This window comes from Serratia sp. Ae19-1, assembly GCF_059801225.1.
Map to the genome: position 1 here is coordinate 958,695 of NZ_JBCHWD010000001.1, position 109,622 is coordinate 1,068,316.

Sequence of the window (109,622 nt, forward strand, 5' to 3'; positions counted from 1 at the left end):
TCGTTGTAAACAAGTTCACTGATCAAGCCATTCTCTTTGCCGACATCCGTGTTCTTCGCAACGTTGCGCGCTGTAAAAGCGCCTTGGCCGAAATGAGGTTGGTAGAGTGATTGAGTACGCATTGAGTTCCCGCCCGTCGTGTTACTGTATGTTTATACAGTATCCCTGATTTAGGATAAGATCAACCCAAATTTTCGTAGCGGCTCGCATAATTACGAACATTTTTTATACCGGGGTTTGTTTGGGATTGGCAGGCGGACGGATAGTGCGTATTTTTCTAATTAGTTGTTCACGTTACTTTTTTCATTGATGAGAGAAATATTACGACCAGAACCTAAAACGGAGAAACGCTATGAAAAGGATGTCGACGAGTAGAATCGCGCAGGCTAAAAATTGCTTTGCGGCGCTGGGGGCCATCACCACGCGATCGCAGTTTGGCGGCTACGGCCTGCTGGCTGAAGGGGTCATGTTCGCCGTGATCGCAGAAGGCGAGCTGTATTTGCGAGCAACGGCGAGCATGGAGCCGGTGTTTCGCGCACGGGGAATGGTCAACATGGTCTATTCCAAGCGGGGCGTGCCGATCACACTGCGTTATTACTGGGTCGACGAGTCGCTGTGGCGCGAGTGCAACGAGCTGGTCGGGCTGGCTTGGCAGGCGGTCAGAGAGGCGCGCCGGGAGCAAAGGCTCAAGGCCGGCGATCACGGCAGGTTGAAGGCGCTGCCGAATATTGACGTCAATATGGAGCGTCTGCTGTGGCGAGCGGGTATTCGCAACGCCTATGATCTCCGATTGCAAGGTGCCAAGCGCAGCTATCTGCGTTTACTGCAACAGCAGACCAATCTGGGGCTGCGAGTCTTGCTGTCGCTGGGGGGCGCGATAGCCGGCTATCACCAGGCGGCGTTGCCGGCCGAATTGCGTAACGAGCTGGTGCGCTGGTTCGAACATACGATGGCGATGCGCCGTCACGGACATGAACCGGTGATTCAGGGCCCGTCGATCAGGCCCTGAACATTAGGTTGCCTTATTAATTTGGGCGTGCAGCGCGGTGAGCTCCGGCAGAAGTTCGAGCATCAGCCCCACCTGCTGCAGGACCAACTGTTCTTTGCTTTCCGGCTCAGGAACGGCTTTGCGAATGCGCTCAGCCAGCTGCTCCAACGCCTGCGCAACCCGCTGGCTGTTCTGCTCTTCCTGATGCAAGGCACCATCCACGTAACACACAGCGTCATTGAGCAGATCGAGCGTGGCGGGGGTACCCAGCCGCTCGCGATGCGCCCCCAATGCCGAGATATAGCTCAGAAGAGTGTGGTTCAGGCAGAGCAGGCGGAAGGCCGCCTCCTGCAGGGCCTTGTCGGCTTTGGGATCGGCGGACATGTTAGAGATGACCGAAGCCAATTCGGCGTCGCTGTTGTGGGCGTCCCGCCGCGCAATGCGGTAGGCGAGGCCGTTATCCTTACCCTGATGATATTGCACCAGAATGGCGTCCAGATAGCGGCAGTTGGCATTCAGCGTTTTATCCACCACCACCGGCAACTGGCGGAATTTCCAGTCCGGCCAGATAAAGCTGACCGCCGCCCAGGCGATGGCGCAGCCCAGCAACGTGTCGTAAACGCGCGGGGCAGCCACTTCGAACCCTTCGCCCAACAGGTTAAAGCACAATAATACCAGCAGCGTGATAAACATGGTGGCGTGGGCATATTGCACGGTGCGGAAAGCGAAGAACAGAATCCCGGTGATAACGATCAACACCAGCTGCCCTTCCACTGAAGGTACGAAATAGAGGATTGGCAAACCGATCAGTATGCCGGCCAGGGTGCCGATGATGCGCAGCGCCAGGCGCCGGCGGGTGGCGTTATAGTTCGGCTGGCAGACGAACAGGCTGGTCAACAGGATCCAGTAGCCGTGCTGCATGCCGGTGAATTGAATGAAGGCGTAGCCTACGCACAGCACTGCCGACATGCGGATGGCGTGACGGAACAGGGCCGATTGGGGCGTTAAATGGCGGCTGATGCGCAGGCGGATGTCGCTCCAGCCGGTTAAGCGGTCGTCGGCCAGGCTGTTCTCTTCCGCCTGCCCGCTGGCCAATGTCTGCTCTGATTCGATATTGGCCAACTGCGCATCGATCGCATGCAGGTTTTTCAGCAGATGCGCCAACGCCTTGGCTTGCTCGGCATTACCCTGGGTTTCGGCGATGCGCGTCAAGGCTTCCTGAATGCGGTTGAACGCCGGCTCAAAACGCGGGTTGTGCTGGTACTTTTGCCGTAACAGGATGGATTGCGCCAGCTGGCGACAGGCGCGCGCCTGCATGCTCAGCAACCGCTGGAAGCGGAACAGAATGTCGCTGTGTCGGAATTGTCGGCTGAGCGCATGATACTGAACGTGGGAAGAGCTGGCGCGTTCGTGGATATCTTGGGCGACAAAATAGTAGTGCAAGGTGCGGCGAGTGCCGCGCTGGCCGCGATCGCCTTTCAGGCGCGTCAACAGCGAGGCTTTGGTTTGATTGAGCAATGCAACCAAGGCGCTGTTGGCCATCGCGACATCCATCCACGGCAGGTCGGCGTCGCGCTCGGCATCGGGATCGAACAGGTTGGCTTTGGCGTCCAGATAGTTGGCCAATTGATCGTAGCAGCGCGCCAGGTTCTCTTGCAGCGGCCGGATAGGAAACAACAGGTGGCCTGCCAGCGTCAGCAGGTTATACCACAGTGCGCCGATCACCAGCAGCAGCGGCTGTTGATACCAGGCATCGTACATGGCGGTGCCGAGCATGGTGTAAACCGCGATCAGCAGCGCGCCGAAGGCGATGGTGGCGTAACGTTGCCCCAGGGCGCCAAGAAGAATAAAACCGCAGGTCGACGTGGTTAAGCCCAGGGCGAATAACCAGGGATAGGGGAACAGCAGCTCGATCGAGGCGGAGGCGATAAAGAAACATACCAGGGTGATCAGCAGATTGCGCAGCCGGCCGGCCAGGCGATCGTCCAAATCAGTCAGGGCCGCCGCCACCACGCCCAGCGTGAGCGGGATGGTCAGCTTGGGAATGCCCAGCCACCAGGGAACGGCGGTGGTGCCGGTCAGCGCAATAAGGATGCGCAGGTGGTACAGCAGGTTGCTGTTGTAGGTATATCGACGAACTGCGGGTGCAAAAGAGAGCACGAAAAACTCCTCAAACGGAGAAAAAATTAACGCTGTTGATATTGGCGGCGAGCATTCTCAATACGGGCTTGCTGAGCCATTTCTACCGAGACGACGCGGCGTCCCACCGGCCACAGTGCGATGGCGGCAATTTTGAAGTTGGCGATGCCGACCGGAATGCCAATGATCGAAATGCACTGCACGATACCGGCGGCGATGTGCGACAGGCACAGCCACCAGCCGAACAGCACCAGCCAGATAATGTTGAGCAGCGAACCGCCGGCGGAGAGCAGAGTATTGCTTTTCTCCGGGTACAGTTCATCGACGTGTATCGCCTCGTTGCCGAACGGCACCAGTGACAGCTTGGTGATTTCCCAGCAGGAGCGGGTAAGCGGCAATGTGATGACCAGCAGCACGCTGAACACCGTGGCGATGAGCCAGCCGAACGTGGTGACGAAACCGCCCAACACAAAATTAAGAATATTCAGTACAGTACGCATAGACGTCATTCTGCTCTAATGATGGCCAAACCGCGATGCGGGCGTATTCACGATAAAAACGCAAAATCTATTCTACCCTTTTTTTAGCGCTAGAGTGCCACTGCTTATCGCAGGTAAACTGGCAGATATCCGTTATTTAATCTCAACATAGTCATGGCGCGACGATATGGAACTTAAAGCGACATCGCTGGGGAAACACCTGGCTCAGCACCCTTATAACCGCGTGCGGTTGCTGCACGCCGGTGTTGAGGTGAGCGGGGAAAAACATGAATACCTGATCCCCTTCAATCAATTGATTCAGGTCAGGTGCAAGCGCGGCATCGTCTGGGGCGAGCTGGAATTTGAGCTGCCGGACGAAAAAGTGGTGCGGCTGCACGGCACCGAATGGCAGGAAACTCAGCGTTTTTATCACTATCTGCAGCAGGCGTGGCAGCAGTGGAGCGCCGAAATGAGCGAGATCAGCGCCGGCGTGCTGCAACAGCAGGTGGCGCAGATCCAGCGCATCGAGCAACAAGATAAGTGGTTCAAAAAGTCTGAGTTGGGCAAGCTGCAGCAGCAAATTCGCGAGGCTTTCTCCGCGCTGCCGATGCCGGTGGCGCGCCTGGAGGCGTTCGATAACTGCCGCGCAGACTATCAGCTGTGTCTGCAATGGCTGCAGCAAGGGCAGCGCAGCGTCGACCAACGCAACCGGCAATGGACCGAGCGCATGCTGGAGCAGCATCATGACTTCTTCCAGACCGTCGAGAGTTCGCCGCTCAATGAGTCTCAGAGCCGTGCGGTGGTCAATGGCGAGGATTCCGTGCTGGTGCTGGCCGGTGCCGGCAGCGGCAAAACGTCAGTGCTGGTGGCGCGCGCCGGCTGGCTGTTGCGTCGTCAGGAGGCGGAGCCGGGTCAAATTTTGCTGTTGGCGTTCGGCCGTCAGGCCGCCGGTGAAATGAACGACCGCATTAAAGAACGCCTGGGTGATGTCGGCATTCAGGCCAAAACCTTTCATGCATTGGCGCTGCAAATCATTCAGCAGGGCAGTCGTAAAGCACCTGCCATCAGCCGGTTGGAAACCGACGCCAAAGTGCGCAAAGAGCTGCTGATTGCCCACTGGCGCCAACAGTGCGCGGAGAAGAAAGCCCAGGCCAAGGGGTGGCGTCAATGGTTGACTGAAGAGCTGGAATGGGACGTGCCGGAAGGCGACTTCTGGCAGGATAAACGCCTGGCGGATAGGCTGGCGGGCCGGCTGGAGCGCTGGCTGGGGCTGATGCGCATGCACGGCGGCAGCCAGGCGGAAATGATTGAGCAGGCGAATGAAGAGATTCGCGATCTGTTCTCGAAACGTATCCGGCTGATGGCACCGCTGCTTAAGGCCTGGAAAAGCGCCTTGAAAGAGGAGGGGGCGGTGGATTTCTCCGGCCTTATCCATCAGGCGGTCAACATTCTCGACAAGGGGCGCTTTGTCAGCCCGTGGAAACACATTCTGGTCGATGAATTTCAGGATATCTCGCCGCAGCGCGCGCTGTTGCTGGCGGCGCTGCGCCGGCAGAACAAACAGACCTGCCTGTTTGCGGTGGGCGATGACTGGCAGGCGATTTATCGCTTCAGCGGCGCAGAATTGACGTTAACCACAGCGTTCGCCACGAACTTCGGCGAAGGGGCGCAGTGCGCGCTGGATACCACTTATCGTTTCAATGAGCGGATCGGCGAGGTGGCTAACCGGTTCGTGCAGCAGAATCCGCATCAGCTGAAAAAACCGCTCAACAGCCTGAGCAAGGGCAATAAAAAGTCGGTGGCGATCTTGCCGCACGAGCAGTTGGAGCCCTTGTTGGACAAGCTGAGCGGTTATGCCAAGCCGGATGAGCGTATCCTGGTGTTGGCGCGTTATCACCATCTGAAACCGGAAGCGCTGGCGAAAGCAGCCACCCGCTGGCCCAAGCTGGATTTGGAGTTTATGACCATCCACGCCAGCAAGGGGCAACAGGCGGAATACGTCATCATCGCCGGTTTGCATGACGGGCGTGACGGCTTCCCTGCCGTGGCGCGTGAGTCGGTGTTGGAAGAGGTGCTGCTGCCGCAGCCGGAGGACTTCCCGGATGCTGAAGAGCGCCGCCTGCTGTATGTCGCATTGACTCGAGCCAAACATCAGGTTTGGCTGTTGCAGGATCCTGAACGTCCTTCGGTGTTCGTTGAACACCTGCGGGAGCTTGGCGTCCCGGCGCAGAAAAAGCCTTAAGCATCCGGCCTGGCGGCCGCCAGGCCGCGAGGACTATTTCAGGCGATCTTGCAGATAGCGCTGATAGTCGGGGATGGCGATCTCCACTTCGCTTTTGAACAGCGGAGAGTCAATGAGAAAATCCGCGGTTGAGCGGTTGGTGGCCACCGGGATATTCCATACGGTCGCCAGCCGCAACAACGCCTTCACGTCCGGGTCGTGCGGCACCGCATTCAGCGGATCCCAGAAGAAGATCAGCATGTCTATCTTGCCTTCCGCAATCAGTGCGCCGACTTGTTGATCGCCGCCCATCGGGCCACTTAGCATGCTGGTGACAGGAATGCCGCTGGCGCGCTGGATCAGGTTGCCGGTGGTGCCGGTAGCATACAGCTGGTGCTGCGCCAGAATGGTTTTGTGGCTTTCTACCCACTCCAGCAGGGCCTGTTTACGGTGATCGTGCGCCACCAGCGCAATGTGTTTGCGCGCGGCGATAGTGCGGGTGGTCAATTCCATCTCGATGTCCTTCGCTAATCGGGGATGTGCGACAGATTACTGAAACTGTTTTTCACTGCCTAGCGTTTGCACCAGAAAATGCGAAGAAACGGCGCCTTTGCGGGTAAAGGCGCCGAGGCGGGTTCAGCGCACCGGCTGCTTATTGGCCCAGCGCAGGAAACGCTTTTGCGTTTCCTTATCCGCTTGCTGGAACCAGTATTGCAGCATCTGCTCCGATACGTTTTCGCCTTTCAGCGTCACCGTCGGGGCATTCAACGGTGAGTTGGCCTGCGGGGATACCGGGGCATTACCGGCGTTCGTCTGCACGAAGGTCGGGACGGAGGCCGGGCGGTTTTGGCGGTTGTAATCCGTCATCACCTTTTCCAAATCGGCATTGAAAGTCACGCTGTCGGGATGCAGCACATCCTGTTTGAACGGCAGGGCGTTGCCCCCTTTGTCCACCACCAGGTAATTCAGCGTTTTGTCAAAGCGTTGCGCGTCACGATCGTTCTCAATACGCGGAATTTCGATCGCGACCTGGCTGATCTTTTGCGTATTGAAGGTGGCGATCAGCGGCAGGGATACATAGGTTTGCGCATGCTGGCCAGAATGTAGGGTTTTGGTCACTTTAAACAGCAATTGATGCTGCCCGCCATCCAGCTCAAGGCTGTCGGCGCCTTTTAACAACGAACCTGTCATTTTCTTGCCGTCGACCACCAGCAGGTCGATGTCCGGGGAGAGTTTCAGGGTCGTAGCCGCGGCAGGCATGCTGATGCTGATCAACGCCGCAACCACCAGACCAAATTTCATCATTATCTCCTTATAAAGTGACGTAGCTCTAAGTGTTGAACACGGCACAGGTTGTGTCAAAATTTTTCAATCGGGTATTTTGTTTACATTTTCACATATTTTATCGCGATTAGACACGACCATGCACAGCTGAACCGCGACAGCCTCAGACCATAAGATCGCGCTGAAGTTTCGCACGCGTTGCGTTTAGCCGAGAGAAGGCCGATCGGTTACACTCGAAACGGAGAGTGACGCAGTGATAAACGGGAGTTGAAGATGCAAGATCAAGAGATTGTTGAGCTGTTGCGGCAGGTGCAAACCATCGCGCTGGTGGGCGCCAGCGATAATCCGTCGCGGCCCAGCTATGGGGTGATGGCTTATCTGTTGGCGCAAGGGTATCAGGTGATCCCGGTCAGCCCAAAGCTGGCGGGGCAGACGCTGTTGGGCCAGCAGGTTTACGCGACGCTGGCAGACATTCCGCAGCCGGTGGATATGGTCGATGTTTTCCGCAATTCGCAGGCCGCGTACGGCGTGGCGCAAGAGGCGATAGCGATCGGCGCCAAGGCGCTGTGGCTGCAGATCGGAGTAGTTAACGACCAGGCGGCAGAGCTGGCACAACAGGCCGGGCTCCGGGTGGTGATGGATCGCTGTCCGAAAATCGACATCCCGCGTTTGGGGCTGGAGCGCTGAATAAAAAGGGCCTGGCGCGATGCCAGGCCCTCTCGGGTTTCTCAGGTCTTGGCGCGGTCAATTGCGCAAGCGTGGCGCCTGTAGCTGGTGGCGGATGGATTCCGCCAGCTCATCCAGCGATGGTTGCTCGGGGTGGGCTTCCTGGGGCTCGCCATCCAGCTGTGCTTCCGCCAGATAGGTGTGCACCGGTTGGCCTTCCTCGTCCTCCATCACCACGTGGTACCAAGGGGCGGAACGCAGTTCATCGTTCGCCGCTATCTCGTCAGCTTTGGGTTGTTCCAAAGAGTATTCGGGGTCGATATCGATCACGACGCCCAAATACCCCAGCAGTTTATGTCTAACCTGTTGTCCGATACCGAATTTGCTGGCAATCATGATGACCTCCTGAGAAACAATGCCTTGCTCATATATGGGGGCAAGGCAGCGCATTTCAAGTTACATCACCCGACAAGCGAAGCCTTTCAGATACAGCCCCTCAGGGTACGTGGCGATCACCGGGTGATCGGCGGCCTGCCGGAACTGCTCTATAAATTGTACATCACGTCCGGCATCTACAGCGGCGTCGGCCAAAATTTTCTGGAACAGGTCGGTCGGCATCAGCCCGGAGCAAGAGAAGCTGAGCAGAATACCGCCTGGGTTCAGCAGCTGCAGCGCCAGCATGTTGATGTCCTTGTAGCCGCGGCAGGCGCTGGCCAGCTGGTTCTTGTTCTCAACGAATTTCGGCGGATCCATGATGATCAGGTCGAACTTCTCGCCCTGGGTGCGGTAGTTGCGCAGCAGCTGGAACACGTCGTCGCGGACGAACTCCGCCTTGTTCAAATCCAGTTTGTTGAGCTCGACGTTCTGTTTGGCGATATCCAGCGCCGCCTGCGAGGTATCCACGCTGATCACCTGCGCGCAGTCGCCCATCAGAGCGGAAACGGCGAAGGCGCCGGTGTAGGAGAAGCAGTTCAGCACCCGACGGCCGGCGGAGTAGTTGCGCGCTGCCAGGCGGCTGTCGCGCTGATCGAGATAGAAGCCGGTCTTGTGCCCTTGCTGAATGTCCACCAGCAGCTTCATGCCGTGTTCGGTGATCGGCAATAGCTCAGGCGGCAGGTCGCCCAATACCGGGCCTTGCGCCAGCGGCAGTCCTTCTTTCTTGCGCACCGCGACGTCGGAGCGATCGTAAATCGAACATTCCGGGTAGCAATGCTGCAGGGCGGAAAGCAGGGCCGGGCGCTGGTATTCCGCGCCGGCGGACAGCAGCTGCAGCACCAGGAAATTCTGGAAGCGATCGATAGTGATGCCCGGCAGGCCGTCGGACTCGCCGGCGATCAGGCGATATCCGTCCAAACCGTCACGCTGCGCGACCCAATCACGCCAGCTTTGCGCTTGCTGCAGGCGTCGAATAAAGAAATCGATGTTAATCTCTTCATCCTGCTGGAAGGTCCAGACGCGTGCGCGGATCTGCGACTCGGGCGAATAGGCACCGCGAGCCAGCCATTTGCCCTGGCTGTCGAGAATATCGATGGTTTCACCGGAGAGAGCTTTACCCTCAACGCGTTGAACGGCGCCGGAGAACACCCAAGGGTGGCGACGGAGTAAGGACTTTTCACGTCCTTTGGCGAGAAACAGGCGTACGGTCATAATTAATAATGCTGCCAGCTAGGATAGAAAGAGTGACACGGCGGTGCAAAGGCACGGCAATGCCATAATGAAAACTGAATTAAGGGGGCGATTATGACACAAGTTTGCATTGCTGCGTATGTGTATGGCGTAGTGCAGGGGGTTGGGTTTCGCTATTCCACCCAGCGGCAGGCCGAGGCGCTGGGCGTGACCGGCTATGCGCGCAACCTTGATGACGGCAGCGTTCAGGTAGTGGCCTGTGGCGCTCAGGCCCAGGTGGATCTGCTGGTGGCATGGTTGAAACAGGGCGGCCCGCGCAGCGCGCGTGTCGAACGCGTGCTGGTGGAGCCGCAGGGCGTGGCCGATTACGCCGGGTTCGGCATTCGCTATTAAACGCTCGCCTGCAGCTGCGCTGCGGGCGGCGCAATCAGATGCATTTCACCGGCTTCGGCAACCCGGCTATCTTGGTGGCTTGTTTGGCCGGCCCTTTCGGGAACAGGCGATACAGGTAACGGCTGTTGCCTTTTTCCTCACCGTATTTCTGCGCCATGGCCTTGACCAGCATACGAATAGCCGGCGAAGTATTGAATTCCTGATAGAAGTCGCGCACGAAGCGCACCACTTCCCAGTGTGCTTCGGTGAGCACGATTTCTTCCTGCGCGGCCAGCAGCGGCGCCAGGCCCTCATGCCAGTCGGCGCTGTTTTTCAGATAGCCCTGCGCGTCAGTGTCGATAACCTGACCTTCAAACTCCAACATACTGCCTCGATAACGGATAATTCGGAACGGCCGCCAGTTTAGCAAATTTTTTCTGCCGCAAAAAACAAAGCCCCGCCGGAGCGGGGCCTGGAAGGCATGCGTAGCGTGCTATCAGTTGCTGCGGGCGAAGCCCAGAATGCTCAGCAGGCTGATGAACATGTTGTAGAGCGACACGTACAGGCTAACGGTGGCGCGAATGTAGTTGGTCTCGCCGCCGTGAATGATGTTGCTGGTTTCCCACAGGATAGCGCCGGCGGAGAACAGAATGAACAGCGCGCTGATCGCCAGATGCAGGGCAGGGATCTGCAGGAACAGGTTGGCGATCACCGCCACCAGCAGCACCACAAAACCGGCCATCATCATGCCTGACAGGAACGACATGTCCTTGCGCGTGGTCAGCACATAGGCCGAGCAGCAGAAGAACACCGCGGCGGTGCCGCCCAGCGCCAGCATGATCAGATCGCCCGCGCCGGCGTTCAGGAACGAGCTGAGGATCGGGCCGAGGGCATATCCCATGAACCCGGTCAGCGCGAACGCCGCCAGAATGCCCGCCGGGCTGTTGGCCAGCTTATGCGTCAGGAACATCAGGCCGTAGAAGCCGACCAGCATCAGCAATAAGCCCGGCGCCGGCAGGCCCAGCATCGTACTGGCGGTAGCGGTCAACGCCGAGAAAGCCAGCGTCAGGGATAACAGGAAATAGGTGTTGCGCAGGACTTTATGCGTGCTGAGCAGCGAGTCGCGCGAGGAAGACGAGACGACAATGCGGTCCATAATGCTCTCTCTTATCAAGCCATCACAAAATAATCCCGATGATAGGCAGCGCAAGCGTTTGATTAAAGTCTGTTTACCAATCTTTACCCTTAGTTATCATTATTGCAACCGCGCGGGAGCGGCTGCGCGTTTGTTCGCCGCTTGCATGAGCGTCGCCGATTTTTCGCGCGGTTGAACGCCGCCGGGCTTTACAAGCGAATAAGCTCTGTTTATAGTGCGCGTCGTTGCGGAGGGGTGGCCGAGTGGCTGAAGGCAACGGTCTTGAAAACCGTCGACGGGAAACCGTTCCAGAGTTCGAATCTCTGCTCCTCCGCCATACATTCTGACCCCGCGCTCTCTGAGCGCGGGGTTTTTTGCTTTTGCGTGCGGAGAAACCGGCGCGCTTTGGCAGGAAACGCGTTCGGCTATTGATAAGGGCCACGCATCGGTGAGATTATGCGGTCACCAAGGTCGGCCGTTCGGCTGCCTGCTGCTGTCAGGCGTGACCGGCGTAATAATCAACGCCGCCTTATCAATTTTGCGTAATGCTCTTATGGAGACAGAGATGAACTGGTATCAAGTCGCCCTATGGACCATGATCTTCCTGAAGTCCGGCGCTTTCCTGGTATTCGTATGGTGGTGGATGTTCAAACGCGCGACTAAACCTTATGTGCGCCCGCAGGACGTCGTGGTGGACGATAAGCCGTATGACGAGAATCTCACCATGGAAGAGGTGATGAAAAAACATGGCATTACCCGCGCGGAGAATTCGGTTCAATAAGCGCGTAGCTGCCGCCGGGGGCGTTTGTCACGATAGCGCCCCTGTTGATTTTCCTTTCCTGTCCCTGTTGGTTTGCGCGATGAGCGTCCGTTAGCGGCACATCGCGACGGGGAACAACACGCCGTGCATGATATAGGCGTCCTGCCGTACTTTTCGCATCGAAAAGAACCCGTTCTTAATGCCGAGAGAAATCATGGGGATCTCCTTGGTGAGCTCATCCGGTGCGTTGTCGTCGGGGCTTTTGATCACTTCACGTTGCGTCGTCATATAAAAGCCATCGCCTATTTTTTTGAGTTTAAAGATGAGTTTCTGGTCCAGATTGTAGGTTTTACCCCTGAGGGTGATATCGCCGCGTTGCACGATCACCGCCCTGTCTTCATCGTAAATGAACAAGCTGCCCGACACTTTCAGATCGAGAGCGTCGCCTGAAGCCAACAGCTTCCGAGTCACCGTCTCCGCCTTGCAGTTGATGTAGGAGGGGGGACGCAGGGTGAAGACGCGGACTATGACAATAAGAATAATCGCGGCTGACAAGCCGATAATCACTGCTTTGGGGGTGCGCAAGGCCGTCATTTATTTACCGTTGAGTATTTTATAGGTCACACACTGAGTGTATTGATGTTCATTTCCCAGGTAACAAACGCCGAGAAATGTGTCATAACTCAGCGTATGTCTGCGCATCGAAAAATAGACGTCGGCGCTGATTTTCTTACAATCTACGTTGCTGAGCTGCAATATCTTCCCCGCCATGCGTTTTTCCGCTTCATTATCGATGTGTTTTTCGGCATCCAGTGAATACAGAGTGCAGTTGTTTTGTTTTCCCAGCGCAATTAATTCTTGCTGCAGTTGCTTGGGAAATTCAATCGGATAGAACATCGCCATCATCAATAGTGTGGAGAGCAGGCCGATAATAATGACGGTTGGGGAGAGTCTCAGCCTTTTTAGCGCGTTATTGCGGCGTGGGGAAGGAAATGTCTCGGTCGGCAATGGCGTCTGGGACGGTATTTCCTCTACCAGAGGCAGGGAGTGTATTTCAACCAACGCGGTAAAGCAAAAACCGACCTTGGCAATGGTTTTTATGGGAGGCGTCTCCCTTCCCAGCAGCTTGAAGGCTTTTCTTATTTCACTCACGGCGACATTCAGGCTGATTGACGAGCCGGTAAAGCCGTATTCTTCCCATACCTTCTGTATCAATACCTCGCGTTTTAATGGAACGTTTGGATGCGTCAGCATTTCAATTAGCAGTCGTGATGCCGGGTTGGATATTCGTATTGATGACTCATGGTTATCAATAAGCTGGAGGTAACAGGTGCTTGCGTCATAGATCACGCAGAGATCGATAATGTATTTCATATTTGCAGGTTTTTATAAGGATATAGGCTTCCAATGCGCGGCTAGTATTTAGGTAAAAGGCAAGGAGGTCAAGGATTATGGCGGAATTCACAAGTGAAGCGGGTTGGTTTTTTATTTTTACGCTGGGCGCAATGTCTGACCTCGAGTGTGATGAATGATGTTTTAAGTGGTTTGTGCTAATAATTTTAATATTTTTAGATTATTGTGATTAAAATTTCTGTTATAAAAAATAATCTTTCTAGTGATGGCGGTTTGGTGCAGAATTATCCTGGCTGTACGGAACAGGGCTTCCCTGTGCATGTGGCTTATTTTCTATGTTTATCTGGTAATAAGAATTTTCCGTAAAAGTGTTTTTTTCAGTGATGATGACGTGTTCTGGTTAAGCCACGGATGGAGGGGATATGCTCCGTGTCGGTATTGTATCTGAAAATCTGTTCTTCAGAGAGGCGGTCAAGAGAATATTGACGCCAAGGATTTATCATCAAGAACACGTTATTACCTGTTACGGCGATTTGCCATTGGTAATGGGAAGTCGTTGTCATGATATTCTGGTTATTGACGACGCGGTAAAAAGCATGTTGCGTTTCAGCGTGGCGGTAACCTTATTACCGTCCATCCACGGGCTTAAATTTTTTATTGCAACGGAAGAGATGCGCCGCCTGCTATGTCGATCCTTCTGGCACGATGTCGTGGTGTTCGACAAACGGGACAGTGTATCTAATATGAGCCAGTCTCTGGCGTTATTACTGGCCGATATTCTCCGTTGCTCAGCATCGCCCCAAAAGATAGATGGCAGACCGGTTCGCGCGGCGAAATATTGCCTGACGGAAAGCGAGGCGGAAACTCTCCATTTGCTTTCTTTTGGCTATACGGTGACTCAGGTTTCCAAAATGTTGGATAAAAGCGTAAAAACCGTCAGCACGCAGAAATGCAGTGCGTTACGCAAAATGGGGCTGGAAAACCGGGTGCATAATTTGTTGGGGATTTCTTCCGGTTTTATAGGAGAGAGGTAGGGGGCTATTTCTCGCTTATATTCCTGGTGGATGCATCACGTTATTTATTGGTTTTTATAAAAACAGGAATGTGATCGCTATTTTTTTTGCCTCTGTATTACGGGGAGGGACTGTTTCATCCCGCCGGCAGCGGCCGCTTTATTTATTCTCTCAAACCAAACTGTTATGGAGTTTTATCATCATGATGAAGAAGATGTTTTCTGTTGCAATCATGGCGGCTGCGGTCGCTGCGCCTATGGCTTTCGCTGAAGATAATTCCGCCGGTGGCGTCATTAACTTTACCGGTGCCATTACCGACACCACCTGTACCATCAACGGCGGCAAAAGTGCGGATTTCACCGTAGCGCTGAGCCCGATCTCGGTGACCGATGCCGGTAACGCCGTTGGGCCAATCACCAAGAACAAAAAGTCCTTCTCGCTGACCTTCTCCGGCTGTTCGCCGGCGGCCGGCACGGCAGGCACCCCGCTGAAAATTTACTTCTCCTCCGCGGATAACATTTCCACTGACGGCAAATATTTGCTGAACAACTCGGTCAACGAGAACGACGCTTCCGTCGCGAAGAACGTGGGCTTCTCTCTGGCGGAAACCGGTTCTTCTACGCCGATCCAACTGAACGTGCCGTATGTCACCGACATCATGGGCGACAAAACGGCGCCGGATTCGGAAACTCTGACGCTGGATGCGTACTACTACAAAACCAACGCCGAAGCGGCAAAAGTGGGCGCTCTGAGCTCCAACGTGACTTACACCATTTCTTACCTGTAATCACGCTGACCGCCAGGCCCCTGACCGGGCCTGGCCACTCGGGGGAACGATGAAAAAATACTTGATGATGGCGGCGTTGCTGCTCACTGCCGTTGGCGCTCAGGCCAACGTGGTGGTTAACGGGACGCGGGTTATTTATCCGGCAAACAACAAGGACGTGATTGTCCAACTGCTGAACAATGGCGCCGACCCCTCATTGGTTCAGGCCTGGATCGACGACGGCGATATCAATTCCACCCCGGAAACCGCCAATGTGCCGTTTTTGCTGTCGCCGCCGGTGGTGAAGGTCAACGGCAATAGCGGCCAGCAGCTGCGAATTCAGAAAGTCGGCGCCGCGTTGGCGGCGGATCGCGAATCGGTGTTCTATCTCAACGTGCTGGATATCCCGCCGACGCCGGAAAACCTGCAGGGCACCAACACGCTGCAGCTGGCGATCAAGTCGCGCATCAAACTGTTCTACCGTCCGCCGGCGTTAACCCGCGGCGTAGAAAGCGCGTTGGAAAAACTGACGCTGCAAGCCAACGGCAAAGGGTTCGACGTCACCAACAGCAGCCCGTATTTCATCACGATAGCGAATATCGGCCAGGGCGCGGACAAACACTTGCTGGTTGACTCGCTCATGGTTGCGCCGTTTTCCACCCAGTTTGCCGCCAGCAAACGATCGGTCACTAAAAACGCCCGCTATGACCTGATGTATATCGACGATCTGGGGGCTTACAAGTCTAAAGCCGTCACCGCACACTAACCTGAAAGAACAACAATGAAGCTGAATAAAAAAGTCCTCTCGTTGCTGACCGCCTCTTCATTCTTGTTGCCGGACACGGCCTGGGCGGTGACGTTCGATACTTCGCTGCTGGCCGGCGAATCGCGCGATTCCGATCTTTCGCGTTTTTATCTCAACAATGACATGCCTGCCGGCCGGCAGGAGATCGATGTGTATGTCAACCATGACTGGAAAGGGCGCTACGCGCTGCTGTTTGGCGCCCAGCGCGACGATATTCAAATCGACTACCGGGATGCGCAGCGGCTGGGCATCGATCTGAGCCGGTTGCCGGCGCCTCAGGCGCCCCAGGAGACGCTGCCAATCGCCACGCTGGTACAGGGCGGGCGGTTTGATATGGACGTCGGCGCGCTTAGCCTGCGGTTGACGGTGCCGCAGGCGCGGGTCAACCGGTCGGAGGCGGGGTATGTCGATCCCGCCTTTTGGAATCGCGGCATCTCAGCGCTGACGCTGGCCTACAACGCGACCTACTATCACGCAGAGACGCACGGCGACGGCAATCGCAGCAGCAATGACGATCTCTATACCGGGCTGGAGTCAGGGATCAACCTGGCCGGTTGGCAATTTCGCGACAGCAGCAGCTTTCGCCACGGCAGCGGGCGTGGTAGTCACTGGCAAAACAACACGCGCTATCTGCAGCGCGGCTTCGCCGACATCAAATCCAACCTGACCGTCGGCGATTTTTATTCGCCGGGGGATCTGTTCGACTCGGTGCGCATTCGTGGGGTGGCGCTGGCGTCGGACATCAGCATGCGCCCCAACTCGCAGCAAGGTTTTTCACCGATCGTTCGGGGCGTGGCGCAAACCAACGCGTTGGTGAAAGTGGTGCAGAACGGCAACGTCATCTATCAGGAAAACGTGCCGCCGGGCGCCTTTACGCTCGACAGCATTCAACCTACCGGCTCGGCGGGCGATCTGTGGGTGACGGTCAAAGAAGCGGATGGGCGCGAGCAGTCGTTCAGCGTGCCGTTTTCCGCCGTGCCCAACATGTTGAAGCAGGGTGTCGGCCAATACAGCGTGCTGGCGGGCAAGGTTAACGAAAGCAATACCGATTACGATCCCGGCTTTGTGCAAGGCACCTTGCAGTATGGTTTCAATAACCTGGTGACCGGCTATGCCGGCAGCATTTTGAGCGACGATTATCAGGCCTGGCTGCTCGGCAGCGGCTGGAACCTGCCGATTGGGGCGGTGTCCATCGATCTGACGCATGCCGATACCCGTCTGAAAAATCGCCGCGAAAGCGGGCAGAGCTTTCGCATCGCCTACAGTAAATTTCTCGATGTCACCGCCACCAACTTCACGTTGGCGGCCTACCGTTACTCCACCCGCGGTTACTACAGCTTTACCGACGCCATTTACTCCAATGACGGCTATCGCCAACTGGAGCGGCAATTTGATCGCTGGCGCGACGAAGAGGGTGTATCGGAACTGGATATGAACACCTGGGATGCGCTGCGTTCCGCGCGGCCGAAAAATACCTTTACGCTTAACCTGAACCAGCGCCTGAACGAAGGCTGGGGCACGTTGTTCTTCTCCGGCTCTCAGCGCGATTACTGGACGGCCAACGCCAAGAGCCGCGAATACCAGCTGGGCTACTCCAACAATCTGGGGCGCGTCAGCTACGCGGTTTCCGCCAGCCGGGTGCGCAACAGCCAGCGTGAAGAAGAGACGCGCTATTACCTGTCATTCAGCCTGCCGCTGTCGGTATTCGACAACAACGCCTATCTCAGCACCGGTCTGTCGGCGACGGACTCTCACTATCAGCAAAGCACGGTCAGCCTGAGCGGCAACGCGCTGGAATCCAACCGCCTGAGTTACTCGCTGAGCGGCAGCAACCGCAGCGGCGGTGACAATATGGCCAGCGTCAATGCGGCCTATCGCGCTCGCGCTTCGACGCTGGGCGTCTCCTACAGCGAAGGCAACGATTATCGTCAGAGCGGCCTCAGCGCACGCGGCAGCCTGGTGGCGATCCCCTGGCATCTGCTGGCGTCGAACGAAATCGGTAACACCATGACGGTGGTGGAGGCGCCGCAGGCTGCGGGGTTGATGGTCAACGGCGACGAAAGCATCGTCACCAACGCGCAAGGATTGGCGCTGGTGCCCTACGCCACGCCGTACCGGCAAAACTCGATCACGCTATCGGATACCGGCCACAGCAGCGGGGCGGAAATCAGCGGCAACGTCGCCAACCACGTGCCTTACTACGGCGCGGTCAGCTACCTGAAATTCGAAACCGATCAACGCCGGCCATTCCAGCAACGGGCGCAACGCGCCGATGGCGCGCCGCTGCCGTTCGGCGCCGAAGTGCTGGATGAACACGATCGGTCGGTAGGCTTTGTCGGCCAGGCCAGCGTGCTGTATCTGCGCGCAGAACAGCCGCCAACGGCGTTAACGGTGCAACTGCGCGATGGCCGCTGCCGCATCGCCAAACCTACTCTGACGCTGGATGCGTCGCCCGGCGTTTGCCGCTAATACAGGATAATCGAACCTATGATCAGGCTGATTTCTTTACTGCTGCTGTCCGGGCTGTTCAGCGGCTATGGCTATGCTTCCTGCTATGGCAAAGGAGCGGAGTTTGCGCCCCCGATTTTCGTTGATCTCTCCGACAAGCTGAGCGCCAATACGCCGGTCTGGGAGGCGCAATATAATACCCAGTACACCGGCACATTTAACTGCAGCAAGTCCAAAAGCAACTTTTCCTACACCATCAAGCTTTCGCCGAAAGATTCGCAGGCCGCGATTTTCGGTTTTAACAACGGCCAACAGTGGGTCCGAGCGGAAATCACCAACAAGATAAGCGACAGAACGTTGAGGGGGCGCGGGGAACACTCCGCGTCAGAGTTAAACTCGCCGATGACCATTCGTTATTCGCTGGTGCAAAAACCCAAGGATGGGCGGGTGGTGCCGGGCGATACCTTGATGCTTGATGACGTTTTACTGGTGAGCGATGTGACCGGTATCGGCATTCTGGAATTGCCGTTCTGGCTGCTGGAACAAGTAGGGAAACTGCTCACCTGGTTGCTTACCGGCAACTGGCCTTATGACGATCGCGACATGTACGGCCAGCCGATGAACATCAAATACGCGCCGAAAACCACCACCTGTCGTTTCGACAATGCCGGCCTGACGGTCAGGTTGCCCAAAATGGGCGTGGCGCAGGTGCTGAATAACAGCCAACCCGGCTACACACCGTTCTCGCTCACCATCAGCTGCCAGAACATGCAGCAGGAAGGCATCGCCGATCGCGCCGTAGAGATGTTCCTGTCCAGCAATAACCTGCTGGCCTCTGACGCCAGCGTACTGACCAATGCCAATGCGGGCGGTGCGCAAGGGGTGGGGCTGCGGCTGGTCAAGCGCGACATGCCGAGCTCGCCGGTGGTGTTGTCGCCCTCCAACGTCGATCGCGGCGGCGCCACCTCGCTGTTTCACGTCGCCGCCGGCGGCAGTCTGAACAGTCACTTCATCATCGGCATGGGCGCTTATTATTACCCTTATCAGCGCGATGGCGTCACGCAGGGGGAAATTAACACCTCGGCCACGTTGAACATCATCTATCCCTGAGAGGAATGGGCTGGGAAGCACCGGTGAGCCGCCGTCTCGCTCATCGGTCCTTTCCGGCGCCATGTTCGAGAATCTGTGCGCCGGTGCCCTGTTGGCCCAGAATATCGTTTGGGTTACGCAGCGGGCAGTCGGCAAGCGACAGGCAACCGCAGCCGATGCAGCCGTCGAGATGGTCGCGCAGCATGGTCAGCCGTTGAATGCGCTCATCGAGCGTTTTGCGCCAGGCGGAGGACAACACGCCCCATTGCTCCGAGGTCAGCTTGCTGCCGGCGGGAAAGCGGCCCAGCGTGGCGCGGATCTCCTCCAGCGGAATGCCTGCGCTTTGCGCGATCTTGATCACCGCGATGTAACGCAGCACCACCGGCGTATAGCGGCGCTGGTTGCCGGCGTTGCGCGTCGCCTGAATCAGCCCCTTGCTCTCGTAAAAGTGCAAAGCGGACACCGCTACGCCACTGCGTTTCGCCACCTCTCCCACGGTCAGCAGCCGATAGTTGTCAATCGGTTCATTTCTTGCCATTCCACATCCCTTAGCTTGACCTCAAGTTAACCTGAGGTTTTATAGTGCAGCCAGCCGGGCTTGGCAACCGGCATCTCTCGTCACCTGCCTGCGCTGCGTCGGGGGAAGGATGGCTTTGGCTGTAAAATCAGGAAGAAACCGTTACATGATGAAACGATACCTCATTATTGCCGCACTGTTGGCGGCGGTCGCCGTCGCTGCGGTAGCGATGCGCTCCACCGCCCGGCAAAGCGAAGGCGCGCCGGTCTATCCGCCGGTAAAAGTGGCGCTGGCGTCGGCCCTGCGTGAACAAACGGCGCGCAGCTATGCCGGCGTGGGCGAGCTGGAAGCGGCCAGCCAGGTGGAGGTCGCGGCGGAGACCAGCGGCCGCATCACGCGCATTCTGTTCGAGTCCGGCCAAACGGTGCGTCAGGGGCAACTGCTGGTGCAGCTCAACGATGCGGTCGAGCAAGCGGAGCTGGTGCGCCTGCAGGCGCAGCTGCGCAATGCCGATCTGCTGCTGGGGCGCATGCGCAAGCTGATGAACCTTAACGCCACCGCGCGGCAGCAGTTGGACGATGCGCTGGCTGAACGGGATATGGCGCTCGGTGCGGTGCAGGAAACGCAGGCCAAAATCGCCCAGAAGGCGATCCGCGCGCCGTTCTCCGGCGTCATCGGCATTCGCCGCGTGCATGAAGGGCAATACCTCAACGCCGCCGAGGCGGTGGCCAACCTGGTGGATGCCGATACGCTGCGGGTCAATTTCTCGCTGGACGAACAAAGCAGCGCCGGGTTGGCGTTGGGCCAGGCGGTATCGGTGCAGGTCGGCGCCTATCCCGATCGCGCTTTCCCCGCCGTTATTACCGCTATCGATCCGATGATCGGCAAATCTCGCACCGTACAGGTGCAGGCGACGTTGACTAACCGCCAGGGATTGCTGAAGGCCGGCATGTACGCCGGCATTCGCGTCACGCAGCAACAGCGCGTGGCGGTGCTGACGGTACCGGAAACGGCGCTGACCTATACGGCGTACGGCGATACCGTGTTCGTCGCGCAGCAGGGTGAAAAGGGCATGGTGGTCAAGCGCGTCTCGGTCACCGTGGGCGAACGCAATGACGGGCGCGTCGAGATCGTCAGCGGTCTGCAGGAAGGCGAGCGGGTGGTGACCTCGGGCCAGCTCAAACTGAGTGACGGCATGGCGGCCGAGCCGGTGGCGCAGGATACCCTGAGCGCCGCCCAGGCCGGTTCCTGAGGAGAGACCGATGACATTTACCGATCTGTTCGTGCGCCGACCGGTGCTGGCGCTGGTGGTCAGCACGCTGATCCTGCTGTTCGGCGCGCTGGCGCTCAGCCAATTGCCGATTCGCCAATACCCGCTGCTGGAAAATTCGACCATCACCATCAGCACCGACTATCCCGGTGCCTCGTCCGAGCTGATGCAGGGCTTCGTCACGCAGCCGATCGCCCAGGCGGTGTCGTCCGTCGAAGGCGTTGACTACCTTTCTTCCTCGTCGGTGCAGGGGCGCAGCGTGGTGACGGTGCGCATGGCGCTGAACCGCGATTCCACCCAGGCGTTGACCGAGGTGATGGCCAAGGTCAATCAGGTGCGTTACAAGTTGCCGGAGCAGGCATACGATCCGGTTATTGAGCGTTCCGCCGGTGAAGCCACCGCCGTGGCCTATGTCGGTTTCTCCAGTAAAACGCTGTCCACGCCGGCGCTGAGCGAATACCTGACGCGGGTGGTGGAGCCGATGTTCACCACCATCGACGGCGTCGCCAAGGTTGAAGTGTTCGGCGGGCAAAAAATGGCGATGCGCCTGTGGCTGGACAGCGATCGGCTGGCGGGCCGCGGCCTGACCGCCGCCGACGTGGCCGACGCGGTACGGCGCAACAACTATCAGGCGGCGCCGGGCAAGGTGAAAGGGCAGTATGTGGTCGCCAACGTGCGGGTGAATACCGATCTCACCAGCGTGGAGGAGTTTCGCAATCTGGTGGTGCGCAACGACGGTAACGGCCTGGTGCGCTTGAAAGACGTCGGCACCGTGGAGCTGGGCGCCGCGGCCACGGAGACCAGCGCGCTGATGGATGGCGAACCGGCGGTGTTCCTCGGCGTCTTCCCCACGCCGACCGGTAATCCGCTGGTGATCGTCGACGGCATTCGTCACCTGATGCCGGCGATCGACAAGATGCAGCCGCCGGGCGTGAAGATGGCGCTGGCGTTTGAAACCGCGCGCTTTATTCAGGCCTCGATCGATGAAGTTGTGCATACCCTGCTGGAAGCGCTGGCGATCGTAGTGGCGGTGATCTACCTGTGTCTGGGATCGCTGCGCACCGTGTTGATCCCGGTGGTGACCATTCCCTTGTCGATTCTCGGTGCCGCCGGGCTGATGCTGGCCTTTGGCTTCAGCGTCAATCTGCTGACGCTGCTGGCGATGGTTCTGGCGATCGGTCTGGTGGTGGACGACGCCATCGTGGTGGTGGAGAACGTGCATCGCCATATCGAAGAGGGGAAAACGCCGCTGGCGGCGGCGATGATCGGCGCGCGCGAGGTGGCGGGGCCGGTGATCGCCATGACTCTGACGCTGGCGGCGGTCTACGCGCCGATCGGCCTGATGGGCGGGCTGACCGGCGCGCTGTTCCGCGAGTTCGCGCTGACGCTGGCCGGCGCGGTGGTGGTGTCCGGCGTGGTGGCGCTGACGTTGTCGCCGGTGATGAGTTCTCTCCTGCTGCCCGCCAAACAGAGCGAAGGGCGCGTGGCGCGCGCCGCCGAGTGGTTCTTCGGCGGCCTGACGCGGCGCTATGCCCGCGCGCTGGATTTCTCGCTGCATCACCGTTGGCTGACCGGAGCGCTGGCGCTGCTGGTGATGATCAGCCTGCCGCTGCTGTATCTGATGCCGCAGCGCGAGCTGGCGCCGACCGAGGATCAGGCCATCGTACTGACCGCCATCAAGGCGCCGCAGCACGCTAACCTGAACTATGTCGAACGCTTCGCCTATAAGCTGGATGAGGTCTACAACCGCATGCCGGAAACCGAAAGCCGTTGGATCATCAACGGCAGCGACGGCACGGCGTCCGGCATCGGCGGCATCAACCTGACGCTATGGCAGGCGCGCCAGCGCTCAGCGTCGGCGGTGCAGGCCGATCTGCAACGGGCGGTGAACGATGTCGAAGGCACCAGCATTTTCGCCTTCCAGCTGCCCGCTTTGCCGGGCTCCACCGGTGGGCTGCCGGTGCAGATGGTGTTGCGCACGCCGCAGGACTACCCGCAGCTGTACCGCACCCTGGAAGAGGTCAAGCAGAACGCCAGAAACAGCGGCCTGTTTATGGTGGTAGACAGCGATTTGGACTACAACAATCCACTGGCGGAGGTGCACATCGACCGCGCCAAGGCCAACAGCCTCGGGATCCGCATGAGCGACATCGGCGAATCGCTGGCGGTGCTGGTGGGCGAGAACTACCTCAACCGCTTCGGCATGGACGGGCGCGCCTATGACGTGATCCCGCAGAGCCTGCGCGAACAGCGGCTGACGCCGCAGGCGCTGGCGCGGCAGTATGTCCGCACGCAGGACAATACGCTGGTGCCGCTCTCCACCGTGGTGTCGGTGGCGGTTAAGGTCGAGCCGAACAAGCTGACCCAGTTCAACCAGCAGAATGCGGCCACCCTGCAGGCGATCCCTGCGCCCGGCGTTTCGATGGGCGAAGCGGTAGCGTTCCTCGAACGGCAGGCGAATGCGCTGCCGGCCGAATTCAGCCACGATTGGCAGGGGGATTCGCGCCAGTATACCCAGGAAGGCAGCGCGCTGGCGTTCGCGTTCCTGGCGGCGCTGGTCATCATCTACCTGGTGCTGGCGGCGCAGTACGAGAGCCTGAAGGATCCGCTGATCATTCTGATCACCGTGCCGCTGTCGATCTGCGGCGCCTTGCTGCCGCTGGCGCTGGGCTACGCGACGATGAATATCTATACCCAGGTCGGGCTGGTGACCCTGATCGGGCTTATCAGCAAGCACGGCATTTTGATGGTGGAGTTCGCCAACGAGCTGCAGATGCATCAGGGGCTGGCGCGGCGCGCCGCGATTTTGCAGGCGGCGCAAATTCGTCTGCGGCCGGTGCTGATGACCACCGGGGCGATGGTGTTCGGCCTGATCCCGCTGCTGTTCGCCAGCGGCGCCGGCGCCGCCAGCCGCTTCGGTCTGGGCTTGGTGATCGTATCCGGCATGCTGGTGGGCACGCTGTTTACCCTGTTCGTGTTGCCGACGGTGTATACGTTGCTGGCGCGCGACCACGCGGTAGCCTCACCTCGTCAGCGCGAGTTGGCCGCTGCGCAAAAGGCGCTGACGGAGTAAGCCGCCGGCGCCCGCGTGAAAAATAAACCCGCCTCGGCGGGTTTTTTCGTCAGTTTTTGCAGCCCATCAACTCCGGCAGCACGCCGGGTTTGCTCTTCAGCGAAGCCTGCACGTCGTCCGGCAGGCCGGCCCAGATGATCAGACCGGTGCGTTTCTCAATTTCGTCCACCGTCACGCGGAATTGGCAGAAATCGGCGCCCTTCGGCGTGTTCTGGTCGAACAGGAAGGCGGCGTAGTGGTTTACCGCCGGGCTGTTGTTGATAAAAATCACCTTCCAGTAGGCGCTGGGGATGGTGTGCGCTTTCTGGGTGCCCGGCAGTTTGCCCATATCGCGTTCATACAGCGGTCCGGTCACGGTATAGACCGAAGAGATGTCGGCGCGATCGATCAGCTTGCGTTCCTGGTCTTCCAGCCGTGCCCAGGCGCCCTGGTTCAGATCGGACTTTTGCGGCGTGATGTTGGACAGATAGTTCAGCGATTCCCAGTCGGAAACGCCTGCCAGCGAAGCCAGCGGTGCCTGATGGCCGCGATCGACCTTCAGCGCCGCGTTGGCGCCGGTGTAATCGGCGGGCGCCAGGGTATCCGCCGGATTGAGCGCCGGATCGGTTTTCCAGTTGCGCGTCTTGCCGCTGGCTGGCGTGTCTTTGGTGATGTGATAGGCCACCCAGTTGGCGAACTTGGTGGTGCTGTTGTTATTCAATGTATAAGCATGACGCACGATCGACACGTTGCTGCTGCCGCCGGTCGGGCAGCCGACCGCGCAGTTGTCGATGGATTCGAGCGTGTCGGCCGACGCCTGTACGGCGAACAGCAGGGCGACCAGGGCCAACATCTTGTTGTTAAAGCGCATATTCATATCCTCAATAAGTTAAAATGCACTGTATATATTTACAGTGAATTAAACTTATCGCAGTGAAACGAATACAACAATGCAACATATGTGTGTTGTGAATGTGTCAGCGATAACCGAGCGAAACGGTGGCTTCATGCCGGGTTTGTCCGCTTAAAAACGCCAAAACGCGCGTGAACAAAGGATCAGCATCGGGTAGATCTCGAGGCGGCCAAGCAGCATGGCGGCGCACATCAGCCATTTCGCCGCGTCGTTCAACGTGCCGAAGCCGGCGGCGGTTTCTCCATATCCCAGCCCCATATTGTTGATGCAGGCGGCGACGGTGGCGAAAGCGGTGACCAGATCATAGCCCATCAGATTCAGCAGCCAGATAAACAGGCAGGTGAACAGCACGTAGAGGAAGAAAAAGCTCCAAACCGAGCGCAGCATCCGATCCTGGATCGGCGCATTGCCGACCTTGATGGTGTACAAGGCGTTAGGATGCACCAGCTGGTTGATCTCGAGCCGGCTTTGCTTGTACATGATCAGAAAACGCAGCGCTTTAATGCCGCCGCAGGTGGATCCGACGCAGCCGCCGAAAAAGCTCGCCGCCAGCAGCAGCATGATGGTGTGGGACGGAATTTTGGTGTAATCGGCGATGGCCAGACCGTTATCGGTCATCATCGAACTGGTGAGGAAAAAACCGTGCACGAAGGCGTCCTTGACCCCGTACATGCCCGAACGATACAGCTCGACGCACACGATAGCCACGACGATGGCCAGCACCAACAGGAAAAAGCGCAGCTCGGGGTTCCGGTACAGCGGTTTCAGGCTGCGGCGGCCGACGGCGACGAAATAGAGCGTGAAGTTCACCGCCGCCAGAACAGAGAAAATGCCGCCGACCATTTCCACCGCCGAACTGTCGTAGTACCCCAGGCTTTCGTTGCGGGTGGAAAATCCGCCGAGCGAGACGGTAGAGATGCCGTGACACAAGGCATCGAACCACGGCATGCCCGCCAGGCGGAAGGCGACGGTGCAGGCCAGCCCCAGGCCAAGGTAGATCAGCCACAGGTTTTTCGAGGTGTCGGCCAGCCGCGGCGTCAGGCGCTCCTCTTTGAATGGGCCGGGCATTTCCGATTGATAAAGTTTGGCGCCGCCGATGCCCAGCAGCGGCAGCACGGCCACCGCCAACACGATAACCCCCAGACCGCCGATAAAATTGAGCTGAGAGCGATAGTAGAGGAATGATTTGGGGACGTTGGAGACGTCGTTCAGCACCGAAGCGCCGGTGGTGGTGATGCCGGAGACGCCCTCGAACATCGCGTCCACCAGGCGGACGTTCAACGTGTCATCCAGCCACAGCGGCAGGGCGCTGATTGCGGAAAACAACAGCCAAAACATGACGATGATCAGGAAACCGTCCTGGGTGCGCAGCTGCACTTTCGACTGCCGGGTGCTGAACCAGCCCAATCCGCCTAGCGTGGCGGCGAGCACCAGGGTATAGAAAAACGAGAAGGCGCTTTTTTCTTTATACAGCAGGCCCATCAGCAGGGGCGGGATCATTGAAAGGCTGTAAAGGAGGACTAAAAAGCTGCAAAGATGAATAACGACCAGGGTTTGTTTGGTTTTGACCATGCTGTTGCTCGGAGTGCCCGCCGACGATGCGTCAATTTATTGAAGTGTATCAAGCATAAAGCAGGCGATATAAAAATAACGTAAAAATTCATATCGCCGAATAAGCATGGCGTGGAGGGGGAGAACGCTATTCCAGCAGATCGTTGACCGTGCGGCGCACATAGTGCGTCATTTGCGCCAGATCGTCCGGCGACACCGGGCCGCCGCCGGCGCGCACCACCTGCTGTTCGATCTGGGCGATCTCCTGCTCGACCTTGTTGGCGATCTGCACTTTGACTATCTTGTCTACCGAAGACAGCAGCACCTTCAATACCACTTTCAACGCGATGTTTTCGCAGAACGAGTCGTAATGATGAACCGGCGGCGGCGGGGCCGGAGCCGGCTCGGGCGCGCGCGGAGCCAGAGCTTTGAAGCTGTCTACATTTTCAATAATAAGATCCATGTCTCTTATTAGTTCATCAAAATCTTTAGACACTGACTTATTCCCTTCGCTGTGCGCAAAAAACAGAACGCCCGTCCTCAGGCTGAAAGCCGATGAGCGACGGGCAGAACGAATTCGGGCCTGGCCTTCATACGCTGAATGGCCGGGGGAGGGGCATTCTAACCTTGCGGCGGGTCGGCAACAAGATGGGGCCGTGCGAATGCGCGGCCCTTTGAATCACGGGTGCGGGAGGGCGCTTAACTTTTCAGCTTGGCGGTGATTTTCGCCACGTGCTCGCCCTGATAGCGGGCGATGGTCAGCTCTTCGTTGCTCGGCTGCCGCGAACCGTCGGCGCCGGCGATGGTGGTGGCGCCGTATGGGGTGCCGCCGCGCACCTGAGAAACGTCAAACAGCTCCTGCGTCGCATAGCCGATCGGTACGATGATGAAGCCGTGGTGCGCCAGCGTGGTCCAGGTCGAACTGATGGTCTGTTCCTGGCCGCCGCCGGTGCCGGTGGAGGAGAAGACGCTGCCCACCTTGCCGTACAGCGCGCCGGACGCCCATAGGCCGCCGGTCTGATCGAGGAAGGTGCGCATTTGTCCGGCCATATTGCCGAAGCGGGTCGGCGTGCCGAAGATAATGCCGTCATAGTCCGCCAGCTCTTGCGGGGTGGCGACCGGCGCCTGCTGGTGTTGCTTGCCTCCGGCCTTGGCGAAGGCTTCCGGCGTCATGGTTTCCGGCACGCGTTTAATCGTCACGTCCACGTTATCGACCCGATTTGCCCCTTCGACCACCGCCTGCGCCAGGCGTTCGATGTGGCCGTACATTGAGTAATAAAGCACCAACAGTTTCGTCATGTTCCGTACTCCCTCTCAGATGATTAACAAAAACCCCTGATAAGCATAGAAGCGAATGACGAACTTGGCGTCGCGGCGTTACTTGATGCCGGCGATCGCCAGTAGGGCGCCAAAGGCGATCAGCAGCCCGCCAAAGGTGCGATCGATGCCGCGGCGCAAACGCAAAAAGCGCGCATTGACCCCCGGCGCAGAAAATAGCAGCGCGACGGCGGCAAACCAGAAGATATGGACGGCGGCGATAAAAAGACCATAGCCAATTTGCACGCCGAGCGGGGTGTGCGGAGAAACCACCTGCATGAACAGGCTGACGACGAAGATGGTGGTTTTCGGATTCAGCGCATTGGTTAAAAAACCGGTTTTCAGCGCCGCGAAATCGCTGATGGCGGCCGGTGTCGTGGTGGGCGCGGCGTCATGATGCGCCGCGTTGCGCAGCAACGTAAAACCGAGATAGATCAGATAGGCGGCGCCGATGCCTTTAAGCAGGTTAAACAGCCAGGGCGACTGTTGAATCAACACGCCGACGCCAATCAGCGTATAGCTGACATGGATCAGCACGCCGGCGCCGATGCCGCAGGCGGTCAAGACGCCGGCGCCGATGCCGCAGGCGGTCAAGACGCCGGCGCGGCGCGAAAGCAATAGGCTGTTGCGCGAGACCATGGCGAAATCCGGCCCCGGGCTGATTACAGCGAGTAAAGTAATGGTGACGACAGCGATAAGTTCAGTCATAGTTATCCTTGCGATGTTTCTCGATAGAGTGACTGATTTATAAGAGTAATTTCCCTCGGTGACAAACGATGAATAGTGACGATATCGGTGAGAAAAACTCACGCAAAACCCGTAGGCCGCTGCCGCTGGGCGGTCTGCGCTGTTTTGAAGCCGCCGCGCGGCTGGAAAGTTTCACGCAGGCGGCACAGGGGCTGAATTTGACGCATGGCGCGGTCAGCCGGGCGGTGCGGGCGCTGGAAGAGGAGCTGGGCGTGGCGCTGTTTGAGCGCCGCCATCGGCGGGTTCTGCTCACGGCGGCGGGGCGCAAGCTGTTTCAGGCGACGCAGCAGGCATTCGGCATTTTGGATGCTACGGCGCTGGAGCTGCGCCAGCAGGCACTCAATGCGCCGTTGGTGTTGTCCTGTGAGCCGACCTTATTGATGCGTTGGCTGATCCCGCGCCTGCCGGCTTTTCAGCAGGCGCACCCGGATATCAACTTACAACTGGTGGCCGGCGGCGGGCCGTTTTCGTTCCATGACGGCATTACGGCGGCGATCAGGCGCAATGACTTTGATTGGGGAAAGCAGGTGCATAGCCTGGCGCTGTTTGATGAGAAAGTCGGGCCGGTGTGCCAACCCGAAGCGCTGACGAGGCTGACGGCCAGCGTGGACGGCAGGCAGAACCTGTGGCCCGACGCCAAATTGCTGCATGCCGCCACCCGGCCGGATGCCTGGCGGCACTGGGCGCAGCGGCAGGGGGTGACGTTGGCGGGGCATCCGGAGCAGCGTTTCGATCATTTCTATTTCAGCCTGCAGGCGGCGGTAGCCGGTCTTGGCATCGCTATCGGCCCGTGGCTGCAGGTGCGAGACGATCTGGCCGCCGGTTTGCTGAGCGCGCCGTTCGGTTTCACGCCCGACGGCAGCGGCTATTACTTGTTGTCGCCGCAGCCGATCGTGCCGGGCAGTGCGCTGGCCCGGCTGGCGGAGTGGCTGACGTTTACGGCAGGCGCCTGAGTTTTTGCGCCAGCCGCTGTTCCTGCCAGCGGCTGAAGGCATTGCGCAGCAGCAAGGTACGCACCGCCCGCATAACCAGCGCGAGGCTCATGCCGCCGATCGCCCACAGCGACCAGAGGTATTGCGGGTGAGTCAACTCGTTGATGGCGAACAGCAGCGTGCCAATCACGGCGAAACGCACCGCCATGCTCAGCAGTTTGCCTTCTGCCGCGACCTGGCGACGAATGCGCTGCTCTTCATCTACCTCACTCGGCGTCTCCGCCTGCGGCGGTGAGGTGAGATCGCTGACCTGCACCCCCAGCGCGGCGGCGATCGCGGTCAAGGTTTCCAGGCTGGCCTGTTCGCCGTTTTCAATCCGCTGTACGGTGCGGGTGCTGAGACCGGCAATGGTCGCCAGCTGCTCCTGCGACCAGCCTTTTTCCAGACGTAATGGCCTGATGCGGTACTTTTGCATGATGCACTCCCGAGTTCACTGTCACTGTCATCCAGTGTAGGGCGTGCGGGGTGACGGCGCCACGACAGCGGCACGACAGCGGCACGACATCCGCCGCCGGCGCGGGTTGGCCGGCAGTCAGAAGGCGACGTTGCGGATAAAGCGCAGGGGCAGGTCGCCGAGATTGGCGTAAGCGTAGCGTTGATCGCTGTTGAAGGTTTGCGCGGCGCCGGCGGAAAGGGTCAGCGTGCCTTGTTCCAGCTCCAGCGTCAGGGTGCCGGCAATCACATAGATCATCTCGCTCCAGCCTTCGGCGTCCGGCGCCGAGTCATAGCGCTCACCCGGCATCAGCGTCCATTCCCATAGCTCGGCCCGTTGGCGCGCCGGCACGCTGGCGGCGAACAGCGCCTGGCTGCCGGACTGCGCGCCTTGCCAGGCCAGTTCCCCTACCAGATGGCTGCCGCGCGCTTCCGGCGCCTGGATCAGATCGGTAAAGGAAATCGCCAGGGCGGCGGCGATCTTGTCGAGCACTGCCAGGCTGACGTTGCGATCGCCGGCTTCGATGCCCGCCAGCATGCGGCGGCTGACGCCGGAAAGCTCGGCCAGCGCCACTTGGCTCAGACCCGCCTGTTGGCGGTAACCGCGCAGATTGCTGCTCAGGTACTGCAGCACTTTCGGAGGATCGGTTTTCGCGTTATGCACCGTATTGCTCATCGCCGGACTTTATCTCATACTGGCAGGATCTGTGCATTATATTGCACTCAGCAGGAAGGGCAAGCCGGTGTCAGCAGCAAAAAAATCCTTTATTTCCGCCGTGGTTCCGCAAATCAGGTTGCCGGAAGCGGTGTTGATTTTCATCACCATGATCTGGGGCGGCACCTTTTTGGCGGTGCATCACGCGATGCAGGTCAGCGGGCCGTTCTTTTTCGTCGGTCTGCGTTTCGCCACCGCCACGCTGACGCTGACGCTGTTTTCGCTGCGCGTGCTGCGCGGCCTGACGTTGTATGAACTGAAGGCGGGCGGGCTGATCGGGCTGGCGATCATGTTTGGCTACAGCATGCAAACCGTCGGCCTGCAGACCATCACCAGCAGCCAGTCGGCGTTCATCACCGCCATGTATGTGCCGATCGTACCGCTGCTGCAATGGCTGGTGCTGGGGCGGTTCCCCGGCATCATGTCGTGGATCGGCATTCTGCTGGCCTTTACCGGGCTGATGCTGCTGGCAGCGCCGAGCAGCACCGACATGACGCTGAGCCTCGGCGAAATTCTGACGCTGGCCGGCACCCTTGGCATGGCGGCGGAGATCATCCTGATCGGCGCCTTTGCCGGCAAGGTGAATATCCGCCGGGTGACCATCGTACAGCTGGCGACCGCCTCGCTGACCTCATTCTTGATGATGGCGCCGACCGGTGAATCGCCACCGCCGTATTCGGATTACCTGCTGTACAGCGCCATTGGGCTGGGGCTGGCCAGCGCGTTGATTCAACTGACCATGAACTGGGCGCAGCGCAGCGTTTCACCCACGCGCGCTACGGTGATCTACGCCGGTGAACCGGTCTGGGCGGGCATCGTCGGGCGGCTCGCCGGTGAGCGTTTACCGGGCGTGGCGCTATTGGGGGGCGCGTTGATCGTGATTGGGGTGGTGGTCAGCGAGTTGCGCGTGCGGCGCAAGGATAAAGCGGCGGTGGCGACGGAAGCGGACTAGCGCCGAGACACAGAAAAACAAAGGGGCGGCGATATCCGCCCCTTTTTACATCAAGCGGTTTTCTTCTTGCGCAGGAACACGTAAGACAGGCCGAGCACGATGAACCACAGCGGGGTGATGATCAGCGCCTGGCGGGTGTCTTCGCGCAGCGACAGCAGCACCAGCACGAACGCGAAGAACGCCATGCACACCCAGCACATCAGTTTGCCGGCAGGCATTTTGTAGATCGACTTCTGGTGCAGCGCCGGGCGCTGTTTACGGTAGACCAGGTACGAACACAGGATGATGGTCCAGACGAACATGAACAGAATCGCCGACACGGTGGTCACCAGGGTGAAGACCGTCACCACGTTCGGGATCAGGTAAATCAGCACCACCCCGCCCAGCAGGCAGATGCAGGAGAAGGTGAGGCCGTTGGCCGGCACCGCGCGCTTGGACAGGTTGGCGAACGACTTCGGCGCGTCGCCTTCCAGCGCCAGCCCGAACAGCATGCGGCTGGTGGAGAACACCCCGCTGTTGGCGGAGGAGGCGGCGGAGGTCAGCACCACGAAGTTGATTACGCTGGCCGCGGCCGGCAGGCCGATCAGCACGAACAGTTCAACGAACGGGCTCTTGTCAGGCACCACGGAGTTCCATGGCGTCACCGACATGATAACGATCAGGGAGAACACGTAGAACATGATGATGCGGATCGGAATCGAGTTGATGGCGCGCGGCAGCGACTTCTCCGGATCCTTGGTTTCCGCGGCGGTGGTGCCCACCAGCTCAATGCCGACGAAGGCGAATACGGCGATCTGGAAGCCGGCGAAGAAGCCGCTGATGCCTTTCGGGAACATGCCGCCGTCATTCCACAGATGGGTGAATGAGGCCACGGTTCCGGTCGGCGACTGGAACTGCATGGCGATCATCACCAGCCCGGCGACGATCAGCCCGACGATGGCGACGATTTTGATCATCGCAAACCAAAACTCCATTTCGCCGAACATCTTCACCGTCGCCAGATTAAGGCCGAGCAGCAACAGCACGCACAGCAGTGAAGCGATCCACTGGGAGAGTCCCGGGAACCAGAACTGGGCGTAGGCGGTGATCGCCACGACGTCGGCGATGCCGGTCACCACCCAACAGAACCAGTAGGTCCAGCCGGTGAAGAAACCGGCCCACGGGCCGAGCAGGTCCGCGGCGAAATCGCTGAAGGATTTGTACTCCAGGTTGGACAGCAGCAGCTCGCCCATGGCGCGCATCACGAAGAACAGCATAAAGCCGATGATCATGTACACGAAGATGATCGAGGGGCCGGCCAGGCTGATGGTTTTACCGGAACCCATAAACAGGCCGGTGCCGATGGCGCCGCCGATGGCGATCAGTTGAATATGTCGGTTAGTGAGGTTTCGCCGTAGATGATCTGCTGAGGCGGGCGTCGCTTCAGTCGCTATTTTAGAGTGATCTACCATCTGATGATGTCCTGTTTTACCTGTCATTAGTGAAGTCGCGAGCTCTGAAGTGGCTCTTTTTTATACATTTATCCGGTTGGCCCGGCTTTAGTAAGGTAGTGCAATAACGCCACCTTTGTGCAACATGTTTACAACATTTATACGCGGGATAAAAGTCGATCAATCTTTACACGGAGGAGGCAAATCGGACGTTCAGGGAGCGGAAGATTACTCTTCAAAAGAGGGGATTAACAGACCTTATGCGGCTTATCTCGTTGATTAAACAAAGGGTTGTAAATTTCGCATGAGAAAAAGTAATGCGTGTAAGCGTTTGACAGCGGCTGAGGCGAGGAGGACAATTTACCTCGTTGGGTCGTTAGCTCAGTCGGTAGAGCAGTTGACTCTTAATCAATTGGTCACAGGTTCGAACCCTGTACGACCCACCAACCAAATCAGCGTGTTACGCTCAGACTTTTCTTCGTTTCTTCCCGCATTGCGCCGTTTTAAGCGCGCATTCTGCAAAAAAATTCGCATTTTTCGACTGATGTTCAGAAAGGTGATCTGGCGCAAACTGCAATGTTGCACCGGACTTTATACGGCAAGGAAGGCTGTGCGCTAGCGCAACGTCGGCGTAGGGGCGGGCCATTTGCCCAAGAATCTTTCAGGTCAGGAAACGGGGAATAAATGCGCAGCCGACATCAAAAGCAGCGCCCAGACGGCGGCCGAGAGCGCGGCGGTGGCATAGACGCGCCGCACCGGCAGTTGCAACATGCCGGCCATCAGCGGCACGGTGTAACGCATCACCGCCAGAAAACGCGAGGCGAACAGCAGCGGTAGCCCGCGTTTTTGCAAGGCGTTTTGCGCTTTGCGCAGCGGAGCGTGAAAGCGCACCGGCAGCTGGCGGCCAAGATCCCGGTGGCATAGCAGCGCGCCGCAGTGGAACGACAGAATCGATCCCAACGCGGCGCCGAGGGCGATGGCCGCCCAAACCGCGCCGATGGGCAGCGCATGCTTGCCCGCTACGATGCCCAACAGCAGCGTGACCGAGGCGGGCGGCAAGACGGAAGACACTACGATCACGGATTTACCCAGCGCAAACAGGAAAATCAGCAGCAGCAACATCTCCGGTTCCGGGCTGTATTTGGCGATAATGTGCGTCAATTCATCCATTTAACACCTGCGGGTGAGGAGGCTGAGTGTCAGTGTCACATCCACAGGTTCAATAATGGCTAAATAACGCGCCGCTATCCGGCAATCTCTGCGTCTGGTTTGCTCACGTCGGCACGCCGATGTTTGAGCGCCCATAATAGCGCGGCGCACAGCAGTGAAAAGGCGGCCAGCACCAGCGGCCCGGCATGCGGGCTGTTGAAGCGCTGTTCCGCCTCGGTGCGGATAAGCGGAGCTAAAAAGCTGAATGCGGCGCCGAGCGTGGTGCAAAAACCGATGCCGGCCGCCAGCGCCGGGCCGGTCAGCACCTGGGCGGGAAACGTCCAGAAAATCGGCTGTACCGCCAGGAAACTTACCGCGCAACAGCTCAGGGCGACGATAGCGAGCAAAGGGCCGGCATAGGACGAGACCACCAAACCCAGCGCTGCCGCTACCATGCAGCCGACGGCGATCGGTAATCGTCTGGCGGTTTTTCTGTCGGCATAGCGCGGCAGGAAATAGACGCCCAGCGCGGAGAATGCCCAGGGAATGGCGGCCACCAGCGAGGCCTTGAAGCCAAGATGGGTGCCCATCAGCGAGGCGACCTGCGACGGCAGGAAAAACATCAGGCCGTATACGCCGATCTGCAGGGTGCCGTAGATCAACGCCAGATGCCAAACTTTGCCGCTGCTCATCGCCGCTTTGACGCTGCTGGTTTCGGTCTGCTGCTGTTCATCGGCCAATTGTGCCACCAGCGCCGTGCGTTCTTCCTCGCTCAGAAAGCGCGCCTGCCGTGGATTATCGTCGAGATAGAAAAAGGCGAAAACGCCGAGGACGACGGCCGGCAACCCTTCCAACACAAACATCCAGAACCAGCCGGGTTTACCCAACACGCCGTGCATCTCCAGCAATGCCCCCGACAGCGGTGAACCAAGCGTCAGCGCCGCCGGCACGCCGAGCACGAAAATGCCAATGACCGAGGCGCGAACCTTATTGGGAAAATAGATCGACGCCAGCAGCAGGATGCCGGGGTAAAAGCCGGCTTCGGCGATCCCCAGCAGAAACCGCAGGACGATAAATTGCTGTTCGTTGGTCACCAGCCCGGTGCAGGCCGATAACGCGCCCCACAGCGCGGTGGTGGCGCTAAGCCAGCGTTTGGCGCCCCAGCGATTCATCAACAGGTTAGCAGGGATGCCGAACAGCGCATAGGCGGCAAAGAATATCCCGGCGCCCAGGGCAAAGGCGGATTGCGACAGTGCGATATCGATGGCCATTGCGTCTTTGGCAAAACCGACGTTAACCCTGTCGATAAAGGCGATGAAATACATGGCGAACATCAATGGCACCAGTCTGCGCCAGGTTTTGCGGATGGCGGCATTGAGCGCAGGGGCGGCATAGGTGGCGTGATTCACTGGCGTTAACCTCTCTTCTGAGAATGACAAACGTCGGTCACAAGACCGTCTGGCGCCGTCGCTGATGACATCGGATTTTTTTCGTGCCTTTAAAGGTCTAAAGGACTAATGGTCAGGCCTTTAAAGGCGAAAAAACGCCGCGCAGTGCGTCGGCATATCGCAGCAGACATCACCATGGTGAATGGTGTGTTGCTTTTTTGTTAATCAAAAGTTCACACAGGGCTGTGGCGTGTTCAAGCGCTTTGATCGAGATCTGTGTGCGCTATCACCGAATTGAGAACTCGGTTAGAGGCCTGGAGAGCGTCGCTTTCTTCTCGTGAAGGGGAAAGATAAGGTGAAGCACGACAAAACGGAATGCAGGAGTGCGACATGCTGAAGGTCATTGCTGAAGATTTTATTCATCCGGAACACATTGAAACCGTCATGCCCTGGTATCGTGAGCTGGTGGAAAAAACCCGACAGGAGCCGCTGTGCATCAGTTATGACCTGTGCATCGATCAGCAGGATCCCGGGCATTTTATTTTTATCGAAAGCTGGCCGGACCGCGCCGCTCTGGATGTGCATTGCCAAACCGAGCATTTCACCCGGCTGGTGCCGCAGATCAATCAGCATCAGCGCAAGCCTTGCACCTTCCTGTTTATGCAGGTATTTCCGGGCCTAAACGACGGCTAGATGAAAAAAGCCCCGCAGGGGGGCGGGGCTAATGGCTTCTCAATGCATGTTGTAGTGGTTAATAAATAACCTTTCCGATCGCGTTATGCTTTGAGAATGCTCCTAAACACATTCGCACTATGAATGGTTTTGCGGCATGACCTCGCTGGCGGTTTTGATGGCGCGCAACATGCGGCGGCGTATCAACCCGCTGACCAGGCGAATGGTATACCAGTAGGGAGTAAACCGCCGCCGGCTGGCGTCGTCGGGGCAGAAGATGCGCGTTTCCGTCACCAGACGGCAACGGCCGTCCGGCAGCGGGCTCACGGCATAGCCCAGCGCCAGTTTGGCGACGCCGGGCTGCGCGAAGGCCAGAAATTCCGGCCCGTCAGCGACCTGTTTCAGGCCGTATTCGGCCTGCCAAAAGCGGCCGATCAGGCCATAGACCAACGCGCCTTCATCTTGCTCGAGCAGGCAAAAGTTATGCAGGCCAAACGGCGGCGGGCTGGGTTTATTGCGTGGCATCAGACGCGCGGGCAATTCGCGCAGCGCTATCATGCTGCGGAAAAAGCGATCGTGCTTGGGATCGTAAGCGACCACGGCCGCCAGGACCCGGGCCTGCGGCGCGGCGATGGCGATCGCGTGCCGCTCCGAGAACTGGTATTGCCTAAGGTATTTATTCAGCAGCTTCATGTTTTGCAGCTTCCCGCCATTCGCTTTGCAGCAGAGCGAAACCGAATTCGTCGCCCCATGCGCCTTTGAAAAACACGTTTTGCCGCCAACAGGCTTCACGACGAAAACCAAGATTGCTGAACAGCGCGGCGGCGCGAAGATTTCGCGCGTCCACCACGGCGGTAATGCGGTGCTTCGCCAGCGGCCCGAACAGCAGGGCGATGGCTGCGCTCAGCGCCTCGCGCGCCTGACCTTGCCGCTGATGAGCGGGATCGAAGGTCACGCCCAGCTCAGCCTGGCGTCCCTCATCGAAAAAATGCACTGCGACATCGCCCAGCAAGGCGCCGTCCTCGCGGCGTTCGACCGCCAGTTGAAACCAGCTGTCGTCGCGGTTGAAGGGGAGCTGCTGCTGCTGTTCGAAGAAGGCCTGGGCGTCCGCCGCGTTGTAGTCGCTCCAGCTCTGGTAGCGCGCCACGTCGGGATGATTGCGGTAAGCGGTAAAATGGGGCAGATCGTCGGCCGTGAACGGGCGCAGGATCAGCCTGGGGGTCAACAGAGGCAAATGGCGCATTGTTTTTCCTTATCAGCGCATTAGGGCAACGGGCAGTGTAGCTTAGCGTCGAGAGATGGGCTGCGTAAAATGAGCTGTGGAGGAGAGGCGGGAAATGCCGACTCAGGCGAGCCGGCAAGGAGGATTAACGCCGGGCGGCCGCCTGGCGCAGGCGCTCGACCGGCGCTTGTTGAAAGTCGAACGATGGCGCTTCGCGCTGCGTCAACCCCTGGCGGACGATGGCCTTGACGGCCAGGCTGGCGTCACGGTCTTTCCCGGCGATCTGCTCGGCGATGCGCAACGCTTCTTCCCGGGCCGAATTTGCGCTGATGCGGGAAATGGCGCCGTGTGACAACGCTTCCTGTGCGCTGACGGTTCTGCCGGTCAGCAGCCAATCCAGCGCCACGTAGGGCGAAACTCGCGTCGGCAAGCGGGCGCATCCTCCCTGGGCGGCGACTAACCCAAGCCCGGTCTCGGGAAAGCTGAAGCGCGCATCGCACCCGGCGACGATCAGATCGCACGCCAGCGCCAGCTCAAAGCCGCCGCCGTAGGCGATACCGTCAACGGCGGCGATGATCACCTTGCCGATCTGCGCATGGATCAACCCGCCAAATCCCTCCGGCGTGACGATGGGCAGTTCGCCCTGACGAAAGGCGTTAACATCCATGCCAGCGGAAAATACCGTCGGTTGACCGGCCAGGACGATAGCGCGCACCGAGTCGTCGCTGTCCGCCTGGCGCAGGTAGGTGCGGATCAGTTCGGCCATCTGCAGGTTGATGGCGTTCTTTTTTTCCGGCCGATTGAGGGTGATGACCGCAACCTGCGCGCCGTGGCGCTCATAAAGCACCGGCGGTGATTCACTCATCGATGGCCTCTCCCCGGAAAAAGAACAGCGTCAGCAGCAGGGCGATGGCGCCGAGCGGCAGCGAAAACAGCGGCAGATAATAGGCCGGCAGCGTGTAGAGCGTCAGGCCGCCCAGCATGCCACCCGCCGCGATGCCGGCGTACAGCACCGAGCTGTTGAGCGACACGGTCAAGGCGCCAAAGCGTTTCGACAGCGATAACAAGTGGTGCTGGATCGGCACCAGATACATCCAGCCGGTAATGCCCCAGACCAGAAAGATAACCAGCACCCACCAGGGCGAGGTGACATAAAAGGCCAGCAGAAACAGGGACAGCGTCTGGATCGCCACGGAAAACAGCAGCACGAATTTGCTGCCGAGGGCGTCGGTCAGCGCGCCGGAGGCAAAATTGCCGATCACCGCGCCAATGCCGAACACCAGCAGCGCGAGGGGCAGGATCGCCTCCGGGCCGAACTGGGTGTTTTTCAATAATACGCTGACGTAGCTGTAGACGATGTGCTCCGAGCAAACGGCAAAGAAGGTGATCAGCAGCGTGGTCAGCACCGCCTTTTGCCGCAGCGGGGCAAGCCGCTCTTTCAGCGAATGCTTGCCCGGCGGCGCAATGGCGCGCAGCGCCAGCGAAAGGCCGAGCAGCGCAATCACTCCCAGCAGGGCGATGAACAGGAAGATTTCGCGCCAGCCGATCAGTTTGGCGAGAAAGGTGCCGAACGGGATGCCGAGCGCGATGGCCAACGTCATGCCGCCATAAACGATGGAAATGGCCAGGCCGCGGCGTTTTTCCGTCACCAGCCCCACCGCGGCGGCGGCGGCCTGCGGCGTATAGCAGGCCGCGCCCAATGCTGCCAACACTCTGCCGAACGAGATCTGCAGGTAGCTGGTGGCCCAGGCGCAGGCCAGATTGCCGGCGATGAACAGCACCAGCGCCAACTGCAGAATATGCTTGCGGTTGACGTTGCCCAGCAGCCAGGCGGTCAGCGGCGCGAACAGCATATAAGCCAGCGCGAATACCGATATCAACTGCCCCGCTTGCGCGGGGCTGACGGCAAAGGTTTCGGAAATGTCGCTGAGCACGCCGGCGACGATAAAGGCGTCGGTGCCGATGGCGAAGGTGCCGGTCGCCATCAAACAGAGCGTGACCAGATGGCCGTTATAATCCGCTAACTTCATCCCGCCCTCCGCAGAGCGTTCGCCGCCCAAACCTGTCCCAGCGCCGCCAGAAACGTTTCCACGTCGGCATGGGAGTGCGCCGAGGTCGGCGTCACCCGCAGCCGCTCGCTGCCGGCGGGCACCGTCGGGGCATTGACCGGCTGCACGTAGATATCATGCTCGTCGAGCAGCACCTGACTGATGTGCTTGTTGCGGTGCGGATCGCCGACCAACAGTGGCAGGATATGGCTGTCGGCCGATACCAGCGGGATGCCGGCGGCGCGCAGGCCGGTTTTCAGGTGATCGACGATCGCCAGCAGGTGCTTGCGCTGGGTGTCATGCCCGAGGTTGTATTTGAAACTGGCCAACGCCGCAGCGACCACCGGCGCCGGTGACGAGGTGCTGAACACGAATGCCGGTGCCCAGCTGCGCACCGCCTCCACCACCGAGCGGGGCGCGGCGATATAACCGCCCGCTGCGCCGTAAGACTTGCCGAATCCGCCCTGAATAATGGTGATTTTATCCAACAGGCCCAGCTGTTCGGCGTAGCCCAATCCCCGTTCGCCGTACACGCCGGCGGAGTGGATCTCGTCGAGATAGGTCAGCGCCTGGTACTGTTCCGCCAACGCCACGATCTGCGCCAGGGGAGCAAAGTCACCGTCCATGGAATACAGCGACTCGAAGGCGATCAGCTTTGGCCGCGCCGGGTCGGCGGCCTGCAGCAGCTCGGCGAGGTGCGCCACGTCGTTGTGGCGGAAGATCTTTTTCTCCGCTTTGCTGTAGCGGATGCCATAAATCATCGAGGCGTGATTCAGTTCGTCGGAGAACACGATCAGATCGGGAATGGCGTCGCACAGGGTGGACAAGGTGGCGTCGTTGGCGCCGAAGCCGGTGGTGAACAGCAGCGCCGACTCTTTGCCGTAGGCGCTGGCCAGCAGCGTTTCCAGCTCGCTGTGATAAACCGAGGTGCCGGAAATGCTGCGGGCGCCGCAGGTACCCAGCCCGACGCGGTTAACCGCGTCGGTGGTGGCCAGCAGCACCTTGGGATGGTGGCTCATCGCCAGATAGTCGTTTGAGCACCAGACGTTGAGACGACGCTCGCCTTGTTGCCCGTGACGGGTGGCCCAGGGTTTGTCCTGCACGCCGCGCTCAAGATTGAGGAACTCGCGAAAGCGCCCCTGTCTTTTGGTTTCTGCCAGCTTTTCTTCAAGAATGTTCAGTACGCTCATAGCATATTCCTTGTGTTAAACGGCTTTAAGGCTTAATGACAGACCCTGACCGACGCCGACGCACATCGTCACCAATGCATTGCCGGCCTGCCGATCGCGTAATTCCAGCGCCGCCGACAGCACCAGACGCGCGCCGGACATCCCCAGCGGATGGCCGAGTGCGATGGCGCCGCCGTTCGGGTTGACGCGTGCGTCGTTGGCGTCGATGCGCCAGTGTTTCAGCGCCGCCAGCACCTGTGAGGCGAACGCTTCGTTAATCTCGATGATGTCGAAGTCGTGCAACGTGAATCCGCCGCGCTGCAGCAAACGTTCGGTGGAGGCGATCGGCCCCAGCCCCATCAGCGCCGGTGAAACGCCGGCGGCCGCGCTGTCGCCGATCTCCGCCAGCGGTTGCCACCCCTGGCGTTTCACGTAGCGGCCGGAGGCCAGCAGCAGTGCGGCGGCGCCGTCGTTGATGCCGGAAGCGTTGCCGGCAGTGACCGAGCCGCCGGCGGAGAACGCCGGTTTCAATGCCTGCAGCTGTTGCAGCGTGCTGAGGCGGGGGAATTCATCCTGTGCGAACAGGCGGGTGGTTTTACGATCGGCCGGCACTTCCACCGGCGTGATCTCCCGCGCCAACCGGCCGCTGTCGATCGCCCTGCGGGCCTTTTGCTGCGAGGCCAGCGCGAACAGATCCTGTTCCTCACGCGAGATATGCTGTTGTTGGGCCACGTTTTCCGCCGTGATGCCCAGCGGATCGCTGCCGTAGCGTTCCGCCAGACGCGGGTTAACGAAGCGCCATCCCAGCGTGGTGTCGTACAGCTTTACCCCCTTATCGAACGGCGTTTCGCTTTTGCTCAGCACATAGGGCGCGCGGCTCATGCTTTCCACGCCGCCGGCCAGGATCAGTTCGCTGAGGCCGCTGCGAATTTTCGCCGCGGCGTAAATCACCGCATCCAATCCGGAGGCGCAAAGGCGGTTGAGGGTAATGGCCGGCACCGACTGATCCACCCCGGAAAGCAGCGTCGCCATGCGGGCGACGTTGCGATTGTCTTCACCGGCCTGGTTGGCGCAGCCCAGCACCACTTCGTCCAGACTCGCCTCTGCCGCCGGATGGCGCTGCAGCAGGCTGCGAATGATGGTCGCCGCCATATCGTCGGGGCGGGTCTGCGCCAGGCTGCCGCCATAGGCGCCGATCGCCGTGCGCGTGCCGTCGATCAGATACACACCGTCATCTTTAATGCTCATCGTTGATCCTTAAGGCGTGGTGGTCAGCGCCGGTTGGGCGGCGTGCAGAAGGGTGTAATGCGGCGCATAGCGGGCCGCGTGCAGCAGCTGCGCCAGGTTGCTCAGCGTCGTCCTGACGTTTTTCTCCCCCAGGCGAGTGAGCCAGCCGAAAATGCCGTCGGCGTAGTTCACGCCGGCGACGGCGGCGACATCGATGTCTTCCCGGCTGCAGACGCCGCTTTCCACCATGATCACCGACTCGTTGATCAGGCTGCTGAGGACGCGGGCGACGATCAGCGCCGGGGAGTCCTTGATAAATTCAACCTGCGGAAGCGCGGTGTGCAGCAGGCGTAAAAACAACGCCTTATTAGCCGCAGAGGCGTGGCGGCTGTGCGCCGCCACCAGATACGCCGTGTCGGCGTAGTTCAGGGCGACATCGACCACAAAGGCGTCCGCCGCCGTCTGCTCGGCCAACTGATTTGCCGTGCGGCCATCGGTGACGCTGACGGTGAAAGCATCATTGACCTGAATGGCCGCTCCCAGGCCCGACAAGGCCGGCCGCTGTTCTACGCGCAACTGCGGCCATTGCAGTGCGGCTCGCTGTTGCAGCAGGGTAAACAAAGGGTGTTCGCCGTAAATGCGCAGCGTCTCGACATCCGCCTCGACGGCGGCCTCAACCGGCGGGGCGGTTTCTTCGGCGGAAAAATAGGAGCGACCGTTCTTTTTCCCCAGCAGCCCGGCATCGACCAGCGAACGCTGCAGATGGCCGGGGGTATAGCGCGGGTCGTACTGCATGTCCTGCCAAATTTGCCGGCTGACCTGATAGTTGATGTCCTGGCCGATAAAATCGGTCAGCTCGAGCGGCCCCATGCGAAAGTGTCCGCCGGCCTTGAGGGCGCGGTCGATCTGCGGCGCGCGCGCCACGTGCTCTTCCAACAGGCGAAAGCCTTCCAGGTAGTAGGGGCGGGCCATACGGTTGACGATGAACCCCGGCGTAGCCTGGCAGACGACATCGCGTTTCCCCAATGCCGCCACCAGTTGGCGGCAAGTTTCAGTGGTGGCTTGGGCGGTAAAGTAGGCCGGAATGATTTCAATCAGCTTCATTAGCGGTGCGGGGTTGAAAAAGTGCAAACCGATAAAGCGTTCGCTGTGGGTCACCGCCGTTGCCAGCTTATTGAGCGACAATGAGGACGTATTGGTGGCGATCAGCGTGTCGGGTTTGACCGCCGCAGCGATGGCGGCCAGCACCTCGAGTTTGGCTTGCTCTTGCTCGGCGATAGTTTCGAGCACCAAATCGCTGTCGACGATAGCTTCAAACACCGATGAGAACTGCAGATTGGCCAGCACCGCGTCTTTATCCTGCGGCGCGAGCCTGCCCTGTTCGACCTTTTTGTCCAGGTCTTGCACGATATATTCACGAGCCTGAATGAGGGTATTGCCGTTGCGATTATAAAGCACCGTACGAATGCCTTTTTGCGCGAAAAGATAAGCGATGCCTCTGCCCATCGTTCCCGCGCCGATAATCGCAGCCGATTGAATTGCCGCATTACGTTCTGCCATAGAAAATCCCCGTCACTGTATGCCATGCGAAATTCGCAAATGCTTATTATCTCTTTGGATTTACGGCGGCACCGGGTGCCTGTGAGGAAAGTAATTGGCGGTGTGTTGGCTGTCTAACGGTAGAAATGACAGGTTTACGCGCCGGAGGGTTTATGCTATTCGCGTAGTTTTCCCGTGTAGCGTAATAAAAAGGCGTATTCTGAGGTCAATAAACGGGAGAATAGCTTTTTTCGTTATAGCCTTGGTATTTTTTATTATATGAAACGGCTACTGACGCCAGGCGGCGATATCCTATAGTGAGTCTGACCTATCGATAAATCGGCATCGCTATCTGGAGAACTCGCGTTATGGATACCCGCACTCAACGGCTCATGGCGGAGGTGATTGGCAGCTTAACCGATCGCGAACGTTTTCTGACGCAGCTGGGGCCCTGCGCCGAGGCGTTGGGGTTTGATTACTTCTCCTACATCGTTTTTTCCTGCTACCCGGCCAGCCGGCCCAAAATGCTGATCGAGGGGAATATCCCTGCGAGCTATCTCGAGGAATATCGGCGGCAGCGGGCCTATTTGCAGGATCCGGTCATCGAGCGCGCCCACCATTCCACGCTGCAGTTTCAGTGGGACGAAAGCTTTTATCACCAGTGGCCGGCGATGTGGCGGCGTATGGCGCAGTTTGGCCTGTGTACCGGTTGGTCGCAGTCGGTCAAGGATTGCTATGGTCGCCTCGGGATCCTGACTTTTGCCGGCAAGACGCTGCCGCAGCAAACGCCGCAAGCGCGCGCGGCCAACGAAACGTTTTTCCTTTGGCTGGCGCAAACCGCCCACAAAACGCTGCGTGAAGCGTTGATATCGGTGAACGACGAAGCGATAAAAGATGTGCTGACGCTGCGCGAGAAAGATATCTTGCGCTGGTGCAGCGAAGGGAAAACGGCGGAAGAGATCGCGTTGCTGATGGGGGTGAGCGAACGCACGATCAACTTCCATATCGGCAACTCGATTAAAAAGCTTTCTGTCGCCAATAAGACTGCGGCCACCGCCAAAGCGGTTTATTTACAGCTGATTTAACGGTGAGGAATAAATAATTAATCGCCTATCAGTTAGCGGCGCGGTGTTTATATTTTGTTAAATTAAACATTGTCCTTGTCAGTATTTACCCCCGATCACAAAAGTGCGATAAAGCGGTTCACCGCGCTGGTGCGCGGCAGTATTCTGTAGGCACCCGCTTTACATAGAAAGGATGTGATATGTATAAGACTATTTTGGTGCCGATAGATATTGAAGAAGATCTGTTGACTGAACATGCGTTGAAGCATGTGGAATATTTGGCGAAGATGTCCGGCGCTAAAGTGCATTTCTTCCATGCGTTGCCGGATGCTTCGGCCTTTGTTACCGCCTATTCATTTGGCCTCAAGGAGTTTGAGAATCAGGCGGAAGTGAAGGCGGTGGACAAGCTGAAGAAAATCATGTCGGAGATCGATCTGCCGTTGGATCGCCTCAACTACACCGTGAGCTTCGGTTCGGCGCGCGATCAGGCGCTGGAACTGGCGGAAGAGATCGACGCCGATCTGATCATTATCGGTTCGCGTCGCCCGAGCGTGAAAACCTATCTGCTGGGCTCCAACGCCGCCGCTATCGTGCGCCATGCCAACATCTCGGTGATGGTAGTGAGATAACCCCCCTCAAGTCCGCCGTTTTCAGGCGCGTTCTGCGGTTGCAGAGCGCGCTTTGCGTTTTTTTGCCATCTCAGCCTGAACTGCTACGATTTTAGCTGACGTTTTATCGGTGTAATCCGGTCTGCCGGCCTTACACGTTTTCATCTCAGCCAGACCAGAAGAGGGACAGCCATGCCATTAGAGGCCAACGGGATCATTAAGGGCGATCGAGGTGCCGAACCGGGCAAGTGGCAGCATACGCCCACTACGCCGTCAGTGACATTAACCTGGCACCACACCATTCCCTGGAATTGCCTGCGCGCGGTATGGAATGGTTTAGTGGCGGGAGAACATTGGGAGGCGCTGGCAGAGTTTATGCAGTTGATCAGCGTGCCAAATTACGCGGGCGTGCTTCAGCAGATTAAAGATAAAAATGTGCATGATCGCGATGGACTGCACACGCTGGTGACCTGGCAAGGATGGAATATTGTTGAAGGGCCGGGCAGCGAATATCGCCAGCAAGGGGATGATCCCGGGGAGAAGTATGAGCATTGGTCCGGCAAAGGGATGAGCGGCAACCAGCTTTCGACGCTGCAACAGGTTAACGTGCTCAATCTTTGCATGGCGCCGTTCGCCGCCTGCGCGCTGGATCCGGCCACCAATGCGCCGGAGATCAAGCGGGCAGAGGCGGAGCAACTGCGGCGAGTGATTAAGCAGGTCAGGCCCACGTTGAAAGGCAAAGCCCCGATGCTGTGGAAAGAGAGCATGTGGCATAACGTGCAGCAGGGCAAGGTGGATAAAAAGAATGTCGGCAAATGGGCGACAAAACCGATCTGGCGTCGGCGTTTGCATACCGATTTAGTCCAGACCGGTTGATTAAGGCGGGCCCGCGATGACGCTTATCGCGAGCCCAGAGCGGCGCTTATTGGCACAGTGCCGCTATTTCATCGTACAGCGTTGCGGGAATCGCTACCCCCGACTGCTCGCTCTGCCTGCGACGCTGATAGCGCCGTTCGCCGGGGATGCGTGCGCCTTGCGCCTGCATCTCGGCAAACATTGTTTCCGCCGCGGCGAAATACGTCTCCTTATCCGCACCGAGAAAACGTTCGGGATCCAATGCGATGATCAACTCACCGCCGTAAGGCGACGAACCGGTGCCGCCGTCATAAGCCAGCGATTCTTTGCTGGTCATATCGCCGATCAGCGGGCCGGCCAGCAGTTCCACCATCGCCGCCAGCGCCGAGCCTTTATGTCCGCCGAAGGTCAGCATTGCGCCCTCCAACACGCTGGCGGCGTCGGTGGAGGGGTTGCCCGCTTTATCAATGCCCCAGCCTTCGGGTAACGGGGTGCCGGCGCGGCGATGCAACTCGATTTCGCCGCGCGCCGCCGCGCTGGTGGCCATGTCGAACAGAAACGGCGGCCGCTGCGAGCGCGGCCAGCCGAAAGCGATGGGGTTGGTGCCGAATAGCGGGCGCGAGCCGCCGGCCGGCGTCACCCAGGCGTGGCTGGGCGTGCAGGCCAGGGCCACCAACCCCTGTTCAGTCAGCGGTTCGATGTCGGCCCACAGCGCAGAGAAATGCACGCAGCGATTGATCGCCAGGGCGGCGATGCCGTTGGCGCGTACCTTATCGATAAAGGCCGGCAGCGCGGTGCGGTAAGCCAACAGCGAAAAGGCGCCACCGGCGTCGACGCGCAAGATGGCCGGCGCCTGGTCGACCAACCTGGGCTGGGCATCGGCGGAGACTTTGCCCGCCTGCAGTGAGCGCACACAGCCCAACAGCCGATACAGCCCGTGCGAAGCGCAGCCGTCGCGTTCGCCTTGCGTGACATTTTGCGCTACCGCTTCGGCGTGCGCCTGATTGAAGCCGTTGCTGCGCAGCGCGCGCAATGCCAGTTGATAAGCCTGTTCCAGCGACAGAACGTGCATGGCTGTCATCTTGATCTCCTCCCTGGGGTCATTCTTCTTCATCGCCGATAAAATTGGCCTGGGGTAAACAGGTATAGGCGCCCCAGTAGTAAATCGCCAGCGCGATCGCCGCCATGGTGAGGGTGTCCCACGGGTGGGCAATGGCGCCGATGCCGCCGAAGCTGCTGAGATAGGAAAGCGCGATCACCAGCGCATAGAAGACGATCAGCCACAGCGAGGACCTGATTTGTTGCCTGAGACTAACGGCGTGGGTCGGCACCTGATTCTTGAACAGGATGTAGATGAAGAACATCAGGATCTGCAAACCGAGCAGCCAGGAAACGGTATCCCAGCCGGACCAGAAAACGATCAGCGCCGAAATGATAAATGACAGCGGGCCGAGTACGCAGAAACCGCGCACCCTGAACGGACGCGGCATATCGGGCGCATTGCGCCGCAGCCCTGCGGCGGTGACCGGCGCGATGGCGTAGCTCAGCACCAGCGCGGCGGACACCACGCCGATCAGTTTTTCCCACGACGGGAACGGCAGCGTCCAGAATACCGAGAGGGCGAAGGTCAGCCACAGCGCCGGGCGCGGGATGCCGGACTCGCTATCCACCCGGGTGAATAGCTTGAAGAAGGTGCCGGCGCGCGCCCAACCGTAGATCACGCGAGGCGTGGCGTTCATGTAGATGTTGCCGGTGCCGCTCGGCGAAACGATCGCGTCGCTGACCACCAAAAACGCCAGCCATCCCATGCCCAACGTGATGGCGATATCGCGGAACGGCAGGGAGAACTGTTGGCTGATGCCGGCCCAGCCGCCGCTCAGCATCTCGCTGGGGATACTGCCGAGAAAGGCTATCTGCAGCAGCACATAGATGATGGTGGACAACACGACCGACAGGATCAGCGCGATGGGGATGGTGCGCTGCGGTTTTTGCACCTCGCTGGCGACCGAGATGATCGGCGTCAGACCGAGGTAGGCGAAGATGATGCCGCCGGCGGAAATGGCGGCTTCAACCCCGGCGGAGCCGAAGGGGGCAAAGCCCTGGCTGTGCAAGTTTTCCGGTTTGAAGAAGCCGAACAGCACCACGATCACCAACAGCGGCACCAGAAACTTCAGCACGCTGATCAGGTTATTGGATTTGGCGAAGGTTTTGACGCTGTAGTAGTTGAGCGCGAAGAAAAAGCACAGCAGCGCCAGCTGCACCAGCCAGCCGATCGGCGTCGGGTCGCCGGAACCCGGCTGGCTGAGGAACGGAAACCAGGCTGCGGCGTACTGTCGGGCGGCGACGACTTCGATGGCAATGAGGCTGGAGAAGGCGATCAACGTAATAAACCCCAGCAGATAACCCATCAATTCGCCGTGCGAGAACACCGGATAGCGAATAATGCCGCCGGCGCGCGGCAGGGCGGCGCCGAGCTCGCAATAGACGATGCCGAGCAGCAACACCGCCAGACCGCCGATCAGCCAGGAATAGATGCCGGCGGGGCCGGCGATGGAGGAGACATGGCTGGCGGCGAACAGCCAGCCGGAGCCGAAGATGGCGCCCAGACCGATGAACGTCAGATCGGTGAGCGTAAGCTGCTTCTTGAATTTGCCTTGGGTTGTCATGGTGTGACCCTTTTGTTATTGGCAGATGCGGCCGGGCTGGTGTTGGGCAAGTGAAACTATGGGATCTCGGGTATAAACGCCGTTCACCAGCCGCAGCAGGTTGAGCGGGTTAGCGTCCTGCAGCGGCGGCGGCAACAGCGCCGCAGGGGTATTTTGCAGACAGATCGGCCGCAGAAAACGCTCGATGGCCAACGTGCCTACCGAGGTGCCGCGCGCGTCGCTGGTCGCCGGGTAGGGGCCGCCGTGCACCATGGCGTCGCACACCTCTACCCCGGTCGGGTAGCCGTTGAACAGCACCCGACCGGCTTTGCGCGTCAGCAATGTCGTCAGCCCGGCGGCCATGTCGAGATCGCCGTCATCCGCCAGCAGCGTGGCGGTTAACTGACCTTGCAAGGCCGCCAGCGCCGCATGCAGCTGCGCTTCGTTATCCACCGCCACCAGAATGCTGGCCGGGCCGAATACCTCCTGTTGCAGCAGCGGGTCGGCCTGCAGCAGCAACGCGCCCTCGGCCCGATACAGCTGCGCTGCTGCCCGATGAGGCGGCGTTTCGCTTCGGCCTGCCAGACGCCGCATGCCCGGGTGCGCATCGAGGGCCGCCAGCCCGTGGCGGTAGTGCTCCAGCGTGCCGGCATTCAGCATTGGCTGCGGCTCGGCGGCGTTGACCAGGGCACTCATCGTTTCGATCAGCTGTTCGAAGGCGGCGCCGCGCAGCGCGACGATCACGCCGGGCTTGGTGCAGAACTGACCGCAGCCGAGCGTGAAGGAAGAGACCAGCTCCTGCGCGATGCGTTGCCCGCGCCGCGCCAGCGCCTGGGGCAGGATAACCACCGGGTTGATGCTCGACATTTCGGCGAAGACCGGGATCGGCTGAGGGCGTTGCATGGCCAGATCGAACAGCGCCCGGCCGCCTTGCAACGAGCCGGTGAATCCCACCGCCTGAATCGCCGGATGCTGTACCAGGCCGGCCCCCACGCGGTTGCCGAAGATCATGTTGAAGACGCCGGCGGGCATGCCTGTACGTTGCCGCGCGCGCTCGATCGCCTGAGCGGTCAGCTCGGCGGTGATCATATGGCCGCTGTGCGCCTTGAACACGACCGGGCAGCCGGCGGCGAGCGCGGCGGCGGTGTCGCCGCCCGCGGTGGAAAAGGCCAGCGGGAAGTTGCTGGCGCCGAACACCGCCACCGGACCGAGTGCCGTGCGATATTGACGCAGGTCGGGACGCGGCAGGGGGGAGCGCTGCGGCAATGCGCAGTCGATGCGCACACCTTCGACGTCGCCGCGCCGCAGCAGCGTGGCGAACAGCCGCATCTGGCCGCTGGTTCTGGCGCGCTCGCCGCTCAACCGCGCCGGCGGCAGGGCGGTCTCCTGCGTGGCGAAGGCGAAGAAGGCCTCGTCCAAGGCGTCCAGCTCCTCGGCGATGGCGTCGAGAAAGTTCGCGCGCCGCTCGGCGCTGAGTTGCGAATAAGGCGCAAAGGCCGCCGCAGCGGCTTCGGCGGCGGCGGCGATTTCCTCCGCCGTAGCCTGATGGAAACGGTAGCCGGTCGGCTGACCGTCTTCGGCGCGCAGGCTCAGCAGCACCGTTTCTTCCGCCGCGCGGCGCTGGCCGCCGATAAAGTGTTGGCCGCTGATGGCGGCGTAGCGATCGTTGGGCATCGGTACCCCCGGTAGAAAAAGAGTGACGCCCGACATGGCCGGGCGATGAAGGCGTTACAGACCGACGTTCGGCAGCGCGGGGCGGCTGGCCAGCGCTTGATCGATCACGGCGTTGATTTCGGTGAGCGTTTCACCCTGTAGCGCCAGGCGCGGTGGGCGAGTGACGGCGCTGCCGCGGCCGACTCGCTGTTCACACAGCTTGATGCACTGCACCAGATCGGGGCGGGCATCGAGATGCAGCAGCGGCATGAACCAGCTGTACAGCGCCAACGCTTCCTCATAGCGTTTTTCCTTCGCCAGACGGAACAGGGTTTCCCCTTCGCGCGGGAAGGCGTTGGACATGCCTGAGATCCAGCCTTGTGCGCCAACGGCAATGCTCTCCAGCACCACATCGTCCAACCCGGCGAACAGTACGAAGCGATCGCCGACTGCGTTGCGCAGATCGATGAAGCGGCGTGTATCGCCGGACGAGTCTTTGAAACACACGATGTTCTCGCAGTCGACCAGCGAGGTCAGGATGTCGGGCGTGACGTCATTCTTGTAGATCGGCGGGTTATTGTAGACCATGATCGGCAGATCGGTCGCGCCGGCGACGCTGCGGAAGTGCGCGGCGGTTTCGTGCGGCTTGGCGGAATAGACCAGCGCCGGCATCACCATAATGCCGTCGACACCGGCCTTTTGCGCTTCGCGCGCCATGTTCTGGGCGAAGGCGGTGGTGAACTCGGCGATGCCGGCGATCACCGGCACTTTGCCGTCGGCGGCGTCTCTGGCCACTTCGATCACCGCCAGTTTTTCCTGCACCGTCATCGAGGTGTTTTCACCGACGGTGCCGCATACCACCAGGCCGGAGACGCCGTCGCGCACCAGGTTTTTGATCACCGTATGAGTGGCGTCGAGATCTAATGAGAAATCGTTGCGAAACTGGGTCGTCACCGCCGGGAATACGCCGCTCCAGCTTAGAGTTTTATGGCTCATGGTGTTTGTCCTGTCGTTCAAAGTGTTAATGAAAAGTGAACCGTTGGTGAAGCTCACCGACAGATTGACCGGTATTACACAGGGAGGCTTGACGCTTTTCGCCGATTGCCACGACGAAATTGGCACAGTAGCGCCGAGAGGAAGGCATGCGAAAACCGGGCGCCGGTGCGCCATGAGAAGATGTTTTTAATCTGGTAGATCAGCACATTAAGCGGAAAGCGTCAGACGGAAATCGCGCGGCGTAGAGCCGGTCATCGCTTTGAACTGACGGCTGAAGGCGCTGTGATCGGTATAGCCGCACTGCAGCGCGATGTCGGTGATCGGCAGATCGCCGGCCAGCAGTTCCGTGGCCTTTTCCAGCCGTACTTTGTGGATCATCTGGCGCGGGGTGAGGTGGAAGATGCGTTTACAGTAGCGTTCGATCTGCGCCACCGACAAACCGGTCAGCGCCGTCAACTCCTCGAGCGCGATCGGCCTGGCGTAGTGGCGGCGGATGTGCACGTCGATCGCTGCCAGCCGTTGATAAGCAGGGTGATTGGCTCTTGCCTCCTGCAGATCGTGGGAAATGCCCGCCATGCCGATGACTTTTCCCTGTGCGTCGTACAGCGCCAGCTTTTGCGTCAGGCACCAGCCGGTTTCACGGCCGTTGTACAGATGCATTTCCAGCTGATCCTGGATCAGCACGCCGTGGCGCAACACCCGCAGATCCTGCTCGGTATAGCCGGAACCGAGCTGCGCGGGAAACACGTCGGCGGACGTCTTGCCCAGCAGCGGTGTGACGGTCTTGAAACCGCAGCGCCTGGCCAGCGTCAGGTTGGCCAGCAGGTAGCGGGCCTGAGCGTCTTTGATAAAGAACACCACGTTGGGAATCGCGTTCAGCAACGGCGCGATCAGCGCCAGCGTATTCAGCAGATCGCGCAGGTTGTTCGGGCGCTGCTGCGCCAGCCCATCGCACAGGCGCGACAGATGCTCGACGGCGAAAATGTCCTCCTGCTCAGGCTGCCCCGCGAGCGAAGGCGGCGAGAGAGAAACCTGAGGCTGAGGGGCTGAAGTGGTTCGCATAGCATTCCCTTTTCGGTCGTTAGCCGGAATAACTGGCGGGCCAGGTTGGCGCTTTCGCATCAATATTAACTTTCCCGTAACGAATCAAGCGCTATTTCCGGCCGGTTACTAAATATGCGGATTGCCGCATACTTTTGTCGCGCTGCGCTTGGTGGTTGCTTGAAAACTGCGGCGTCTCTCGCTACGTGGTGGTTTAGCATAAAAGTAACACCATGATAAATAAGTTATTGTTATGGCATTCGTTAAGCTCATACCCACGACGCGTCAGGTCTGACGTTTATCACTGTGCTGATTTCTTCATTCACCACGCCGAAAGGCATCAAGCCGTCAGGCGCGCATTGGTTCAGGCTACTACTATTGGTTACATCTCATTAACCCTGGAGACGCCGATGGTACTTTCAGCACATATCACCGCTTTGCGGGCGATCGATTCTCATACCGGCGGGGAGCCGACCCGGCTGATCGTCGAAGGTTTTCCCGATCTCGGCGCAGGCAGCATGGCGGAACGGCGGGCGCATTTCGCGCAACATTATGACCACTGGCGCTGTGCGGTGATGCTCGAACCGCGCGGCAATGACGTGTTGGTGGGGGCGCTGCTGTGTTCCCCCTGTTCGCCGCAGGCTACCGCCGGGGTGATCTTTTTCAACAACGCCGGCTATCTGGGCATGTGCGGCCACGGCACTATCGGGCTGATCGCTTCGCTGGCGCATCTGGGGCGCATCCACGCCGGGCGCCATCTGATCGAGACCCCGGTCGGCCCGGTAAACGCCACGCTGCACGATGACGGCAGCGTGACGGTGGAGAACGTGGCGGCTTATCGTTATCGCCATGAGGTGCGGGTTGAGGTGGCGGGTTATGGCCCGGTGACGGGGGACATCGCCTGGGGGGGCAACTGGTTTTTCCTGATCGGTGAGTCGCCCTTGTCCATCGATAAGCAAAATTTGGAGGCGCTGACCGCGTTCACCTGGGCGGTGCGGCAGGCGCTGGAACAGGCGGGCATCTGCGGTGAAGACGGCGGGGTGATAGATCATATCGAACTGTTCGGTGACGACCCGCGGGCCGACAGCCGCAGCTTCGTGTTATGCCCCGGCAAAGCCTACGATCGATCGCCGTGCGGCACCGGCACCAGCGCCAAACTGGCGTGTCTGGCGGCGGACGGCAAACTGCCGCCGGATACTCTCTGGCGGCAGGCCAGCGTGATCGGCAGCGAATTCCAGGCCTATTATCGCTGGAACGGCGATCGCATCACGCCCTATATTCGCGGGCAAGCCTACGTGTGCGCCGATAGCCAGCTGCTGCTCGACGAACGCGATCCCTTCGTCTGGGGCATACGCTGATGGGCGCCGGACGGGCAGCCGATGCGATCGTGGTGGGTGCCGGCATCATCGGCGCCACCTGCGCCTGGCGGTTGGCGAGGGAAGGCTATCGCGTCTCGGTGGTGGACGATCGCCGCGCTGGCGCCACCGCTGCCGGCATGGGGCATTTGGTGTGCATGGACGATAATCCGGCCGAGCTGGCGTTGAGCGCTTATTCACTGCGGCTGTGGCGTGACGTGACGGGGCGGATGCCGGAAGAATGTGCCTGGCGTGGCTGCGGTACGCTGTGGCTGGCGGATAAAGCCGATGAAATGGCCATCGCCGAGCAAAAGCGGGCGCGGCTGGCGGAGCAGGGCGTGGCCGCAGAGCTGCTGACGGCGGAGCAGATCGCCGCCATCGAGCCGATGTTGCGGCCTGGCCTGGCCGGTGGGTTGCGAGTGCCGGGAGACGGTATTTTGTATGCGCCGCAGGCGGCACGCTGGCTGTTGGCCGATGCTGGCGCGGCGATTGACGTGGTGCAGGGTGAGGCTGTCGCGTTGGACGAGCAGGCGGTGCGGCTGGCGGATGGCCGAGAGTTGGCCGCGCCGGTGGTGGTTCTGGCCTGCGGCCTGCGGGCCAATGTCTTGTTGCCGCAACCGTTGCTGCACGCCAAAAAGGGGCATCTGGCGATCACCGATCGCTACCCAGCGCGGGTGCGGCATCAGCTGGTGGAGTTGGGGTATGGCGCCAGCGCGCACGCCAGCGACGGCACATCGGTGGCATTCAATGTGCAGGCGCGGCCCACCGGGCAATGGCTGATCGGTTCTTCCCGCCAATTCGATTCCGTCGACTCGTCATTGGATATGCCGCTGTTGGCGGCGATGCTCATGCGTGCGCAGCATTTCTTGCCCGCATTGGCGCAGATGAACATCATTCGCTGTTGGACCGGGCTGCGCGCCGCCTCGAACGACGGGTTGCCGCTGCTGGGCGCGCATCCGCACCATCCCTGGCTGTGGCTGGCGTTGGGGCACGAAGGGTTAGGCGTCACGACTGCGCTCGGCAGCGCCGCGTTGATCGCCGCGCAGATCGGCCGGCAAACGCCGGAGATTGACGACTCCCCGTATTTGGCGGCGCGGGCGTTTGCCGCCGAGGAGCTGGCTGTATGAACGAAAGGCAAAACACGCTCATGTTGAGCATCGACGGCGAACCCTGCCGGGTGCCGGTTGGCATCAGCGTTGCGGCGGCGCTCAGTCTGTGTGGCGCCGATCGTTGCCGGTTGTCGGTTTCACGCCAGCCGCGCGCGCCATTTTGCGGCATGGGCGTTTGTCAGGAATGTCGGGTGACCATAAACGGCCTGCGTCGTTTGGCATGCCAGACGCTGTGCCAGTCCGGCATGTGCATCGAGAGGAGCGATGATGAGTGACTTTGACTGTGAAGTGCTGATCGTCGGCGCCGGGCCGGCCGGCATGGCGGCAGCGTTGGCTGCGGCGGAGAGTGGGGGGCTGGTGCGGGTGATCGATGATAATCCGCGCCCCGGCGGGCAAATTTGGCGCGATGGGCCGCAGGTGATCCTGCCTAAGGTGGCGTACCGCTATCGGCAGGCGCTAGCGGCGCGGGAAAATATTGTGCTGCAGTCCGGTTGCAAACTGGTGGCGCGGTGCGGCGCCGATCGATTGGCGTATGAAGATGCAGAAGGCTGTGGCGTGATTCGCTATAAAAAGCTGATTTTATGCCATGGCGCCCGCGAGCTGCTGCTACCGTTTCCCGGCTGGACGCTGCCGGGGGTGACAGGCGCAGGCGGTTTACAGGCGCAAATCAAGCAGGGGCTGACGATGCGCGGCGAGCGGGTGGTTATCGCCGGCAGCGGCCCGCTGCTGCTGGCGGTGGCGCGCAGTGTGAAGCAGGCCGGCGGCGAGGTGGTGCTGGTGGCTGAACAGGCGCCGCTGTGGCGGTTGGCGGCGTTCGCCGGCGGCCTGTGGCGCTGGCCGGCCAAGCTGCGTCAGGCTTTCTCTCTGATGCCAAGCCATTATCGCGCCGGTAGCCGGGTGCAGGCGGCCTTGGGGCAAGAGCGCTTGACGTCGGTGCGTGTCGATATTGGCGGGCGGGAAAGTACGGTGGCCTGCGACAGGCTGGCCTGCGGCTTCGGTTTGGTGGCGAACATTGAGCTGGCGATGCTGCTGGGGTGCAGAATAGAACACGATGCCGTAGCGGTTGATCATTGGCAGCAAACCAGCCTGGCGCAAGTTTATGCCGCCGGGGAGTGTACCGGCATCGGCGGCAGTGAATTGGCGCTTACCGAAGGCGCCATCGCCGGGTATGCCGCCACCGGGCAGCAGGAAAAAGCCGATGCCCTGGCGGCGCAACGGCGGCGGTGGCGTCGTTTCGCCACGGCGACGGCGAGCGCCTTTAGGCTCGATGAACGCGTGAACTCACTGGCCAAACCACAGACGTTGCTATGCCGCTGCGAAGACGTCATGTTGGAACAGGTGCGTCATCAGCCGGATTGGAACACGGCCAAGCTGAACAGCCGTTGCGGCATGGGGGCCTGTCAGGGCAAGGTTTGTGCGGCGGCGGCGCGGCAACTGTTGGGATGGCCTTTGCCGGCGCCGCGCGTTCCTTTAACGCCGGTGCGAACGGAAACGCTGGCTGCTCTGGGGAAGCTCTGCAGCAGCGACGATAACTGATGGGGCATTGCCGCGGTGGTGTTTCAGTCCGAACCACGCTCGCTGCATCACCACTGCGGCCAATAGTAGGTTTTCTCCCGCCAGCCCTTGCCGTACATGCAGGCCTCAATGGTGGCGTCTCGAGCGGATTTATTGCGATCGGTCTGCACCGTTTTAATTGACGGCTCCTTGTCATAGCGGTATCCCGATGGGCAATCTTTCTTATTCTTCTCGCAAGGGATGTATTTGTTTTCGTAGCTGAACTCCACGTCCCGCACCACATCCGGCGGGAAGCGATCGTAGCCACGGCTGCGGCATTCGGCATATTCGGCATCCCGGGTACTCTCAACTGCGCCAGGCCTTTCCCATTGTGTGCAGGCAGTCAGCATCAATAACGGCAAAACAATCAAATAACGACAATTCTTCATAGTGTCCCTAACTCTTTCTTTATCCTGAGGACGCGGTCTAGGAATATTCCCAACCTGCGACGCAAAAAAGTGTAATCAACTGGAGCGATAATTGGAAATGATAATAGTTATTGTTTAGGTGTGATTGAGGAAGCGCGAGCATCGATAGATGATGCAGATGAGTGTGGGAGGTCTGCAGGAGTCAGTGATCTGACGTTGTGGGCAGGCAGGCCCGGTATTTTTATCCCTTCTCTTTCGCCGTCATGATCCGGTTACTACGTGAACGTTAGGGTGATGCGGTATAATATGCAGGCTAAGTATCTTCTTATCCGATTTCACTATTATTTTTGTTTAGGATATTTACCCATGCCAAAGATTTAATTCACGGTATTAATACTCTATTTTTTTTATTTCTGTTTTTTTATTGTGGTTTTATTTTCAGATTTTATCCATAAAAGTCTTTTTAGTTATAGGGAATTCATTTGCATTTTAAATTTGGATTTTTTAAATTCACTCCAGATGAAGGATAACCGTTAGTGACAGATGCAAAAAAAGGAGTTTATTTTGCCTGGGATAAAGAAAACGTCTGAAAACCATGACGGTTTACCTTCAGCATCAGAGGATTATGATACTTTTAAGCACCTCGCTGACGTTGGCGCCGTGTTGGGATATGGGCGAACCCGTTTTTATCAGTGGTGTCGCGGGCGCGGGTTTCTTACGCCGATGAATGTCCCATCACATGAAATGATCAGTCTGGGATATATGGTGGCCGTGCTGTCGGAGAGTGGTCATACCCGGGTTTACGTCACGCCGGATGGTTTTAGTTACGTCAGCGGCGCATTGGCGACAGATATCCAGCGCGGTATGGTCAAGTTATAAATTCGTAAAAATCGTCTTTATTTCAACGTGTTTAATACAGAATCTTCTTATCTTCACTGGCCATGGGCGGAGACTGGGAAGTTATCCGATTTTTTCATCTCTGCGGCATTAGCGCTACGGGTGGCCGCTATTCTCTTGTTACGATGAGCATTATTTTCTTCAGGAGCCAAGCAAGGATGAAGCACTACGCCGCGTTGTTTTTTGCCTCTGTACTGTTGACGGGATGTGCGACCCAGGCCGTACCGCCGCAGCAGGCCGAATTACCGCCTCCAAGCCGTCTGCTGCTCTATCAAAATATTCCGGACACGCCTTATGCCACGGTGGTCGTCGTGCGCGACAGCGGTATGCTGGCGGGCAGTTGCCGCACTGGCGTCTATGTGAATGGCGAGTTCGCCGCTTCGCTGGGCGCGAAAGAAAAAGCGGAGTTTCGCGTGCCGACGGGCAATACGTCGATCAGCATCGGGCAAGATATGATCGAGAATCACCTGTGTATTTGGCGTGATACCGGCGGCAACGTGCCAATGACGCTGCGCGCCGGTGAGAGCCGCTACCTGCGTATCGCCGGCGACCGGCAGCGTGGTTTCGTTTTGCAGGCGGGGCGCCCGTAACCGCCGAGGCAAGGGCGTTAACGCCCTTGCCACCATCCCCAGAGCGTGATTAATAGCCACGCCGCTGCAATCCAGCACAGCACTGCTGCCCCTAACGCGACGGACAACCGCAGGCTGTTAATCAGAAAATACAGCGAAATCAAATACACCAGATATGGCAGCACCGCCCACATGCCGAAAATCAGCGTGGTTTTCAGCGCCGCAATTGAACGTTCATTGCCGACAATGTAGTGAGCAATCAGGGCGAAAGTGGGGAAGAGCGGGACTAAACCGGCGATATAATAGTTGCGCGTTTTGGCCAGCAGGCCAATCAGAACCACGACCAGCGCGCCGATCAGCGCTTTGACAAGAATGCCCATAATGGTCTCGGGTGTCGGGGGAATGCCAACACACTGCCCGAAAGCCTGAGCAAAATCAATGGGGTGAGGCTTAGCTTGGGGAAAAGCAGACCCGCATGAAGCGCGGGTCTGAGGCGCAACGCTTACTGACGGTAAGCGTGCTTGATTTGCTGAATGCTGTTCTTGAAGATTTCTGCCTGGGTCGGATCTTCAATCTGGGCAATGAAACGTTCCATGTTGATGATGACTTTCCCGGCGTCGGCCTGGCCGATCGATTTCAGGATCAGCGTCAGCGTGGCTTTGAGGCAGGCAACCTCGGTTGCCAAGATTTCCGGGTTTGCAGACGTAGTGAAATCAACGTTGCTCATTTTTTCTCCTGATTTTTTGAGGCCGTAGCCTGATACAAACTGCTTTGGCACACCGCGCGCGGGCTAAGAAAGGTTGCTCCAGGCACGGCGGCGAATTTAACTGGGCGCGGAGTATAGCATAGCATGTGCCCGCCATCTGCACCGGGCTCGTTTGGGCCGCATTCCAGGGCAAAACTCGTTCACAGCATGACCGAATCATTCAATAATCGACAAGTTATTTCGAGACGGTTAACAAGTATTTGTCCGGCGCGTCATTGTTGAATCCTTGGGGTTATTATAATTATCTTGGGCTGATGGCGTTGATTTTACCGCCATTCAGCGGGATTAATAGTTTTGCACTCAGGGGGGCAGGTTCCTATCGGCAGCAGTTTTTCCTTCGTCGTTAAATATCAAATGATTACAATGAATAGGCAACCGTGTTAATATTATTCATGTCGTGATTGCTTACACAGATTTCCCCTTGCGGCATGATTGTCAGGCTATCCTGTGTGCGGCGCAGCGAAATTATTTTATCCGGCCGATGTTTCCCGTTGTGACGATTTATCGGCGGCATAGACGGCTAAAATTGAAAAATCAGCTCTGCTCCGCAAAGTTATTCGGCAGTATGTATTAATCTGTGTTCATTCTTGTCTGAAAAACAAGTAATATCTCTGGCGAAAACAGAGGCTGATTGCGTTACTCCCTTTTTTTGGAGATTTTTCCTTGATTAGCGTTCTTCTTGTTGATGACCACGAACTGGTGCGCGCAGGGATACGACGCATTCTTGAAGATATCAAAGGTATAAAAGTTGTCGGTGAGGCCCAGTGCGGTGAAGACGCCGTTAAATGGTGCCGTGGCAACGCTGTCGATATCGTGCTGATGGACATGAATATGCCGGGCATTGGCGGGCTGGAAGCCACGCGCAAGATTGTGCGCTATGCACCCGACGTCAAAGTCATCATGTTGACTATCCATACTGAAAATCCCTTGCCCGCGAAGGTGATGCAGGCAGGTGCCGCCGGCTATCTGAGCAAGGGCGCCGCGCCGCAGGAAGTGGTTAACGCCTTGCGTTCCGTGCATGCAGGGCAGCGCTATATCGCGTCTGATATCGCCCAGCAAATGGCTCTTAGCCAGCTGGAGCCGCAGGCTGAAACGCCGTTCAGCTGCCTGTCTGAACGCGAGCTGCAGATCATGTTGATGATCACCAAAGGCAAAAAAGTGAATGAGATCTCGGAGCAATTGAGTCTCAGCCCGAAAACGGTGAACAGCTACCGTTACCGCATGTTCAGTAAGCTGAATATCAGCGGCGACGTCGAACTGACCCACCTGGCCATCCGACATGGATTGTTCAATGCGGAGACGTTGTTAAGCAGTGAATGATCGTTTCGATGCCAAAGCCTTCCTGAGTACCGTCACCAGCCAGCCCGGCGTCTACCGTATGTACGACGCCACGGGCACGGTGATCTACGTCGGTAAAGCCAAAGACCTGAAAAAACGTCTCGCCAGCTATTTTCGGCAGCAGGTCAGCAGCCGTAAAACCGAGACGCTGGTTAAAAATATCGCGCAAATAGACGTAACGGTTACCCATACCGAAACCGAAGCGCTGCTGTTGGAACATAACTACATTAAATTGTACCAACCGCGATATAATGTTCTTTTGCGAGACGATAAATCTTATCCGCTGATTTTTCTCAGTGCGGATACCCATCCCCGTTTGGCGGTGCATCGCGGCGCCAAACACGCCAAGGGCGAGTATTTCGGTCCTTTTCCCAATTCTTACGCCGTGCGCGAAACGCTGGCGCTGCTGCAGAAGCTGTTCCCGATCCGTCAGTGCGAAAACAGCGTGTATCGCAACCGGTCGCGGCCGTGCCTGCAGTATCAGATTGGCCGCTGCCTGGGGCCTTGCGTCGCCGGCCTGGTGAGCGAAGAAGAGTACCGGCAACAGGTGGATTATGTGCGGCTGTTCCTTTCAGGTAAGGATCAGCAGGTGTTGCACCAGCTGATTGCGCGCATGGAAGAAGCCAGCAAGCTGCTGAATTTCGAAGAGGCGGCGCGCATTCGCGATCAAATTCAGGCCGTGCGCCGCGTCACCGAACGGCAGTTCGTGTCGGGCGATAGCGACGATCTGGACGTGATCGGCGTGGCGTTCGACGCCGGTATGGCCTGCCTGCATGTGTTGTTCATCCGTCAGGGCAAGGTGCTGGGCAGCCGCAGCTATTTCCCTAAGGTACCGGGCGGCACGGATATGGGCGAAGTCGTGCAAACCTTCGTCGGCCAATTTTATCTGCAGGGCAGCCAGGCGCGCACGCTGCCCGGCGAGATCCTGCTGGATTTCAGCTTGCCGGAAAAAGATCTGCTCGCGGAATCGCTCTCCGAGTTGGCGGGGCGAAAAATCCAGATCCAAAGCAAACCGCGCGGTGACCGCGCTCGTTATCTGAAGCTGGCGCGCACCAATGCGGCAACGGCGTTGACCACCAAGCTGTCACAGCAGTCGACGATCCATCAGCGGCTGGCTGAATTGGCCAAAGTGCTGAACCTGACGGAAATCAACCGTATGGAGTGCTTCGACATCAGCCATACCATGGGGGAGCAAACTGTGGCCTCGTGCGTGGTGTTTGACGGTAATGGTCCGGTGCGCGCGGAATATCGGCGCTACAATATTAGCGGCATTACACCCGGCGATGATTATGCGGCGATGACGCAGGTGCTGAAGCGCCGCTACGGCAAAGCGCTGGAAGAGAAGAAGATCCCGGATGTCATTTTCATCGACGGCGGCAAAGGGCAGCTTGGCATGGCGATCGAGGTGTTCAAATCGCTGAATGTGACCTGGGACAAGAACAAACCGCTGCTGATCGGCATCGCCAAAGGCGCGGATCGCAAGGCCGGATTAGAGACGTTGTTTTTCGTGCCGGAAGGCGAGGGGATTTCGCTGCCGCCGGATTCGCCGGCGCTGCATGTGATCCAACACATCCGCGATGATTCACACAATCATGCGATTACCGGTCACCGGCAGAGAAGAGCGAAAGTCAGAAATACCAGCGCACTGGAGCTGATTGAGGGCGTAGGGCCGAAACGGCGCCAGGTGCTGTTGAAGTATATGGGCGGACTGCAACCTTTGTTGAACGCCAGCGTGGAGGAAATTGCAAAAGTGCCGGGTATTTCACAAGCATTGGCAGAAAAGATCTACAATGCATTGAAACACTGAGGGCAATGTAGCAACATACTCTTAATTTCCACTCTAGCCAGATAGTTACCGTAGCATTATGCAATTGAATATACCGACTTGGCTTACCCTGTTTCGCGTAGTTCTGATCCCATTCTTTGTGCTGGCGTTTTATCTGCCGTTCAGCTGGGCTCCGATGGTATGCGCCGTTATCTTTGTGTTTGCCGCTGTCACCGACTGGTTTGACGGCTTTCTGGCACGCCGCTGGAAACAAACGACGCGCTTCGGGGCGTTCCTGGATCCGGTCGCGGACAAAGTCATGGTGGCGGTGGCGCTGGTGCTGGTGGCGGAGCACTACCACAGCTGGTGGATCACGCTGCCGGCGGCGACCATGATCGCCCGTGAAATCATCATTTCGTCGCTGCGCGAGTGGATGGCGGAGATCGGCAAACGCAGCAGCGTGGCGGTATCCTGGATCGGCAAAGTGAAAACCATGGCGCAGATGATGTCGCTGGTGGGCTTGCTGTGGCGCCCGGATCGTTCCGTCGAGTATGTGGCGTTCGGTTTGCTGTATATCGCGGCGGTGCTGACTTTCTGGTCGATGTTCCAATATTTGAACGCAGCGCGCAACGATCTGCTGGAACCGTGATCGATACGCTGCAAAAAGCGGCAAACGATCGTGATGGGCCAACAATTTTATTGACTCATCACGTCAGGTAAGTAGAATGCATCGCATCAGACGACAACGATGAATTGCCGAAAGATAGCAAAGAAATCAGTCAGTTCTGGTAATGCGGGAATAGCTCAGTTGGTAGAGCGCAACCTTGCCAAGGTTGAGGTCGCGAGTTCGAGCCTCGTTTCCCGCTCCAAATATTGGCCTGTTGAATCCCAGTGATTCGACAGGCAAGCGAAAAGGGGCTTCGGCCCCTTTTTCGTTTTCTTTTTTAGCGCCGTTCGCTAAACCTTTCTTCAATTTCCCATATCGATTATTGACCCTCCTCACGTTATCTCTCCCGCTATCTTCATACTGCTGGCTGCGCCCGTTAAACGGTGAAAGAATGAGCGGCGGAATTTTGGCTATGCCGGGAGCAGGGGCATGCAGGAAGAAACTCACGCGGCGTATGAAACGATCCATTTTATCGCAGCGGACGGCTATGCGCTGAGCGGCAGCTATTTTCCTGCCCCATGCGGTAATAAAACGCCGGTGCTGATTTGCCCCGCCACCGGCGTTAAGCAAGGGCTTTATTATGCCTTCGCGCAGTGGCTGAGCGGGCAGGGGCACCCGGTTATGGTATTCGACTACCGGGGCATCGGTGCTTCTCTGGTGGAATCGCATGTCCGACACTCTAAAGCCCGCAAGCAGGATTGGGGTGAACGGGATATGCCGGCGGCGCTGAACTGGCTGCTGGCGAAAACCGCAGCGCAACAGGCGCATGTGATCGGTCATAGCGCCGGCGCTCAGCTGGCGGGGTTGATGCCTAACCACCAAGCGGTACGCAGCCTGACGGCGGTCTCCGCCTCCTCCGGCTATATCGGCAATATCCGTTGGCCGTTCAGGGCGACGGCGATAGGCTTGATGTGGGGCTATATCCCGCTTTCGGTACGGTTGCTCGGCTACGCGCCGGCAAAATGGTTGGGGTGGGGAGAGGATCTGCCCGCCGGCGTCGCACGGCAATGGGCCGCTTGGTGTCGGCGGCCAGGCTACGTGGAAAACTCATTTGGTACGGAAATCCAACGTCATTATTATGAAGCGTTTCAGGCACCGATCACCGTGGTTGCCGCAGCCGATGACGTGTTGGTAACGCCGTGCAGTATTGCAGACTGGCTGCGGCTATTGCCCAATGCGCGGCATAGGGTTCACTTGCTGCAGCCGGCGGAGACTGATGGTCGGGCGATAGGGCATATCAACATGTTCAGGCGCAGCCACGCTGTGCTTTGGCCGCGATTGATCGCAGGGCTATCGGCAAAGTGAAGCGTTATGTCGGTATGAGAAAGAGCGTCCACGGGGCGCTGCCGCTGTTGGCGATGGACCACTATAGAAAGAAGGGAGCCCGATGGCCTCAAAACCGAGTACGGTAGAATTTATCATCGGCAATATTTCTGTGTCGGATACGGTTTCGGCAAAGAAGATGTTCGGTGAGTATGGCATTTATTGCGGCGAGAAACTGGTCGCGTTGGTCTGCGATGATCGATTGTTTATCAAACCGACAGCGGGCGGCAAAACGCTCCTGAACGAAGGTTTAGAGGCGGCGCCTTATCCTGGCGCAAAGCCTTGCTTTCTGATCCCTGAAGAGCGCTGGCAGGATAGCGCCTGGCTTTCCCAATTAGTCTCTGTGACTTACGCTCAGTTGCCGGTACCCAAGAAAAAAGCATCGAAGAAATCCAATTGAATGGCGCGGAGCCACCTTTTACACGGCAGTCTACCCATTCACTATTACTGTCGGTATCTTGGGGCCGCGCATAGGAGGCGGTATGGAATCCGGTGCTATAAGGCATCTGGTGAGGACGGCGGCGGCATGCATGTTATTTTTCGGTCTGATTGCACCGCCGTTAGGGGGCGTTATCATGTTGCTGCTGATGACGTTCGGCAGCGGCGAACTGGCGGAAATGGGCCGTTTCGACGCCGGAGACATGCTGGGCATGGTGGGGTTTATCGGGGCTTTTTCTTATGCGATTGGTTTTTTGCCGGCATGCTTGGTGGGGGCTATCGTCGGCATCGCCCATCCTGGCATCAGCCGGTTGCGATGGTTTCTGCTGTTATGCGCGCTGCTGTCCGCCGTTGCACCCGGTTTGCTGAATGTCGAACAGCGCATTTTTGGCGCGATTGCGGTTTTGCCGGGGATAATCACCGGTTTTTTATGGTGGCGCAGGAGATTGCGAGCAGCCTCTAACCAGGATATTTTGCCCGGTACGCCATGGCAATAAACAAGCTCCCCAACAGTCTGAACGAGAAAAAATCGCCGATTTGCTCGTGAACTTCTGAGCCGATGCATATAAAATCAACATTCCGCTTGCCTTTGCGTCGGCATTGTGAACAGTGCGCCCACAAAATAAGCAGTTGAAAGCGTTAGAGAACTTTTTGCTATTTCGAGGGGTTGCCAAGGTAGGGGGTTTAGTCCATAATGCAGTCCATCGATTCGGCGGTAACGAAACAAATCGCTTGAGAATCAGATGATTAGGTTAAGCGGTTTCAGCATCGCAGACCAAAAGAATAAAACGAAGCGGGTGATTCACCGGCTTTAGCCTGAAAAGGCAAACAGAATAAAGGCGCGTTAACAAAGCGGTTATGTAGCGGATTGCAAATCCGTCCAGTCCGGTTCGACTCCGGAACGCGCCTCCAACTTTCCCGAGCCCGGGTGGTGAAATCGGTAGACACAAGGGATTTAAAATCCCTCGGCTTATGGCTGTGCGGGTTCAAGTCCCGCCCCGGGTACCAGGGAATAAAAATACCGAATAATCAAAGCAATAAGTAGTAATGTCGTAGACCGCCGAGAGGCGGTTTTTTTGTGCCTGAAATTCGTATTATACCTGCATCCTTTCTTGTCGTGCTGCCACCCTGCCTGCACGGAGCCCCGCAGGGCTCCGAAGTACAACTCATAAGAAACCGAACGCTGCGGCGAGGATCCAGCCGAAGACGCAGGAGACGCTGACGCCGATCAGGCCGGGCAGAATAAAGCTGTGGTTGATCACGAAGCGGCCGATGCGGGTGGTGCCGGAGCGGTCAAATTGGATCGCCGCCAGATCGCTGGGGTAGGTCGGCAGAATGTAATAGCCGTAGCAGGCCGGCGCTGAAGCGACGATATAGGCCGGGTTGACGCCGATCGCCAGCGCGACCGGCACCAGCGCCGCCAGTGCGGCGGCCTGTGAATTGACGAACTTCGACACCAGCAGCAGGATCAGCGCATAGGCCCAGGGGTACTCTTTCACCAGCACGCCCAGCGTGGCCTCTATCTGCGCCAGATGGGCGCCAAACATGGTTTCTGCCATCCAGGCGACGCCATACACCGCCACGATGGCGATCATGCCGGAACGGAACACTTCATTTTTAGAGATCGACGCCGGATTGGTGCGGGTGATGATAACGATCAGCGCCCCGGCCATCAGCATACACATCTGGATCACCAGGACCATGGAGAGCGGTTTGCCGCCGAAGTTGGGCCGCAGGTCGGAAAAGGCTCCCAGCACCGCCACCAATGCGATGGTGGCGAGGAAGATCCACATGGCGATCCAGTTGCTGCGCGGCAGCACCCGATCCAGCAGGGTGGCGGCGTCGCCATAGACGTAGCGATGGTTCTCCGGCACTGAGATAAATTTTTGGAACTCGGGATCTTTGTCCAGGTCTTTGCCGCGGAACCAGCTGAAGATGCCGATCGCCAGAATGCCGCACAGGGTTGAGGGAATGGTGATCGACAGCAGATCGAGGAATTCCAGATGGCGGCCATTAAAGGTGTAGCTGCTGAGCATCGCCACCAGTGAGACCACCGCCACCGAGACCGGGCTGGCGATAATGCCCATCTGCGCGCCGATCGAACTGGCGGCCATCGGCCGTTCCGGGCGGATATTATTTTTGATCGCCACGTCATAGATGATAGGCAAGATGGTGTACACCACATGCCCGGTGCCGCACAGGATAGTGAGAATGCAGGTGACGAACGGTGCAATGATCGAAACATAGCGCGGGTTACGCCGCAGCATCCGTTCGGCTATTTGCAGCATGACGTCCAATCCGCCCGAGGCCTGCAGGGTGGCGGAAGCCGCCACCACCGCAATGATCACCAGCATCACGTCTACCGGCGGTTTGCCGGGCTGCAGGTGAAAGCCGAACACCAGAATCATCAAACCGATACCGCCCAGCAACCCCAGCGCGATGCCGCCCTTACGCGCCCCATACAGCAGGCATGCCAATATAACCGCTAATTGCAGAAAGAAATCCATGATAGATGCGCCTTAATAATGTTGAACTTAACTGCGTTCAGTTTCCGGCGGCGCTTACAGCAGAAAGTTGTTTTAAATCTATAGTCATGAATAAATTGTGGTTATTAACCCTAAAGAGTGATAGCGGTCACATTTGAACATCGGAAACGCGGCTGACTGACGTCATCAGCACGAAAAAGCAAGTCAACAGGTCAGACCTCTCCTATATGACGGGTTTACCACCAGAGGAGAAAACTATGGATCCGACCAAAATGACGGGATTGGCGTTATTACAGGCTGCGATGGCCGGCAAGATCCCACCGGCTTCAATCGCTGAAACGGTGCCCATGAAACCGGATGCGGTTGAAGAGGGCTATATCCGCATCGTGGCGCGGGCTGACGAACGTCACCTGAATCCGCTGGGAGGCGTTCATGGCGGCTTCGCCGCCACGGTTCTGGATTCGGTGACCGGTTGCGCGGTGCACAGCACGCTGGCTGCGGGGATTGGCTATGGCACTGTCGATCTGCAGGTTAAAATGTTGCGCCCTGTGCCGAAGGGAATTGATCTGATCGCCGAGGGGCGCCTGGTCTACACATCGAAGAATGTCGCGTTCGCTGAAGGCACGCTTAAAACGACGGAAGGGAAGCTGCTGGCTTCGGCAACCGCCACTTGCTTTATCATTCGCCCTACCGGGCAAGCGCCGCAATAACCTGTCGCTTATCAGGCCCGGGATTAACCATCCGGGGCCTGATGCCTTTCTCTTCGGCTGCATATAACGCGGTGGCGCAATGGCGGGCGCGATGCGTCATTGTGGTCTAGTATTCTTGGGTAAAAATTTTATCGGAGTGAGTATGCAGCCGCATAAAGAGGTTGAGTTTGATCATGAGCTTTGTCTGGCGATCGGCAGGGCCGTATTGGACGTGGTGGCGCAGGGGGAAGAAACCAGCGCGCCGACAGTCATGGGCGCCATCGAGCGGTCGGTGGCGCAGGGGTTGAATGATGAGGAAACCGCTATCGCCGACGACGCTCTGGATTTGATGGCTCGTTTGATCCACCGTTGTGGATTGACTCATCCGACAGGCGAAGAGGATGCTTCCCATGCATTGGTTGAATTTCAAGCGTTACAAGAGTGAGGTTGCCAAACAGGCTGTGCCGCCGCATCTGAATGCGGCCGAATTCGCAAGACATTACGCGGCTCAGCCGCAGGCAAATACGGATGAATACTTCTCGTTGAGCGGGGAGATATGTTGGGATGCGGTCGTGCTTTGCGCCTATCGCTCCGGGGCGCTCAGCAAGGCGAAATATAAGCAGCTGTGGCTGACGGTATTCGATAAACAATACAAACATTTCGTCAGCCCGGAAGATACCGAGATCCGCACCAGTGCAGAGATGCTGCGCGCTCCGCAGGGCTGCTTTATCGGCATATTCTCCCTGCGCGACGCGGTGGCTCCCCGTTTGCTGCATGCGATGATCGGAACCGGTGCGGGCTTTGCCGCAGGCAATAAAAATCTTTGCATCGGCGTGGGCGGCGCGGTCGGCTGGGAAAATCTCAACCTGGCGCGCGATCTGCGCTGGCAGCCGGAAGGCGGCTTTTTACGCCAGGGCGACAACGAAGTGCTGCGTATTTTTTATCGGCCTTTCCCCGCCTGACCCGGCCAGCATGCTGCCCGAAATAAAAAACCGCCGTCCGGCGGTTTTTTATTGGTGACCATCGACCTTATTTGAAACCACCGTTGCGAATGAACTCGAGACCAGCGGCGGTGATCCGCGTTTGATGCGGATCGATGTCATAGTTGTTCTCGTCGATATCGCTCATTACATAGGCCTGTATCAGCCCCTTGGTTTTGAGATAGGCGAAGGGATCGGCGAAGGCGTGCGGGCTGGTGGCGTCTTGCTTCCACAGCTCGTAGGTTTTTTCATCCAGCGTGCCGGGGTGATTGGCGGCTAGCCGGGTCAGGATCTGATTGTAGAATACATAGTCGGTCATGATGCGGTCCTCTTTATCGCGAGCGACAGTCTCGGAAAATGACGGTAACGTCTTTCAATCATAGTCGATGTTTGCTCATCGCCCGTGTTGCCGCGTACGCAGGCTATCCTCGTTGGCTTTCAATCCAGTGAAACAGACGAGAAATGGTGAAGGTGATATCGCCGATGTTGAACAGTGCGCCGAGCCACAGGGTTAGCATAACCAGGATGCCAATGATGACGGGAAGATCCATCTTGCTCATGATCAGGTGCTTCATCAATAAAGAGTGTGGTTCAAAGCGTATCATCAATCCTGATTGTCATAAAATGCGCTGCGCATTGTTTCGCGTGAAACCCATGTAAAAAAGCCACCCAAGCGGGTGGCTTTTGCCTTTCAGCGCCGATCAGTCCAGCTTGGGATGCTGGTCGATCAGGATCTGCTTTTTCTTTTCCAGTTCGGCGATCTGCGCGTTGATGTCCTCGACTTTCTGTTCGATGTTGTCGTAGGTCTCCTGCAGCAGCTCTTTCGCTTCGGTACGGTCAGATGCCGCCGGCGTCGCGCCGCGTAGTGGCTTGTTAGCAGTTTCTTTCATGTACAGACCGGTGATAAGACCGATCACCGCCACAACCATCAGGTAGTAGGCCGGCATGTACAGGTTGCCGGTCGCCTCCACCAGCCAGGCGGCGGCGGTTGGCGTTGCACCGGCGATCAGCACCGAAATGTTGAACGAAATCGCCAGCGCGCTGTAGCGGATGTGCGTTGGGAACATCGCCGGCAGAATGGACGCCATCACCCCGGTGAAGGAGTTGAGCAGCACCGCCAGCACCAGCAGGCCGACGAAGATCAGGCCAATCACGTTGCTGTTGATCAGAATGAAGCACGGGATCGCCAGCGCCAACAGGCCGATACTGCCGCCGATAATGAACGGCTTGCGGCCGATGCGGTCGCTGGTCAGGCCGATCACCGGCTGCACGAACAGCATGCCGATCATGATGGCGATAATGATCAGAACGCCGTGATCTTCCGAGTAGTGCAGGTTATGCGACAGGTAGCTCGGCATGTAGGTCAGCAGCATGTAATAGGTCACGTTGGTGGAGATCACGATACCGACACACACCAGCAAACTTTTCCAATGTTTGGCCGCGATCTCTTTGAACGAGGTTTTCGGCGGATTTTCGATGGCGTTGCGGTCCTCTTTCTCCATCTTGTCCACGTGCTGCTGGAACGCCGGGGTTTCTTCCAGCGCATGGCGCAGATAGAGACCGATCAGGCCCAGCGGTGCGGCGATGAAGAACGGGATACGCCAGCCCCAGTCGAGGAAGTTGGCTTCACCGACGATGCTGGAGATCAGCACCACCACGCCGGCACCCATCACAAAGCCGGCGATGGAGCCGAAGTCCAGCCAGCTGCCCATAAAGCCGCGTTTGCGGTCCGGCGAGTACTCGGCGACGAAGATCGCCGCACCGGAGTATTCACCGCCGACGGAGAAGCCCTGAGCCAGCTTGGCCAGCAGCAGCAGGATCGGCGCCCAGATGCCGATCGACGCATAGGACGGGATCAGGCCGATACAGAAGGTGCTGACCGCCATGATGATAATGGTGACCGAGAGAACTTTTTGCCGGCCGAACTTGTCGCCCATGGCGCCGAAGAACAGACCACCGAGCGGACGCACCAGGAAGGGCACGGAGAAGGTCGCCAGCGCGGCGATCATTTGTACGCCGGGAGAGGCGCCGGGGAAGAAGACCTGGCCAAGCGCATAGGCGACAAAGCCGTATACGCCGAAGTCGAACCACTCCATCGCGTTGCCCAGGGCCGCCGCGGTGATCGCCTTCTTGAGTTTGCTGTCATCGATGATGGTGATGTCGTTAATGTGCATCGGTTTATGTCGTTTTTTTCTTAACTTCATATAATCATCCCTTAATGAATTATTCGTTGTTCGTGAAAGCGTAATCTCCGTTCACTGTTGTTTTTGAGTTATCAAATCGGCTAATCGAATCGCGATTCAAGACGATCCATTATCCACATTTAAGTTGTGATGTGGATCGCAAAATAACCTCGCTTATGCCGATGTTATGTCATTTAGGTGACTAATTATTTTGCATCTATAGCTTAACGTTATATCTTGCGGCGATCAAATCCAGCAGTTTAACTTAAGTGTTTGCACCGATTTGGTGCGAGATTGGTCTAATAATTGCGCGATTTGGCGATTTTTCGTCTGATTGACGATGCTTCAAGTATAGAGAAAGCGAGAGATAAAACAGGAAAAATTGATGTGTTTGCCGTCAAAAAAGGCCCGGCCCGATGGCCGGGCCGGTTGGATTATGGCGCCGACGAACCGCCGAATTCCAGATAGATTTTCGCCAGATTCTGGTACTGCGCGAAGCGGTTTTCGTCTACCGCCAGTTCCGCCTGACGACGTTGCTCCTGAGCGTTGAGCCAGTCGGTAATGGTGACGGCGCCCTGTCGGTAGCGCACCTCGTTCAGCCGCTCCGATTTGCGCGCCAGCGCCAATGAAGCCCGCAACTGCGTCTCCTGCGCCAGCAGCTGCGTACGCAATGACAGTGCGTTGTTCACGTCGCCCATCGCTTTGTACAGCGCCTGCTTGAACGCCAGAACCTGCTGTTCATAGTCGTTGCGGGCGATCTTGATATCCACGCCCATTTGCCGCCATTGCAGGAACGGCAGCGTCAGACTGGCGCCGAGGCTGCCTGTCGGGTTGCGCAGGAACTCCAGTAGCGCACTGCTGCTGGCACCCAGCGAGCCGGTCAGGCTGAACGCGGGATAGTATTGCAGCCGTTTCTCGTCGACGTTGGCCAGCGCGGCGCGCAACCGCAGCTCTTTAGCGCTGAGGTCCGGGCGGCGGCTCAAGACGCTGGCGGGAATGCCGGTGTTGATCTGCGGCATCGCCGCCGTCGGCAGACGTGCGGGGGCGATAGTGGCCTGGCCTGAAGGCGCACCCAGCAGCACCGCCTGTTCATTCAGCGCCTGTTGGCGTTCGTGCTGCAATGCCAGCAGCCGGCTTTCCTGCGTCAGCAAGCTTTGCTCCGCGTTCACCACGTCCAGCGCCGAGATGCTGCCGGCGCGGTAGCGGGCGTTGGCCAGCCGCAGGGTTTCTTTGGCGTAGGCGATGCTCGCCCGGCTGACGTCGATCTGCTGATTGAGGAAGCCGATGCGCCAGTAATTGGTGGCCGCGTCGGCCAGCAGCGTCAGGCGCGCCGTCTGCAGATCCTGCTCGGAAGCCTGGCTGGCCCACTCGGCGGCGTCGCGCTGGCGCGCCAGTTTGCCCCACAGATCGACTTCATAGCTCGTAGAGAGAGAGGCGCCGCTGGTTTTGTTCCAGGCGGAGGATTCGGACAGCGGGCGATTGATGCCGCTCGTCAACGAAGCGCTGACGCTAGGCGCGGTGCTGATGCCGACGCGTTCCGCTTCGAGCCGCGCGCGGTAAACGCGCAGCACGGCGAGGGCCAAATCGTTGTTGCTCGCCATCACCTGTTGCAGCCAACGATCAAGCTCGGGATCGTGGAAATCACGCCAGTCGAACGGCGTCGGCGCGGCATTGTCTGCCGCGTGCTGCCAGCCCGCCGGGTAGTTGACCTGCGGTGCCTGGTAGTCGCTTTTCAGGGCATTGCCGCAGCCGGCGGTGAGCAGGGCGGCGAGGCTTAGCGCCAGGGGGGATAAAATTTTCATGGGTTACTCGCTGGCCAATGAAACGACCGGATCCATCCTTGCCGCTTTGCGTGCGGGGAGATAACCGAAGATCATGCCGATTAAGGTTGAACAGAAAAACGCCGTTGCGGCAGCCTGCCAGGAATAGATGGCGGTGAACATGCCGCCCGCCAGCGAGGTGAACAGCGACCCGGCGGCGAGCGACAGCGCAATACCCAATGCGCCGCCGATCAGACAGACCAGCACCGCTTCGATCATGAACTGTTGCATGATGTCGCTGCGCCGCGCGCCGACCGCCATGCGCACGCCGATTTCGTGGGTGCGTTCGGTCACCGAAACCAACATGATGTTCATCACGCCGAGGCTGCCGATCACCAGCGAGATCGAGGCTACCATCAGGATCAGCAGGCTGAGCGTCATCGAGGTGCGCTCGATCGACTTACGGAACTGATCGCGGTTGAAGGTCATGAAATCCTTGACGCCGTGGCGCTGGGTCAGCAACTGCGTGATGGCGCTGACGGCGGCGTCGCTGGCGACGTCATCCTTCAGCCGCACGGTGATGCCGCTGAGCGTGGTTTTGCCGACCATGCGGTACATCACCGTACTGTAGGGCATCCAAACGCTGATGCGGTTGGGCGCGTAGTTGCGCTCGCTTTTGGCGACGCCGACCACTCGCGCCGGCACCGAGCCGAGAAACACGATCTGGCCGAGCGGCTCGACGCCGAAGTCGCCGAACAGCGCCTGGCGCGCGTTGTCGTCGATGATCACTTCCTGCAGCGCGTTGCGATCGTCGCGGAAGGTGGTGCCTTGCACCAGCGTGATGCCGTTGACGCGGAAATAGTCGCGCCCGACGCCGGTGATTGACGCGGTGGCGGATTTGCTGCGAAAACGGATGCTGTCGGACGCGCTGACTTCCGGGCTGACGCTGTCGACGAAGCTTTGCTGCGCCAGGGCGTCGGCGTCGGCCGGCACCAGGGTGCGGATGCTGTCGATGGCGTCGTCGAAGAAGTCGCGCCCCGGATAGATGCTCACCACGTTGGTGCCGAGCCCTTTGATATTCTCCAGCGTGCGTTGCTTGGCGCCTTCGCCCAGCGCGACGACCGTGACCACGGCGGCGATGCCGAAGATGATGCCGGTCATGGTCAGCGCGGTGCGCAGGCGGTGGGCATTCATCGCCTTCAGCGCCATATGCAGCGATTCGCGGGTGCGGTCGATAAGACTTTGCCAGCCGCTTTGCCGGCTGCGGTTCGGCGACGGCAGCGAAGGACCGGGCGCTGACTGGCGGCCGCTGTCAGCGATGATTTCGCCGTCTCGCAGTTCGATGACGCGGTGGGCATGTTGCGCCACTTTCATGTCGTGGGTGACGATCACCACGGTGTGGCCGCGCTGATTCAGTTCACTGAGGATCGCCAGCACTTCCTGGCCGGATTGGGTGTCCAGCGCGCCGGTCGGTTCGTCCGCCAGGATAATTTCGCCGCCGTTGATCAGCGAGCGCGCGATGCTGACGCGCTGCTGCTGGCCGCCGGAAAGCTGGCCGGGCTTGTGATCCTCGCGTCCCTCCAGACCCAACCGCGCGAGCAGCTGCGCCGCTCGCTGCCGCCGCTGATCGCGCCGGGCGTTAGCGTAGATGGCCGGAATTTCGACGTTGCCCAACGCGCTGAGATCGGGCATCAGGTGATAGCGCTGGAAGATGAAGCCGATATGCTCGCGGCGCAAGCGGGCCAATTCGTCAGGCGACAGATGGGCGGCGTTCTGGCCGCTGATGTAGTAGTCGCCGCGATCCGGCACGTCGAGACAGCCCATGATGTTCATCAGCGTCGATTTGCCGGAACCGGAGGCGCCGATGATCGCCACCAGTTCGCCGGCGGCGATGGTCAGATCGATGTCTTTCAACACCGTCAACGCCTGGCCGCCGTTGGTGTAGGTTCGGCTGATGCCTTTTAGCTCGATGATCGCGTTCACAGGAAGAAGCCATCCTCAGCCGATTTGGCGGCAGGCTGCGACAGCACCACGGCCTCACCGGCTTTCAGACCGCTGAGGATCTGAATGTCGACGTTGTTGGTGATGCCGGTGGTCACTTCGCGCGTTTCCAGCCGCTGGTCTTGGGTCAGCACCTGTACCTGCTGCACTTTCCCTTCGGTTTTATGCACCGCCTGGATCGGCACCAGCAGGGCGTTCTTCGCTTCGCCGAGCAGCAAGGAAACCTGCGCGGTCATGGCGATGCGCAGGCGATTTTCCGGGTTAGGTACGTCCAACAGCGCGTTGTAATAGACCGACGCATTCGAGGTGCCGGAGCCGGACGCGGAGCTGGTGCCGGCGAGCGAATCGTCTTTCATCACCGATTCCGGCGCCAGTTCGATGGTGCGCAGCGTGGCGTCGTAGCGTTTATCCGGATCGGAGAAAATCGTGAAGTACGCCTTTTGCCCTGGCGAAATGCGGGTGATGTCGGCTTCGGAGATCTGCGCCTTGATAGTCATCATATCCAGCCGCGCCAGCTTGACGATGGTCGGCGCGCTTTGGCTGGAGTTGACCGTTTGCCCCTGTTGCGTGACCACGGCGATGACGATGCCGTCCATCGGCGCGACCACGCGGGTATAGCCCAGATCGATCTTTTTCTTGTCGACGTCAATCTGCGCCTGTACCAGGCGCGCATTGAGCGAAAGCTGTTCGGCGCGGGTGGTGGCGAGCGCGGTTTCGGCGGTTTCGAAGTCTTCACGCGAGCTGGCTTCGTCGCTCAGCATGCGGCGTTGGCGTTTGAAACGCGATTCCGCCTGTTTCAGCTGCGCCTGTTTGGCCTGCAGCTCGGCTTTGATCACGTTTAGCGCCGCTTCGGCGTTGCGCAGATCGTTGCGCTGTTGCAGATCGTCGATGTCGGCGATCGGCTGGCCTTTGGTGACGCGATCGCCCAGTTTGACCTTCAGCGATTTGACCTCGCCGGAGACTCGCGCACCGACGTTGACGCGTTCGACGGCGTCCAGCCGCCCGGTGGCCAGCACGGCGTTTTCGATATCGCCCAGCCGGGCCGGTGCGGTAACGTAATCCTGTTGCGGCGGGCGTTGCCAATAGATGGCCAACGCGACAGCGACGGCGATGAAAACGATGACGGCGACCAACGCCAGGCGGCGGGAGGAGAGTTTCAGTGATGGCATACCCAGGTTTTCCATAACGATAAAAGCGGCGGTTCCAGTCTGCCATCATGGCAGCGCCAGCTTGAACTGGCGCTAAACGTCAGGCGCTTTCCCGCTGGAAAGGGGATAGTAAAGGCTTTCTCGCTAAAGATCACGGTGAGTTACTATCCGTTGGGTGTGCAACCGACGGCGATGGGCGTTATACTGGGTAAAAAACCAGTATTCATTCATCAGCAGGATGACACCGCCGCCATGATGCCGAACCGCCTCGAGCCTGAGCTCGATATTTACCAATACCCGGAGCACCTGCGCGCTTGCCTGGCGTCGTTGCCCAAGGGGCCGGGCGTGTATGTGTTCCATGGCCAGAGCGAAAGCCTGCCGCTTTACATCGGCAAAAGCGTCAACGTACGCAGCCGGGTGATGGCGCATTTTCGCGCGCAGGACGAGGCTAAAATGCTGCGTCAAACCCGGCGCATCAGCTTTATCGAGACCGCCGGCGAATTGGGGGCGTTGCTGCTGGAGGCGCAGCTGATCAAGCAGCAGCAGCCGCTGTTCAACAAACGCCTGCGGCGTTCGAAGCAGCTGTGTGCGCTGCGTTTGCTGGCGGGGAACGTGACGATAGCGCATGCCAAAGAGATTGATTTCGCCGTCACGCCCGATCTCTACGGGCTGTTCGCCAATCGCCACGCCGCGTTGGAAAAGCTGCGCGCCATCGCTGACGAGCATCGATTGTGTTACGGCAAGCTGGGGATCGACAAGCTGCCCGCCGGGCGAGCCTGTTTCCGTTACAGCCTGCGCAAGTGCGCCGGCGCCTGCTGTGGCGTGGAGTCGGCGCAGGAACATGCTCTGCGGCTCAGCGCGGCGCTTGAACAGTTGCGCATCGCCTGTTGGCCGTTCGCCGGGCGCGTGGCGCTGGAGGAGCAGGGCGAGGCGCTGCGGCAGTACCATGTTATCCACAATTGGTTTTATCTGGGATCGGTCAACAGCCTGGCGCAGGCGGAGTTGCTGCAGAGCGCGGCCAGCCACTTTGACAGCGATGGCTACAAGATTCTGTGCAAGCCGCTCATCGGCGGCGATTACCGGATTATTGCGCTGCCTTAATGACGGAACGCTAGCGATTACCTAAGACTTATCCGTAAATGCATGACATTATGCTAAAAAAGCTTGAGTCCATAATGTTGTTATGGATAATGTCGCCCCGAAGCGAAGGAACGCGCTATTAACTCAGTTGGCAGAGTGATTGGTTTTATAATGGCTTGTTTTGGCTTGAAAATTGATAGACGCGGGTTCGAGTCCTGCATAGCGCGCCAGCTTTCTTTCCCTTCACCTCACCGCGTTTACCGTAAAGCGCACCCGGGTTGATTTGCACTATCGGCTCCTCGTTGGGATTTTCGGGTGTGCTTTACCGTAACCGCTGGCTTTCCTTCCTCTTTCTCTTTCGATCCTTTGCTAAACTGTAATCAGGCAGGCTGTCTGCCCGGCAACAGGAGGTCGATATGTCTCACTCCGAGCAACTGCAGGAGCTCTTGCAACGCGTCGCCGCCCTCGAGGCGAGGGAGAAAGCGCTGACCGCCGCATCCAACGCTTATCAGGCGATTATCACCACCATGTTGGGCAATATGGAGAAGGCCGAACGTGGCCGGATCATCGCCATGATCGATCAGGCCCATGAAATCGCCTACGCCCGCGCCATTCAACGCAGCAACGAACCACAAAAGCAAAAAATCAAACAGGCCGACGACGTCGCCCAGCGCATGTTCATGTTTGCGCAAGGCAAAGCCGCTCAGCCGCGCTGAAGCCGAACTATAACAGTTGCCGTCATTAAGTTGGCTAACTGATCTACCCGGCAAAACTGTACTTGTGTTACTTTTAGCGGTGAGATTTTATGGCAATGCTGTTTCCAGCATAAGGTTGTAACGATGGACGCGATTAAAAGCATCTTGGTTAAAGAGATTGAACAGATCAATCGGCGCGAGGGGCGCGACGGCAAGCCGCGTTTCAACAGCGAATTCGCCCGCACTCACCGCTATTTGTGCCTTGCCATGTTCGCCGGTTACTTCGCGGTGATCGCCGTGATGTATCAGGTGCCGTATATGGGGATGTATGCCTTCCTGGGCTTCACCGCCTTCGTGCTGTTCATGTTCGCCATGCTGCTGATCGAGATTCGGCCGGTGTATCGTTTCGAGGACATCGGGGTGCTGGATTTGCGGGTTTGCTACAACGGCGAATGGTACTTCACCCGCGCGCTGTCGCCTTATGCGGTGCAGCAGCTGCTGGATGAGCCGTCCATCGGCGCCGCGCTGAAACAGAAGATGCGAATCATCATCGGCAACAAGGGCGAAATCGATTTCTACGACGTGTACGACATGGCCTACGGAAAAAAGCCGCAGGATGAGCCGTCTCAGCTGGCGGCGGCGAACTGAAAGGTTTCCGGCCGGCGGCTTGTCGATTATACTCAGCGTTTGAACGTGAAGCAGAATAAGGACCAAGCGATGAGCGATGATATTTTCGATTTTGATATCGATGCCGAACTGGCGAAAGCCGAAGAAAAAGCGGCGCAGAAGGTAAAAGAGGTTCCTGAGTTCCTCGAGGACGAAGCGGACTGCGAAGGCTGCAAGATCTGATCGCCTGCCCCATAAAAAAAACCGCCGCGGCGGTTTTTTTTATGTCTGAGCATCGCGCGGCGTCAATCCAGCACGAATCCCCAGATCAGGAACGCCGCCACCAAAATCAGGCAAAGCGCGGACACCGTCACCAGTATTTTCCCCAGAATGTCTTTTTCTTGTTCCCGCTGCGTCACGTTGAAGTTATCCAATTAAAAGTCTATGGACCAAACCGGCGATGCCGAGATCGAGCGCCGCTACGCCCAGCGCCATGATCATTATCACCGAAAGAAATCGAGTCTTGCCGTTCACATCCCTAATCCCTGTCGGCGCCGTTATATCAAAGGGATATAATTTGGCGGCGCCGTACTGCATACATCGTGATAGAGATTAAGAGCGTTCTTAAGGCCAGAAGTTCCCTCATCTGATAGGTCGGCGCCTGAGCTGCAGCGTTAGTCGGTCACGATCCGCACGCCTATCTTGCTGACTTGATTGCCTTCCATTTCGGCGATGGTCCAGGTCAGACCGTCCCATTCCACCTGGTCGCCGATGACCGGTTCACCGCCGATCAATTGAATAACAAACTGGCCGAGCGTCTGCTGCTCATCCACGTCGTCTTGCAGATTGAGGCCATAGACCTGCGAGATATCGCTCAAACGGGCGTCGGACTGCAGGATAAAGTCGCCGAAGAACCGCTCATCGAGCGTCACGGCCGGCGCCTGGCTGAACAGCTTGCCGAGGATCGGCAGATCGTGCTCATGGCCGATAACGCACAGAATATCGTTCTCTCGCAGCCGGGTGCTGCCGCTCGGGTGCAGCAGTTCTTTGCCGCGGAACAGGGCGGCGATGCGGGTGTTGGGCGGCATTTTCAGCTCGCGCAGCGCCGCGCCGACGCACCAGTTTTCCGCCGAAAGTTGATAGACGAACTGCTCCCACTGGTTTTCCGGGTGCACGTCCAGCCCGACGCGGGAGATCGGCGTCAGCGCCGGCGGCACGATCACCTTGGCTTTTTTGGCGGCGAAAGACAGCGTGGTGCCCTGCAGCAGCAGGGAGACCAGCACCACGAAGAACGCCACGTTGAAGAACAGCTGGGCGTTGGGCAAGCCGGCCATCATCGGGAACACCGCCAGGATCACCGGCACCGCGCCGCGCAGGCCAACCCAGGAGATAAAGCCGCGCTCGCGCAGGGTAAAGCTGCGAAACGGCAGCAGGCCGATAAACACCGACAGCGGGCGGGCGAAAAGGATCATCCACAGCGACAGCAGCAGGGCAGGGATGGCGATCGGCAGCAGCTCGTGTGGATTAAGCAGCAGGCCGAGCACCAGGAACATGCCGATCTGGCTGAGCCACGCCAGGCCATCGAAGGTTTGCACGATGCCGTGACGGTTGCGGATCGGCCGGTTGCCCAGCAGCAGGCCGCACAGGTACACCGCCAGAATGCCGCTGCCGTCCAGGGCGGTGGTCAGCGCGAAAATGAGAATGCCGCCGCTCACCGCCAGCAACGGATAGAGGCCGTCGGCCAGCTTGATGTGGTTGATCAGCGTCAGCAGCAGCCAGCCGCCGCCCAAACCGAAGACGATGCCCATGCCGAACTGCTGCATCAGATGCAGCGGGAAGGTCCAGCTCAGCGCGGTTTCCCCGGCGGCGATCATCGCAATCAGCGTGATGGTGAGAAATACCGCCATCGGATCGTTGCTGCCGGATTCGATCTCCAGCGTGGCGCTAACGCGTTCGTTCAAGCCTTTGCCGCCGAGGAGCGAGAAGACTGCAGCGGCGTCGGTGGAACCGATGATGGCGCCGATCAGCAACCCCTGCAGCAGATCGAGATTGAACAGCCAGGCGGCGGCCATGCCGGTCAGGCCGGCGGTGATCACCACGCCAATGGTGGCGAGAGACAGCGCCGGCCACAGGGCGACGCGGAAAGAGCTGACCCGGGTGCGCATGCCGCCGTCGAGCAGGATCACCGCCAACGCGAGGTTACTGACCAGATAAGCGACCGGGTAATTGCTGAAGACGATACCGCCTGGCCCGTCGACGCCGGCCAGCATGCCGATCGCCAGGAAGATCACCAGGATCGGAATGCCGAGCCGGGAAGAAAATGAGCTGAGCAGAATGCTTGCCCCCACCAGCACGGCACCGATGACGAACAAACTGTTAATGGTGCTGGCATCCAAAATATCGCTCTCCTGAGGCTGGGGGATAGGGGGCACTGCGCTGGTGTCGATGATAACGTGTTTAGTGGGTAAAACGCCAAGGCTGATTGCGAAAACAACCGATCAATTATTGCCCTTTGGTGCGATTAACCGAAGAAAGTGAGAGGAAGAGGGAGAATGTTGCCTTTTATCCAACATTATCAGTCTGCTGTATTTCTGCTTTGGCAACAATGCCCGATCGTGGCTGAGGGAAAAACCATTAAGCCCGCGCAGGCAGGCTTAATGGTTTGCAGGCGCGGCAGGGTTAATGGTCGAGCGATTCCAGCGCCCGCTTGATTAGCTCGGTCGCCAGCTTGCTTTCCGTTTCGGAAATGCCGTCGAGATTGAAGTTGGCGAGTTCAGTTACCAAAACGCTGCGTTCTTTGCCGCTGATCGAAGCGTCCAGCGCGGACAGCAGCCGGCCGAGGATCTTCAGCAAGGTGGCGTTTTCCGCTACGGCTTCCTCAGCCGGTGGGGTTTTATCGGTCATTCAAAATCCTCTCTGTCGTGACGGAAGGGAGAAACAGCTAGCGCCATCGAATATATCAAGCGGTCGCGCAGCCCCTCGGGGGTGTTGAGCCCAATCGCTACCGTAAGGCAGGGATCCGGATTTCTACTTATGCATTGCAGTTATAACGCCTAGGTTATCTATTCAGCTGTATCACTTTGCCTCAACGGTCGACGCCAGGCTGAGCAATGTGTGCTCTGCATGCAAACCACCAGTATAGGCTTTTTACGCGGCGTAAATATGACAGGAAATCCCTGCAAACGATCGGGTTTACAGGGAGGGAAGGTTATTGCGGCTTGCCGGAGAACAGGAAACGCAGCACCGGAATACACTTATGCAGTTCATATAAAGCGAAGGCCAGCGAGAACACAAACAGCAGGCCCAGCAAGAATCCCAACAGATTGTTGCCGATATAAGGCGTCACGAAGGCGCCATATATCAGCGTCAGAGGATGGTGCACCAGATATATAAACAGCGAGGCGTTGACCAGATAGGTGATGCGCGGCGAGTGATAATTCAGCAGGTTATGCCCGAAAGAGAACACCACATTGGTCATCAGAATCCCCATTAGGGTTTTGATCACCACTTCCAGTTCGAACATATAGCTGCTGTGCGCCAGCAGTTTCTGGTTCAGCATATACGCGATAAACAGCAGCAGCGAACCGAGCAGCGCCAGCGGCGAACGGCGCAGGAAAATCTCCTTAAGCCACACGTACTTAAACGCATAGGCGCCGAGGATGAAGAACGGCAGGTAGAACATCGTCTCCATCACCACGAAATTGAACAGGCCGTTGGATAATAGCTGCGGCGCGAAAATCAAAATAATACGGTGCGCGGCCGAATAGCATACCGCATAAATAAAGAAACACAGTGAGATGTTTCCTAATCCCCGCATTCTATTTATTAAGGCTGGGATATGCTCACGGGTTTGACGCTTGATTTTACGGAACAGATAAAAACAGGCGCAGGTTAACAGTGATAACGTCAATAAGAACCACAGATGAGAAACCAATTCCCAAACTGTTACATTTATTTTCTGATAGAGAGAAAACGTATCCCAGCCATTTAATTTATCGGTGAAATATTTCAGCATAAAGAACTGCGGCACCGTTATTAGCGGGATGGAACTCAGCAGCGGGATCGCCACCCGTTCCAGCCTGACCTTCAGCCACTGATGTCGCTCGTAGCGTTCGTAAAGCATGTAGGAGAAGTAGCCGGATATCACGAAGAACACCTGCATGCGGAAGGCGTGGATGAAGTCGTTCAGCACCGTGAGCGAGAAGGAGGGCGACGCGCTGTTCACCGCCCAGGCATGGCTGGAATAAATCAGGGAGAGGTGAAACGGAATGCCGAGCAACATCAAATAGGCTCGGATCGAATCGAGGAAAAACTCGCGCTGTTTGCTGCCTTTAGTCATAGATTACCGCTGGTGATTTAATCGGGTGCTCATTAACACGCTTAATAAGTCGTCAAAGGTTAAATTGTTATCCGAAACCCTACTATAGCCCCCCGCATTTTTCCATAGCGTCTTGTTGCGCGGCTTGCTACGCTGGTGCTCCATCAGCTGCTTAAACAATGAGCCGTAAACATGAACCATCCATTTATCATGTTGTCGGAAAGCTGAGTAATCCATTAATATGGATTTAAAATGATTTGAGCACACGAATAGGGGGGGATGTGCTAGTTAATATATTATCCGGACAACCACGCGCCGCGAGCGTTCGTTGGTTAGGTGCCACCGTATTGTTCACGCTGTTCAGTGCGCCGGCGTGGGCCTTTTCTATTGATGATGTGGCCAAGCAGGCGCAGGATCTGGCTGCGAAAGGTTTCGAAGCCCCGAAGAGCAACCTTCCTTCTCAGTTCCGCGAGATGAAGTTCGCAGACTATCAGCAGATTCAGTTCAATCACGATAAAGCCTATTGGAGCAAGCTGAAAACCCCTTTCAAGCTTGAGTTTTATCATCAGGGGATGTACTTCGATACGCCGGTGAAAATCAACGAGGTCACCTCCACCAGCGTAAAACAGATTAAATACAGCCCGGATTACTTCAATTTCGGTTCGGTCAAGCACGATCCTGAATCGGTGAAGAACCTCGGCTTTGCCGGCTTTAAGGTGATCTACCCGATCAACAGCGCCGACAAAAACGATGAGATCATGAGCCTGCTGGGCGCGAGCTATTTCCGCGTGGTGGGTAAAGGGCAGGTTTACGGGCTTTCCGCTCGTGGCCTGGCTATCGATACCGCTTTGCCGTCCGGCGAAGAGTTCCCGCGTTTCCGCGAATTCTGGGTTGAGCGTCCGAAGCAGGGCGACAAACACCTGGTGATCTACGCGCTGCTGGATTCCCCGCGCGCTACCGGCGCTTACCGTTTCACGGTGATCCCGGGTCGCGATACCACCGTGGACGTCGAGTCCAAAGTGTTCCTGCGCGACAAAGTGGGCAAACTGGGCCTGGCGCCGCTGACCAGCATGTACCTGTTCGGGCCGAACCAGCCGTCGCCGACGCTGAACTACCGCCCGGCGCTGCACGATTCCAACGGCCTGTCCATCCACGCTGGCAACGGCGAGTGGATCTGGCGCCCGCTGAACAATCCTAAACACCTGTCCGTCAGCACCTATACCGTCGAGAATCCGAAAGGCTTCGGCCTGCTGCAGCGCGGCCGCAACTTCAAGGATTACGAAGATCTGGACGATCGTTACGATCTGCGCCCGAGCGCCTGGATCGAACCGAAGGGCGACTGGGGTAAAGGCAAGGTCGAGCTGGTGGAGATCCCGACGGCGGATGAAACCAACGACAACATCGTCGCATTCTGGACGCCGGACACCTTGCCGGAAGCCAAAAAACCGCTGACGCTGAGCTACCGTCTGAACTTCACCCGCGATGAAGATAAACTGCATTCGCAAGACATCGCTTATGTGGCGCGCACCATGCGTTCGACCGGCGACGTGAAGCAGTCGAACCTGATTCGCGAGCCTGACGGCAGCGTGGCCTTCCTGGTCGACTTCGTCGGCCCGGTGCTGAAAGGGCTGGACGCCAACACGCCGGTCGCTTCTCAGATCAGCATCGGCGACAACGGTGAAATGGTAGAAAACAACGTCCGCTATAACCCAGTGACCAAAGGCTGGCGCCTGACGGTGCGTCTGAAAGTGAAAGACGACAAAAAACCGGTAGAAATGCGCGCGGCGCTGGTCAATGGCGATAAGACTCTGTCGGAAACCTGGAGCTATCAGCTACCTGCCAATGAATAAGCCTACTCAACCCGCCCAGGATTATCTTGCGGCGCTGCCTCTGACCGCTGAGCGGTCGGAGGCGCTCACCCCTCAAACGGCGGATGACGCTCAGGCACTGGAGGCGCTCCATCGGCAGATGGGCGCCGCCGACGCCAACGTCAATAGTTTGTCGGCGGATGACGTGGCGCTGGCCTCGGTCAAACCGCGCATCGAAAGCGCCTGGCCGGATGCGGTCAGCGATGACGACTTCGATACCGACGCCGAAGGGCGCGCCATTCTGAAAGCGACGCCGCCGATCAAACGCACCACCATGTTCCCGGAAGCCTGGCGCACCAACCCGGTGGCGCGCTTCTGGGATTCTCTGCTGGGGCGTTCGCCGCACAATCGGCACGCCACCAAAGAGGAGGCCGAGGCCGAGAACCGCTGGCGTGTCGTCGGTTCGATGCGCCGCTATGTGCTGCTGGTGCTGATGCTAGTGCAGACCGGCATCGCCACCTGGTACATGAAAACCATCCTGCCTTATCAGGGCTGGGCGCTGATCGATCCTATCGCCATGCTGGATCAGGACCTGATGCAGTCGGTGTTGCAGCTGCTGCCGTATGTGCTGCAGACCGGCATTCTGATCCTGTTCGCCGTGCTTTTCTGCTGGGTCTCGGCCGGTTTCTGGACCGCGCTGATGGGCTTCCTGCAACTGCTGATCGGCAAGGACAAATACAGCATTTCCTCCACCATCAAGGGCGATGAGCCGATCAACCCGGCGCACCGCACCGCGCTGATCATGCCGATCTGCAACGAAGACGTCGAGCGCGTGTTCGCCGGTCTGCGTGCGACCTATGAGTCCGTCGCCGCCACCGGTCAGCTGGAACACTTCGATATCTACGTGCTGAGCGACAGCTACGATCCGGACATTTGCGTGGCCGAGCAAAAGGCGTGGATGGAACTGTGTCGCGATGTCGACGGCCACGGCCGTATCTTCTATCGCCGCCGCCGCCGCCGCGTAAAACGCAAGAGCGGCAACATCGACGACTTCTGCCGTCGTTGGGGCGGCGAGTACAGCTACATGGTGATCCTGGACGCCGACAGCGTGATGAGCGGCGAATGCCTCACCGGGCTGGTGCGCCTGATGGAAGCCAACCCGAACGCCGGCATCATCCAGTCCGCGCCGAAGGCGTCCGGTATGGATACCCTGTATGCGCGCGTGCAGCAGTTCGCCACCCGCGTTTACGGGCCGCTGTTTACCGCCGGTCTGCATTTCTGGCAGTTGGGCGAGTCGCACTATTGGGGCCATAACGCCATCATCCGCGTGAAGCCGTTTATCGAGCACTGTGCGCTGGCGCCGCTGCCGGGCGAGGGCTCTTTCGCCGGTTCTATCTTGTCGCACGACTTCGTTGAAGCCGCGCTGATGCGCCGCGCCGGTTGGGGCGTGTGGATCGCTTACGATCTGCCGGGCAGTTACGAAGAGCTGCCGCCGAACCTGCTGGATGAGCTGAAGCGCGACCGTCGCTGGTGCCACGGCAACCTGATGAACTTCCGCCTGTTCCTGGTGAAAGGCATGCACCCGGTGCACCGGGCGGTGTTCCTCACCGGCGTGATGTCCTACCTGTCGGCGCCGTTGTGGTTCATGTTCCTGGCGCTCTCCACCGCGTTGCAGGTGGTGCACACGCTGATGGAGCCGCAATACTTCCTGCAGCCGCGGCAGTTGTTCCCGGTTTGGCCACAGTGGCGGCCGGAGCTGGCGATAGCGCTGTTCTCCACCACGCTGGTGCTGCTGTTCCTGCCGAAGCTGCTCAGCATCGTGCTGATCTGGGCCAAGGGCGCGAAAGAGTACGGCGGGGCGTTCCGTCTGTTCATTTCGATGCTGATGGAAATGCTGTTCTCGGTGCTGCTGGCGCCGGTGCGCATGCTGTTCCATACCGTGTTCGTGGTGAGCGCTTTCCTTGGTTGGGAAGTGGTGTGGAATTCGCCGCAGCGTGACGATGACGATACGCCGTGGGGCGAAGCGTTCCGCCGCCATGGTTCGCAGATGTTGCTGGGCCTGGTGTGGGCCGGCGGCATGGCGTGGCTGGATCTGCGCTTCCTGTGGTGGCTGTCGCCGATCGTGTTCTCGCTGATCCTGTCGCCGTTCGTGTCGGTGCTGTCGAGCCGCGCGACGCTGGGCATGAAAAGCAAACGCGCTAAGCTGTTCCTGATCCCGGAAGAGTACAATCCGCCGCGTGAGCTGCTGGCGACGGAAGAGTACCTGCATCTCAACCGCAACCGTGCGCTGACCAATGGCTTTATGCACGCGGTGGTCAACCCGTCCTTCAACGCGCTGGCGACAGCGCTGGCGACGGCGCGTCACCATCTGCGCGCCACGCTCGATCGCAACCGCGAAGAGCGGGTGAACGAAGCGCTGCAGCTGGGGCCGGAGAAGCTGGTGAAAGGCAAACGTCTGGAGCTGTTGAGCGATCCGGTCACCCTGGCTCGTCTGCACCAGCGGGTCTGGCTGCTGCCGGAAGGCGCCGCCTGGCGTGAGCACTATCAGCAGTTGCCGCATAACCCGCTGGCGCACCCAACGGGTCGGCGTTAACCGCTAAACGGCAACGCTCGACGGGGAATGCGCATCGCGCGTTCCCCGTTTTTTTTACCTTTTGCTTACGCGCGCCGGTACCGGTGGAGAAAGGGAACTGTGATAGACTGCGGCCAATGCATTGTTCACTCGCGAAACAACCCTTTGCTCAGAGTTAATGTCGTGAAGCTCTCTTCCTACTTTCGCCTGGCCTGCGTGGCGGCCGGCGTGATGGTCTTAACCGGTTGCGGCAGCATCATCAGCCGCACCGTGCCCGGTGCCGGGCATGGCCACCAGTATTATCCCGGCGTGCAGTGGGATCTGCGCGATACGCCCTGGCGCTACGTCACGGTGATAGACGTGCCGCTGTCGATGGTGGTGGACACCTTTATGCTGCCGTTCGATGCGCAGCATGGCCCCTATGAATAGATCCGTTCAGCGGGTGGCGAACACCACCAGCTGATAACCTTTTTGTCCGCAGTGGAAAGGCGTCAGCGCCGTCATGCCCAGTCCCTGCACGTGAGCGGCCAGCGAATGCGGGTTGTCGTCGTCGATAAACAGCGCGCCCACGTCGTAGTCATGGCGGGTGTGCGCTTTGACCGCGTCGTAGAGGCGTTTCAGCACGCCCTTGCCGCGCCAGGCGGCGTCGAGACAGACCGGGCCGTAGAGAAACACTCGCTGCTCGCTCAGCGCCCGGCCGGCGAAGGACTGCGTGGCGAGCGTTGCCAGCATCGCGTCCACCACCGGCGGCCGCGGTTGCACGTCGGCGGGCATCAGGCAAACGAACCCCGCCAGTCGGCCTTCCTGTTCCGCTACCCATATGCCGAGGCCGTGGTTGATCGCCGCCAGCTGTGCCTCATTCATGCGCGAAACGATAAATCCCTGCCGTTTTTGGCGCTCGTCGAGCGCTTCCGGCACGTTTTCCCCCTGCAGCTGCAAAATGGCGGGGTAGTCACTGGGACGGGCCCGACGAATAATCATGTTGCCTCCTTGGCGATAAAATCTCTGGAGCGGATTAGCGCTCATCCCATTCATCGGCGGCGGCCTGGCCCTCTTCGGTGTCCAGCGGCGGCTCGAGCTGGAAGTCGCCTTCTTCCCATTCGTACAGGGTATTTTCGTCTATCCACTCGGCGGTGATCTCCACCTCGTCGTAGTCACCGTCGAAAATCGCCTGCGCCGCCGCACCGCTGCGTAGCGTCAGGCATTCCACCGCTTCGCCTTCGTCTTCGAAGAACTCCGCCTGCCACATCGTATCGCCATCCTGCATCACGTACTTTTGCAGATTGAACTGCTGCGGCACCGGCGGTTCGCCATCGCTGCCGCCTTCTGCGGTGTCGATAAACTCTTCGCGTGCGGCCTCGATGGCTTCTTCCAGGGTTGCATACAGGCTCATGTTCGCCTCCGTTGACGATGAGAGTAAAGCGCCCGGCGTACTGTTGGCGCGGTGGGAGAAATATCAAAACTAATTGTTGTCTGACTGGCGCAGGATGCAAATTTTTTTATTGTCCGTTGTGCGACGACGATTGTCTGCAAAGCGGGAGAAGCAGGGGCGGAGGCGGGAAATAATGACGTTATCGTTCACTCAGGCGTCAGGAGAAACCCATGTTAATCGACCCTTCACACAAATACCGACCGTTCCCGCCGGTGGCGTTACCGGATCGCCAGTGGCCTTCACGCACGCTGCGACAGGCGCCGCGTTGGTGCTCCAGCGATCTGCGCGACGGCAATCAGGCGCTGGCGGAGCCGATGGATAATGCACGCAAACGCGAGTTTTATCAGTTGCTGTTGCAGTGCGGTTTCAATGAGATCGAAGTGGCTTTCCCTTCGGCGTCGCAAACGGACTTCGACTTTGTGCGCGCGCTGATCGACGAGCGGCTGATCCCGGACGACGTCACGATTCAGGTGCTGACGCAGTCGCGCGATGATCTGATCGATCGCACTTTTGAGGCATTGCAGGGCGCCCCGCGGGCCATCGTACATTTGTATAACGCCACTGCGCCGATGTTTCGCGACATCGTGTTCCGCCAGGATAAGGCGGCGACCGTGGCGCTGGCGGTGAACGGCGCGCGCCGCATTCGCCGACATTGCGAGGCGCAGCCCGATACCGCCTGGTGCTTCGAGTATTCGCCGGAGACCTTCTGCTTTACCGAATTGGAGTTCGCGCTGGAGATCTGCGAAGCGGTGGCGGATGCATGGCAACCGGGGGCACAACGGCCGATGATCATCAATCTGCCGGCGACGGTGGAGGTGAGCACTCCCAACGTGTATGCCGATCAGATCGAATGGTTCTGTCGCCATTTCAGTCGTCGCGCCGACGTGACGATCAGCGTGCACCCGCATAACGATCGCGGTACTGGCGTGGCTTGCGCGGAGCTGGCGCTGTTGGCCGGCGCCGACCGCGTCGAAGGTTGTCTGTTCGGCAACGGTGAACGCACCGGCAACGTCGATCTGGTGACGCTGGCGTTGAATCTCTATACCCAGGGCGTGGCGCCGGGCCTGGACTTTAGCCGCCTGAAGCAGGTGGTGGAGGTGGTGGAGCAGTGCAATCAGCTGCCGGTGCATCCTCGCCATCCTTATGCCGGCGAGTTGGTGTTTACCGCCTTCTCCGGTTCGCATCAGGATGCGATCAAGAAAGGCTTCGCCGCACAGCGGCAGCGGCAAGATGGCCGCTGGCAGGTGCCTTACCTGCCGCTCGATCCCGCCGATGTCGGTTGCAGCTATGAGGCGGTGATCCGGGTCAACAGCCAGTCCGGCAAAAGCGGCGGCGCCTGGCTGTTGGAACAGAATCATGGGCTGGCGTTGCCGCGCGGTTTGCAGATCGATTTCAGCCAGGTGGTACAGCGGGCGACCGACGGCAGCGGTAAGGAAATGAGCGTCGCACAGCTGTGGCGTTTATTCCGCGACACTTACGGGCTGGTGGAGCAGCCGTGCTTGCAGCTGCTGAGCTACCAGACGGAAAGCCACGGCGCAGAGGCATACAGCTTCAACGCACGAGTCGCTTGCGCAGGAGAACAATTGCGGCTGCAGGGAGCCGGCAACGGTCTGCTTTCCAGCGCGGTGGATGCGTTACGTCAGCGTTTCGGCTTGCCGTTGGCGATCGAGGATTACCACGAACACACGTTGGGGCATCAGAGCGACAGTCGAGCGGTGGCCTACATTCGCTGCGTCTTGCCGCATGGAGAGGCGAGCTACGGCGTTGGCATCGACGTCGACTCCGCCAGTGCCTCGCTGCAGGCGCTGTTCAACGTTGCCGGGCGCTATCTGGCGTCGCGGTTCGAGTGAAATAGTCGCTGGGCGCGACGCCCAGCACCCGGCGAAACATGGCGCTGAACGCGCTGGGGCTGTCATAGCCGAGATCCAGCGCGACTTCCAATACTGAACGGCCGGTCGCCAGCGCGTTTAATGCCGCCAGCAAACGGGCGCGTCGCAGCCAATCGCTAAAACGCAGCCCGGTTTCTCGCTGGAAGCGTCGTGACAGGGTGCGTCCGCTGACGCTGAGGCGAGCGGCCGCCTGTTCCAGCGTCCAGGGCTGCGCCGGTGAGGTCTGTATATGGCGGCACAGGGCGAGCAGCGAGGCTTCGCGCGGTTCCGGCAGGTGCAGCGGCAGGATCGGCAGCATCCTTAACTCATCCAGAATCAGTTCCATCACCCGCTCATCGCGCCCGCCGCTTGGGTAGCCTGGCGCAATCTCCATCGCACAGATAATCAGCTCGCGCAGCAATGGCGAAACCTGCACCACCTGGCATTGGGCCGGCAGATCGGCGCGCGCCAACGGATCGACGAACAACGTTCTGGCTGCCACCTGGCCAGTGATGCGCAGGCTGTGCACCATTTTCGCCGGCACCCAGACGCCGCGGCCGGGCGGCACCACCCAGCTGCCAAGCCGGGTTGTGACCTGCACTACACCGCTCAGGCTGTGTATCAGCTGTGCGCAATGATGGTAGTGCTCCGGCTCGCTGTCGCCGTGGCGATAATCTTTGGCTAATGGCCGGATAGGCTGATTGGCCGGCAGAACGTCGTGAAACAACAGCATGGTGAGTGTTCTCCGCACGGCGAAAAGGGAATAACAGCATGCCATGAGGCGCGGTTTAGCACCAGCCGGTGGCGCGGCACGGTTAGATGGTATATAAAATGATATTATATAATTTTATAAATTGTTTGGAGGAGCAATGGACATAGACGCGATGCGTAAGGCGGCGGCGCAGGCCGGCGCGATGCTGCGCACCTTAGGCAATGAGGATCGGCTGCTGCTGCTGTGCCGGCTCAGCCAGGGGGAGATGGCGGTAAGCGAGTTGGCGCAGGCGCTGGATATCCGCCAGCCGACGCTGTCCCAACAGCTTGGCGTGCTGCGTGAGGAAGGCTTGGTCTCCACCCGGCGCGCCGGCAAGCAGATTTACTATGCGGTGGCCGATGCCAAAGCGCTGGCGCTGCTCCATACCCTGTATCAACTCTATTGCCCACAGCCGGAGAATCGCGATGAACATTGACTGGCAACATTTCACGCCTTACTCCGCGTTGGCGGGCGGGGCCATTATCGGCGCAGCGGTGGCGCTGCTGCTGCTGTTCAACGGCCGGATCGCCGGTATCAGCGGCATTACCGGCGGTTTATTGAGCGCCGGCGGTCGGGAGCGGGGCTGGCGCGTCGCATTTATTGGCGGGTTGTTGCTCTCTCCCTGGCTGTATGCTGCCGCTGCGGCTTTGCCGTCTGGTGAGATCGCGACCGGCAGCGGCTGGCTGGCGGCCGCAGGGCTGTTGGTGGGATTGGGCACTCGATTGGGCAGCGGTTGCACCAGCGGGCACGGCGTGTGCGGCGTCGCAAGGTTGGCGCCGCGTTCGCTGGCCGCCACGGCGGTGTTCATGCTGCTGGGGTTTATGACCGTCTGGCTGATGCGCCACCTGTTGGGAGGGTGAAAATGCTTAAATCGTTGTTGGCGTTGCTGAGCGGCGTCATTTTCGGTCTGGGGCTGATCGTCGCCGGCATGGCCAATCCGGCTAAGGTGTTGGCGTTTCTCGACGTTACCGGCCAGTGGGATCCTTCGCTGGCGTTAGTGATGGCTGGGGCGATCGCGGTAGCGGCGCCGGCCTTCCTGTGGGCGCGGCGACGCGAACGGAGCCTGTTGGGGGAAATATTGCAGATACCGGCCGCCGGACGTGTGGATCGCCGTTTGCTGGCGGGTAGCGCGCTGTTCGGCATCGGCTGGGGCATCGCGGGCATCTGCCCCGGCCCCGCCTGGGTGCTGGCGGGAGCGGAGATGCAGCGGGTGTGGCCGTTCCTGTTGGCGATGCTGGCGGGTATGGCGCTGTATGAAATTATCATGAGGCGGAGGCGTTCATGTCGATAGCCAAAGCGGTGTTGCGCATCGCGCGCCCCACGGATCGGTTGCAAGAGATCGCCGCGCTGTATTGCCGCGGGTTGGGATTCGAAAGGCTGGGCGAGTTTGTCGATCATCAGGGCTTTGACGGCATTATGATCGGGCATCCGCAGCATGCCTACCATCTGGAGTTCACACAGCATCGCGGAGTGCGAGTCGGACAGGCGCCGACGCAGGATCATCTGCTGGTGTTTTATCTGCCGGATGAGAACGATTGGCGCGCAGCGTGTGAGCGGATGCGGGCGGCGGGGTTCCTATCGGTCGCCGCCTATAATCCCTATTGGGATCGGGCGGGGCAAACCTTTGAAGATCCTGATGGCTACCGGGTGGTATTGCAACATCAGGCCTGGCAAGCATAAAAAAACCGGCGCATCGAGCGCCGGTTTGCGAGATGAAAACGGTTTATCCGTCAGGCGTTGGTCGCCGGTTTTGGCGCGCTCTTGGACTGGGTATTTTCCAGCATGCGGCGAATCGGTACGATCAACACAATCAGCACGGCGGCGCAAATCAGCAGCGCGACTGAACAGCGAGCGAACAGATCCGGCAGCATATTCAGTTGGTCGGCCTTGACGTGACCGCCGATCAGACCGGCCGCCAGGTTGCCCAGCGCACTGGCGCAGAACCACAGCCCCATCATTTGCCCGCGCATTCTCTCTGGCGCCAGCAGCGTCATGGTAGCCAGCCCGATCGGGCTCAGACACAGTTCACCCAGCGTCAGCATCAGGATGCTGCCCACCAGCCACAGTGGCGATACGCCGGCGCCGCCATTGCTCAGCACGTTCTGCGCGGCCAGCATCATCAGGCCGAAGCCGCCGGCGGCGCACAGGATGCCGATCACGAACTTGGTGATGCTGCTCGGACGCACGTTATTGCGCGCCAGCGCAGGCCAGGCCCAGCTGAACACTGGCGCCAGCAGGATGATGAACAGGGCGTTGATCGACTGGAACCACACCGCCGGGATCTCGAAGCCGCCAATCATGCGATTGGTGTAATCGTTGGCGAACAGGTTGAACGAGGTCGGTTTCTGCTCAAACGCCGACCAGAAGAACGCGGCGGAGATCAGCAGGATGAAGCACACCAGCAGGCGTGCGCGCTCTTTGCGGCTCAGGCCGGCAAAGGCGAACAGATAGATGAAGTACAGGGTGACCGACGCGGCGATCACGTACACCAGCACGCTGGCCACCTCGACCGGGTTGATGACGATGGTGCCTTGGGCGATCAGCACGATGACGGCCACCAGGATGGCCGCCAGCGCCAGCAGCCAGGCGCCGACGCCTTTTTTCTTCGCGACCGGGCTGTTCCAGGTGGAGTCCAGGCCCACTTCGCGGTCATAGCGTTTCATTGCCGGTACGGCGAACACCCGGAAGATCACCAGCGCCACCAGCATCCCGATACCGCCGATGCCGAAGCCCCAGTGCCAGCCGTGTGATTTGATCAGCCAGCCGGAGATCAGCGGAGCGATGAACGAGCCGATGTTGATGCCCATGTAGAACAGCGAGAAACCGCCGTCGCGGCGCGCATCGCCTTTCTTGTACAGCGTGCCGACCATCACCGAGATACAGGTCTTGAACAGGCCGGAACCGAGCACGATGAACATCAGGCCGATGAAGAACAGGTTGGTGCCCATCACCGCGGACAGGGCGATCGACAGGTGGCCGAGCGCGATCAGGATCGAGCCGTACCAGACGGCCTTGCGTTGGCCGAGCCAGTTGTCCGCCAGCCAGCCGCCCGGCAGCGCCGCCAGGTACATGCTGCCGGCGAAGATGCCGACGATCGCCGAAGCGTTCTCACGCGCCAGACCCAGACCGCCGTCGTACACGGTGGCGGCCATAAACAGGATCAGCAGCGGACGGATGCCGTAGAACGAGAAGCGCTCCCACATTTCGGTGAAGAACAGCGAACCCAGCGGATAGGGATGGCCGAAGAAGGTCCGGCTTTCTGACTTATTGACAGAGGATTGCATAACGATTTCCCAATAAAAGGCGCTGCAAGGCTGCAGCCCGTACTGTGGTATGTATGTGTATTTAATGAAGGCGCTCCGCCCAATGCGGATTACCCGACAAAACCGCGGCTGCAACGCTGATAAACCGTGGAAAGCGTGCTGACCTTTTCTTCACTTGGCCGATGGTTCACATCTGGCGTGATATTATTTAACCATTTGATAACTGGTCGTTGGTTTTGTCTAGTACCTGTATCCCATTTTTTAGACGAAAAGTCGACAAGCATCTCCTTTTCTGGTTTTTCCGTTGGTTAAAGCAGGAATAAGATTGACAGCGGGTTTTATGTGCTGAAAGTTTGTTTTTTGTTGATAAACAAACTGTTGCGATAAGAATGTTCTGAGTGAGGCAAAAATTCACCGCTTCGGGGGAGGCACTATTAAAAGTAGGGGAAATGCGCCGTTGATCCGGTCAACGGCGAAAACTGGCGATAAATGCAGCTATTGCTCCTCTTGCAGCGTGTCTTCCCGCATGTATCCCGGGCGCCGCCGCAGACACCACCAGGAATAGCTGGCGTTGAACAGCACCACCAGCGCGGTGACGCAGAAGACCGCGCGGAAACCGTAGCCGGCGGAGACCGCGGCGCCGAGCAGCGGACCGCTGACGTTGCCGACGTCGCGGAACGACTGGTTGTAGCTGAAAATACGGCCGGCCACCTGATTGGTGCAGTTATAAATCAACAGCGTCTGTACCGCCGGCAGCAGCGCGCCGTCGGCCGCCCCCAGCAGAAAACGCAGTACCCCAAGCTGCCACGGCGTTTGCACGAACGCCATCGGGATCAGCAGCAGCACCGAAAGGAGCAGCATGCATACCAGAATCCGCTCCGGGCCGATGCGATCGCCCAGTTTGCCCAGCCGCGGGGCGCTCATCAAGGCCGCGACGCCGGGCACAGAGGCGATCAGCCCGCTGATAAACGCCAGATTATGGGTGGCGCCGGCCAGATCGCGCACATACAGCGTCAGGATCGGCGCAATCGAGCCGGTGGCGATCTGAATGATCATGGTGGTGACGAACAGGCTGAGCACCAGCTTCGGGTTCCTCTGCGAGGCGAACACCTGCCGTGCGTGCAACATGTCGCGTTTTTGTACCGGGGTGAATTGCTCTTTGACATACAGCAGCGTCAGCACGAAACAGGCGAACAACACCGCGGCGGTGATATAAAACACCGGGCGCAGCCCGTACAGATCGGCTAACAGGCCACCGATCAGCGGGCCGATCAGCGCACCGCCTACGCCGCCGGTAGACAGGGTGCCCAGGGCCCAACCGCTGCGGTTGCGCGGCACCTGGGTGGCGATCAGCGCGTTGGCGTTGGGGATGAACCCGCCGAGCAGCCCCAGCACCGCGCGCAGCACGAGAAACTGCCAGACCGTTTGCGCCATGCCCATCAGCACCATGACGATCGCCATGCCCAATGCGGAGCGCAGCAACATCAGTTTGCGGCCGCGTCGGTCGGCCAGAGCGCCCCAAAACGGCGCGGCGATAGCGGAAAACAGGAAGGTGATGCTGAACAGCAGGCCGGACCACATGTTGAGCGCCTGATGGCCGGTTACGCCCAGCGTCTCTACGTACAGCGGTAGAAACGGCATCACCAGGCTGAAGGCGGCACCGGTGAGAAAACATCCCAGCCAGGCGACGAAAAGGTTGCGTTTCCAGTTAACGGGTTCTGCTGCCGAAGCCATAAATGTCCACTGCCGAAAGGTGACGCGTTTTGCCAGCGGCAAGGTGAAGGGGCAAAACGTGAAAGTTAGCCTGATAAGTATGCGCCGCCAGCGCGGCAACGGCAAACGAGGGGACGAAGATCGGGGTAAAAATGAAATAAAGTTTTAAAAATGGCGTTTAAACCTTATTCCGCGCTTATCGCGCGGAATTTACAGCGTTTTATAGTCCGGCCAGCGCCTCGAAACCGGCGGCGGTGGTGGTGGCGCTAAAGTCGGTGACCTCATAGTGGGCCACGGCGTTGAAGGGATCTTCGGCCAGGATGGCGTCCAGACGCGCGCGTTCAATGCCCTTGGCCAGGATCACGCCGCCGGTGCGGGGATTCTTGCGGCCGGAGGCGACGAAGGTGCCGTCCTGAAAATATTGTTTAAGCCAGGCGATGTGCCCGTCAAGGTGGCTATCGACTTCGGTAATCGGGCGATGGTAGGTCAGGCTGACAATGTACATAGCGGCTCCAGGGTTGGCGGCAAAGGCTTTACCATCCCACCCTCGCCGGCGATTCTCAAGGGGCGCGCAATAAAAAACCCGCCGGCGGCGGGTTTTTAGGTCAGTACAGCGAAGGCTCGCCTTCCGGACGAGTTTTGAAGCGGCGATGCAGCCACATATACTGGTCCGGCGCCATCAGGATCTCTTTTTCCACCACTTTATTCATAAAGGCGGCGGCGTCGAGTTCGTTATCCAGCGGGAAGTTTTCCACCGCCGGCTGCATGATGAGCTCATAGCCTTTGCCGTCCGGCAGGCGGCGCGGGGTGAACGGAATGATCGCCGGCTTGCCCATCCGCACCAGCACGTAGCTGCCGGTGGTGGTGGCGGCTTTGTCCACCGCGAACAGCGGCACGAAAACGCTGCTGCGCGGGCCGTAGTCGTGATCCGGCGCATACCAGATAATATCGCCCTGTTTCAGGGCGCGGATCATGCCTTTGACGTCCTTGCGATCCAACATGGATTTATTGGAGCGCATGCGTCCCCAGGTTTGCAGCCAGTCCATCAGCTTGTTGTCGTGCGGGCGGTAAACGCCGATGCCTGGGTTGTGAATGCCGAAGATGCGCGCGCCCAGCTCCAGCGTCAAAAAGTGCAGGCCAATCAGCAACACGCCCTGATGGTTATCGCGCGCTTTTTGGATATGCTCCAGGCCGCTGACCTTGAACCAACGCTCGATGCGCCAGTTCGGCCAGAACCACGCCATGCCGGTTTCAAACAGACCCATGCCGACCGACTCGAAATTCTTTACCACCAGCGCATCGCGTTCGGCCTGCGGCATGTCGGGAAAACAGAGCTCGAGGTTACGTTGGGCGATAACGACGCGCCGCTTGAGAAAGCGCATGGAAAACCGACCGATCGAGGTGCCGAGCCAATAGATAACAGGATAAGGCAGCAACACCAGCAGATACAGCAAGCCGATGCCTACCCAGGTCAGCCAGTAGCGCGGGTGCAATAAGGAACGATTGAAAGTAGGAACTTGAGTCATGGATTCTCTGTTTGAATACGGTTGTTTAAGTGTAATGACAGAGTCATAGCATGGTCTGGCGGCGGATATGCTCGGCCGTCAGGTTCGTTTCTGCCGTTTGTTTGCGACTATTGTGGCATTTTTCTGGCGCGTCGGGAAAAAACAACGCATTAAAATCCCCTTTTCGGCGTTAAATATGCATCAGGTGTGGGATTTTTCCACAAAATTTCCTGTGCAAGGACAACGGCATGGGCATCTTCGGCGATGCTATGGTGCACAAGGCATCCATATGGGGCCCCTTGGCTCGTGCGCAGCTGTGCGCTGCGCCGGTTTTTCGGGTATGATGTGCGCCGCGCGCGGGCCGGTTGGCAGCGCGCGGTAATCAGTCACCTCCCGAAAGACAGGAAAGTACACCATGCCAGTGTTACATAACCGAATTTCTAACGAGGAACTGAAGGCGCGCATGCTGGCGGAAACCGAGCCGCGCACCACAGTTTCTTTTTACAAATACTTCTCCATCGACGATCCCAAAGCGTTTCGCGACAGCCTGTACGTTCAGTTTGAAAAACTGAAGGTGTTTGGCCGCATCTACGTGGCGAAAGAGGGCATCAACGCGCAGATCAGCGTACCGCAGCATAACTTCGACGCGTTCAAAACCGCGCTGTTCGCCTCGCACCCGGCGCTGGATCAGGTGCGCCTGAACATCGCGCTGGAAGACGACGGCAAATCCTTCTGGGTGCTGCGCCTCAAGGTGCGCGAGCGCATCGTGGCCGACGGCATCGATGACGACAGCTTCGATCCGAGCAACGTCGGCGAGTATCTGCAGGCCGATCGCGTCAATCAGATGATCGACGATCCGAACACGGTATTCGTCGATATGCGCAACCACTATGAGTACGAAGTCGGTCACTTCGAAAACGCCATCGAGGTGCCGTCGGATACCTTCCGCGATCAGCTGCCGATGGCGGTGGAGATGCTGCAGGACAGCAAAGACAAAAACATCGTCATGTACTGCACCGGCGGCATTCGCTGTGAAAAAGCCAGCGCCTATATGCTGCACAACGGCTTTAAAAACATCTACCACGTGGAAGGCGGGATCATCGAGTACACTCGCAAAGCGAAAGAGCAGGGGTTGCCGCTGAAGTTTATCGGCAAAAACTTCGTGTTCGATGAGCGCATGGGCGAACGCATCTCCGAGGATGTGATCGCCAACTGCCACCAGTGCGGTGCGCCATGCGATACCCACACCAACTGCAAGAACGACGGCTGTCACCTGCTGTTCATTCAGTGCCCGAGCTGCGCCGCCAAGTTTGAAGGGTGCTGCAGCGAGATTTGCCGCGAAGAGCTGAAGTTGCCGCGCGAAGAGCAGCGTGCGCGCCGTGCCGGCCGTGAGAATGGCGTCAAGATCTTCAATAAATCGAAAGGATTGTTGCAGACCACGATGCACATTCCGGCACCGGAAGAAGAAGGCCCAGCTCGCTGAGCCTGACGAAATGAGAAGCCCGGCCGTCTGGCCGGGCTTTTTTTTATTTCTCGCGCACGCCTTCTACGGAGATGATCAGCTCAACGTCTTGCGATGCCGGGCCCAGATCGGTGGTGATGCCGAAGTCTTTCAGCTTGATCTTGCCGTTGGCTTCAAAGCCGGCGCGGTAGCCGCCCCACGGATCGTTGCCCTGGCCAATCAGTTTGGCGTCCAGCGTAACCGGCTTGGTCACGCCGTTCAGCGTCAGGTTGCCGACCACCGCATAACCGTCGCCGTTTTTCTTCACTTCGGTGGATTCAAACTTGGCCTGCTTGTTCTTCTCCACGTTGAGGAACTCGGCGCTGCGCAGATGCTTGTCGCGCTCGGCGTGGTTGGTGTCGACGCTGGCGGTATTGATGGTCACATTGACCTTGTCCTTGGACGGATCTTTTTCGTCGAAGGTGAAGCCGCCGTCGAAGTCTTTAAAGCTGCCGTACAGCCAGCTGTAGCCCAGGTGTTGGATGCGGAATTCGATAAAGGCATGCTGGCCCTGTTTGTCGATCTTGTAATTCGCCGCCAGTGCGGAACCGGCGCTCAGCAGCAGGGCGCCTGCGGTCAGGCCCAATACGGTCTTTTTCAACATAGCAATCTCCATAAATCCAAAGGTTAATCGGCGCTGCTACCCAGCATCCGTTTCAAAGTGACATCACGATCGATAAAGTGATGTTTAAGCGCGGCCAGCCCGTGCAGTACCGAAAGCACGACCACGGTCCAGGCCAGGTAAAGGTGTATGGCGCCGGCAGTATCGGCCTGTTCGGCCATACCGGTGACGGTGGCGGGCACGTTGAACCAGCCGAACACGCTGATCGGCTGGCCGTCGGCGGTCGAGATCAGATAGCCGCTGATCAGAATGCCGAACAACACGGCGTACAGCGCCAGATGCGCGAGGATGGCGCTGACGCGAGTGAGGCGGCCATAGCTGGCCAAAGGCTTGGGCGGCGGCGAGACAAAGCGCCAGATCACGCGGATCACCATGACGATGAACAGCAGCGCGCCGATGCTTTTGTGGATCTCCGGCGCCTGGTGGTACCAGACGTCGTAATAGCCCAGCGTGACCATCCACAGGCCGAGCGCGAACATGCCGTATACCGTCAGCGCCACCAGCCAGTGGATCAACACTGACACATGGCCGAAACGATCGGCGGTATTTTTCCAGAGCATCCTGTTTCCTTCGATTACCGATTGGCTGGCTGCAATAATTAAACTTTAGGAAACATAAAATCAATAATAAATTTAACTATGTTACTACTTTGAAATATTAGTCAGTGAATTTGTTTGAGATGTTGGGAGTTAATCAGATAAATCGTTGAAGATGATATTATTTTGCTCACGTAAAATTTATGCTAGTTGTTGAAAATTAGGATTATTCTTTATTAACGTCAGCTTTTGTCATTTTACGTAAATTCTGCATGAATTGCCCGGCGGGATTATTTGTTGGCAAAGGTTATGCCTATTTCTTGCGACGAGAGAAGGGCGAAAAGATTAGTTTCATCGAACGGTTGCGTTAAATACCCTGCGGCGCGGCGGCGGAATTTTGCTACCATTAGCGCCAAGAGACGGCCCCATGAGGCCGGTTAACCCAGTGAAATAACAAGGAAACGTCATGGGCCGTACCCGCGTGACCGACAGCAGCCTGCGCCTGGCCGTCCTGCTGGCGATGTTGGTGATCATTTTGGCCGGGGTGAAAGCCGCCGCCGATATCGTGGTGCCGTTTTTACTGGCGGTGTTTCTCGCCATGGTGTTGAACCCGCTGGTGGCGATGCTGGAACGCAAGCGCGTGCCGCGCATCGTTGGCGTCACGCTGCTGGTGACGGCGGTGATCGTGGTCGTGATGCTGTTTATCGGCATGTTAGGCGCTTCGCTCAATGAGTTCGCCCGCTCGCTGCCGCAGTATCGCGGCATGATGATCGAGAAGCTGCGCGAGCTGCAGCATTACGCCGACCGCTTCAACATCAGCCTCTCCAGCGAAGCGATGCTGCAGTATGTCGATCCCAGCGCGGCGATGAATCTGGTCACCCGCATGCTGGGGCACTTGTCTGGCGCCATGACCAACGTCTTCCTGCTGCTGATGACCGTGGTGTTCATGCTGTTCGAAGTGCAACTGCTGCCTTACAAGCTGCGGCAGGCGCTGGATAAACCGGACGAGGGGCTCGCCGCGATGCGGCGAGCGCTGGATGGCGTGACGCGCTATCTGGTGATTAAAACCATTATTAGCCTGGCCACCGGGGTGATCGTCTGGATCTTTCTGGCGGCGGTCGGCGTGCGCTTCGCCTTTATCTGGGGGCTGCTGGCGTTTCTGCTCAACTATATTCCCAATATCGGCTCGGTGTTGGCCGCCATTCCGCCGCTGATTCAGGCGCTGCTGTTCAACGGATTGGGCGATGCGCTGGTGGTAGCGGGCGGCTTTATCGCTATCAACATGGTGATCGGCAATATCCTCGAGCCGAGAGTGATGGGGCGCGGGCTGGGGCTGTCGACGCTGGTGGTATTCCTGTCGCTGATCTTTTGGGGCTGGCTGCTGGGGCCGGTCGGCATGCTGCTGTCGGTGCCGCTGACAATCGTGGCGCGCATCGCGCTGGAGACTACCGAGGGCGGCTATCGGCTGGCGGTCATTTTGGGGGACGGTCGCCCGCCGCGTCAGCCTCCGATGCCGCCGGAGTGAGGAAGATTTTTCCGTTTACGCCTGGCTGGGCGGCATGCTGCAGCGCCGCTGCGAACTGGTGCAGAGGGTAAACTGCGGCAGGTGGGCGCAGCGCCAGCTCCCCGCGTCGCAGCAGCTGGAAGAGCTGATAAAACGCCGTCTGCCACTGCGCCGGTGCTGCCTGTGCGTTCCATTTGCGCAGGTGAAACAGCGAAGCGCGCAGCTTCAGCTCGTCCACCACGCGCCGCCAGTCCACCTGACGCCCACCTAAAAGGCCCAGCGCCACGAAGTCGCCGCCGGTGCGAACCGCCCGCGCCAGCTGCAAGCCGTCTTCTCCACCGATGCAGTCGATGGCCGCGCGGGCGCCAAAATTCGTCATCTGTGCCAACTGAGGCGCGTCGATAACGCGCCAGGCGCCGGCGGCCAGCAGCGCCGGGCGATGAGCGGCGTTGCGCGCCACGACCGCCAGACGAATGCCGCGCAGCGCCGTCAGCTGCGCCAGCAGCAGGCTAACGGCGGAGCCGCCGCCGTTAAGCAGCAGCACGTCGCCGGCGGTGAGCGACAGCCATTGCGTCAACAGCACCCAGCAGGTGAGCGGGTTGATATAGATTTGCGCCGCGCTGGCGTCGTCGATGTCGTCCGGCACCCAGACCACCCGCTCTTCAGGCAGCGTGACGAAGGTTTGCCAGCTGCCGTCACCGGCTATCGCCAGCGCGCGTCGGCCGGTTGAGCGCCCGCTTTGCGGATCGACGATGACGCCCACGCCTTCATACCCCGGCACCTGCGGCAGGGCGATGCGGTGCGCATATTGACCGTGAATCGGGATCAGGTCGGAAGGGTTGATCGGGGCATAGCGCATCCGCAGCAACCGCTGGCCGGGGCGCAGTGGCGGTTTGCTCGCCTGCTGCAGTTCCAGCACCTCGGCGGGGTCGCCAAAGCGGTTGAAGCTCAGTCGGGGAAATGACGACGACATGGGTTACATCACGAAGAAGAAATAGACATCCAGCACCAACAGCACCAGCCACAGACACAGGTACAGCACCAGGTGCTCGCGCACGTTGTTGACGATCGCCGCCAGAATTCGGTTTAACATTTCAGCCGCCTGAAGAAAGGGACCTTTGATTATAGTCCTTTTCTTGGCGTCTTTTATAGCGCGCCGCGTGGGGGCGGTGGGCGAATGGCGATAAAAAAGCCTGCGTTATCGCAGGCTTGATGCTAAACCGCCAGCAGCGCCAACGGCGTCGAATTGGTTGGTGCACTCGGCGGATAGAAGTAGCGCAGTACGTTATACAGCGAGTAGAACTCCAGGCGATTGCGCGCGTTGATCTTCTCCGTAATGTGACGTTTGTGCACGTACACCGTATGCGAGCTGATCTGCAGTTTTTTCGCGATGCGGTAGTTGGGCATTTCCGCCATCCAATATTTCATCACCGTCAGTTCCTGCGGGCTGAACAGCGAACGCTCTTCGCCGTCATCGGCCAGCGCCAGCGGATTTTCGCGCAGCATGCGCAAGGTGAACGGCAGGATGCTTTTATTGAACAGAAATGCGTTATCGGCGATACGCATTGGCGTTTCGCTGTAAGGGTAAGGGGTGTCGAGATAGATGAACAGCAGGGCGGACTGGCTGGCTTCCATAAACGCCAGCAGCTGCGCGTCGGCTTCGTTATAGCGGCATTGGTTGCTGAGGTTCACCAGTATATGACTCGGCTGAAAGCTGGCCAACAGCGGCGTAGCGTGCTCAATGCTATGGCAGCATTTGATCGTCGTAATTCCACTATCCGCAAAGTAGCTGGCTATACCGACCCGGGTGAAGCAGCATTCGTCCACGACAAGTAGTTTCATGGTGACGTCCTTGTTGAAAGCCGATGGAGCATATCTTCTGTAAAATAGGACTTACACTGCAAGTGTTCAATTCGGAAATTCAATTGCTGAATACAAGAAATTTCCGTTATCAGGATTTTTACTTGATATTTAAAAGCGTTAGCAGGTTAATAAATTGTAACCATCAAATTTCGCTGTCCAGGGACAAGGGTGAATGCGGACAGCGAAATCCTTCGCTCAACGAAATCGCTTCAGGCCAAAGCAGGAAACGTCGACCGGCGGCGCTTTGTCCTGCGCGAACAGCGCGGCGATCTCGCCCAGTGCGCTGGCGAACTTGAATCCGTGGCCGCTCAAGCCGCTGATGACCATCAGGCGATCGCAACCCGGCAGGGTATCGATAATAAAATCTTCGTCGGGGCTCATATCGTAACTGCAGGCTTCACCGTGTAAACATACGCCTACACCCGGCAAAAACTGCCGCAGGAAGGCGAAGACTTCCGTGCCGTCGCTGGCATAGCTGCCGAAGGGTTTACGCTGCTCGGGGGCATCCATCGGCTGGCCGCCGTCGTGCTTGCCTATTTTCAGCCCGTCGTTGTCCGCCGGGAAGCCGTAATAGTGCGTGCCGTCTTGCGCTTCGACGGTAAAGGCCGGGAAACGATTATTCACGCTGTAGCGGCCGTCCGCCTGGTGCCAGGAGAAGACCTTGCGCAATGGCGTGACCGGCAATTGCGGCAACAGCGCTTTGACCCAGGTGCCGGCGGTAACTACCGCTTTGCGCGCCGTAAAGCGCCCTTCGCCGGTGACGACCTCCACACCGCCATCGATAGGCGTTACCGCGTTGACCGGGCAGTTGAACAACTGACTGCAGCCGGCTTCTTTCGCCAGCTTGATCAGGCCGGCTACCGCCAGCTCGGAACGCAGGAATCCGGCGTCCGGCTCGAAGACGCCGACGTAGCCTTCCGGCGCACGGAATTCCGGCCAACGTTGATTGATCTGTTCGGCGCTGAGGGTTTGCGCGTTCAGGCGGAATTGTTGTGCGCTGTGCTGCGCATTGCGAATGAATTCGGACTGCTGCGGCCCCAGGTTGAGTACGCCGCACGACTGGAACAGCTCCTCGCCGGATTGCTGAATCAGCGCATTCCACAGCGCCTGCGCGCGCAGCACCAGCGGCACGTATTTTTCGCCTTCGCCGTAAGCGTGACGGATAATGCGGGTATCGCCGTGATGGCTGCCGTTGCGGTGTGGCGGGATGGCGCTGTCGATCATCAGCACTTTCAAGCCGGCGCGCGTGGCGTAATAACCTGCCGCTGCGCCGACGGAACCGCTGCCCACCACAATCAAATCATATTCCACGTGCCCACCTTCTCTGATAGCGATTTCTTATCGGCCCATGATAAAAGTTTGGCGAGCGCAATGCACTGATTGAACGGCGAAAGGCAAAGAAAAAGGCGCCGGGAATGGGGCGCGGCGCCTTAGGGGTTAGGGGACGATGAATCAATGCTTTCTGCGATCAAGATCCTGGTAATCCGTAGCTTCAATTTTGGCGATGCCGGCCTCTAAGATATTGATTAATTGACGGGCGACATCTGTGGTCAGCCAAAGCGTTCGGTCTACTTGGGCTTCTTCGGGCGTTTGGTCTAGTGAAGACAGGTAATGAAGGCGTATCATCATGGCGTCGTAAACGTCGACAGTACTGATATCCCAACCGACAAGCGGGTGCGTCTGAATTACTTCATCATTTCTGTCCATAAAGACCCCTTATTGAGTAGTAACTACCGTGAGTGACTAACGAGGATCAATGCGGCTCATCATCATGAGAGCAATTACAGTATACGCATCCGCTTTCATCGGTGGAGGGGTTTGTCACCGAAATTTGCAAAATAAATATTTATTTGAACAATTATTCTACAAATTCGTATGCGGTTCTGTGGATGAATAAAGCGCGGCGGCGTTATTCCGCGCCGGCAGGCGGCGGTGAGCCGTGCAGGCATTTTTCCAGCTCCTCGGCCAAATGCGCGAAATGCTTTTGCGTTTCGGCGTCGCGGTTCTGGCTCTGCGATTCCAGCTTCAGGCTGTGGATCAGCAATTGATTGGCTTTGTCATCCAGGCTGAATGCCAGATAAGAGAAAGCCACTTCCAGTACGTTCAGACGCCTTTTCTGATCGGCAATCAGCGCCAGCAATTCGCCAAACGTCATCGCGTCTTCGGATTTCACCTTGTCCGGGGCCATGCTAACTCCTTTGCGTTAAAAACAGTATGCAGCGGATTTTGTTCCAGAATAAGGGTAAGCGATGAAAGAGCAGGGCGCCAGAAACAAAAAAGCCGGAGAGCGACCCCCGGCAAAAACAGCATTGCAGTGTTATTCTGCGCTGAACCATTCGTCCGCGCTTTCCCAGGTTTCCTGAAGGATTTCCTCGATCAGATCCCGGTCGGTTTTGGCCCCCCCCAGCACGGAGAGCCCGTTGGTGCCGGCATAGCGGACGTGCACGACGGCGTCTGGAAACTGGCGATTGACCCGCTTGCCCAGTTCACCGGTCAGCGCCTCAATGGCGCCCGACGGCAGCGGCCGGGTTTTATCTATAGTGACTTCAACACGCATAATTGCCCCCGAAGCGATTTACTGTTTATTTATACAGTTAACCGCGAGCGGGAGCAAGTAGGGAAAGCAAAAATATCAGTCTTTCAACGACCAGCTTAAGGTTTCGCCGGCCAGGAAGGGGATGACGGACTCATCGCCCAGGGCGATCGCTTCCGGCTGGGTGGTTGGCACGCGCTGCAGCTCGATGAAGTCTTCGTTGAGAGGCAGGCCGTAGAAGCGCGGGCCGTTGAGCGAACAGAAGGCCTCGAAGTGCTCCAGCGCGCCGAGCTGTTCGAAAACGGCGGCGTAAGCCGGGATGGCATTCGGTGCGTTGAAACAGCCGGCGCAGCCGCAGCTGGACTCCTTGCGATGCTTGAGGTGCGGCGCAGAGTCGGTGCCGAGGAAGAAACGGTCCGAGCCGCTGGCCACCGCCTGGCGCAGCGCTTCCTGGTGCACATTGCGCTTGAGGATCGGCAGGCAGAACAAGTGTGGGCGAATGCCGCCGACCAGCATGTGGTTGCGGTTGAACATCAGGTGCTGCGGCGTGATGGTGGCGCCGAGGAAACGGTTGCCTGCCTGCACGTATTGAGCCGCTTCTTTGGTGGTGATGTGCTCGAAGACGATTTTCAGTTCCGGGAAGTGACGGCGAATAGGTTCCATCACCTGTTCGATAAAGCGCGCCTCGCGGTCGAAGATATCGACGGCAGGATCGGTCACTTCGCCGTGGATAAGCAGCGGCATGCCGATTTTTTGCATCTGCTCGAACAACGGGTAAATGCCGGTCACGTCGCTGACGCCGTGGCTGGAGTTGGTGGTGGCGTTGGCCGGATACAGCTTGGCGGCGGTAAACACCCCTTGCTCGAAGCCGTTGATCAGTTCACTGGCCGCCAGGGAGTTGGTCAGGTAGCAGGTCATCAGCGGAGTGAAATTGTGGCCCTGCGGAACCGCCGCCAGAATGCGATCGCGGTAGGCGCGCGCGGCGGCCACGGTCGTTACGGGCGGAACCAGGTTCGGCATCACGATCGCCCGGCCAAATACCTGGCTGGTATAGGGCACCACGGTTTTCAGCATCTCATCGTCACGCAGGTGAATATGCCAGTCGTCTGGGCGGCGGATTTTCAGAACTTGAGGTTGTGCGGTCATCTAGCTAGGCTCCGGCGGTCAAATACGTCTAATGAAAAGCGAATAATGGGTTTATTCACGCCGGGGTGTAAGGATAAGCGGAAAGTGCCGCAGATGCATCTGTTTGTTGCCGACAAGTTGAAATCAATGGGCCAGCAGGCGCATAGTGGCAGGGATTTCAACGATGCCGACATGATTAGGGTCGACTGCCATCAAGTGGAAAGGGAGAAAACAATGGAAGTACGCGTTATCGCCACCCTGCAAGCAAAAGCGGGATTTGAGGCCGCCGTCAGCGAAGCGGTGCACGACATACTCGAGCCTAGCCGCCAGGAGTTGGGCAATCTGCAATATGATTTGCATCGCGACCTGGAAAAACCGGGCGTCTTCGTGTTCTTCGAGCGCTGGGCCAGCAGCGAAGCGCTGGATAAGCATAATAAGACGGCGCATTTTCAGCAGTTCGTCAGCCGGCTCGATGGCAAGCTGGATGTTTTGGACATCAAAAAGCTGAAGAAGATCGCCTGAATCTTTTTGCAGCCAAGAAAAAACCCGCCGATGGCGGGTTTTTTTTAGGGTTGCAGATTAACTTATTCGTTAACCGGCTGCGGCTTGGTGGCCGGCGCGGTCGCCTGGCTCACCGCCGAGTGACCGCCGGCGGAACCTTTGCCTTCAAAGTTGAAGGAAGGGCGCTGCCAGTCGCTGTGCTTGCGTTCTTCCGGCACGTAGGCAGGCGCAGGCGCTTTAGTCATCGGCGCAGTGGCGATGTGCTTGTACAGCACGTCCTGCACGGCTTTCACCGGCGTTGGTTGTTGAACAACCGCAGGCACAGGTTCAGCGGCGATAGTCGCAGGAGCTTTTTCCTCCGGGGCCACTTCCACGGCGGCGGCTGCAGGCGCTGTTTCTGCCACAGGCGCAGCTTCTACCGGCGCAGCGACGGCCACAGGGGCCTCTTCCGCTGGTGCGGCAGTTTCAACCACAGGTTCTGCCGCAACGGTTTCAGCTACCGGCTCGGCTTCCACTGCCGGGGCAGTTTCTTCCGCTTTCGGCTCTTCAACCGCGACAGCTGCCGGCGCTGCTGCTACCGGCGCAGGGGTTTCCTCGGCCGGGGTAGCAACGACTGCGGCTTCTTCCGCTACGGCGACGGTAACAGTTTCAGCGGCGGCTTCTGCTGCCGGTTCGTTGACGCTGGCCACGATCTGCGCTTCTTCCACGGCAACGCTGTGCTGTTCAACCGCTGCGGCGACAACGGGTGCCGCTGCCTGTTCTACGGTTTCGGTCTGCACTTCGGCTTCTTCAACCTGAGCGACCGGGTAGCTCACCCACACTTTGCCCGACGCCATTTCCGGCGAAGCGAAGGCGCCCGCCAACGGCATTGGGGATTGCAGCGGGTAACGCTCATCGCGGTAACGACGGCGACGCTGGCCGCTGACGCGCAGGTGACGCGGTGAACGACGGGAACGGCGCGGCATGCCTTCGCCGTTGCCGCGGTTTTCACCCTGGGCATCGTCTTCCGGTTGTGCAGCAACGGTTTCCGGCAGCAGCTTGACGCTGTCGTCGGCAGTCGGCTGCGCGTCTTCGGCTTTCGCTACCGGCGCTTTCGGCGCCAACAGCTCTTCCGCTGCACGCTGCAGTTCTTCTTCCGCAGACAGGATACGCACTTTCTGCGACAGTGGACGGCGCTGACGGCGCTGCATGTTCTGCTGCTGGCGTTCTTCCTGCTCTTCGTCGGTGCTCTCGACCGCTTCAACGCTTTCCAGCGCTTTCACTTCCTGCTGAGCCTGACGTTTCTCTTCCTGACGACGACGCTGGCGTTCAGCACGCTGCTCACGGCGCTGCTGCTGATCTTCGCGCGGCGCTTTAGCGCTTTCTTCCGCTGCGGTTTCCTCAGCTACCGGCGCGTTCTGCTGCTGGTTGCGGCGGTTACGGCGCTGCTCATCGCGGGATTCACGCGATTCACGGCCTTCACGGTTCTCACGCGGTTCACGGTTGTCACGCTCGCGATTGTCACGGCCTTCACCGCGCTCTTTACGCTCGCCGCGTTCCGGACGATCGCCACGCTCACCGCGCTCTTTACGGCCGGTGCCTTGGCGGCGCTGACCGCGACGATCCTGACGACGGTTTTCACCGTTGCCTTCCGCTTTCGGCGTTTCGGCCGGTTTGGCTTCTTCGACGGCAGGTTGTTCTTCACCGGCGAACAGGCTCTTCAGACCACCGAACAGGCGGCCCAGGAAGCCCGGCTTGGCGGCGACCGGCGCTGCGGCTTTAGCCTTGACGGCTGCAGCGACAGGTTTGGCCACGGCGACAGGTTCTTCAGCCGGCGGCGGCGCATCGGCGGACAGCGAGAAGGAAGCCAGGGCCGGTTGCTCCGGACGCTTGCGTTCCATCGGCGCATCTTCCAGCGGGCGCTCCATGTCTTCTTCGTGCAGCTTCGGCAGCAGGTAGCTGAGGGTGGAAGTCTCTTCACCCTTACGCACGCGCAGCACCGAGTAGTGCGGGGTTTGCATCTGATCGTTCGGCACGATGACGGCTTTCACGCCGCCCTGGCGTTTTTCGATCGCGCTGACGGATTCGCGCTTTTCGTTCAGCAGGTACGAAGCGACCTGAACCGGCACGATAGCGTGAACTT

Annotated in this window: 114 protein-coding genes and 6 tRNA genes (2 of these 120 cut by a window edge); 54 read left to right on the forward strand and 66 right to left on the reverse strand. The window is 58.8% G+C overall.

Going from position 1 to position 109,622, the window contains the following annotated elements; genetic code table 11:
• Positions 1-122, reverse strand: the beginning of a protein-coding gene (sulA, locus tag AAIE04_RS04590) for an SOS-induced cell division inhibitor SulA (protein ID WP_074054581.1). The gene continues 385 nt to the left of window position 1, outside the view; 122 of the gene's 507 nt are visible here — the first part of the coding sequence; its start codon is at positions 120-122; its stop codon lies beyond the left edge, outside the window.
• 230 nt (positions 123-352) lie between these two features.
• Here sulA and AAIE04_RS04595 point away from each other — a divergent pair, with 230 nt between their 5' ends.
• Positions 353-1,009, forward strand: coding sequence for a TfoX/Sxy family DNA transformation protein (locus tag AAIE04_RS04595; protein ID WP_025159666.1), 657 nt, complete (start codon positions 353-355; stop codon positions 1,007-1,009).
• Between the two features lie 3 nt (positions 1,010-1,012).
• On the opposite strand, the gene yccS is transcribed toward AAIE04_RS04595, so the two are convergent.
• On the reverse strand, positions 1,013-3,148 hold the full coding sequence (gene yccS / locus AAIE04_RS04600; protein WP_498576574.1) for a YccS family putative transporter: 2,136 nt from the start codon (positions 3,146-3,148) through the stop codon (positions 1,013-1,015).
• 26 nt (positions 3,149-3,174) lie between these two features.
• On the reverse strand, positions 3,175-3,627 hold the full coding sequence (locus tag AAIE04_RS04605; protein ID WP_025159665.1) for a YccF domain-containing protein: 453 nt from the start codon (positions 3,625-3,627) through the stop codon (positions 3,175-3,177).
• Between the two features lie 166 nt (positions 3,628-3,793).
• Between AAIE04_RS04605 and helD the strand changes: the two genes are divergently transcribed.
• Positions 3,794-5,848: a DNA helicase IV gene (gene helD, locus AAIE04_RS04610; protein WP_498576575.1), complete on the forward strand. Its 2,055-nt coding sequence runs from the start codon at positions 3,794-3,796 to the stop codon at positions 5,846-5,848.
• A gap of 33 nt (positions 5,849-5,881) precedes the next feature.
• Here the strand turns inward: helD and AAIE04_RS04615 are convergent, their stop codons facing one another.
• A complete protein-coding gene (locus AAIE04_RS04615) occupies positions 5,882-6,340 on the reverse strand; it encodes a methylglyoxal synthase (protein ID WP_015377363.1) in 459 nt (152 codons plus the stop codon).
• Positions 6,341-6,463: 123 nt separating this feature from the next.
• The gene (locus AAIE04_RS04620; protein ID WP_498576638.1) at positions 6,464-7,129 is read right to left on the reverse strand and encodes a DUF2057 family protein; all 666 of its coding nucleotides are present in this window, start codon (positions 7,127-7,129) and stop codon (positions 6,464-6,466) included.
• Positions 7,130-7,384: 255 nt separating this feature from the next.
• On the opposite strand from AAIE04_RS04620, the gene AAIE04_RS04625 reads away from it, so the two are divergent.
• Complete coding sequence (locus tag AAIE04_RS04625) at positions 7,385-7,798, forward strand: CoA-binding protein (protein ID WP_019454497.1); 414 nt, start codon at positions 7,385-7,387, stop codon at positions 7,796-7,798.
• A gap of 57 nt (positions 7,799-7,855) precedes the next feature.
• On the opposite strand, the gene hspQ is transcribed toward AAIE04_RS04625, so the two are convergent.
• Positions 7,856-8,173 (reverse strand): heat shock protein HspQ, encoded by a 318-nt coding sequence (hspQ, locus tag AAIE04_RS04630; protein WP_004928104.1) that lies wholly within the window; start codon positions 8,171-8,173, stop codon positions 7,856-7,858.
• 60 nt (positions 8,174-8,233) lie between these two features.
• Positions 8,234-9,424, reverse strand: coding sequence for a 23S rRNA (cytosine(1962)-C(5))-methyltransferase RlmI (gene rlmI, locus AAIE04_RS04635; RefSeq protein ID WP_063919149.1), 1,191 nt, complete (start codon positions 9,422-9,424; stop codon positions 8,234-8,236).
• 93 nt (positions 9,425-9,517) lie between these two features.
• Between rlmI and yccX the strand changes: the two genes are divergently transcribed.
• Positions 9,518-9,796, forward strand: a complete 279-nt coding sequence (gene yccX / locus AAIE04_RS04640; protein WP_498576576.1) for an acylphosphatase — start codon at positions 9,518-9,520, stop codon at positions 9,794-9,796.
• A gap of 34 nt (positions 9,797-9,830) precedes the next feature.
• Here the strand turns inward: yccX and tusE are convergent, their stop codons facing one another.
• Both tusE and yccA read right to left on the reverse strand, forming a co-directional pair.
• Positions 9,831-10,160, reverse strand: a complete 330-nt coding sequence (tusE, locus tag AAIE04_RS04645; protein WP_004928095.1) for a sulfurtransferase TusE — start codon at positions 10,158-10,160, stop codon at positions 9,831-9,833.
• 111 nt (positions 10,161-10,271) lie between these two features.
• Positions 10,272-10,931, reverse strand: a complete 660-nt coding sequence (gene yccA, locus AAIE04_RS04650) for an FtsH protease modulator YccA (protein ID WP_004928091.1) — start codon at positions 10,929-10,931, stop codon at positions 10,272-10,274.
• Positions 10,932-11,159: 228 nt separating this feature from the next.
• Here yccA and AAIE04_RS04655 point away from each other — a divergent pair.
• Together AAIE04_RS04655 and AAIE04_RS04660 are read left to right on the forward strand one after the other, a co-directional pair.
• Positions 11,160-11,247, forward strand: a tRNA-Ser gene (locus AAIE04_RS04655).
• 228 nt (positions 11,248-11,475) lie between these two features.
• Positions 11,476-11,691: a hypothetical protein gene (locus tag AAIE04_RS04660; protein ID WP_019456259.1), complete on the forward strand. Its 216-nt coding sequence runs from the start codon at positions 11,476-11,478 to the stop codon at positions 11,689-11,691.
• Between the two features lie 90 nt (positions 11,692-11,781).
• Here AAIE04_RS04660 and AAIE04_RS04665 read toward each other — a convergent pair whose 3' ends face one another.
• Both AAIE04_RS04665 and AAIE04_RS04670 read right to left on the reverse strand, forming a co-directional pair.
• Positions 11,782-12,264, reverse strand: coding sequence for a FidL-like protein (locus AAIE04_RS04665; RefSeq protein ID WP_019456258.1), 483 nt, complete (start codon positions 12,262-12,264; stop codon positions 11,782-11,784).
• A complete protein-coding gene (locus tag AAIE04_RS04670; protein ID WP_498576577.1) occupies positions 12,265-13,044 on the reverse strand; it encodes a winged helix-turn-helix domain-containing protein in 780 nt (259 codons plus the stop codon).
• A 401-nt stretch (positions 13,045-13,445) separates the two neighbouring features.
• Between AAIE04_RS04670 and AAIE04_RS04675 the strand changes: the two genes are divergently transcribed.
• From AAIE04_RS04675 to AAIE04_RS04695, 5 genes are all read left to right on the forward strand, one after another.
• The gene (locus AAIE04_RS04675; RefSeq protein WP_498576578.1) at positions 13,446-14,057 is read left to right on the forward strand and encodes a helix-turn-helix transcriptional regulator; all 612 of its coding nucleotides are present in this window, start codon (positions 13,446-13,448) and stop codon (positions 14,055-14,057) included.
• 181 nt (positions 14,058-14,238) lie between these two features.
• Positions 14,239-14,823: a fimbrial protein gene (locus AAIE04_RS04680; protein ID WP_498576579.1), complete on the forward strand. Its 585-nt coding sequence runs from the start codon at positions 14,239-14,241 to the stop codon at positions 14,821-14,823.
• A gap of 49 nt (positions 14,824-14,872) precedes the next feature.
• On the forward strand, positions 14,873-15,568 hold the full coding sequence (locus tag AAIE04_RS04685; RefSeq protein WP_063919152.1) for a fimbrial biogenesis chaperone: 696 nt from the start codon (positions 14,873-14,875) through the stop codon (positions 15,566-15,568).
• 15 nt (positions 15,569-15,583) lie between these two features.
• A complete protein-coding gene (locus AAIE04_RS04690; RefSeq protein WP_019456253.1) occupies positions 15,584-18,076 on the forward strand; it encodes a fimbria/pilus outer membrane usher protein in 2,493 nt (830 codons plus the stop codon).
• A gap of 18 nt (positions 18,077-18,094) precedes the next feature.
• Positions 18,095-19,165, forward strand: coding sequence for a fimbrial protein (locus tag AAIE04_RS04695; RefSeq protein WP_498576580.1), 1,071 nt, complete (start codon positions 18,095-18,097; stop codon positions 19,163-19,165).
• 40 nt (positions 19,166-19,205) lie between these two features.
• On the opposite strand, the gene soxR is transcribed toward AAIE04_RS04695, so the two are convergent.
• Positions 19,206-19,682 (reverse strand): redox-sensitive transcriptional activator SoxR, encoded by a 477-nt coding sequence (soxR, locus tag AAIE04_RS04700; protein ID WP_019456251.1) that lies wholly within the window; start codon positions 19,680-19,682, stop codon positions 19,206-19,208.
• 145 nt (positions 19,683-19,827) lie between these two features.
• Between soxR and AAIE04_RS04705 the strand changes: the two genes are divergently transcribed.
• Together AAIE04_RS04705 and AAIE04_RS04710 are read left to right on the forward strand one after the other, a co-directional pair.
• Complete coding sequence (locus tag AAIE04_RS04705; protein WP_498576581.1) at positions 19,828-20,913, forward strand: efflux RND transporter periplasmic adaptor subunit; 1,086 nt, start codon at positions 19,828-19,830, stop codon at positions 20,911-20,913.
• A 10-nt stretch (positions 20,914-20,923) separates the two neighbouring features.
• Positions 20,924-24,004: a MexW/MexI family multidrug efflux RND transporter permease subunit gene (locus AAIE04_RS04710; RefSeq protein ID WP_197667445.1), complete on the forward strand. Its 3,081-nt coding sequence runs from the start codon at positions 20,924-20,926 to the stop codon at positions 24,002-24,004.
• 49 nt (positions 24,005-24,053) lie between these two features.
• Here AAIE04_RS04710 and AAIE04_RS04715 read toward each other — a convergent pair whose 3' ends face one another.
• The 5 genes from AAIE04_RS04715 to AAIE04_RS04735 form a co-directional block, all read right to left on the reverse strand.
• Entirely contained in the window at positions 24,054-24,854 is an 801-nt protein-coding gene (locus tag AAIE04_RS04715) for a DNA/RNA non-specific endonuclease (protein WP_498056344.1), read from the reverse strand.
• Between the two features lie 153 nt (positions 24,855-25,007).
• On the reverse strand, positions 25,008-26,468 hold the full coding sequence (locus AAIE04_RS04720) for a TrkH family potassium uptake protein (RefSeq protein WP_498576582.1): 1,461 nt from the start codon (positions 26,466-26,468) through the stop codon (positions 25,008-25,010).
• 127 nt (positions 26,469-26,595) lie between these two features.
• Positions 26,596-26,910: a hypothetical protein gene (locus AAIE04_RS04725; protein ID WP_016928271.1), complete on the reverse strand. Its 315-nt coding sequence runs from the start codon at positions 26,908-26,910 to the stop codon at positions 26,596-26,598.
• A 236-nt stretch (positions 26,911-27,146) separates the two neighbouring features.
• Positions 27,147-27,746: an NAD(P)H:quinone oxidoreductase gene (gene wrbA / locus AAIE04_RS04730; RefSeq protein ID WP_274985322.1), complete on the reverse strand. Its 600-nt coding sequence runs from the start codon at positions 27,744-27,746 to the stop codon at positions 27,147-27,149.
• A gap of 78 nt (positions 27,747-27,824) precedes the next feature.
• Positions 27,825-28,472 carry a LysE family translocator gene (locus tag AAIE04_RS04735; RefSeq protein ID WP_498576583.1) on the reverse strand — a complete coding sequence of 216 codons (648 nt, stop codon included), beginning with the start codon at positions 28,470-28,472 and terminating at the stop codon, positions 27,825-27,827.
• Positions 28,473-28,540: 68 nt separating this feature from the next.
• Here AAIE04_RS04735 and AAIE04_RS04740 point away from each other — a divergent pair, with 68 nt between their 5' ends.
• Positions 28,541-29,464: a LysR family transcriptional regulator gene (locus tag AAIE04_RS04740; protein ID WP_498576584.1), complete on the forward strand. Its 924-nt coding sequence runs from the start codon at positions 28,541-28,543 to the stop codon at positions 29,462-29,464.
• Here AAIE04_RS04740 and AAIE04_RS04745 read toward each other — a convergent pair.
• Both AAIE04_RS04745 and AAIE04_RS04750 read right to left on the reverse strand, forming a co-directional pair.
• Positions 29,448-29,918 carry a helix-turn-helix domain-containing protein gene (locus AAIE04_RS04745; protein ID WP_498576585.1) on the reverse strand — a complete coding sequence of 157 codons (471 nt, stop codon included), beginning with the start codon at positions 29,916-29,918 and terminating at the stop codon, positions 29,448-29,450. The two genes, AAIE04_RS04740 and AAIE04_RS04745, sit on opposite strands and share 17 nt — an antisense overlap.
• 117 nt (positions 29,919-30,035) lie before the next feature.
• On the reverse strand, positions 30,036-30,611 hold the full coding sequence (locus tag AAIE04_RS04750) for a helix-turn-helix domain-containing protein (RefSeq protein ID WP_211130289.1): 576 nt from the start codon (positions 30,609-30,611) through the stop codon (positions 30,036-30,038).
• A 67-nt stretch (positions 30,612-30,678) separates the two neighbouring features.
• On the opposite strand from AAIE04_RS04750, the gene AAIE04_RS04755 reads away from it, so the two are divergent.
• Positions 30,679-31,602: a DMT family transporter gene (locus AAIE04_RS04755; protein WP_498576586.1), complete on the forward strand. Its 924-nt coding sequence runs from the start codon at positions 30,679-30,681 to the stop codon at positions 31,600-31,602.
• A 50-nt stretch (positions 31,603-31,652) separates the two neighbouring features.
• Here AAIE04_RS04755 and cycA read toward each other — a convergent pair whose 3' ends face one another.
• Positions 31,653-33,053 (reverse strand): D-serine/D-alanine/glycine transporter, encoded by a 1,401-nt coding sequence (gene cycA / locus AAIE04_RS04760; RefSeq protein ID WP_498576587.1) that lies wholly within the window; start codon positions 33,051-33,053, stop codon positions 31,653-31,655.
• A gap of 349 nt (positions 33,054-33,402) precedes the next feature.
• On the opposite strand from cycA, the gene AAIE04_RS04765 reads away from it, so the two are divergent.
• Positions 33,403-33,478: transfer RNA gene (locus AAIE04_RS04765), tRNA-Lys, on the forward strand.
• Between the two features lie 220 nt (positions 33,479-33,698).
• On the opposite strand, the gene AAIE04_RS04770 is transcribed toward AAIE04_RS04765, so the two are convergent.
• Both AAIE04_RS04770 and AAIE04_RS04775 read right to left on the reverse strand, forming a co-directional pair.
• A complete protein-coding gene (locus AAIE04_RS04770; RefSeq protein ID WP_498576588.1) occupies positions 33,699-34,202 on the reverse strand; it encodes a DedA family protein in 504 nt (167 codons plus the stop codon).
• Between the two features lie 74 nt (positions 34,203-34,276).
• Positions 34,277-35,590, reverse strand: a complete 1,314-nt coding sequence (locus AAIE04_RS04775) for an MFS transporter (RefSeq protein ID WP_197667450.1) — start codon at positions 35,588-35,590, stop codon at positions 34,277-34,279.
• Positions 35,591-35,959: 369 nt separating this feature from the next.
• On the opposite strand from AAIE04_RS04775, the gene AAIE04_RS04780 reads away from it, so the two are divergent.
• Positions 35,960-36,262 (forward strand): putative quinol monooxygenase, encoded by a 303-nt coding sequence (locus AAIE04_RS04780; protein WP_198635433.1) that lies wholly within the window; start codon positions 35,960-35,962, stop codon positions 36,260-36,262.
• Between the two features lie 117 nt (positions 36,263-36,379).
• On the opposite strand, the gene AAIE04_RS04785 is transcribed toward AAIE04_RS04780, so the two are convergent.
• From AAIE04_RS04785 to AAIE04_RS04815, 7 genes are all read right to left on the reverse strand, one after another.
• The gene (locus AAIE04_RS04785; protein WP_498576589.1) at positions 36,380-36,934 is read right to left on the reverse strand and encodes a hypothetical protein; all 555 of its coding nucleotides are present in this window, start codon (positions 36,932-36,934) and stop codon (positions 36,380-36,382) included.
• Complete coding sequence (locus AAIE04_RS04790) at positions 36,918-37,484, reverse strand: GNAT family N-acetyltransferase (RefSeq protein ID WP_498056335.1); 567 nt, start codon at positions 37,482-37,484, stop codon at positions 36,918-36,920. Before AAIE04_RS04790 ends, AAIE04_RS04785 begins: the two co-directional genes overlap by 17 nt.
• A 124-nt stretch (positions 37,485-37,608) precedes the next feature.
• Complete coding sequence (locus AAIE04_RS04795) at positions 37,609-38,328, reverse strand: enoyl-CoA hydratase/isomerase family protein (RefSeq protein ID WP_498576590.1); 720 nt, start codon at positions 38,326-38,328, stop codon at positions 37,609-37,611.
• Positions 38,321-39,493, reverse strand: coding sequence for an MFS transporter (locus AAIE04_RS04800; protein WP_498576591.1), 1,173 nt, complete (start codon positions 39,491-39,493; stop codon positions 38,321-38,323). Before AAIE04_RS04800 ends, AAIE04_RS04795 begins: the two co-directional genes overlap by 8 nt.
• Complete coding sequence (gene hemA / locus AAIE04_RS04805) at positions 39,490-40,701, reverse strand: 5-aminolevulinate synthase (RefSeq protein WP_498576592.1); 1,212 nt, start codon at positions 40,699-40,701, stop codon at positions 39,490-39,492. Before hemA ends, AAIE04_RS04800 begins: the two co-directional genes overlap by 4 nt.
• Before the next feature lie 15 nt (positions 40,702-40,716).
• Positions 40,717-41,928, reverse strand: coding sequence for an acetyl-CoA C-acyltransferase (locus AAIE04_RS04810; RefSeq protein WP_498576593.1), 1,212 nt, complete (start codon positions 41,926-41,928; stop codon positions 40,717-40,719).
• A gap of 9 nt (positions 41,929-41,937) precedes the next feature.
• On the reverse strand, positions 41,938-43,467 hold the full coding sequence (locus AAIE04_RS04815; RefSeq protein WP_432525338.1) for a 3-hydroxyacyl-CoA dehydrogenase NAD-binding domain-containing protein: 1,530 nt from the start codon (positions 43,465-43,467) through the stop codon (positions 41,938-41,940).
• Positions 43,468-43,814: 347 nt separating this feature from the next.
• Between AAIE04_RS04815 and AAIE04_RS04820 the strand changes: the two genes are divergently transcribed.
• From AAIE04_RS04820 to AAIE04_RS04830, 3 genes are all read left to right on the forward strand, one after another.
• The gene (locus tag AAIE04_RS04820) at positions 43,815-44,531 is read left to right on the forward strand and encodes a LuxR family transcriptional regulator (protein WP_025160334.1); all 717 of its coding nucleotides are present in this window, start codon (positions 43,815-43,817) and stop codon (positions 44,529-44,531) included.
• A gap of 179 nt (positions 44,532-44,710) precedes the next feature.
• Positions 44,711-45,139, forward strand: coding sequence for a universal stress protein (locus tag AAIE04_RS04825; RefSeq protein WP_019456450.1), 429 nt, complete (start codon positions 44,711-44,713; stop codon positions 45,137-45,139).
• Between the two features lie 171 nt (positions 45,140-45,310).
• A complete protein-coding gene (locus tag AAIE04_RS04830) occupies positions 45,311-45,994 on the forward strand; it encodes a hypothetical protein (protein WP_498576594.1) in 684 nt (227 codons plus the stop codon).
• A 46-nt stretch (positions 45,995-46,040) separates the two neighbouring features.
• Here the strand turns inward: AAIE04_RS04830 and AAIE04_RS04835 are convergent, their stop codons facing one another.
• From AAIE04_RS04835 to AAIE04_RS04855, 5 genes are all read right to left on the reverse strand, one after another.
• The gene (locus tag AAIE04_RS04835; RefSeq protein WP_498056332.1) at positions 46,041-47,054 is read right to left on the reverse strand and encodes an Ldh family oxidoreductase; all 1,014 of its coding nucleotides are present in this window, start codon (positions 47,052-47,054) and stop codon (positions 46,041-46,043) included.
• 19 nt (positions 47,055-47,073) lie between these two features.
• Entirely contained in the window at positions 47,074-48,639 is a 1,566-nt protein-coding gene (locus AAIE04_RS04840; protein ID WP_198635425.1) for an APC family permease, read from the reverse strand.
• 15 nt (positions 48,640-48,654) lie between these two features.
• Complete coding sequence (locus AAIE04_RS04845; RefSeq protein ID WP_498576595.1) at positions 48,655-50,292, reverse strand: aldehyde dehydrogenase (NADP(+)); 1,638 nt, start codon at positions 50,290-50,292, stop codon at positions 48,655-48,657.
• A 54-nt stretch (positions 50,293-50,346) separates the two neighbouring features.
• On the reverse strand, positions 50,347-51,267 hold the full coding sequence (locus AAIE04_RS04850) for a dihydrodipicolinate synthase family protein (protein ID WP_498576596.1): 921 nt from the start codon (positions 51,265-51,267) through the stop codon (positions 50,347-50,349).
• A 207-nt stretch (positions 51,268-51,474) separates the two neighbouring features.
• Positions 51,475-52,329 (reverse strand): AraC family transcriptional regulator, encoded by an 855-nt coding sequence (locus AAIE04_RS04855; protein ID WP_019456456.1) that lies wholly within the window; start codon positions 52,327-52,329, stop codon positions 51,475-51,477.
• A gap of 389 nt (positions 52,330-52,718) precedes the next feature.
• On the opposite strand from AAIE04_RS04855, the gene AAIE04_RS04860 reads away from it, so the two are divergent.
• Genes AAIE04_RS04860 through AAIE04_RS04875 form a run of 4 tightly spaced genes read left to right on the forward strand, consistent with a single transcriptional unit; the run spans position 52,719 to position 56,308 of the window.
• Positions 52,719-53,666 (forward strand): 4-hydroxyproline epimerase, encoded by a 948-nt coding sequence (locus tag AAIE04_RS04860; protein WP_498576597.1) that lies wholly within the window; start codon positions 52,719-52,721, stop codon positions 53,664-53,666.
• Positions 53,666-54,790: an NAD(P)/FAD-dependent oxidoreductase gene (locus AAIE04_RS04865; RefSeq protein ID WP_498576598.1), complete on the forward strand. Its 1,125-nt coding sequence runs from the start codon at positions 53,666-53,668 to the stop codon at positions 54,788-54,790. The genes AAIE04_RS04860 and AAIE04_RS04865 overlap by 1 nt, the downstream gene beginning before the upstream one ends.
• Positions 54,787-55,047 (forward strand): (2Fe-2S)-binding protein, encoded by a 261-nt coding sequence (locus tag AAIE04_RS04870; RefSeq protein WP_498576599.1) that lies wholly within the window; start codon positions 54,787-54,789, stop codon positions 55,045-55,047. Before AAIE04_RS04865 ends, AAIE04_RS04870 begins: the two co-directional genes overlap by 4 nt.
• A complete protein-coding gene (locus tag AAIE04_RS04875) occupies positions 55,040-56,308 on the forward strand; it encodes an FAD-dependent oxidoreductase (protein ID WP_498576600.1) in 1,269 nt (422 codons plus the stop codon). The genes AAIE04_RS04870 and AAIE04_RS04875 overlap by 8 nt, the downstream gene beginning before the upstream one ends.
• 47 nt (positions 56,309-56,355) lie before the next feature.
• Here the strand turns inward: AAIE04_RS04875 and AAIE04_RS04880 are convergent, their stop codons facing one another.
• Positions 56,356-56,715, reverse strand: a complete 360-nt coding sequence (locus tag AAIE04_RS04880; RefSeq protein WP_019456461.1) for a hypothetical protein — start codon at positions 56,713-56,715, stop codon at positions 56,356-56,358.
• 522 nt (positions 56,716-57,237) lie between these two features.
• Between AAIE04_RS04880 and AAIE04_RS04885 the strand changes: the two genes are divergently transcribed.
• Both AAIE04_RS04885 and AAIE04_RS04890 read left to right on the forward strand, forming a co-directional pair.
• A complete protein-coding gene (locus AAIE04_RS04885; protein WP_074054541.1) occupies positions 57,238-57,573 on the forward strand; it encodes a hypothetical protein in 336 nt (111 codons plus the stop codon).
• A gap of 176 nt (positions 57,574-57,749) precedes the next feature.
• Positions 57,750-58,181, forward strand: coding sequence for a hypothetical protein (locus AAIE04_RS04890; RefSeq protein ID WP_198635418.1), 432 nt, complete (start codon positions 57,750-57,752; stop codon positions 58,179-58,181).
• 17 nt (positions 58,182-58,198) lie between these two features.
• Here the strand turns inward: AAIE04_RS04890 and AAIE04_RS04895 are convergent, their stop codons facing one another.
• Both AAIE04_RS04895 and AAIE04_RS04900 read right to left on the reverse strand, forming a co-directional pair.
• Complete coding sequence (locus tag AAIE04_RS04895; RefSeq protein ID WP_019456464.1) at positions 58,199-58,540, reverse strand: GlpM family protein; 342 nt, start codon at positions 58,538-58,540, stop codon at positions 58,199-58,201.
• Positions 58,541-58,662: 122 nt separating this feature from the next.
• Positions 58,663-58,887 carry a DUF2594 family protein gene (locus tag AAIE04_RS04900; RefSeq protein WP_004927950.1) on the reverse strand — a complete coding sequence of 75 codons (225 nt, stop codon included), beginning with the start codon at positions 58,885-58,887 and terminating at the stop codon, positions 58,663-58,665.
• Positions 58,888-59,589: 702 nt separating this feature from the next.
• On the opposite strand from AAIE04_RS04900, the gene uvrY reads away from it, so the two are divergent.
• From uvrY to AAIE04_RS04945, 9 genes are all read left to right on the forward strand, one after another.
• Positions 59,590-60,246 carry a UvrY/SirA/GacA family response regulator transcription factor gene (gene uvrY, locus AAIE04_RS04905; RefSeq protein WP_025160332.1) on the forward strand — a complete coding sequence of 219 codons (657 nt, stop codon included), beginning with the start codon at positions 59,590-59,592 and terminating at the stop codon, positions 60,244-60,246.
• Positions 60,239-62,071: an excinuclease ABC subunit UvrC gene (uvrC, locus tag AAIE04_RS04910; RefSeq protein ID WP_047568116.1), complete on the forward strand. Its 1,833-nt coding sequence runs from the start codon at positions 60,239-60,241 to the stop codon at positions 62,069-62,071. Before uvrY ends, uvrC begins: the two co-directional genes overlap by 8 nt.
• Positions 62,072-62,129: 58 nt before the next feature.
• Entirely contained in the window at positions 62,130-62,678 is a 549-nt protein-coding gene (gene pgsA, locus AAIE04_RS04915; RefSeq protein WP_025160331.1) for a CDP-diacylglycerol--glycerol-3-phosphate 3-phosphatidyltransferase, read from the forward strand.
• A 144-nt stretch (positions 62,679-62,822) separates the two neighbouring features.
• Positions 62,823-62,898, forward strand: a tRNA-Gly gene (locus tag AAIE04_RS04920).
• Positions 62,899-63,125: 227 nt separating this feature from the next.
• Positions 63,126-64,001: an alpha/beta hydrolase family protein gene (locus AAIE04_RS04925; protein WP_498576601.1), complete on the forward strand. Its 876-nt coding sequence runs from the start codon at positions 63,126-63,128 to the stop codon at positions 63,999-64,001.
• An 82-nt stretch (positions 64,002-64,083) separates the two neighbouring features.
• Positions 64,084-64,419 (forward strand): TfoX/Sxy family protein, encoded by a 336-nt coding sequence (locus tag AAIE04_RS04930; RefSeq protein WP_498576602.1) that lies wholly within the window; start codon positions 64,084-64,086, stop codon positions 64,417-64,419.
• 82 nt (positions 64,420-64,501) lie between these two features.
• Positions 64,502-64,954, forward strand: a complete 453-nt coding sequence (locus tag AAIE04_RS04935; protein ID WP_019456471.1) for a hypothetical protein — start codon at positions 64,502-64,504, stop codon at positions 64,952-64,954.
• Positions 64,955-65,295: 341 nt separating this feature from the next.
• Positions 65,296-65,369 (forward strand) — tRNA-Cys (locus tag AAIE04_RS04940).
• A 10-nt stretch (positions 65,370-65,379) separates the two neighbouring features.
• Positions 65,380-65,465: transfer RNA gene (locus AAIE04_RS04945), tRNA-Leu, on the forward strand.
• 158 nt (positions 65,466-65,623) lie between these two features.
• Here the strand turns inward: AAIE04_RS04945 and AAIE04_RS04950 are convergent.
• Positions 65,624-66,964: an anaerobic C4-dicarboxylate transporter gene (locus AAIE04_RS04950; RefSeq protein WP_019455908.1), complete on the reverse strand. Its 1,341-nt coding sequence runs from the start codon at positions 66,962-66,964 to the stop codon at positions 65,624-65,626.
• Between the two features lie 236 nt (positions 66,965-67,200).
• Here AAIE04_RS04950 and AAIE04_RS04955 point away from each other — a divergent pair, with 236 nt between their 5' ends.
• The 3 genes from AAIE04_RS04955 (at position 67,201) to AAIE04_RS04965 (ending at position 68,594) form a co-directional block, all read left to right on the forward strand.
• Entirely contained in the window at positions 67,201-67,653 is a 453-nt protein-coding gene (locus AAIE04_RS04955) for a PaaI family thioesterase (protein WP_019455888.1), read from the forward strand.
• Positions 67,654-67,795: 142 nt separating this feature from the next.
• Positions 67,796-68,077: a hypothetical protein gene (locus tag AAIE04_RS04960; protein WP_025159958.1), complete on the forward strand. Its 282-nt coding sequence runs from the start codon at positions 67,796-67,798 to the stop codon at positions 68,075-68,077.
• Positions 68,043-68,594 (forward strand): hypothetical protein, encoded by a 552-nt coding sequence (locus AAIE04_RS04965; RefSeq protein WP_197667461.1) that lies wholly within the window; start codon positions 68,043-68,045, stop codon positions 68,592-68,594. The genes AAIE04_RS04960 and AAIE04_RS04965 overlap by 35 nt, the downstream gene beginning before the upstream one ends.
• Positions 68,595-68,661: 67 nt before the next feature.
• Here the strand turns inward: AAIE04_RS04965 and AAIE04_RS04970 are convergent, their stop codons facing one another.
• The 6 genes from AAIE04_RS04970 to etsA form a co-directional block, all read right to left on the reverse strand.
• On the reverse strand, positions 68,662-68,931 hold the full coding sequence (locus AAIE04_RS04970; RefSeq protein ID WP_019455885.1) for a hypothetical protein: 270 nt from the start codon (positions 68,929-68,931) through the stop codon (positions 68,662-68,664).
• A 103-nt stretch (positions 68,932-69,034) separates the two neighbouring features.
• Positions 69,035-69,172, reverse strand: coding sequence for a hypothetical protein (locus AAIE04_RS04975; RefSeq protein WP_162215441.1), 138 nt, complete (start codon positions 69,170-69,172; stop codon positions 69,035-69,037).
• A gap of 141 nt (positions 69,173-69,313) precedes the next feature.
• Positions 69,314-70,816: a glycine betaine/L-proline transporter ProP gene (gene proP / locus AAIE04_RS04980; RefSeq protein ID WP_004927916.1), complete on the reverse strand. Its 1,503-nt coding sequence runs from the start codon at positions 70,814-70,816 to the stop codon at positions 69,314-69,316.
• Between the two features lie 413 nt (positions 70,817-71,229).
• On the reverse strand, positions 71,230-72,597 hold the full coding sequence (gene etsC, locus AAIE04_RS04985) for a macrolide efflux RND transporter outer membrane subunit EtsC (protein ID WP_498057017.1): 1,368 nt from the start codon (positions 72,595-72,597) through the stop codon (positions 71,230-71,232).
• A 3-nt stretch (positions 72,598-72,600) separates the two neighbouring features.
• Positions 72,601-74,538: a MacB family efflux pump subunit gene (locus AAIE04_RS04990; RefSeq protein WP_498576603.1), complete on the reverse strand. Its 1,938-nt coding sequence runs from the start codon at positions 74,536-74,538 to the stop codon at positions 72,601-72,603.
• Entirely contained in the window at positions 74,535-75,725 is a 1,191-nt protein-coding gene (gene etsA / locus AAIE04_RS04995) for a macrolide efflux RND transporter periplasmic adaptor subunit EtsA (protein WP_462933309.1), read from the reverse strand. The genes AAIE04_RS04990 and etsA overlap by 4 nt, the downstream gene beginning before the upstream one ends.
• A gap of 231 nt (positions 75,726-75,956) precedes the next feature.
• Between etsA and cho the strand changes: the two genes are divergently transcribed.
• From cho to AAIE04_RS05020, 5 genes are all read left to right on the forward strand, one after another.
• Entirely contained in the window at positions 75,957-76,805 is an 849-nt protein-coding gene (gene cho / locus AAIE04_RS05000) for an excinuclease Cho (protein WP_498576639.1), read from the forward strand.
• A gap of 112 nt (positions 76,806-76,917) precedes the next feature.
• Positions 76,918-77,014, forward strand: a tRNA-OTHER gene (locus AAIE04_RS05005).
• Positions 77,015-77,200: 186 nt separating this feature from the next.
• A complete protein-coding gene (locus AAIE04_RS05010) occupies positions 77,201-77,500 on the forward strand; it encodes a sigma-S stabilization anti-adapter protein IraP (RefSeq protein WP_498576604.1) in 300 nt (99 codons plus the stop codon).
• 123 nt (positions 77,501-77,623) lie between these two features.
• Positions 77,624-78,127 carry a YlaC family protein gene (locus tag AAIE04_RS05015; RefSeq protein WP_015377412.1) on the forward strand — a complete coding sequence of 168 codons (504 nt, stop codon included), beginning with the start codon at positions 77,624-77,626 and terminating at the stop codon, positions 78,125-78,127.
• Positions 78,128-78,196: 69 nt separating this feature from the next.
• A complete protein-coding gene (locus tag AAIE04_RS05020; RefSeq protein ID WP_015377413.1) occupies positions 78,197-78,328 on the forward strand; it encodes a hypothetical protein in 132 nt (43 codons plus the stop codon).
• A gap of 62 nt (positions 78,329-78,390) precedes the next feature.
• Here the strand turns inward: AAIE04_RS05020 and AAIE04_RS05025 are convergent, their stop codons facing one another.
• From AAIE04_RS05025 to mdoC, 4 genes are all read right to left on the reverse strand, one after another.
• Complete coding sequence (locus AAIE04_RS05025) at positions 78,391-78,519, reverse strand: hypothetical protein (RefSeq protein ID WP_019455877.1); 129 nt, start codon at positions 78,517-78,519, stop codon at positions 78,391-78,393.
• A gap of 240 nt (positions 78,520-78,759) precedes the next feature.
• Positions 78,760-80,481 (reverse strand): potassium/proton antiporter, encoded by a 1,722-nt coding sequence (locus tag AAIE04_RS05030; protein WP_019455875.1) that lies wholly within the window; start codon positions 80,479-80,481, stop codon positions 78,760-78,762.
• 283 nt (positions 80,482-80,764) lie between these two features.
• Complete coding sequence (locus AAIE04_RS05035; protein WP_019455874.1) at positions 80,765-80,989, reverse strand: hypothetical protein; 225 nt, start codon at positions 80,987-80,989, stop codon at positions 80,765-80,767.
• A 304-nt stretch (positions 80,990-81,293) separates the two neighbouring features.
• The gene (gene mdoC, locus AAIE04_RS05040; RefSeq protein WP_019455873.1) at positions 81,294-82,424 is read right to left on the reverse strand and encodes a glucans biosynthesis protein MdoC; all 1,131 of its coding nucleotides are present in this window, start codon (positions 82,422-82,424) and stop codon (positions 81,294-81,296) included.
• 260 nt (positions 82,425-82,684) lie between these two features.
• Between mdoC and AAIE04_RS05045 the strand changes: the two genes are divergently transcribed.
• The 3 genes from AAIE04_RS05045 to AAIE04_RS05055 all read left to right on the forward strand — a co-directional run bounded on the left by AAIE04_RS05045 (position 82,685) and on the right by AAIE04_RS05055 (position 87,212).
• Complete coding sequence (locus tag AAIE04_RS05045; protein WP_025159953.1) at positions 82,685-84,253, forward strand: glucan biosynthesis protein G; 1,569 nt, start codon at positions 82,685-82,687, stop codon at positions 84,251-84,253.
• Entirely contained in the window at positions 84,246-86,804 is a 2,559-nt protein-coding gene (mdoH, locus tag AAIE04_RS05050; protein ID WP_025159952.1) for a glucans biosynthesis glucosyltransferase MdoH, read from the forward strand. Before AAIE04_RS05045 ends, mdoH begins: the two co-directional genes overlap by 8 nt.
• A gap of 162 nt (positions 86,805-86,966) precedes the next feature.
• A complete protein-coding gene (locus AAIE04_RS05055) occupies positions 86,967-87,212 on the forward strand; it encodes a YceK/YidQ family lipoprotein (RefSeq protein WP_074054529.1) in 246 nt (81 codons plus the stop codon).
• Positions 87,213-87,218: 6 nt separating this feature from the next.
• On the opposite strand, the gene AAIE04_RS05060 is transcribed toward AAIE04_RS05055, so the two are convergent.
• Entirely contained in the window at positions 87,219-87,764 is a 546-nt protein-coding gene (locus AAIE04_RS05060; protein WP_498576605.1) for a GNAT family N-acetyltransferase, read from the reverse strand.
• Between the two features lie 34 nt (positions 87,765-87,798).
• Entirely contained in the window at positions 87,799-88,176 is a 378-nt protein-coding gene (locus AAIE04_RS05065; RefSeq protein WP_074054527.1) for a MysB family protein, read from the reverse strand.
• 209 nt (positions 88,177-88,385) lie between these two features.
• On the opposite strand from AAIE04_RS05065, the gene leuA reads away from it, so the two are divergent.
• Complete coding sequence (gene leuA / locus AAIE04_RS05070; RefSeq protein ID WP_498576606.1) at positions 88,386-90,065, forward strand: 2-isopropylmalate synthase; 1,680 nt, start codon at positions 88,386-88,388, stop codon at positions 90,063-90,065.
• Here leuA and AAIE04_RS05075 read toward each other — a convergent pair.
• The gene (locus tag AAIE04_RS05075) at positions 90,025-90,816 is read right to left on the reverse strand and encodes an AraC family transcriptional regulator (RefSeq protein WP_019455866.1); all 792 of its coding nucleotides are present in this window, start codon (positions 90,814-90,816) and stop codon (positions 90,025-90,027) included. The two genes, leuA and AAIE04_RS05075, sit on opposite strands and share 41 nt — an antisense overlap.
• Positions 90,817-90,952: 136 nt before the next feature.
• Here AAIE04_RS05075 and AAIE04_RS05080 point away from each other — a divergent pair, with 136 nt between their 5' ends.
• The 4 genes from AAIE04_RS05080 to AAIE04_RS05095 are packed head-to-tail and all read left to right on the forward strand — an operon-like array spanning position 90,953 to position 92,514.
• Entirely contained in the window at positions 90,953-91,270 is a 318-nt protein-coding gene (locus AAIE04_RS05080; RefSeq protein WP_019455865.1) for an ArsR/SmtB family transcription factor, read from the forward strand.
• The gene (locus tag AAIE04_RS05085) at positions 91,260-91,694 is read left to right on the forward strand and encodes a YeeE/YedE family protein (protein WP_019455864.1); all 435 of its coding nucleotides are present in this window, start codon (positions 91,260-91,262) and stop codon (positions 91,692-91,694) included. The genes AAIE04_RS05080 and AAIE04_RS05085 overlap by 11 nt, the downstream gene beginning before the upstream one ends.
• A gap of 2 nt (positions 91,695-91,696) precedes the next feature.
• Positions 91,697-92,125 carry a DUF6691 family protein gene (locus tag AAIE04_RS05090; protein WP_498576607.1) on the forward strand — a complete coding sequence of 143 codons (429 nt, stop codon included), beginning with the start codon at positions 91,697-91,699 and terminating at the stop codon, positions 92,123-92,125.
• Positions 92,116-92,514, forward strand: a complete 399-nt coding sequence (locus tag AAIE04_RS05095) for a VOC family protein (protein ID WP_019455862.1) — start codon at positions 92,116-92,118, stop codon at positions 92,512-92,514. The genes AAIE04_RS05090 and AAIE04_RS05095 overlap by 10 nt, the downstream gene beginning before the upstream one ends.
• A 50-nt stretch (positions 92,515-92,564) precedes the next feature.
• Here AAIE04_RS05095 and AAIE04_RS05100 read toward each other — a convergent pair whose 3' ends face one another.
• From AAIE04_RS05100 to AAIE04_RS05115, 4 genes are all read right to left on the reverse strand, one after another.
• On the reverse strand, positions 92,565-94,118 hold the full coding sequence (locus AAIE04_RS05100; RefSeq protein ID WP_019455861.1) for a peptide MFS transporter: 1,554 nt from the start codon (positions 94,116-94,118) through the stop codon (positions 92,565-92,567).
• Positions 94,119-94,592: 474 nt separating this feature from the next.
• Positions 94,593-95,831, reverse strand: a complete 1,239-nt coding sequence (gene mdtG / locus AAIE04_RS05105) for a multidrug efflux MFS transporter MdtG (RefSeq protein ID WP_498576608.1) — start codon at positions 95,829-95,831, stop codon at positions 94,593-94,595.
• Between the two features lie 199 nt (positions 95,832-96,030).
• Positions 96,031-96,315 carry a YciI family protein gene (locus AAIE04_RS05110; protein ID WP_198635406.1) on the reverse strand — a complete coding sequence of 95 codons (285 nt, stop codon included), beginning with the start codon at positions 96,313-96,315 and terminating at the stop codon, positions 96,031-96,033.
• 100 nt (positions 96,316-96,415) lie between these two features.
• Positions 96,416-97,336, reverse strand: coding sequence for a Kdo(2)-lipid IV(A) acyltransferase (locus AAIE04_RS05115; RefSeq protein ID WP_025159951.1), 921 nt, complete (start codon positions 97,334-97,336; stop codon positions 96,416-96,418).
• Between the two features lie 394 nt (positions 97,337-97,730).
• On the opposite strand from AAIE04_RS05115, the gene trhO reads away from it, so the two are divergent.
• A complete protein-coding gene (trhO, locus tag AAIE04_RS05120; RefSeq protein ID WP_498576609.1) occupies positions 97,731-98,798 on the forward strand; it encodes an oxygen-dependent tRNA uridine(34) hydroxylase TrhO in 1,068 nt (355 codons plus the stop codon).
• A 43-nt stretch (positions 98,799-98,841) separates the two neighbouring features.
• Here trhO and AAIE04_RS05125 read toward each other — a convergent pair whose 3' ends face one another.
• Together AAIE04_RS05125 and AAIE04_RS05130 are read right to left on the reverse strand one after the other, a co-directional pair.
• The gene (locus AAIE04_RS05125; RefSeq protein WP_019455856.1) at positions 98,842-99,420 is read right to left on the reverse strand and encodes a YceI family protein; all 579 of its coding nucleotides are present in this window, start codon (positions 99,418-99,420) and stop codon (positions 98,842-98,844) included.
• 23 nt (positions 99,421-99,443) lie between these two features.
• Positions 99,444-99,998, reverse strand: coding sequence for a cytochrome b (locus AAIE04_RS05130; RefSeq protein WP_019455855.1), 555 nt, complete (start codon positions 99,996-99,998; stop codon positions 99,444-99,446).
• Between the two features lie 442 nt (positions 99,999-100,440).
• Between AAIE04_RS05130 and AAIE04_RS05135 the strand changes: the two genes are divergently transcribed.
• Positions 100,441-101,499, forward strand: a complete 1,059-nt coding sequence (locus AAIE04_RS05135) for an AI-2E family transporter (RefSeq protein WP_198635405.1) — start codon at positions 100,441-100,443, stop codon at positions 101,497-101,499.
• Here AAIE04_RS05135 and AAIE04_RS05140 read toward each other — a convergent pair.
• The 8 genes from AAIE04_RS05140 to pyrC all read right to left on the reverse strand — a co-directional run bounded on the left by AAIE04_RS05140 (position 101,447) and on the right by pyrC (position 107,020).
• Entirely contained in the window at positions 101,447-102,451 is a 1,005-nt protein-coding gene (locus AAIE04_RS05140) for a zinc-dependent alcohol dehydrogenase family protein (RefSeq protein ID WP_498576610.1), read from the reverse strand. The genes AAIE04_RS05135 and AAIE04_RS05140 overlap by 53 nt on opposite strands.
• A 3-nt stretch (positions 102,452-102,454) precedes the next feature.
• Positions 102,455-102,571 (reverse strand): DUF2770 family protein, encoded by a 117-nt coding sequence (locus AAIE04_RS05145; protein WP_046686852.1) that lies wholly within the window; start codon positions 102,569-102,571, stop codon positions 102,455-102,457.
• A gap of 122 nt (positions 102,572-102,693) precedes the next feature.
• Positions 102,694-103,320, reverse strand: a complete 627-nt coding sequence (locus AAIE04_RS05150) for a response regulator transcription factor (RefSeq protein WP_025159950.1) — start codon at positions 103,318-103,320, stop codon at positions 102,694-102,696.
• 216 nt (positions 103,321-103,536) lie between these two features.
• The gene (gene solA, locus AAIE04_RS05155; protein ID WP_498576611.1) at positions 103,537-104,652 is read right to left on the reverse strand and encodes an N-methyl-L-tryptophan oxidase; all 1,116 of its coding nucleotides are present in this window, start codon (positions 104,650-104,652) and stop codon (positions 103,537-103,539) included.
• Positions 104,653-104,793: 141 nt separating this feature from the next.
• Positions 104,794-105,048, reverse strand: coding sequence for a biofilm formation regulator BssS (bssS, locus tag AAIE04_RS05160; RefSeq protein ID WP_004927812.1), 255 nt, complete (start codon positions 105,046-105,048; stop codon positions 104,794-104,796).
• 202 nt (positions 105,049-105,250) lie between these two features.
• Positions 105,251-105,529, reverse strand: coding sequence for a hypothetical protein (locus tag AAIE04_RS05165; RefSeq protein WP_019455850.1), 279 nt, complete (start codon positions 105,527-105,529; stop codon positions 105,251-105,253).
• 129 nt (positions 105,530-105,658) lie between these two features.
• Entirely contained in the window at positions 105,659-105,898 is a 240-nt protein-coding gene (dinI, locus tag AAIE04_RS05170) for a DNA damage-inducible protein I (RefSeq protein ID WP_019455849.1), read from the reverse strand.
• Positions 105,899-105,973: 75 nt separating this feature from the next.
• Positions 105,974-107,020 carry a dihydroorotase gene (pyrC, locus tag AAIE04_RS05175; protein WP_074054520.1) on the reverse strand — a complete coding sequence of 349 codons (1,047 nt, stop codon included), beginning with the start codon at positions 107,018-107,020 and terminating at the stop codon, positions 105,974-105,976.
• 213 nt (positions 107,021-107,233) lie between these two features.
• On the opposite strand from pyrC, the gene AAIE04_RS05180 reads away from it, so the two are divergent.
• The gene (locus tag AAIE04_RS05180) at positions 107,234-107,521 is read left to right on the forward strand and encodes a putative quinol monooxygenase (protein ID WP_019455847.1); all 288 of its coding nucleotides are present in this window, start codon (positions 107,234-107,236) and stop codon (positions 107,519-107,521) included.
• Positions 107,522-107,583: 62 nt separating this feature from the next.
• Here the strand turns inward: AAIE04_RS05180 and rne are convergent, their stop codons facing one another.
• Positions 107,584-109,622: the 3' portion of a ribonuclease E gene (gene rne, locus AAIE04_RS05185; RefSeq protein ID WP_498057003.1), read on the reverse strand. It continues 1,312 nt past the right edge of the window; 2,039 of the gene's 3,351 nt are visible here — the last part of the coding sequence; its start codon lies beyond the right edge, outside the window — the gene reads right to left on this strand; it ends in the stop codon at positions 107,584-107,586.

What these genes read in the sequence shown, in the direction of transcription:
- AAIE04_RS04595 (WP_025159666.1), top strand. Translation starts at nt 353, where the DNA reads ATGAAAAGGATGTCGACGAGTAGAATCGCGCAGGCTAAAAATTGCTTT.
- AAIE04_RS04605 (WP_025159665.1), bottom strand. Translation starts at nt 3,627, where the DNA reads ATGCGTACTGTACTGAATATTCTTAATTTTGTGTTGGGCGGTTTCGTC.
- helD (WP_498576575.1), top strand. Translation starts at nt 3,794, where the DNA reads ATGGAACTTAAAGCGACATCGCTGGGGAAACACCTGGCTCAGCACCCT.
- AAIE04_RS04615 (WP_015377363.1), bottom strand. Translation starts at nt 6,340, where the DNA reads ATGGAATTGACCACCCGCACTATCGCCGCGCGCAAACACATTGCGCTG.
- AAIE04_RS04620 (WP_498576638.1), bottom strand. Translation starts at nt 7,129, where the DNA reads ATGAAATTTGGTCTGGTGGTTGCGGCGTTGATCAGCATCAGCATGCCT.
- AAIE04_RS04625 (WP_019454497.1), top strand. Translation starts at nt 7,385, where the DNA reads ATGCAAGATCAAGAGATTGTTGAGCTGTTGCGGCAGGTGCAAACCATC.
- hspQ (WP_004928104.1), bottom strand. Translation starts at nt 8,173, where the DNA reads ATGATTGCCAGCAAATTCGGTATCGGACAACAGGTTAGACATAAACTG.
- rlmI (WP_063919149.1), bottom strand. Translation starts at nt 9,424, where the DNA reads ATGACCGTACGCCTGTTTCTCGCCAAAGGACGTGAAAAGTCCTTACTC.
- yccX (WP_498576576.1), top strand. Translation starts at nt 9,518, where the DNA reads ATGACACAAGTTTGCATTGCTGCGTATGTGTATGGCGTAGTGCAGGGG.
- tusE (WP_004928095.1), bottom strand. Translation starts at nt 10,160, where the DNA reads ATGTTGGAGTTTGAAGGTCAGGTTATCGACACTGACGCGCAGGGCTAT.
- yccA (WP_004928091.1), bottom strand. Translation starts at nt 10,931, where the DNA reads ATGGACCGCATTGTCGTCTCGTCTTCCTCGCGCGACTCGCTGCTCAGC.
- AAIE04_RS04660 (WP_019456259.1), top strand. Translation starts at nt 11,476, where the DNA reads ATGAACTGGTATCAAGTCGCCCTATGGACCATGATCTTCCTGAAGTCC.
- AAIE04_RS04665 (WP_019456258.1), bottom strand. Translation starts at nt 12,264, where the DNA reads ATGACGGCCTTGCGCACCCCCAAAGCAGTGATTATCGGCTTGTCAGCC.
- AAIE04_RS04670 (WP_498576577.1), bottom strand. Translation starts at nt 13,044, where the DNA reads ATGAAATACATTATCGATCTCTGCGTGATCTATGACGCAAGCACCTGT.
- AAIE04_RS04675 (WP_498576578.1), top strand. Translation starts at nt 13,446, where the DNA reads ATGCTCCGTGTCGGTATTGTATCTGAAAATCTGTTCTTCAGAGAGGCG.
- AAIE04_RS04680 (WP_498576579.1), top strand. Translation starts at nt 14,239, where the DNA reads ATGATGAAGAAGATGTTTTCTGTTGCAATCATGGCGGCTGCGGTCGCT.
- AAIE04_RS04685 (WP_063919152.1), top strand. Translation starts at nt 14,873, where the DNA reads ATGAAAAAATACTTGATGATGGCGGCGTTGCTGCTCACTGCCGTTGGC.
- AAIE04_RS04690 (WP_019456253.1), top strand. Translation starts at nt 15,584, where the DNA reads ATGAAGCTGAATAAAAAAGTCCTCTCGTTGCTGACCGCCTCTTCATTC.
- AAIE04_RS04695 (WP_498576580.1), top strand. Translation starts at nt 18,095, where the DNA reads ATGATCAGGCTGATTTCTTTACTGCTGCTGTCCGGGCTGTTCAGCGGC.
- soxR (WP_019456251.1), bottom strand. Translation starts at nt 19,682, where the DNA reads ATGGCAAGAAATGAACCGATTGACAACTATCGGCTGCTGACCGTGGGA.
- AAIE04_RS04705 (WP_498576581.1), top strand. Translation starts at nt 19,828, where the DNA reads ATGATGAAACGATACCTCATTATTGCCGCACTGTTGGCGGCGGTCGCC.
- AAIE04_RS04710 (WP_197667445.1), top strand. Translation starts at nt 20,924, where the DNA reads ATGACATTTACCGATCTGTTCGTGCGCCGACCGGTGCTGGCGCTGGTG.
- AAIE04_RS04715 (WP_498056344.1), bottom strand. Translation starts at nt 24,854, where the DNA reads ATGCGCTTTAACAACAAGATGTTGGCCCTGGTCGCCCTGCTGTTCGCC.
- AAIE04_RS04720 (WP_498576582.1), bottom strand. Translation starts at nt 26,468, where the DNA reads ATGGTCAAAACCAAACAAACCCTGGTCGTTATTCATCTTTGCAGCTTT.
- AAIE04_RS04725 (WP_016928271.1), bottom strand. Translation starts at nt 26,910, where the DNA reads ATGGATCTTATTATTGAAAATGTAGACAGCTTCAAAGCTCTGGCTCCG.
- wrbA (WP_274985322.1), bottom strand. Translation starts at nt 27,746, where the DNA reads ATGACGAAACTGTTGGTGCTTTATTACTCAATGTACGGCCACATCGAA.
- AAIE04_RS04735 (WP_498576583.1), bottom strand. Translation starts at nt 28,472, where the DNA reads ATGACTGAACTTATCGCTGTCGTCACCATTACTTTACTCGCTGTAATC.
- AAIE04_RS04740 (WP_498576584.1), top strand. Translation starts at nt 28,541, where the DNA reads ATGAATAGTGACGATATCGGTGAGAAAAACTCACGCAAAACCCGTAGG.
- AAIE04_RS04745 (WP_498576585.1), bottom strand. Translation starts at nt 29,918, where the DNA reads ATGCAAAAGTACCGCATCAGGCCATTACGTCTGGAAAAAGGCTGGTCG.
- AAIE04_RS04750 (WP_211130289.1), bottom strand. Translation starts at nt 30,611, where the DNA reads ATGAGCAATACGGTGCATAACGCGAAAACCGATCCTCCGAAAGTGCTG.
- cycA (WP_498576587.1), bottom strand. Translation starts at nt 33,053, where the DNA reads ATGGTAGATCACTCTAAAATAGCGACTGAAGCGACGCCCGCCTCAGCA.
- AAIE04_RS04770 (WP_498576588.1), bottom strand. Translation starts at nt 34,202, where the DNA reads ATGGATGAATTGACGCACATTATCGCCAAATACAGCCCGGAACCGGAG.
- AAIE04_RS04780 (WP_198635433.1), top strand. Translation starts at nt 35,960, where the DNA reads ATGCTGAAGGTCATTGCTGAAGATTTTATTCATCCGGAACACATTGAA.
- AAIE04_RS04785 (WP_498576589.1), bottom strand. Translation starts at nt 36,934, where the DNA reads ATGAAGCTGCTGAATAAATACCTTAGGCAATACCAGTTCTCGGAGCGG.
- AAIE04_RS04790 (WP_498056335.1), bottom strand. Translation starts at nt 37,484, where the DNA reads ATGCGCCATTTGCCTCTGTTGACCCCCAGGCTGATCCTGCGCCCGTTC.
- AAIE04_RS04795 (WP_498576590.1), bottom strand. Translation starts at nt 38,328, where the DNA reads ATGAGTGAATCACCGCCGGTGCTTTATGAGCGCCACGGCGCGCAGGTT.
- AAIE04_RS04800 (WP_498576591.1), bottom strand. Translation starts at nt 39,493, where the DNA reads ATGAAGTTAGCGGATTATAACGGCCATCTGGTCACGCTCTGTTTGATG.
- hemA (WP_498576592.1), bottom strand. Translation starts at nt 40,701, where the DNA reads ATGAGCGTACTGAACATTCTTGAAGAAAAGCTGGCAGAAACCAAAAGA.
- AAIE04_RS04810 (WP_498576593.1), bottom strand. Translation starts at nt 41,928, where the DNA reads ATGAGCATTAAAGATGACGGTGTGTATCTGATCGACGGCACGCGCACG.
- AAIE04_RS04815 (WP_432525338.1), bottom strand. Translation starts at nt 43,467, where the DNA reads ATGGCAGAACGTAATGCGGCAATTCAATCGGCTGCGATTATCGGCGCG.
- AAIE04_RS04820 (WP_025160334.1), top strand. Translation starts at nt 43,815, where the DNA reads ATGGATACCCGCACTCAACGGCTCATGGCGGAGGTGATTGGCAGCTTA.
- AAIE04_RS04825 (WP_019456450.1), top strand. Translation starts at nt 44,711, where the DNA reads ATGTATAAGACTATTTTGGTGCCGATAGATATTGAAGAAGATCTGTTG.
- AAIE04_RS04830 (WP_498576594.1), top strand. Translation starts at nt 45,311, where the DNA reads ATGCCATTAGAGGCCAACGGGATCATTAAGGGCGATCGAGGTGCCGAA.
- AAIE04_RS04835 (WP_498056332.1), bottom strand. Translation starts at nt 47,054, where the DNA reads ATGACAGCCATGCACGTTCTGTCGCTGGAACAGGCTTATCAACTGGCA.
- AAIE04_RS04840 (WP_198635425.1), bottom strand. Translation starts at nt 48,639, where the DNA reads ATGACAACCCAAGGCAAATTCAAGAAGCAGCTTACGCTCACCGATCTG.
- AAIE04_RS04845 (WP_498576595.1), bottom strand. Translation starts at nt 50,292, where the DNA reads ATGCCCAACGATCGCTACGCCGCCATCAGCGGCCAACACTTTATCGGC.
- AAIE04_RS04850 (WP_498576596.1), bottom strand. Translation starts at nt 51,267, where the DNA reads ATGAGCCATAAAACTCTAAGCTGGAGCGGCGTATTCCCGGCGGTGACG.
- AAIE04_RS04855 (WP_019456456.1), bottom strand. Translation starts at nt 52,329, where the DNA reads ATGCGAACCACTTCAGCCCCTCAGCCTCAGGTTTCTCTCTCGCCGCCT.
- AAIE04_RS04860 (WP_498576597.1), top strand. Translation starts at nt 52,719, where the DNA reads ATGGTACTTTCAGCACATATCACCGCTTTGCGGGCGATCGATTCTCAT.
- AAIE04_RS04865 (WP_498576598.1), top strand. Translation starts at nt 53,666, where the DNA reads ATGGGCGCCGGACGGGCAGCCGATGCGATCGTGGTGGGTGCCGGCATC.
- AAIE04_RS04870 (WP_498576599.1), top strand. Translation starts at nt 54,787, where the DNA reads ATGAACGAAAGGCAAAACACGCTCATGTTGAGCATCGACGGCGAACCC.
- AAIE04_RS04875 (WP_498576600.1), top strand. Translation starts at nt 55,040, where the DNA reads ATGAGTGACTTTGACTGTGAAGTGCTGATCGTCGGCGCCGGGCCGGCC.
- AAIE04_RS04880 (WP_019456461.1), bottom strand. Translation starts at nt 56,715, where the DNA reads ATGAAGAATTGTCGTTATTTGATTGTTTTGCCGTTATTGATGCTGACT.
- AAIE04_RS04885 (WP_074054541.1), top strand. Translation starts at nt 57,238, where the DNA reads ATGCAAAAAAAGGAGTTTATTTTGCCTGGGATAAAGAAAACGTCTGAA.
- AAIE04_RS04890 (WP_198635418.1), top strand. Translation starts at nt 57,750, where the DNA reads ATGAAGCACTACGCCGCGTTGTTTTTTGCCTCTGTACTGTTGACGGGA.
- AAIE04_RS04895 (WP_019456464.1), bottom strand. Translation starts at nt 58,540, where the DNA reads ATGGGCATTCTTGTCAAAGCGCTGATCGGCGCGCTGGTCGTGGTTCTG.
- AAIE04_RS04900 (WP_004927950.1), bottom strand. Translation starts at nt 58,887, where the DNA reads ATGAGCAACGTTGATTTCACTACGTCTGCAAACCCGGAAATCTTGGCA.
- pgsA (WP_025160331.1), top strand. Translation starts at nt 62,130, where the DNA reads ATGCAATTGAATATACCGACTTGGCTTACCCTGTTTCGCGTAGTTCTG.
- AAIE04_RS04925 (WP_498576601.1), top strand. Translation starts at nt 63,126, where the DNA reads ATGCAGGAAGAAACTCACGCGGCGTATGAAACGATCCATTTTATCGCA.
- AAIE04_RS04930 (WP_498576602.1), top strand. Translation starts at nt 64,084, where the DNA reads ATGGCCTCAAAACCGAGTACGGTAGAATTTATCATCGGCAATATTTCT.
- AAIE04_RS04935 (WP_019456471.1), top strand. Translation starts at nt 64,502, where the DNA reads ATGGAATCCGGTGCTATAAGGCATCTGGTGAGGACGGCGGCGGCATGC.
- AAIE04_RS04950 (WP_019455908.1), bottom strand. Translation starts at nt 66,964, where the DNA reads ATGGATTTCTTTCTGCAATTAGCGGTTATATTGGCATGCCTGCTGTAT.
- AAIE04_RS04955 (WP_019455888.1), top strand. Translation starts at nt 67,201, where the DNA reads ATGGATCCGACCAAAATGACGGGATTGGCGTTATTACAGGCTGCGATG.
- AAIE04_RS04960 (WP_025159958.1), top strand. Translation starts at nt 67,796, where the DNA reads ATGCAGCCGCATAAAGAGGTTGAGTTTGATCATGAGCTTTGTCTGGCG.
- AAIE04_RS04965 (WP_197667461.1), top strand. Translation starts at nt 68,043, where the DNA reads ATGCATTGGTTGAATTTCAAGCGTTACAAGAGTGAGGTTGCCAAACAG.
- AAIE04_RS04970 (WP_019455885.1), bottom strand. Translation starts at nt 68,931, where the DNA reads ATGACCGACTATGTATTCTACAATCAGATCCTGACCCGGCTAGCCGCC.
- AAIE04_RS04975 (WP_162215441.1), bottom strand. Translation starts at nt 69,172, where the DNA reads ATGAGCAAGATGGATCTTCCCGTCATCATTGGCATCCTGGTTATGCTA.
- proP (WP_004927916.1), bottom strand. Translation starts at nt 70,816, where the DNA reads ATGAAGTTAAGAAAAAAACGACATAAACCGATGCACATTAACGACATC.
- etsC (WP_498057017.1), bottom strand. Translation starts at nt 72,597, where the DNA reads ATGAAAATTTTATCCCCCCTGGCGCTAAGCCTCGCCGCCCTGCTCACC.
- etsA (WP_462933309.1), bottom strand. Translation starts at nt 75,725, where the DNA reads ATGCCATCACTGAAACTCTCCTCCCGCCGCCTGGCGTTGGTCGCCGTC.
- cho (WP_498576639.1), top strand. Translation starts at nt 75,957, where the DNA reads ATGATGCCGAACCGCCTCGAGCCTGAGCTCGATATTTACCAATACCCG.
- AAIE04_RS05010 (WP_498576604.1), top strand. Translation starts at nt 77,201, where the DNA reads ATGTCTCACTCCGAGCAACTGCAGGAGCTCTTGCAACGCGTCGCCGCC.
- AAIE04_RS05015 (WP_015377412.1), top strand. Translation starts at nt 77,624, where the DNA reads ATGGACGCGATTAAAAGCATCTTGGTTAAAGAGATTGAACAGATCAAT.
- AAIE04_RS05020 (WP_015377413.1), top strand. Translation starts at nt 78,197, where the DNA reads ATGAGCGATGATATTTTCGATTTTGATATCGATGCCGAACTGGCGAAA.
- AAIE04_RS05035 (WP_019455874.1), bottom strand. Translation starts at nt 80,989, where the DNA reads ATGACCGATAAAACCCCACCGGCTGAGGAAGCCGTAGCGGAAAACGCC.
- mdoC (WP_019455873.1), bottom strand. Translation starts at nt 82,424, where the DNA reads ATGACTAAAGGCAGCAAACAGCGCGAGTTTTTCCTCGATTCGATCCGA.
- mdoH (WP_025159952.1), top strand. Translation starts at nt 84,246, where the DNA reads ATGAATAAGCCTACTCAACCCGCCCAGGATTATCTTGCGGCGCTGCCT.
- AAIE04_RS05060 (WP_498576605.1), bottom strand. Translation starts at nt 87,764, where the DNA reads ATGATTATTCGTCGGGCCCGTCCCAGTGACTACCCCGCCATTTTGCAG.
- AAIE04_RS05065 (WP_074054527.1), bottom strand. Translation starts at nt 88,176, where the DNA reads ATGAGCCTGTATGCAACCCTGGAAGAAGCCATCGAGGCCGCACGCGAA.
- leuA (WP_498576606.1), top strand. Translation starts at nt 88,386, where the DNA reads ATGTTAATCGACCCTTCACACAAATACCGACCGTTCCCGCCGGTGGCG.
- AAIE04_RS05075 (WP_019455866.1), bottom strand. Translation starts at nt 90,816, where the DNA reads ATGCTGTTGTTTCACGACGTTCTGCCGGCCAATCAGCCTATCCGGCCA.
- AAIE04_RS05080 (WP_019455865.1), top strand. Translation starts at nt 90,953, where the DNA reads ATGGACATAGACGCGATGCGTAAGGCGGCGGCGCAGGCCGGCGCGATG.
- AAIE04_RS05085 (WP_019455864.1), top strand. Translation starts at nt 91,260, where the DNA reads ATGAACATTGACTGGCAACATTTCACGCCTTACTCCGCGTTGGCGGGC.
- AAIE04_RS05090 (WP_498576607.1), top strand. Translation starts at nt 91,697, where the DNA reads ATGCTTAAATCGTTGTTGGCGTTGCTGAGCGGCGTCATTTTCGGTCTG.
- AAIE04_RS05095 (WP_019455862.1), top strand. Translation starts at nt 92,116, where the DNA reads ATGTCGATAGCCAAAGCGGTGTTGCGCATCGCGCGCCCCACGGATCGG.
- AAIE04_RS05100 (WP_019455861.1), bottom strand. Translation starts at nt 94,118, where the DNA reads ATGCAATCCTCTGTCAATAAGTCAGAAAGCCGGACCTTCTTCGGCCAT.
- mdtG (WP_498576608.1), bottom strand. Translation starts at nt 95,831, where the DNA reads ATGGCTTCGGCAGCAGAACCCGTTAACTGGAAACGCAACCTTTTCGTC.
- AAIE04_RS05110 (WP_198635406.1), bottom strand. Translation starts at nt 96,315, where the DNA reads ATGTACATTGTCAGCCTGACCTACCATCGCCCGATTACCGAAGTCGAT.
- AAIE04_RS05115 (WP_025159951.1), bottom strand. Translation starts at nt 97,336, where the DNA reads ATGACTCAAGTTCCTACTTTCAATCGTTCCTTATTGCACCCGCGCTAC.
- trhO (WP_498576609.1), top strand. Translation starts at nt 97,731, where the DNA reads ATGCCAGTGTTACATAACCGAATTTCTAACGAGGAACTGAAGGCGCGC.
- AAIE04_RS05125 (WP_019455856.1), bottom strand. Translation starts at nt 99,420, where the DNA reads ATGTTGAAAAAGACCGTATTGGGCCTGACCGCAGGCGCCCTGCTGCTG.
- AAIE04_RS05130 (WP_019455855.1), bottom strand. Translation starts at nt 99,998, where the DNA reads ATGCTCTGGAAAAATACCGCCGATCGTTTCGGCCATGTGTCAGTGTTG.
- AAIE04_RS05135 (WP_198635405.1), top strand. Translation starts at nt 100,441, where the DNA reads ATGGGCCGTACCCGCGTGACCGACAGCAGCCTGCGCCTGGCCGTCCTG.
- AAIE04_RS05140 (WP_498576610.1), bottom strand. Translation starts at nt 102,451, where the DNA reads ATGTCGTCGTCATTTCCCCGACTGAGCTTCAACCGCTTTGGCGACCCC.
- AAIE04_RS05145 (WP_046686852.1), bottom strand. Translation starts at nt 102,571, where the DNA reads ATGTTAAACCGAATTCTGGCGGCGATCGTCAACAACGTGCGCGAGCAC.
- AAIE04_RS05150 (WP_025159950.1), bottom strand. Translation starts at nt 103,320, where the DNA reads ATGAAACTACTTGTCGTGGACGAATGCTGCTTCACCCGGGTCGGTATA.
- bssS (WP_004927812.1), bottom strand. Translation starts at nt 105,048, where the DNA reads ATGGACAGAAATGATGAAGTAATTCAGACGCACCCGCTTGTCGGTTGG.
- AAIE04_RS05165 (WP_019455850.1), bottom strand. Translation starts at nt 105,529, where the DNA reads ATGGCCCCGGACAAGGTGAAATCCGAAGACGCGATGACGTTTGGCGAA.
- dinI (WP_019455849.1), bottom strand. Translation starts at nt 105,898, where the DNA reads ATGCGTGTTGAAGTCACTATAGATAAAACCCGGCCGCTGCCGTCGGGC.
- pyrC (WP_074054520.1), bottom strand. Translation starts at nt 107,020, where the DNA reads ATGACCGCACAACCTCAAGTTCTGAAAATCCGCCGCCCAGACGACTGG.
- AAIE04_RS05180 (WP_019455847.1), top strand. Translation starts at nt 107,234, where the DNA reads ATGGAAGTACGCGTTATCGCCACCCTGCAAGCAAAAGCGGGATTTGAG.